This is a genomic window from Hymenobacter psychrophilus, from assembly GCF_900107135.1.
GTDB classification, from domain to species: domain Bacteria; phylum Bacteroidota; class Bacteroidia; order Cytophagales; family Hymenobacteraceae; genus Hymenobacter; species Hymenobacter psychrophilus.
The window spans coordinates 1-114354 of record NZ_FNOV01000011.1 but is presented as its reverse complement, the minus strand read 5'-3'; the positions used below and the strand labels follow the sequence as shown (position 1 = coordinate 114354).

General features: G+C 61.8%; 101 protein-coding genes, 1 pseudogene and 1 riboswitch (1 of these 103 only partly in view). Of the genes and pseudogenes, 50 read left to right on the top strand and 52 right to left on the bottom strand.

From position 1 onward, the window contains the following. The 3 genes in view from BLW21_RS16470 to BLW21_RS16460 are tightly spaced (at most 25 nt apart) and all read left to right on the top strand, a layout consistent with a single transcriptional unit that may run on beyond the window. Window positions 1–1893, top strand: partial view of a CheR family methyltransferase gene (locus BLW21_RS16470; RefSeq protein ID WP_092742042.1) — the 3' portion only. 1134 nt of this gene lie to the left of the window's left edge; only the last 1893 of its 3027 coding nucleotides appear in the window; its start codon lies beyond the left edge, outside the window; the stop codon is at window positions 1891–1893. A gap of 18 nt (window positions 1894–1911) precedes the next feature. Then, the gene (locus BLW21_RS16465; RefSeq protein WP_092742139.1) at window positions 1912–2277 is read left to right on the top strand and encodes a four helix bundle protein; all 366 of its coding nucleotides are present in this window, start codon (window positions 1912–1914) and stop codon (window positions 2275–2277) included. Window positions 2278–2302: 25 nt separating this feature from the next. Further along, window positions 2303–4303 carry an ATP-binding protein gene (locus BLW21_RS16460; protein ID WP_092742040.1) on the top strand — a complete coding sequence of 667 codons (2001 nt, stop codon included), beginning with the start codon at window positions 2303–2305 and terminating at the stop codon, window positions 4301–4303. Window positions 4304–4338: 35 nt separating this feature from the next. Here BLW21_RS16460 and BLW21_RS16455 read toward each other — a convergent pair whose 3' ends face one another. Continuing rightward, window positions 4339–4818 carry a hypothetical protein gene (locus tag BLW21_RS16455; RefSeq protein ID WP_092742038.1) on the bottom strand — a complete coding sequence of 160 codons (480 nt, stop codon included), beginning with the start codon at window positions 4816–4818 and terminating at the stop codon, window positions 4339–4341. Window positions 4819–5063: 245 nt separating this feature from the next. Between BLW21_RS16455 and BLW21_RS16450 the strand changes: the two genes are divergently transcribed. After that, window positions 5064–8399 carry a PAS domain-containing sensor histidine kinase gene (locus BLW21_RS16450; RefSeq protein WP_092742036.1) on the top strand — a complete coding sequence of 1112 codons (3336 nt, stop codon included), beginning with the start codon at window positions 5064–5066 and terminating at the stop codon, window positions 8397–8399. 15 nt (window positions 8400–8414) lie between these two features. Next, window positions 8415–8828, top strand: coding sequence for a response regulator (locus tag BLW21_RS16445; RefSeq protein WP_092742034.1), 414 nt, complete (start codon window positions 8415–8417; stop codon window positions 8826–8828). An 83-nt stretch (window positions 8829–8911) separates the two neighbouring features. On the opposite strand, the gene BLW21_RS16440 is transcribed toward BLW21_RS16445, so the two are convergent. The 6 genes from BLW21_RS16440 to sdaAB form a co-directional block, all read right to left on the bottom strand. Next, window positions 8912–9361: an EamA family transporter gene (locus BLW21_RS16440; protein ID WP_245711930.1), complete on the bottom strand. Its 450-nt coding sequence runs from the start codon at window positions 9359–9361 to the stop codon at window positions 8912–8914. Then, the gene (locus BLW21_RS16435) at window positions 9354–9764 is read right to left on the bottom strand and encodes a DUF4259 domain-containing protein (RefSeq protein ID WP_092742030.1); all 411 of its coding nucleotides are present in this window, start codon (window positions 9762–9764) and stop codon (window positions 9354–9356) included. The genes BLW21_RS16440 and BLW21_RS16435 overlap by 8 nt, the downstream gene beginning before the upstream one ends. Before the next feature lie 126 nt (window positions 9765–9890). Then, the gene (locus BLW21_RS16430; RefSeq protein ID WP_245711929.1) at window positions 9891–10880 is read right to left on the bottom strand and encodes an NAD(P)H-dependent glycerol-3-phosphate dehydrogenase; all 990 of its coding nucleotides are present in this window, start codon (window positions 10878–10880) and stop codon (window positions 9891–9893) included. Between the two features lie 205 nt (window positions 10881–11085). Then, a complete protein-coding gene (locus BLW21_RS16425; RefSeq protein ID WP_092742028.1) occupies window positions 11086–12474 on the bottom strand; it encodes an efflux RND transporter periplasmic adaptor subunit in 1389 nt (462 codons plus the stop codon). Between the two features lie 119 nt (window positions 12475–12593). Then, entirely contained in the window at window positions 12594–14117 is a 1524-nt protein-coding gene (locus tag BLW21_RS16420; RefSeq protein WP_092742026.1) for a TolC family protein, read from the bottom strand. 265 nt (window positions 14118–14382) lie between these two features. Continuing rightward, complete coding sequence (gene sdaAB / locus BLW21_RS16415) at window positions 14383–15063, bottom strand: L-serine ammonia-lyase, iron-sulfur-dependent subunit beta (RefSeq protein WP_092742024.1); 681 nt, start codon at window positions 15061–15063, stop codon at window positions 14383–14385. Between the two features lie 190 nt (window positions 15064–15253). Here sdaAB and BLW21_RS16410 point away from each other — a divergent pair, with 190 nt between their 5' ends. Continuing rightward, window positions 15254–16240 carry a tryptophan 2,3-dioxygenase family protein gene (locus tag BLW21_RS16410; RefSeq protein ID WP_092742022.1) on the top strand — a complete coding sequence of 329 codons (987 nt, stop codon included), beginning with the start codon at window positions 15254–15256 and terminating at the stop codon, window positions 16238–16240. Between the two features lie 172 nt (window positions 16241–16412). On the opposite strand, the gene BLW21_RS16405 is transcribed toward BLW21_RS16410, so the two are convergent. Beyond that, entirely contained in the window at window positions 16413–16979 is a 567-nt protein-coding gene (locus BLW21_RS16405) for a DUF2911 domain-containing protein (RefSeq protein ID WP_092742020.1), read from the bottom strand. Between the two features lie 177 nt (window positions 16980–17156). Continuing rightward, window positions 17157–17361: riboswitch (cobalamin riboswitch) on the top strand. A 199-nt stretch (window positions 17362–17560) separates the two neighbouring features. On the opposite strand from BLW21_RS16405, the gene BLW21_RS16400 reads away from it, so the two are divergent. From BLW21_RS16400 to BLW21_RS16350, 11 genes are all read left to right on the top strand, one after another. After that, window positions 17561–17977, top strand: coding sequence for an acyl-CoA thioesterase (locus BLW21_RS16400; protein ID WP_092742018.1), 417 nt, complete (start codon window positions 17561–17563; stop codon window positions 17975–17977). Window positions 17978–18036: 59 nt separating this feature from the next. Continuing rightward, a complete protein-coding gene (locus BLW21_RS16395; protein WP_092742016.1) occupies window positions 18037–19629 on the top strand; it encodes an NAD(P)/FAD-dependent oxidoreductase in 1593 nt (530 codons plus the stop codon). A 45-nt stretch (window positions 19630–19674) separates the two neighbouring features. Next, the gene (locus tag BLW21_RS16390; protein ID WP_092742014.1) at window positions 19675–20142 is read left to right on the top strand and encodes a GNAT family N-acetyltransferase; all 468 of its coding nucleotides are present in this window, start codon (window positions 19675–19677) and stop codon (window positions 20140–20142) included. Between the two features lie 375 nt (window positions 20143–20517). Beyond that, complete coding sequence (locus tag BLW21_RS16385) at window positions 20518–21129, top strand: hypothetical protein (protein WP_092742012.1); 612 nt, start codon at window positions 20518–20520, stop codon at window positions 21127–21129. A gap of 402 nt (window positions 21130–21531) precedes the next feature. Further along, window positions 21532–23205 (top strand): MutS-related protein, encoded by a 1674-nt coding sequence (locus tag BLW21_RS16380; protein ID WP_092742010.1) that lies wholly within the window; start codon window positions 21532–21534, stop codon window positions 23203–23205. 39 nt (window positions 23206–23244) lie between these two features. Next, entirely contained in the window at window positions 23245–23979 is a 735-nt protein-coding gene (locus BLW21_RS16375) for an SDR family oxidoreductase (RefSeq protein ID WP_092742008.1), read from the top strand. 261 nt (window positions 23980–24240) lie between these two features. Next, complete coding sequence (locus BLW21_RS16370) at window positions 24241–25623, top strand: TlpA family protein disulfide reductase (protein ID WP_139255262.1); 1383 nt, start codon at window positions 24241–24243, stop codon at window positions 25621–25623. Window positions 25624–25951: 328 nt separating this feature from the next. Next, window positions 25952–26311, top strand: coding sequence for a CoA-binding protein (locus BLW21_RS16365; RefSeq protein ID WP_092742004.1), 360 nt, complete (start codon window positions 25952–25954; stop codon window positions 26309–26311). Window positions 26312–26522: 211 nt separating this feature from the next. Continuing rightward, window positions 26523–27116 carry an RNA polymerase sigma factor gene (locus BLW21_RS16360; RefSeq protein WP_092742002.1) on the top strand — a complete coding sequence of 198 codons (594 nt, stop codon included), beginning with the start codon at window positions 26523–26525 and terminating at the stop codon, window positions 27114–27116. After that, window positions 27097–27960 (top strand): hypothetical protein, encoded by an 864-nt coding sequence (locus BLW21_RS16355; protein ID WP_092742000.1) that lies wholly within the window; start codon window positions 27097–27099, stop codon window positions 27958–27960. The genes BLW21_RS16360 and BLW21_RS16355 overlap by 20 nt, the downstream gene beginning before the upstream one ends. A 106-nt stretch (window positions 27961–28066) precedes the next feature. Further along, window positions 28067–29224 carry an outer membrane beta-barrel protein gene (locus BLW21_RS16350; RefSeq protein ID WP_092741998.1) on the top strand — a complete coding sequence of 386 codons (1158 nt, stop codon included), beginning with the start codon at window positions 28067–28069 and terminating at the stop codon, window positions 29222–29224. Between the two features lie 112 nt (window positions 29225–29336). On the opposite strand, the gene BLW21_RS16345 is transcribed toward BLW21_RS16350, so the two are convergent. Further along, entirely contained in the window at window positions 29337–30083 is a 747-nt protein-coding gene (locus BLW21_RS16345) for a TrmH family RNA methyltransferase (protein WP_092741996.1), read from the bottom strand. A gap of 41 nt (window positions 30084–30124) precedes the next feature. On the opposite strand from BLW21_RS16345, the gene tamL reads away from it, so the two are divergent. Beyond that, window positions 30125–32722 carry a translocation and assembly module lipoprotein TamL gene (gene tamL / locus BLW21_RS16340; RefSeq protein ID WP_139255261.1) on the top strand — a complete coding sequence of 866 codons (2598 nt, stop codon included), beginning with the start codon at window positions 30125–30127 and terminating at the stop codon, window positions 32720–32722. A 151-nt stretch (window positions 32723–32873) separates the two neighbouring features. On the opposite strand, the gene BLW21_RS16335 is transcribed toward tamL, so the two are convergent. Beyond that, complete coding sequence (locus BLW21_RS16335) at window positions 32874–35054, bottom strand: alpha-ketoacid dehydrogenase subunit alpha/beta (RefSeq protein ID WP_092741992.1); 2181 nt, start codon at window positions 35052–35054, stop codon at window positions 32874–32876. A gap of 198 nt (window positions 35055–35252) precedes the next feature. Between BLW21_RS16335 and BLW21_RS16330 the strand changes: the two genes are divergently transcribed. Beyond that, window positions 35253–35780 carry a GNAT family N-acetyltransferase gene (locus BLW21_RS16330; protein ID WP_092741990.1) on the top strand — a complete coding sequence of 176 codons (528 nt, stop codon included), beginning with the start codon at window positions 35253–35255 and terminating at the stop codon, window positions 35778–35780. A 72-nt stretch (window positions 35781–35852) separates the two neighbouring features. On the opposite strand, the gene BLW21_RS16325 is transcribed toward BLW21_RS16330, so the two are convergent. Then, the gene (locus BLW21_RS16325; protein ID WP_092741988.1) at window positions 35853–36980 is read right to left on the bottom strand and encodes an MBL fold metallo-hydrolase; all 1128 of its coding nucleotides are present in this window, start codon (window positions 36978–36980) and stop codon (window positions 35853–35855) included. A 594-nt stretch (window positions 36981–37574) separates the two neighbouring features. Here BLW21_RS16325 and hemF point away from each other — a divergent pair. Next, complete coding sequence (hemF, locus tag BLW21_RS16315) at window positions 37575–38588, top strand: oxygen-dependent coproporphyrinogen oxidase (protein WP_092741984.1); 1014 nt, start codon at window positions 37575–37577, stop codon at window positions 38586–38588. Continuing rightward, window positions 38582–39172, top strand: coding sequence for a phosphatase PAP2 family protein (locus tag BLW21_RS16310; RefSeq protein WP_092741982.1), 591 nt, complete (start codon window positions 38582–38584; stop codon window positions 39170–39172). The genes hemF and BLW21_RS16310 overlap by 7 nt, the downstream gene beginning before the upstream one ends. Window positions 39173–39271: 99 nt before the next feature. Here BLW21_RS16310 and BLW21_RS16305 read toward each other — a convergent pair whose 3' ends face one another. Both BLW21_RS16305 and BLW21_RS16295 read right to left on the bottom strand, forming a co-directional pair. Then, window positions 39272–39883: a hypothetical protein gene (locus BLW21_RS16305; protein ID WP_092741980.1), complete on the bottom strand. Its 612-nt coding sequence runs from the start codon at window positions 39881–39883 to the stop codon at window positions 39272–39274. A gap of 411 nt (window positions 39884–40294) precedes the next feature. Then, window positions 40295–40921: a helix-turn-helix domain-containing protein gene (locus BLW21_RS16295; RefSeq protein WP_139255260.1), complete on the bottom strand. Its 627-nt coding sequence runs from the start codon at window positions 40919–40921 to the stop codon at window positions 40295–40297. A gap of 97 nt (window positions 40922–41018) precedes the next feature. On the opposite strand from BLW21_RS16295, the gene BLW21_RS16290 reads away from it, so the two are divergent. Next, window positions 41019–41585: a flavodoxin family protein gene (locus BLW21_RS16290; RefSeq protein ID WP_092741976.1), complete on the top strand. Its 567-nt coding sequence runs from the start codon at window positions 41019–41021 to the stop codon at window positions 41583–41585. 18 nt (window positions 41586–41603) lie between these two features. Here BLW21_RS16290 and BLW21_RS16285 read toward each other — a convergent pair whose 3' ends face one another. The 3 genes from BLW21_RS16285 to BLW21_RS16275 all read right to left on the bottom strand — a co-directional run bounded on the left by BLW21_RS16285 (window position 41604) and on the right by BLW21_RS16275 (window position 44852). Then, the gene (locus tag BLW21_RS16285) at window positions 41604–42659 is read right to left on the bottom strand and encodes a serine hydrolase domain-containing protein (RefSeq protein ID WP_092741974.1); all 1056 of its coding nucleotides are present in this window, start codon (window positions 42657–42659) and stop codon (window positions 41604–41606) included. Window positions 42660–42741: 82 nt separating this feature from the next. Then, the gene (locus tag BLW21_RS16280; RefSeq protein WP_092742135.1) at window positions 42742–43332 is read right to left on the bottom strand and encodes a riboflavin synthase; all 591 of its coding nucleotides are present in this window, start codon (window positions 43330–43332) and stop codon (window positions 42742–42744) included. A 98-nt stretch (window positions 43333–43430) separates the two neighbouring features. Then, the gene (locus BLW21_RS16275; RefSeq protein ID WP_245711928.1) at window positions 43431–44852 is read right to left on the bottom strand and encodes a sugar transferase; all 1422 of its coding nucleotides are present in this window, start codon (window positions 44850–44852) and stop codon (window positions 43431–43433) included. 188 nt (window positions 44853–45040) lie between these two features. Between BLW21_RS16275 and BLW21_RS16270 the strand changes: the two are divergent. From BLW21_RS16270 to BLW21_RS21250, 3 genes and pseudogenes are all read left to right on the top strand, one after another. Further along, a pseudogene (locus BLW21_RS16270) lies at window positions 45041–45700 on the top strand (protein-L-isoaspartate(D-aspartate) O-methyltransferase). A gap of 165 nt (window positions 45701–45865) precedes the next feature. Beyond that, complete coding sequence (locus BLW21_RS16265) at window positions 45866–46417, top strand: acyl-CoA thioesterase (RefSeq protein ID WP_092741970.1); 552 nt, start codon at window positions 45866–45868, stop codon at window positions 46415–46417. A 173-nt stretch (window positions 46418–46590) separates the two neighbouring features. Continuing rightward, window positions 46591–47463, top strand: a complete 873-nt coding sequence (locus BLW21_RS21250; RefSeq protein ID WP_139255259.1) for a hypothetical protein — start codon at window positions 46591–46593, stop codon at window positions 47461–47463. A gap of 555 nt (window positions 47464–48018) precedes the next feature. On the opposite strand, the gene BLW21_RS16255 is transcribed toward BLW21_RS21250, so the two are convergent. The 3 genes from BLW21_RS16255 to BLW21_RS16245 all read right to left on the bottom strand — a co-directional run bounded on the left by BLW21_RS16255 (window position 48019) and on the right by BLW21_RS16245 (window position 51000). Next, window positions 48019–49176 carry a TlpA disulfide reductase family protein gene (locus tag BLW21_RS16255; RefSeq protein WP_092741966.1) on the bottom strand — a complete coding sequence of 386 codons (1158 nt, stop codon included), beginning with the start codon at window positions 49174–49176 and terminating at the stop codon, window positions 48019–48021. A gap of 191 nt (window positions 49177–49367) precedes the next feature. Further along, window positions 49368–50399 carry a TlpA disulfide reductase family protein gene (locus tag BLW21_RS16250; protein ID WP_092741964.1) on the bottom strand — a complete coding sequence of 344 codons (1032 nt, stop codon included), beginning with the start codon at window positions 50397–50399 and terminating at the stop codon, window positions 49368–49370. Between the two features lie 85 nt (window positions 50400–50484). Then, the gene (locus tag BLW21_RS16245; RefSeq protein WP_092741962.1) at window positions 50485–51000 is read right to left on the bottom strand and encodes a peroxiredoxin family protein; all 516 of its coding nucleotides are present in this window, start codon (window positions 50998–51000) and stop codon (window positions 50485–50487) included. Window positions 51001–51216: 216 nt separating this feature from the next. Between BLW21_RS16245 and BLW21_RS16240 the strand changes: the two genes are divergently transcribed. After that, on the top strand, window positions 51217–52083 hold the full coding sequence (locus tag BLW21_RS16240) for an AraC family transcriptional regulator (RefSeq protein WP_092741960.1): 867 nt from the start codon (window positions 51217–51219) through the stop codon (window positions 52081–52083). Between the two features lie 176 nt (window positions 52084–52259). Next, window positions 52260–53120 (top strand): SDR family oxidoreductase, encoded by an 861-nt coding sequence (locus BLW21_RS16235; RefSeq protein ID WP_092741958.1) that lies wholly within the window; start codon window positions 52260–52262, stop codon window positions 53118–53120. A 93-nt stretch (window positions 53121–53213) separates the two neighbouring features. On the opposite strand, the gene gatB is transcribed toward BLW21_RS16235, so the two are convergent. Together gatB and alaS are read right to left on the bottom strand one after the other, a co-directional pair. Next, on the bottom strand, window positions 53214–54674 hold the full coding sequence (gene gatB, locus BLW21_RS16230; RefSeq protein ID WP_092741956.1) for an Asp-tRNA(Asn)/Glu-tRNA(Gln) amidotransferase subunit GatB: 1461 nt from the start codon (window positions 54672–54674) through the stop codon (window positions 53214–53216). A 177-nt stretch (window positions 54675–54851) separates the two neighbouring features. After that, complete coding sequence (gene alaS, locus BLW21_RS16225) at window positions 54852–57584, bottom strand: alanine--tRNA ligase (protein WP_092741954.1); 2733 nt, start codon at window positions 57582–57584, stop codon at window positions 54852–54854. A gap of 251 nt (window positions 57585–57835) precedes the next feature. Here alaS and BLW21_RS16220 point away from each other — a divergent pair, with 251 nt between their 5' ends. From BLW21_RS16220 to BLW21_RS16200, 5 genes are all read left to right on the top strand, one after another. Further along, window positions 57836–58198 (top strand): MerR family transcriptional regulator, encoded by a 363-nt coding sequence (locus tag BLW21_RS16220; protein WP_092741952.1) that lies wholly within the window; start codon window positions 57836–57838, stop codon window positions 58196–58198. Between the two features lie 122 nt (window positions 58199–58320). Further along, window positions 58321–59460 (top strand): DNA-processing protein DprA, encoded by a 1140-nt coding sequence (gene dprA / locus BLW21_RS16215; protein WP_092741950.1) that lies wholly within the window; start codon window positions 58321–58323, stop codon window positions 59458–59460. A 420-nt stretch (window positions 59461–59880) separates the two neighbouring features. Continuing rightward, window positions 59881–60510, top strand: a complete 630-nt coding sequence (locus BLW21_RS16210) for a delta-60 repeat domain-containing protein (protein WP_092741948.1) — start codon at window positions 59881–59883, stop codon at window positions 60508–60510. Beyond that, window positions 60501–62423, top strand: coding sequence for a T9SS type A sorting domain-containing protein (locus BLW21_RS16205; protein ID WP_092741947.1), 1923 nt, complete (start codon window positions 60501–60503; stop codon window positions 62421–62423). The genes BLW21_RS16210 and BLW21_RS16205 overlap by 10 nt, the downstream gene beginning before the upstream one ends. A gap of 93 nt (window positions 62424–62516) precedes the next feature. Continuing rightward, entirely contained in the window at window positions 62517–63350 is an 834-nt protein-coding gene (locus BLW21_RS16200; RefSeq protein WP_092741945.1) for an aminotransferase class IV, read from the top strand. Between the two features lie 34 nt (window positions 63351–63384). Here BLW21_RS16200 and BLW21_RS16195 read toward each other — a convergent pair whose 3' ends face one another. From BLW21_RS16195 to BLW21_RS16170, 6 genes are all read right to left on the bottom strand, one after another. Then, the gene (locus BLW21_RS16195; RefSeq protein ID WP_092741943.1) at window positions 63385–63609 is read right to left on the bottom strand and encodes a hypothetical protein; all 225 of its coding nucleotides are present in this window, start codon (window positions 63607–63609) and stop codon (window positions 63385–63387) included. A 65-nt stretch (window positions 63610–63674) separates the two neighbouring features. Then, window positions 63675–64469, bottom strand: coding sequence for a thymidylate synthase (locus tag BLW21_RS16190; RefSeq protein WP_092741941.1), 795 nt, complete (start codon window positions 64467–64469; stop codon window positions 63675–63677). A 116-nt stretch (window positions 64470–64585) separates the two neighbouring features. Then, window positions 64586–65764 (bottom strand): FAD-binding domain-containing protein, encoded by a 1179-nt coding sequence (locus tag BLW21_RS16185; protein ID WP_092741939.1) that lies wholly within the window; start codon window positions 65762–65764, stop codon window positions 64586–64588. Window positions 65765–65790: 26 nt separating this feature from the next. Further along, complete coding sequence (locus BLW21_RS16180) at window positions 65791–66084, bottom strand: TIGR03643 family protein (RefSeq protein WP_092741937.1); 294 nt, start codon at window positions 66082–66084, stop codon at window positions 65791–65793. A gap of 125 nt (window positions 66085–66209) precedes the next feature. Next, on the bottom strand, window positions 66210–67316 hold the full coding sequence (locus tag BLW21_RS16175) for a type I restriction endonuclease (RefSeq protein WP_092741935.1): 1107 nt from the start codon (window positions 67314–67316) through the stop codon (window positions 66210–66212). Window positions 67317–67426: 110 nt separating this feature from the next. Next, entirely contained in the window at window positions 67427–67669 is a 243-nt protein-coding gene (locus BLW21_RS16170; RefSeq protein ID WP_092741933.1) for a hypothetical protein, read from the bottom strand. Window positions 67670–67876: 207 nt separating this feature from the next. Here BLW21_RS16170 and BLW21_RS16165 point away from each other — a divergent pair, with 207 nt between their 5' ends. From BLW21_RS16165 to BLW21_RS16150, 4 genes are all read left to right on the top strand, one after another. After that, window positions 67877–70171 carry an efflux RND transporter permease subunit gene (locus BLW21_RS16165; RefSeq protein WP_092741931.1) on the top strand — a complete coding sequence of 765 codons (2295 nt, stop codon included), beginning with the start codon at window positions 67877–67879 and terminating at the stop codon, window positions 70169–70171. Window positions 70172–70354: 183 nt separating this feature from the next. Then, on the top strand, window positions 70355–70648 hold the full coding sequence (locus BLW21_RS16160) for a NifU family protein (RefSeq protein ID WP_092741929.1): 294 nt from the start codon (window positions 70355–70357) through the stop codon (window positions 70646–70648). 285 nt (window positions 70649–70933) lie between these two features. Next, entirely contained in the window at window positions 70934–71293 is a 360-nt protein-coding gene (locus BLW21_RS16155) for a hypothetical protein (RefSeq protein ID WP_092741927.1), read from the top strand. Window positions 71294–71386: 93 nt separating this feature from the next. Beyond that, window positions 71387–73369, top strand: coding sequence for an AAA domain-containing protein (locus tag BLW21_RS16150; RefSeq protein WP_317040242.1), 1983 nt, complete (start codon window positions 71387–71389; stop codon window positions 73367–73369). 92 nt (window positions 73370–73461) lie between these two features. On the opposite strand, the gene BLW21_RS16145 is transcribed toward BLW21_RS16150, so the two are convergent. The 3 genes from BLW21_RS16145 to BLW21_RS21245 all read right to left on the bottom strand — a co-directional run bounded on the left by BLW21_RS16145 (window position 73462) and on the right by BLW21_RS21245 (window position 75354). Beyond that, complete coding sequence (locus BLW21_RS16145; RefSeq protein ID WP_092741923.1) at window positions 73462–74169, bottom strand: hypothetical protein; 708 nt, start codon at window positions 74167–74169, stop codon at window positions 73462–73464. A gap of 205 nt (window positions 74170–74374) precedes the next feature. Continuing rightward, a complete protein-coding gene (locus BLW21_RS16140) occupies window positions 74375–75043 on the bottom strand; it encodes a Dps family protein (RefSeq protein ID WP_092741921.1) in 669 nt (222 codons plus the stop codon). Between the two features lie 89 nt (window positions 75044–75132). Further along, complete coding sequence (locus BLW21_RS21245; RefSeq protein ID WP_139255257.1) at window positions 75133–75354, bottom strand: hypothetical protein; 222 nt, start codon at window positions 75352–75354, stop codon at window positions 75133–75135. Window positions 75355–75405: 51 nt separating this feature from the next. Here BLW21_RS21245 and BLW21_RS16135 point away from each other — a divergent pair, with 51 nt between their 5' ends. Together BLW21_RS16135 and BLW21_RS16130 are read left to right on the top strand one after the other, a co-directional pair. Continuing rightward, window positions 75406–75921 carry an FKBP-type peptidyl-prolyl cis-trans isomerase gene (locus BLW21_RS16135; protein WP_092741919.1) on the top strand — a complete coding sequence of 172 codons (516 nt, stop codon included), beginning with the start codon at window positions 75406–75408 and terminating at the stop codon, window positions 75919–75921. Between the two features lie 337 nt (window positions 75922–76258). Continuing rightward, window positions 76259–76942, top strand: coding sequence for a haloacid dehalogenase type II (locus tag BLW21_RS16130; RefSeq protein WP_092741917.1), 684 nt, complete (start codon window positions 76259–76261; stop codon window positions 76940–76942). Between the two features lie 93 nt (window positions 76943–77035). On the opposite strand, the gene BLW21_RS16125 is transcribed toward BLW21_RS16130, so the two are convergent. The 7 genes from BLW21_RS16125 to BLW21_RS16095 all read right to left on the bottom strand — a co-directional run bounded on the left by BLW21_RS16125 (window position 77036) and on the right by BLW21_RS16095 (window position 85425). Next, entirely contained in the window at window positions 77036–78316 is a 1281-nt protein-coding gene (locus BLW21_RS16125; RefSeq protein ID WP_139255256.1) for an efflux RND transporter periplasmic adaptor subunit, read from the bottom strand. A 16-nt stretch (window positions 78317–78332) separates the two neighbouring features. Continuing rightward, the gene (locus BLW21_RS16120; protein ID WP_175471011.1) at window positions 78333–79721 is read right to left on the bottom strand and encodes a heavy metal-binding domain-containing protein; all 1389 of its coding nucleotides are present in this window, start codon (window positions 79719–79721) and stop codon (window positions 78333–78335) included. After that, the gene (locus BLW21_RS16115) at window positions 79705–80961 is read right to left on the bottom strand and encodes a TolC family protein (RefSeq protein WP_175471010.1); all 1257 of its coding nucleotides are present in this window, start codon (window positions 80959–80961) and stop codon (window positions 79705–79707) included. Before BLW21_RS16115 ends, BLW21_RS16120 begins: the two co-directional genes overlap by 17 nt. Window positions 80962–81135: 174 nt before the next feature. Continuing rightward, window positions 81136–83028, bottom strand: coding sequence for an efflux RND transporter permease subunit (locus BLW21_RS21985; protein WP_092741909.1), 1893 nt, complete (start codon window positions 83026–83028; stop codon window positions 81136–81138). After that, on the bottom strand, window positions 83025–84380 hold the full coding sequence (locus BLW21_RS21980) for an efflux RND transporter permease subunit (protein WP_092741907.1): 1356 nt from the start codon (window positions 84378–84380) through the stop codon (window positions 83025–83027). Before BLW21_RS21980 ends, BLW21_RS21985 begins: the two co-directional genes overlap by 4 nt. 63 nt (window positions 84381–84443) lie before the next feature. Next, window positions 84444–84707, bottom strand: a complete 264-nt coding sequence (locus BLW21_RS16100; protein ID WP_139255254.1) for a heavy metal-binding domain-containing protein — start codon at window positions 84705–84707, stop codon at window positions 84444–84446. 289 nt (window positions 84708–84996) lie between these two features. Continuing rightward, window positions 84997–85425, bottom strand: a complete 429-nt coding sequence (locus tag BLW21_RS16095; RefSeq protein WP_092741903.1) for a hypothetical protein — start codon at window positions 85423–85425, stop codon at window positions 84997–84999. Window positions 85426–85556: 131 nt separating this feature from the next. Here BLW21_RS16095 and BLW21_RS16090 point away from each other — a divergent pair, with 131 nt between their 5' ends. After that, entirely contained in the window at window positions 85557–86159 is a 603-nt protein-coding gene (locus tag BLW21_RS16090) for a peroxiredoxin-like family protein (RefSeq protein ID WP_175471009.1), read from the top strand. 8 nt (window positions 86160–86167) lie between these two features. Here the strand turns inward: BLW21_RS16090 and BLW21_RS16085 are convergent, their stop codons facing one another. The 3 genes from BLW21_RS16085 to BLW21_RS16075 form a co-directional block, all read right to left on the bottom strand. Continuing rightward, window positions 86168–87613 (bottom strand): dihydrolipoyl dehydrogenase family protein, encoded by a 1446-nt coding sequence (locus tag BLW21_RS16085; protein WP_245711927.1) that lies wholly within the window; start codon window positions 87611–87613, stop codon window positions 86168–86170. Window positions 87614–87713: 100 nt separating this feature from the next. Then, the gene (locus tag BLW21_RS16080) at window positions 87714–87962 is read right to left on the bottom strand and encodes a YgaP-like transmembrane domain (protein ID WP_092741899.1); all 249 of its coding nucleotides are present in this window, start codon (window positions 87960–87962) and stop codon (window positions 87714–87716) included. Between the two features lie 352 nt (window positions 87963–88314). Next, entirely contained in the window at window positions 88315–88926 is a 612-nt protein-coding gene (locus BLW21_RS16075; protein ID WP_092741897.1) for an acyl carrier protein phosphodiesterase, read from the bottom strand. A 145-nt stretch (window positions 88927–89071) separates the two neighbouring features. Between BLW21_RS16075 and BLW21_RS16070 the strand changes: the two genes are divergently transcribed. The 5 genes from BLW21_RS16070 to BLW21_RS16050 all read left to right on the top strand — a co-directional run bounded on the left by BLW21_RS16070 (window position 89072) and on the right by BLW21_RS16050 (window position 96768). Beyond that, window positions 89072–89587, top strand: a complete 516-nt coding sequence (locus BLW21_RS16070; protein ID WP_092741895.1) for a pyridoxamine 5'-phosphate oxidase family protein — start codon at window positions 89072–89074, stop codon at window positions 89585–89587. 78 nt (window positions 89588–89665) lie between these two features. Then, the gene (locus BLW21_RS16065; RefSeq protein WP_245711926.1) at window positions 89666–90346 is read left to right on the top strand and encodes a spheroidene monooxygenase; all 681 of its coding nucleotides are present in this window, start codon (window positions 89666–89668) and stop codon (window positions 90344–90346) included. Between the two features lie 218 nt (window positions 90347–90564). Further along, window positions 90565–92415 carry an NACHT domain-containing protein gene (locus BLW21_RS16060; protein WP_092741893.1) on the top strand — a complete coding sequence of 617 codons (1851 nt, stop codon included), beginning with the start codon at window positions 90565–90567 and terminating at the stop codon, window positions 92413–92415. 132 nt (window positions 92416–92547) lie between these two features. Further along, the gene (locus BLW21_RS16055; protein WP_092741891.1) at window positions 92548–95595 is read left to right on the top strand and encodes a leucine--tRNA ligase; all 3048 of its coding nucleotides are present in this window, start codon (window positions 92548–92550) and stop codon (window positions 95593–95595) included. Between the two features lie 252 nt (window positions 95596–95847). Next, window positions 95848–96768, top strand: a complete 921-nt coding sequence (locus tag BLW21_RS16050) for a bestrophin family protein (RefSeq protein ID WP_092742129.1) — start codon at window positions 95848–95850, stop codon at window positions 96766–96768. Between the two features lie 22 nt (window positions 96769–96790). Here BLW21_RS16050 and BLW21_RS16045 read toward each other — a convergent pair whose 3' ends face one another. The 3 genes from BLW21_RS16045 to BLW21_RS16040 form a co-directional block, all read right to left on the bottom strand. Then, the gene (locus BLW21_RS16045; protein WP_092741889.1) at window positions 96791–97159 is read right to left on the bottom strand and encodes an MmcQ/YjbR family DNA-binding protein; all 369 of its coding nucleotides are present in this window, start codon (window positions 97157–97159) and stop codon (window positions 96791–96793) included. Between the two features lie 254 nt (window positions 97160–97413). Further along, the gene (locus BLW21_RS21585; protein ID WP_175471008.1) at window positions 97414–97587 is read right to left on the bottom strand and encodes a DUF6728 family protein; all 174 of its coding nucleotides are present in this window, start codon (window positions 97585–97587) and stop codon (window positions 97414–97416) included. 89 nt (window positions 97588–97676) lie between these two features. After that, complete coding sequence (locus BLW21_RS16040; RefSeq protein ID WP_092741887.1) at window positions 97677–99449, bottom strand: AMP-dependent synthetase/ligase; 1773 nt, start codon at window positions 99447–99449, stop codon at window positions 97677–97679. A gap of 140 nt (window positions 99450–99589) precedes the next feature. On the opposite strand from BLW21_RS16040, the gene BLW21_RS16035 reads away from it, so the two are divergent. Continuing rightward, window positions 99590–100045 carry a nuclear transport factor 2 family protein gene (locus BLW21_RS16035; RefSeq protein ID WP_092741885.1) on the top strand — a complete coding sequence of 152 codons (456 nt, stop codon included), beginning with the start codon at window positions 99590–99592 and terminating at the stop codon, window positions 100043–100045. Window positions 100046–100197: 152 nt separating this feature from the next. On the opposite strand, the gene BLW21_RS16030 is transcribed toward BLW21_RS16035, so the two are convergent. From BLW21_RS16030 to ispG, 4 genes are read right to left on the bottom strand one after another with little or no spacing between them, the layout of a single operon-like run. After that, window positions 100198–100863, bottom strand: coding sequence for a Rossmann-fold NAD(P)-binding domain-containing protein (locus BLW21_RS16030; RefSeq protein ID WP_092742127.1), 666 nt, complete (start codon window positions 100861–100863; stop codon window positions 100198–100200). A 45-nt stretch (window positions 100864–100908) separates the two neighbouring features. After that, complete coding sequence (locus BLW21_RS16025) at window positions 100909–101175, bottom strand: Txe/YoeB family addiction module toxin (protein WP_092741883.1); 267 nt, start codon at window positions 101173–101175, stop codon at window positions 100909–100911. Next, the gene (locus tag BLW21_RS16020) at window positions 101172–101390 is read right to left on the bottom strand and encodes a hypothetical protein (RefSeq protein ID WP_092741881.1); all 219 of its coding nucleotides are present in this window, start codon (window positions 101388–101390) and stop codon (window positions 101172–101174) included. The genes BLW21_RS16025 and BLW21_RS16020 overlap by 4 nt, the downstream gene beginning before the upstream one ends. Window positions 101391–101434: 44 nt before the next feature. After that, window positions 101435–103498 carry a (E)-4-hydroxy-3-methylbut-2-enyl-diphosphate synthase gene (gene ispG, locus BLW21_RS16015; RefSeq protein ID WP_092741879.1) on the bottom strand — a complete coding sequence of 688 codons (2064 nt, stop codon included), beginning with the start codon at window positions 103496–103498 and terminating at the stop codon, window positions 101435–101437. Window positions 103499–103688: 190 nt separating this feature from the next. Between ispG and BLW21_RS16010 the strand changes: the two genes are divergently transcribed. After that, on the top strand, window positions 103689–104885 hold the full coding sequence (locus BLW21_RS16010) for a lactonase family protein (RefSeq protein WP_092741877.1): 1197 nt from the start codon (window positions 103689–103691) through the stop codon (window positions 104883–104885). 52 nt (window positions 104886–104937) lie between these two features. On the opposite strand, the gene BLW21_RS16005 is transcribed toward BLW21_RS16010, so the two are convergent. Next, the gene (locus BLW21_RS16005; protein ID WP_245711925.1) at window positions 104938–105618 is read right to left on the bottom strand and encodes an NAD(P)H-binding protein; all 681 of its coding nucleotides are present in this window, start codon (window positions 105616–105618) and stop codon (window positions 104938–104940) included. A 107-nt stretch (window positions 105619–105725) separates the two neighbouring features. Further along, on the bottom strand, window positions 105726–106700 hold the full coding sequence (locus tag BLW21_RS16000; RefSeq protein ID WP_092741875.1) for an NAD(P)H-quinone oxidoreductase: 975 nt from the start codon (window positions 106698–106700) through the stop codon (window positions 105726–105728). Between the two features lie 271 nt (window positions 106701–106971). On the opposite strand from BLW21_RS16000, the gene BLW21_RS15995 reads away from it, so the two are divergent. The 3 genes from BLW21_RS15995 (at window position 106972) to BLW21_RS15985 (ending at window position 108523) form a co-directional block, all read left to right on the top strand. Further along, window positions 106972–107442 carry a hypothetical protein gene (locus BLW21_RS15995; protein WP_092741873.1) on the top strand — a complete coding sequence of 157 codons (471 nt, stop codon included), beginning with the start codon at window positions 106972–106974 and terminating at the stop codon, window positions 107440–107442. A 132-nt stretch (window positions 107443–107574) separates the two neighbouring features. Next, a complete protein-coding gene (locus tag BLW21_RS15990) occupies window positions 107575–107937 on the top strand; it encodes a hypothetical protein (RefSeq protein ID WP_092741871.1) in 363 nt (120 codons plus the stop codon). 163 nt (window positions 107938–108100) lie between these two features. Then, on the top strand, window positions 108101–108523 hold the full coding sequence (locus BLW21_RS15985) for a hypothetical protein (RefSeq protein WP_092741869.1): 423 nt from the start codon (window positions 108101–108103) through the stop codon (window positions 108521–108523). Between the two features lie 611 nt (window positions 108524–109134). Here the strand turns inward: BLW21_RS15985 and BLW21_RS15975 are convergent. Continuing rightward, window positions 109135–111324, bottom strand: coding sequence for a glutamine synthetase III family protein (locus BLW21_RS15975; protein ID WP_092741865.1), 2190 nt, complete (start codon window positions 111322–111324; stop codon window positions 109135–109137). A 292-nt stretch (window positions 111325–111616) separates the two neighbouring features. Here BLW21_RS15975 and BLW21_RS15970 point away from each other — a divergent pair, with 292 nt between their 5' ends. Next, window positions 111617–113482 (top strand): LTA synthase family protein, encoded by a 1866-nt coding sequence (locus tag BLW21_RS15970; RefSeq protein WP_092741863.1) that lies wholly within the window; start codon window positions 111617–111619, stop codon window positions 113480–113482. Window positions 113483–113675: 193 nt separating this feature from the next. On the opposite strand, the gene BLW21_RS21240 is transcribed toward BLW21_RS15970, so the two are convergent. Both BLW21_RS21240 and BLW21_RS15965 read right to left on the bottom strand, forming a co-directional pair. Then, a complete protein-coding gene (locus BLW21_RS21240; protein ID WP_139255253.1) occupies window positions 113676–113942 on the bottom strand; it encodes a hypothetical protein in 267 nt (88 codons plus the stop codon). Between the two features lie 103 nt (window positions 113943–114045). Further along, a partial coding sequence (locus BLW21_RS15965; RefSeq protein ID WP_139255252.1) for a transposase occupies window positions 114046–114354 on the bottom strand: 309 nt, incomplete at its 5' end.

The following is a 114354-nucleotide window of genomic DNA, read 5'->3' as shown; positions in this document are numbered from 1 at the left end:
CCGGGGCGCTACCTCAAAATTCAGCTATTCGCCACCGACATCAACCCGGCGGCCGTCGACTTTGCCCGCGCCGGCCTGTACCCGGCCAACATTACGGCCGACGTGAGCCCGGAGCGGCTGCAGCGCTTTTTTGTGCGCCAACCCGACGGCAGCTACCAGATAACCAAGGAAGTGCGCGACGTGGTGATTTTCGCCGTGCATAACCTGACCAAGGATGCGCCCTTCACCAAGCTCGATTTGCTGTGCTGCCGCAACCTGCTGATTTACCTGTCGGCCGAGCTGCAGAAAAACCTGCTGCCCGTTTTTCACTACGCCCTCAACCCCAGCGCGCTGCTGTTTCTGGGCCCCAGCGAAAACCTGACCGGCTACCGGGACCTGTTTACTGCGCTCGATATGAAGTGGAAGATTTCGCGGCGCAACGACTCCTCGCCGTCCATTACCCAGGTGGTTAACTTCCCCTTTGCCCTCTCCCACCACCCGGCCGCAGCGGCGGGCCCTGCTACTCCTATGGCCTCCTCCTCCTCCCACAAAAGCGGCCCTTTCACGGCTTTGGTGCAGAAAACGCTGTTACGCACCTACGCGCCCCCGGCCGTAGTCATCAATACCAAGGGCGAAATCCTGTACGTGAACGGGCGCACCGGCCGCTACCTCGAACCGGCCCCCGGCCTGGGCGGGCTCAACCTGTTCGAAATGGCCCGCGAAGAGCTCAACTACGAGCTGAGCGCCGCCGTGCACAAGGCCAGCGCCAGCCAGCAGACTGTGGTAGTCGAGCGGGTGCAGGTGCAAACGGAGGCCGGCTACCAGTTGCTGCGCCTCACGGTACACTACCTGCAGCAGCCCGAGCAGCTGGCCGGCCTGCTGCTGGTAGCCTTCGAAGACCAGCCCACGCCCCGCAAGGTGCGCACGGCCAAGGCCCGCCCCGCCGACGAGAGCCGCGACGCGGTGGTGGAGGTGCTCGGCAAGGAGCTGCAGTTCACCAAGCACCGCCTCCAGACTACCATTGAGGAGATGGAAAGCAGCCTCGAAGAGCTGAAAAGCACCAACGAGGAGCTGCAAAGCGCCAACGAGGAGCTGCAAAGTACCAACGAGGAGGCCATGACCAACAAGGAGGAAATGCAGAGCCTCAACGAGGAGCTGATGACGCTGAATATGCAGTACCTGAGCAAGACCGAGGAGCTGAGCCAGGCCGCCAACGACATGAAGAACCTGCTCGACGCCACGGAAATTGCCACCGTGTTTCTCGACAACGACATGTTAATTAAGCGCTTTACGCCCAGCATGAGCCGCATTATGCACCTACAGCCCGCCGATGTGGGCCGGCCCATCAACCATTTCGCCAGCACCCTGCGCTACGATACGCTGGAGCAGGACGTGCGCCAGGTAATTGACCGGCTGACCAGCGTGGAGGCCACCGTGGAAACCACGGCCAATGAGTGGTTCTCGATGCGCATTCTGCCCTACCGCACCCTCGACAACTACATCAGCGGGGCCGTGCTCACGTTTACCGATGTCTCGGACCTCAAGCACCTGGAAACCCGCCTGCGCGAAAGCACCCGCTACGCCGAAAGCATCATCGAAACCATGCAGGAGCCGCTGCTGATACTCGATGCCCAGCTGCTTATCCAGACCGCCAGCCAGACGCTGGCCCGGCAGTTTCAGCTCGATGTGGCCCGGCTACGAAACCAGCCCCTGGCCTCCCTCGGCCCTCCCGAGTGGAACCACACCGCCCTGCGCGAGCAGCTGCAAGCCCTGTTCGACGGCTCGGGCGAGTCGTTCGACAACCTGCACCTGACCGGCCCCCAGGGCCGCCCCATCCGCGCCTTCGCCCGCCGCCTGCTCAGCGCCGGCCAAGCCACCGGCCTCGTGCTGCTGGGCCTGGAGGTTAGTGATTAGTGAATAGTGAATAGCGCGATGGGCAGGAGCATTTTAAGGGACAAATCGTTCACTTTCGCGGTGCGGGTGGTGCGGGTTTTTCAGCACTTGCAGGGAGCAAGAAAGGAATTCGTTCTCAGCAAACAGTTGTTGCGGAGCGGTACGGCAATCGGGGCCCTAATTCGGGAAGCAGAGTACGCCGAGAGCAAAAAAGATTTCATTCATAAATTGTCTGTTGCCCAAAAGGAGGCCAACGAAACGGTTTACTGGCTCGACTTGCTGCTAGCCACTGATTATCTGACAACCGATGAATCATCCAGCTTACACCAGGACGTTCTGGAATTGTTGAAAATGCTTACCAGCTCCATAAAAACCGCTAAAAACGACTTATCCACTAATCACTAACCGTTAATCACTAATCACTACCAAAATGGCTGATTTCGATGAGCGGCAGCCGGCTTCGGCGGCGGCGGGCGAGGCCTTGCGCGAGCTGCGGGCCCGGGCCGAGCGGCGGCGGCTGGTAACGCAAAGTCCACCGCCCGAAACGCCGGCCGAGATGCAGCGGCTGGTGCAGGAGCTGCAGGTGCACCAGATTGAGCTGGAAATGCAGTACGAGGAGCTGCTGCTGGCCCAGGCCGAAGCCGAGGCCAGCCGCGTGCAATACCTCGACCTCTACGAATTTGCGCCCGTTGGCTACTGCACGCTCGATGCCACCGGCACGCTGCGCCAGCTGAACCTGCGTACGGCCCAGCTGCTGGGGCTGGTGCGCCAGCAGCTGCAGGGCCGCCGGCTGGCGCTGTTTGTCGAGCTCCGGCAGCGGGCCGAGTTTGCCGGCTTCCTGAACCGGGTGCTGACTGCCGACCCCACCGACAGTACCCGCCACGCTATTACGCTGGCCCTGGTGCGCCCCGATGGACGGCCCCTGGAGCTGCGCCTCGAAGCCACCTGCGCCCACGATGCCGCCACCAACCAGCCCCTGGCACGCCTGGCCCTGCTAGACGTGACGGAGCAGCAGCAGGCCACCCGGGCGCTGGCCGAGAGCGAGCAGCGCCTGCGCCAGGCCCTCGACGCGGCCGCCATGGGCGTGGTAAGCTGGGATTTCGCCACCGACCAGTGGCAGGCCGACGCCCGCGCCCAGGCCATCTGGGGGCTGCCCTACGCCGCCGCTCCGCGCCCCGCCGACGTAGTGGCCGCCCACCTGCACCCCGCCGACCAGGCCCGGTTCCGGCAGCTGGCCGCGCCGGCCGCCGCGCCCCCGGCAGGCGTCGAGGTAGAACTACGCCGGCCCGACGCGCAGCGGCCCGACCGCTACGTAAGCCTGACGGGCCATGTGCTGGCGCCCGAGCCAGCCCACCCGCAGGGCCGGCTGCTGGGGCTGGTGCGCGACCGGACCCTGCACCACCGCACCGCGCAGGAGCTCAGCTATAAAACCCAGCTGCTGGAGCGCATTCTGGGCCACCTGCCGGTGCTGCTGGGCCGCCTCGACGCCGAGGGCCGCTACCGCGAGCTGGTGGGCGCGGGCCTGCGCCGCCTGCACCTGGCCGATAACGAGTTGGTGGGCCAGTCCATCTTCGACTGCTTCCCCTCAATTAACGAGCACAGCCGCCGCCTGCTGGCCGGCGAGTCAATTAATTTTATGGGCTCGACGGACCTCAACGGCGAGCGGATGTACTACCAGACCTACGGCTTTTTCGATGCCGAACGCAACGAGGTCATTATGTTTGCCCTCGACGTAACCGAGCGCGAGCAGCAGCGCACCGAAACCACCCGCCTGCAGCTGCGCCAGCAGCAGCTGGTGCTGTCGGCCATTCTCACCACCCAGGAAGAGGAGCGCCGCCGCATTGCCGAGGCCCTGCACAACGGCGTGGGCCAGCTGCTCTACGCCACCCGCCTGCACCTCACCCAACTGCCCGACTCCGAAACGTTGCGCGCCGGCCAGCAGCTGCTGCAGGAAGCCATCCGGGCCACCCGCAACATCTCGTTCGAGCTCACGCCGCGCATTCTGGAAGATTTTGGCCTGCCCACCGCCCTGCGCGAGTTGGCCGACCGCGTGCCCGTGAGCCTGCTGCACCTCGATTTGCGCCTGCAGGGCCTGGAAGATGGGACCGAACCCCTGCCCCCACCCGTGCAGATGGCGGCCTACCGCATCGTGCAGGAATTGCTCAGCAACGTGATGAAGCACGCCCAGGCCCGCCAGGTGACGCTGGCCGTGACCCGGCAGCAGCAGCAGTTGTGCATCCACATCACCGACGACGGCGTGGGCTTCGTGCCCGCCCCCACTCCGGCCAGCGGCGGTATTGGTTTGGCTGGCATTCGCAACCGCGTAGAGTTGCTGGGCGGTACGCTGGCTATTAGCTCCCAGCCCGGGCAGGGCACTACCATCAGCATCGCCCTGCTCCTGCCCCCGGACCCAGACTCGGCCGCCAGCTAAGCCCGCCACCCGGGCAGAAATGAGGGTGGGTGTATTTACAGGGCGGAGTTCGTTTTCTTCCCGAACAGGCCCCCTTGCAGCTGCTCGTAGAACAGCGTGGCGGCCGCTTCGAGCAGGGGCTGGTCGGTGGTGCGCTCCTGGCAGCGCTGCATGTCGTAGTGGCACAGCGTACCGAAGGGCTGGCCCTGGGCATCACGTATCAGCACCCCGCAGTAGGAAACCACAGCCGTATCGATGAGGCCCCGGACGCGGGCATCGGTGGTGGCGTCGATGATTTCCAGCGGGGCCTGCTGCTGGCCTACCAACGAGCAGTACGTCACGGCCATGGGCGCATCACCCCCCTGCTCCAGGGCGGGCTGGAGGCGGTCGAACAGGGCCTCGTTGCGCAACATCTCGCCATCGAACCGAAATACTCCAGTGTAGCGGTGTGGCGTGCGACGGTTGAGATACTGTAGGGCTGCGTGCAAGCCCTGCTGCTGCATTACACGCCTAAACTCGCTGATTTCGTCGGGCATGGCTGGTTATGAGGAAACGTTATCGTGGACAAAGGTACGGTTTACCTCCTTTCGACGGCCGAAGCCGTACTACGCTCGTATTCAGGCTCGCTACTCTCCTAATGGCCCTTGGGAGCCGCCCACCCTTATTTGCCGGGTACCAGGCGGCATCGTAGGCACCCCCGTTTACCTTTGCACAAAGCTAAGCGCCGTACCGCGCCAATTGGCCGCCACTGCCAGTCGTTGTATTTCCTCGTTGCCCCCTTATGTCTGCTCCTGCATCCTCTTTCTCCGACCTGAATCCGGCCGGATTAGCAGAGGTTTTACTAACGACTTCCCTCAACGGCACCCTGCTGTTGCGGCCCCTGTACGCGGCCGATGGGCAGGAGCTGGTTGATTTCGCCTGGGAGCGTCTCAACCCCGCCGCCCAGCAAATGCTGAATCTGCCGGAGCGCCCCACTGCCTCCTTTCTGACCTTGTTTCCAACGGCGCAACAAACGGGGGTTTTTGGGTTCTACCGCGACGCCTTCCAGTCGGGCCAACTGGCCCAGCGCCAGAACCTTTACCAGTACGATGGGCTGGATGCTTACTATATACTGCAGGCCCAGCGCTACGAAGGGGTGCTGGTGGTCAGCTTCGCCGATGGCAACGAACAGTCGCGGACCCGCGTGGAAAAGGCATTGCGTGAAAGCCAGGCCCGCGAGCGGGCCGCCCGGGCGGCGGCCGAGCGCCAGCAGGGCGAGCTGAAGCGCGTGTTTGAGCAGGCCCCGGTGGCCATTGCCGTGTACCGGGGGCCGCAGTATATTATCGAGCTGGCCAACCCCACCGTGTGCCGGCTATGGGGCCGCACCCCAGAGCAAATCATCGGCAAGGGCCTGTTCGAGGCCCTGCCCGAAGTGGCCGGCATGGGCTACGAGCAGCTGCTCGATGGCGTAATGGCGACCGGCAAGCCCTACGTGGCCCACGCCATGCCGGCCGTGCACGAGCGCGACGGCCGCCGCGACACCGTGTACTGGGATTTCGTGTACGTGGCCATGTACGAGGCCGATGGCAGCATCTATGGGGCTATGGTGGTGGCCACCGAAGTGACGGAGCAGGTGCTGGCCCGCCAGCAGGTGCAGCAGCTTAACGAGGAGCTGGAAGTGCGCGTGCGGGCGCGCACAGCCGAAGCCCACGCCGCCCTGCGCGAGGCCCAGGACCAGCGCGAGCAGCAGCAGGAACAGCAAAACCTGCTGCGCCAAATTCTGCGCCAGGTACCCGCCTCGGTAGCCACCCTGATGGGACCGGAGCACCATTTCGCGTTCTTCAACCATCGATACTATACGCTTACCGGCAACCGGGCCGCCCTGGGCCGGAAGGTGGCCGACGTGCTGCCGGAACTGATGGAACAAGGGTTTCTGTCGTTGCTCGACCGCGTGTATGCCACCGGCGAAGCATTCAGCGACCAGGAGATTTCCATTGTGCTGGAGCAGCCTACCGGTCCTGCTAGCCAGCAATACATCGACTTTTCCTACCAACCGCTCACTGACCGCCAGGGTCAGGTACAGGGCATTCTGGTCTTCATTCTCGATACCACCGAACAGGTGCGCGCCCGCCGCCAGGCCGACACGTTGCAGGCCGCCGCGCTGGCCGCCGTGCAGCGCCGGGCCCAGCAGCGCCAGGAGCTCTACCAGATATTTGCCCAGACGCCAGTAGCCATTGTGCTGCTGCGCGAACCCGACCACCGCATCGACTACTTCAACCCCGCCTTCGAGGAACTGTTCCCGCCCGAAGAATGGGCGGGCCGCGATATGCAGGGCCATGTGCTGGCCGAAGTGTATCCGCGCATCAAACTGGCCGGCCTGGTCGAGCTACTCGACCGCGTGTTTGAAACCGGCGAGCCGCAGGCCGTGCTCGACATGCCCCTGGCCAACCTCTACCCCGGCAGCCCGCGCTACGTTACATTTACTTACCAAGCCTACCGCGAGGAGGGCCGCATTGTGGGCGTGGCCGCTTTCGCCTACGACGTGACCGAGCAGGTGGTAAGCCGCCGCGATGCCGAAATTATGCAGGCCGCCCTGCTGGCCAGCGCCCAGCGTAGCGCCGAGGAGCGCCAGGAGTTGCTCGCCCTCTTCGAGCAGGCCCCGGTGGCCGTAGCCCTGTTGCGCGAGCCCGACCACCGAATCGAGTACTTCAACACGGCCTTTGCCGAGTTGTATCCGACCCAGAACATCCTTGGGCGGCCCGTAGTGGAGGTTTACCCCGGCATGGCCTCGCCCGACGTTATCGGCCGCCTCGATCGGGTGTATACCACGGGCGAAACGTACCAGGGCCTGGAGCAGCCGTTGCGCACGGCCGCACCGGGCGGCAAGCCCCGCTACATCACGTTCACTTACCAGGCCTACCGCGAGCACGAGCGAATTGCCGGGGTGGCCGTTTTCATTCATGAAGTAACCGAGCAGGTGCTGGCCCGCGAGGCCCGCGAGGCGCAGCAGCAGCTGGTCGAAGCGGTGTTCGAGCAGTCGCCTACCGCCATCTGGGTAGCCGAGGGACCAGATTATGTGTTCAGCATCGTCAATCCGCTTATGGAACAGATCTTAGGTCGGACTCAGCAGCAGCTCATCGGCAAGCCTTATTTCGAGGTGATGACGGAGCTGACCAGCCAGGGCCTGCCGGAGTTGATGCGCCAGGTGTGGGAGAGCGGCGAAACGCTGTCGGTGAAGGAAATGCCCGCGCGCTTGAACTACCACCAGCCCGACGAGGTGGGCTACTTCAGCCTCGTGTTTCAACCCCTGCGCGACGAAGCGCAGGGCGAGGTTATCGGCATTGCCTGCGTGGCCGTCGAGGTAACGGACCAGGTGCGGGCCCGCCAGCAGGTGCAGCAGCTCAACCAGGAAATGCAGCTCACTAATGCCGAGCTGCACGACACCAACGCCCGCCTGATTCGGACCAACACCGACCTCGACACGTTCGTCTACACGGCCTCGCACGACCTCAAAGCCCCGATTTCCAACATCGAAGGCCTGCTGCTGGCCCTGCGCCAGCAACTGCCGCCCGAGGCGCTGGAGGCTCCGCTGGTGCCGCGCCTGTTTAGTATGATGGAGGATTCGGTGATGCGCTTCCAGCAGACCATCGGCCACCTGACCGACATCTCGCAGCTGCAACAGGCCGAAGCCCCCGAAACGATAGACCTGTCCGACCTGGTCGCGGGCGTGCGCCTCGACTTGGCCCCGCTTATCGAAGCGGCCAGCGTGGCGCTCAGCGTAACGGTGGAAGATTGCCAGGCCGTGCGCGTGGCGCCCAAAACCCTGCGCTCTGTGGTGTACAACCTGCTGAGCAACGCCGTGAAGTACCGTGCCCCCGACCGGCCGGCCCAGGTGCAGCTGCGGGCCCATTGCACGCCCACCCAGCTGGTGCTGGCCGTGCAGGACAATGGCCTGGGTCTGAACACCGCGCAGCAGGCCGAGCTGTTCGGCATGTTCCGCCGCCTGCACGTGCACGTAGAAGGTTCGGGCGTGGGCCTGTTTATGGTGAAGCGCCTGGTAGAAAACGCCGGCGGCACTATTACCGTGGAGAGCCAGCCCGGCGTAGGCTCCACCTTCACCGTGCTCTTGCCGGCCTAACCCCCTCACCTGCTCATGGAAAAGCTTTCAAGCGTGCTGCTGGTCGATGACGACTCGACCAATAATTTCTTGAACGAGCTGCTCTTCCGGCAGCTCGATGTGACCGACCGTTTGCTGACGGCCGAGGACGGGGCGCAGGCCCTGGAGTTGGTTGCCGGCATGTCCGACCTCCACGAGCCCGCCCTGATTCTGCTCGACGTGAAAATGCCCGGCATGGGGGGCATTGCCTTTCTGGAGGCCTTCCGGCAGCTCCCGCTCGCCCAAAGCCGGGCCACCGTCATCATCATGCTCACAACCACCATGGACGCCCGCGACCTGAGCCGCCTGGAAGAGCTCAACATTGCCGGGCTGGTCAGCAAGCCGCTCACTAAAGAGAAAATCGACCAGCTTCTGCAACTGCACTTCCAACGCAACTTACCCGTTAGCTAGCCATGCGGAGGCTATTCGCTACCAATTGGCTACTGCGAATGGGTATAGCCACCTACTACCCAGTGCCCCACCAAACAACTCGGCTAGGCGCCCCGGGCCAGCAGCACCACCCCACCCACAATGGCCAGCAGCCCCAGCGCCTGCGGCCACGCTAGCGTTTCGCGGGCTACCAGCACGCCCAGCAGGGCCGTCAGCAGCACCGAGCCACCCACGATGATAGGCGTGCCCACCGAGGCGGGCACGCCCCGCTCGAACACTATAAAGGTCAGGATTTCGGCCAGGCCTACGCCCAGGCCCGCCAGCGCGGCCAGCCCCAGTCCCCGGCCCGTAACAGGCAGTGGGGTGCCTTTCAGGTGCAGGCTCAGCAGCCAGATGCCGCCCAGCGTGGCGGCTACCAGTTGCAGCACTACGGCCCCGGCGGCGGCAGCAATGTGGCCCGCCGCCAGCTTGATAAAGAAGTTATAGCCGGCCAGGCACAGCGCCGCCAGCAGCGCCAGTCCCAGCCAGCCGCCCGCGCCCGCCACGCTAGGCACCCGGCTTATCGAGGCGCTTGAGCAGTTGCCGCTGCAAATCCTCCCAGTTCTCGAACTCGTCGGAGTCCTCCCACAGTTCGCGCAGCTCCGAATCGGACCCGAGCACGGCGCGCACGGCCTGCTGGGCCGGCTTCCGCAGGGGCTCAATATGGCTCAAATCGAGGCGCGGAATGATGCCCAGCAGGTCGGCGGGGAAGTTGCGGGCGGGCTTACCCAAGATGGCGGCCACAATTTCGGCCGCTGCCAGCGCCTCGTTGGCCACGTCGGCGTCGAGGTAATCCTCGGAGTCTACCGTGGCGGCCAGGGCCAGTTCGAGCACCCCGGCGGAGGGTTCAGCTTTGAAATCTTCGGCAAAGTCGGCGGCCGTGTCGTTGTCGAAGTTATAGTAGCCCCAGGCTCCCATGGTGTGGTGGTATTGGTGGTTTGGTGAGTAAATATCAGCCTAAAGAAGGAAATAATAGTCGGACTGTGCGTAGTTGCGCGGCCCGGGCCAATTGGTCCGGCCAACGGCTGGCCCCACGCGCCCCGGCTACTTCAGCTTTTCCTTCAGCAGCTCAATCTCGATGGCCGGCGCAATCTTCTCATAGAGAATGTTATAGGCCGCCGTGGTGATGGGCATGGCCACCTGCAGCTTGCGGTTGATTTCGTGGATGCTCTTGACGGCGTAGTAGCCCTCGGCAATCATATTCATCTCCAGCTGGGCCGATTTTACGGAGTAACCCCGGCCCACCATGTTGCCGAAAGTGCGGTTGCGCGAGAACTGCGAATAGGCTGTCACCAGCAAATCGCCCAGGTAGGCCGAGCCCGACAGGTCGCGGGGCTGGGGGTTGAGGGCATGGGCAAAGCGGCGCATTTCCTGCACGGCGTTGCTCACCAGTACCGCCTGGAAATTGTCGCCGTAGCCCAGGCCGTGGGCAATACCGCCGGTTAGGGCAATGATGTTCTTCATCACGGCGCAGTACTCAATGCCGTCGAGGTCGGTGGCGGGGTTGGCCTTCACGTAGCGGTTGCGCAGCAGCCGGCAGAAGTCCTCGGCCAGCTCCATGTCGGGCGAGCCGATGGTCAGGTAGCTCTGCTTTTCGAGAGCCACTTCCTCGGCGTGGCAGGGACCAGCTATTACGCCCAGGCGGGTGTGGGGCAGCTTGAACCGCTCGGCCACGTAGTCGGTCACGAGCACGTTTTTGCCCGGAATCATGCCCTTAATGGCCGAAATTACCCGTTTGCCCTTCAGCGCGTCGCGGTCGAGCTTATCGAGGGCGCTCTGCACGAAGGCAGCCGGCACGGCCAGCACCAGCCAGTCGGCGGCGCCCACGGCTTCCTTCAGGTCGGTAGTGGGCAGCACGTAGTCCAGGTCGTGAGCCACCGACGAGAGGTAGCGCGGGTTGTGGCGGGTGCGCAGCAAGTGCTGCACGTCCTCTTTGCCGCGCATCCACCAATGCACGCGGCCGCCGTTTTCCGACAGAATTTTGGTGAGTGCGGTGGCCCAGGAGCCCCCGCCGAGCATGGCTATTTTTTCCAAGAGTGGGTGGGGTGATAGATAAAGGGGAAGGAGGAAAGCGTGATTGAGTAACCCGGTTAACAAAGAACGTCATTCAAGGCGAAGCGACGAACCTCGCGTGCTCAGGCTGTCAGGATAACCCAACGACTTCACGCGCGCTGCTTTGCTTCGCCTTGAATGACGCTCTTCGTAACTCATTCGCCGGATCATGCCTTCACGCATCCGTTTACTCCGCCGGCGCGTCCTCTTTCAGGGCTTCCTTGTTGAGGCTTTTGGCATCCTTGATGACGACAAGAGCCCCGTCTTTCAGGGTCTTGGACACGGCCCGGAACGGGCCGCTGGCCACTTGGTCGCCGGCCTGAATACCGCTGATGATTTCGATGTTCTGGAAGTCGCTGATGCCGGTTTTCACGGGCGTCATCACGGCCTTGCCGTTGCGCAGCAGGAACACCACTTCCTGGGGGGCGGCCTGCAGGCCGGCGGTGGCGCCTTCGGTTTTGGCGGCGGCTTTAGCCCCGCCTTCCGGGGCGGCCGATGCCGTTTTGGTGCTGTCGGTACGGGTGGTTACGGCGGCCAGCGGCACGCTCAGCACGTTGCTTTTACGGTTGGTGATGATATCGACCGAGGCCGTCATGCCGGGGCGGAAGGGCACCACCCGGCGGCCGGGCTTGGCCTGCAGCAGGTTCTCGTAGGAGGAAGGCAACAGCCGGATTTTCACCTCAAATTCGGTTACGGCCTCGGCCGTCAGCGCGTCTTTGGCCGTGTTGGCAATGCTGGTTACCACGCCCTTAAACCGCTGGTCCTGGCTGGAGTAGCTGTCCACTTCCACATCGGCCGAGTCGCCCAGGGTCACGTTGATGATGTCGTTTTCATTCACGCTCACCCGCACTTCCATTTCGCGCAGGTTGGCAATGCGCATGATTTCGGTACCCGCCATCTGGCTGGTGCCCACTACCCGCTCGCCCTTCTTCACGTTGAGCTTGCTCACGGTGCCGCTTACGGGCGAATAAATGGTGGTTTTGTCGAGGTTGCGGCGGGCGTCTTCCAGGCCGGCCTGGGCCGAGCGGACGCTGCTCTGGGCCCCGCGGATGCTCTGGCGGGCCGAGTTAATTTCTTCCTGCGAAGCGTCGTAGGCGGCTTTGCTGGCCTCGTAGTCGGCCTGCGAAATTACCTTCTGCTTGTAGAGCGAGGCATTGCGGCGGTACGTAAGCTCGGTCTGCCGGGCGCTGGCCAGCAGCTGCTGCAGGCGGGCGCGGGTCTGGGCCACGTTGGCCTGCTGGGTGCCCACTACGGCGCTCTGCTGGCTCACTACGGCCTGGTAGTTATCGGGCCGGATGCGCAGCAGCAGCTGGCCTTTCTTCACCGAGTCGCCCTCTTCCACGTACAGCTCCGTGATTTCGCCCGACACGTCGGGGGATATATTGACTTCGGTTTCGGGCTGCACCTTGCCCGAGGCACTTACCTTTTCCACGATGGTGGTAGGGGCGGCTGCGGCGGCCAGCACCTCGGTGCCCGCCGGCTGGCCAATCCAGCCCTGCTTCTTGGCCACTATGTAACCGACAAGCGCCACCGCCAGCACGGCCAGCAGGATATACAGGGTACGATTGTTTTTCATATCGGGGGTTGTTGGAGTCTGGGGAGGGTCTGGGAGTGTTGGAATCTTGGCTGAAGCTCGAGTGGCAGCCGCTGCACACGCTGCGCAAACGCATCATGAGCAGCGGCTCACCCAGGACCTTACAACGAAATCGGCCGGCCCTGATAGAAATCGAGGACTTTGCGGCGGAACACGAAGCTGTACTTGGCCTGAATCATACTCGATTCGGCGGCCGTGAGGTTGTTTTTGGCGATGTTGAACTCGGTGCCGTTGAGCAGGCCGTTATTGAAGCGAATTTCGGCGTTGCGGTAAGCCAGCGTAAGCGCCTCTACCTGCCGGCTGGAGGCCAAGTACTGGCGCTGGGCAGCCAGCGCATCGGCGTACGACTGCTCGATGGTCTGGCGCAACGCCAGCCGGGCCTGTTCGGAGCGCACCTCGGCCAGCTGCTGGTTTATTTTGGCCCGCTGCACATTGGTGCGGACCTGCAGACCATTGAGAATCGGAATCTGCAGGTTGAATTGCAGGTTTTTACCCAGGTTGTTGTCGAGCTGGGTGAAGTACGATACGTTTTCGGAACTACGACGCACTATCGGCTGGAAGGGCGTGAGGGCCACCAACGGGGCCGGCGTGGTGGAAGGCAGGCCGGTGACGGGGTCAATTGGGAAAATTGGCAGCACCACCTGTGCCGAGTCGAAACTGGTAACGGGCAGCGTGTAGAGGGAGGAATAGCCCGTGAAAATACTGGCTCCGAACGTCAGGCGTGGGTAATAAGCCCCGCGGGCCAGCTCCACGCCGCGCAGGCTGCTTTGTACGCGCAGTTCGGCGGCCTTAATTTCGGGCTGGCGGGCCTGGGCGGTCAGAAACACCTCGCCCGGGGCCACATCGGCCAGCGCGTTTTCGTCGGGGGCGGCCAGCTCGGGCGCTTCGATGGTGAGAGCCTGGCTGGCGGCCTCATCGAGATTAAGTAGCTGGGCCAGCTGGATTTTGGCAATGGCCAGCTGGTTCTGGGCCGTGATAACGTTGAGCTGATCGGTGGAAAGCTGGGCCTGACTGTCGAGCAGGTTGCTTTCGGCCACCGCGCCGGCTTTCAGCAGCTTCTGGCTTTGCTCGACCTGTAGCTGGGTGCTGGCCGACCGTATTTCGTTGGTGCGCACCAGCTCCTGGGCCAGCAGCATCTGCAGGTAGGCCGAGGCCACGTTGAGCGACAAGTCGTTGCGGGCCTTCTCCACGTCGCTCAGGGCCGCCTCGTAGTCGAGCGCGTTGCGGCGAATGGTATTGCGCAGCTGGAAACCCGAAAAGAGCGTGACCTGCGACGCGGCCGAGAAGTTATTGTTGCGCGTGGTCTGGCTCTGGAAAACGTTGGTCAGCGGGTTGATGGTGGTACCGTAGTTCCAGACCTGGCTGCCGTTGAGGTTGACTGAGGGCAGCAGCGCGGCCCGGCTTTGCAGCAGCGTGGCGTCGATGTTCTGGGCCTGCAGCTGGCTCTGGCGCACGTTCAGGTTGTGGGTCAGGGCGTAGTCGACGGCTCCCTGCAGGCTCCAGGGCCCGGTCGGCGCGGCGGAGGGCAGCGTGCCGGCGGGCGGCTGCATGGGCGTGGTCTGGGCCCGGGCCGCCAGCGGGGCCACAGTGGCGGCACTCAGTAGCAACCAGTAGAAACGCTTCATAAACAAAGAAAATAAAGGACGAAGGCGAAAAGCGGGGTCGCAACCCGGCGCGGCTACGAAAGCTGCGGCCCGGAGCCGTTGGGCCAAAGGTATTGATTGCCCGCTATATCGACCAAACCAATCAACCAACACCCCATTTTAAGCCGTGAGTGCTTAGCTGTTAGCTGTTAGCTGTTAGCTGTTAGCTGTTAGCTGAAAAAACGGAAGCTATCAGCTAATAGCTATCAGCTAACAGCTATCAGCTATCAGCTAACAGCTCAAAAGACTAATCCAGGGCCGGAATATCAATCAGGCGGTGTACCCAGCGCAGCTGGCGCAGGTATTCGAGCGTGATGGGGCGCAGGTCGGAGTCGATTTCGATGAACTGCCGGGCCGCTTCGTGCTTGCCCCGCCGCGAAACGGACATGGTGGCAATGTTGCAGTCGTCGCGCGAGATGACGGAGGCAATGAAGGCAATGGATCCCACCTCGTCGTCGGCATCGATGATGAGCGTGTGCAGCGAGGCCGAAAAATCGGCCGGGAAGCCATCGACCTCCACAATGCGGATAACGCCACCGCCCCGGCTCTGGCCGACCACCTCTACGGCCCCGCCCGTGCGCTCGTCGCGCAGCTGCAGCCGGATGGTGTTGGGATGCATGGTGGAGGCGTTGCCCACGCCCTGGAACGTGTAGCTCAGGCCGGCCGCCTTGGCGTGGTCCAAGGCCTCGCGGATGCGCACGTCGTCGGTGTTCATGCCCAGCAGCCCGGCCACAATGGCGCGGTCGGAGCCGTGGCCCTCGTAGGTGCGGGCAAACGAGTTGTAGAACGTGATGACGGCGTGCGTGGGGCTGCTGCCCAGAATGCGGATAGCGGCCCGCGCAATGCGCACCACGCCCGCCGTGTGCGAGGAGCTGGGCCCAATCATCACCGGCCCAATCATATCAAAAATACTCGATTTCTCTGCCATGGGGGTAAAAGTAGTGAACAGTGAAGAACGAACAGTGAATAGTGCGGTACGTCATTCTGAGCGTAGTCGAAGAATCTCTACCGCTCCGTTGTAAGAAGAGCTCAACGAAGCGGTAGAGATTCTTCGACTACGCTCAGAATGACGTACCGCACTATTCACTATTCACTAACAAGTACCTTTACGCCTGCCTATGGAAACCCCCGCCCCCACTCCCACCGACTTCTCGCCCGCCGTGCTCGAGCAGCTGCAGCGCCTGCAGCAGCGCTACGCTGCCGACGACCAGGACCTAACCGCCTACCTCGAAGGCTACTACCACACCCGCTACCTTGGTTACTGGGACTACATCCAGCTCGAAACGCTGCTGAGTTTGCAACGCCCGCGCACCGAGATTCCCGACGAGCAGATTTTCATCATCTACCACCAGATTACGGAGCTGTACTTCAAGCTCTGCCTCTGCGAGTACGAGCAGCTCGGCAACCTGACTGCGCCTACTGTAAAGGAAGTGGTGCTGCGCGTGGGCCGCATCAACCGCTACTTCGAGAACCTGATCGACTCGTTCGATGTGATGGTAGATGGCATGGACAAGCAGCAGTTTCTGGAGTTCCGGCTGGCCCTGATGCCGGCCTCGGGCTTCCAGAGCGTGCAGTACCGCATGATTGAGCTGGCCAGCACTGCCCTGAGCAACCTGGTGCCCGAGGAGCAGCGCCGCCTGCTGGGCGAGGCCGCCGCCCACGAAGAGTTGCTGGGCTGCATCTATTGGAAATCGGGCGCCACGGTAGTCGAAACCGGTGCCAAGGCCCTTACCCTCACCGAGTTTGAGAAGAAATACACCGCTCAGCTCAACGACTTTGCCCGCCAGTACACCCAGCGCAACCTCTGGGCCGTGGTGCAGCGCCTGCCCGAGAGCCCCGAGGGCCGGCAGCACCCGCGCCTGCTGCACCAGCTGCGCCAGCTCGATGTGAACGTGAACGTGAACTGGCCCCTGATGCACTACAAATCGGCCGTCCGCTACCTCGAACGCAACCCCGATGCCATTGCGGCCACCGGCGGCACCAACTGGCAGCAGTACCTGCCGCCCAAGTTCCAGCGCCGCATCTTCTACCCCCAGCTCTGGACCGCCACCGAACTAGCCGACTGGGGCAAGGGCTGGGTGGAAAGCGTGCTGGGCGGCGAGTAGTGATTGATGCTGAAACTGTTGCAGGAAGTTAAAACAACGTCATACTGAGCTTGTCGAAGTATCTCTACCGCTTCGCTACAGTCGTTCAACGAAGCGGTAGAGATGCTTCGACAAGCTCAGCATGACGTTGTTTTAACTTCCTAAACGGCGTTAGTCTCAGCTACTCTAACTACTACTCAACCTTAAACGTAGCCTGCGTATTTTCCCAGCCAATATTCACTTCGCCCGATTTATCGGCCGTGATGGTGAACTGCTCCAGGCGCTGGGGGAGCGTCGAAACCGGGGCCGGCACGCGCAGCGTGTCGCGGGTGGGCTCGTACTCGTAGGCCCCCCACTGGTTGGGCTGGCTGTTGAAAATGATGGTCCACTCCTTTGCCTGCGGGATGGTGAACAGGGCGTACTTGCCGGCCGGCAGCGGACGGCCCTGCACCCGTACAGGCTTATCGACGGTGAACGTGGTGGCCTCGTTGGCCCCCGTGCGCCATACCTGACCGTAGGGCACGAGCCCACCCATTACCTTGCGCTCATTGGCCGAGGGCCGGCTGTAGCGGATGGCGAACGTAGCGCCGCCGGCCACGGTAGCCGACACGGTGGCCGCCGGGCTGGGCCGGGCCGCTTTTTCGGTAGTGGCCGGGGAATCGGGCTCCGAGCAGGAGGTCAGGTGAAAAGCCAGCCCCAGCAGTGCGAGTAGCAGGGGGGCCGAAAAATTCCGCCCGGAAGGCGTGTGGATGACGGGCATAAGCAGCGGTCGGGTAAGGCACGGGGGGCCGGCACCAGTAGCCGGCAGGTCCGCTTGGAGCAATAAGTATACCCTAAGTTTATCGATTGGTTGCTCCAGAGCCACTACTGCCTTGCCGTTGCCTTAGCCAGAACGGTAGATTTCGACCTACCTTCGCCCCGTTCTCTGTCTGTTTTTCAGGTCAGATGAGCGGTTGGTGGCTACGCTTTCGGGTGGGGCCTTAAGAGGGAACCGGGTGCAACTCCCGGACAGACGCGCTACTGTGAGGGCCGGCCGCTTCGGCGGCAACGCCTCCCCACGTTGCCCATTGTTTGCTTCGGCGGGCGAGAAGGGCGGGGAGGCAGGCCCGAGTCAGGAGACCTGCCCGCCGCTTATGATGATAAGGCCACCCCGCGACCTGGGTGCCTTGTTGAATACCGCGGCGGGCCAGCGGCGCGCGCCTAGCCGGTTATGCCGGATGGCCAGCGCCGGCATAACCGGGTGCGCAGTATTCAGCAGGGGAAACCGGGTAGCTGGGGCACGCCGGAAACCGGGCCGGGAAGGTTTTTTTTCCGCCACCCCTTCTCTTCCATATCCTGCTTATGCTCACGCTCGCCGAAAAAATCAGCCGCGCCGAAACCCGCATTTTCAAAGCGGTTTTCCCCAACACCACCAACCACTACGACACCCTGTTCGGCGGCACCACGCTGCACCTGATGGACGAGGTAGCCTTCATCACGGCCACCCGTTTCTCGCGCCTGAAAATGGTCACGGTTTCCTCCGATAAAGTCGATTTCACCCACCCCATTCCCGGCGGCACACTGGTTGAGCTCATTGGCCGCGTCGAGCACGTGGGCCGCACCAGCCTGAAGGTGCGGGTAGAATTATTTGTGGAGCAGATGTACTCCGAAGACCGCCACCGGGCCGTGTCGGGCCTGTTCACCTTCGTGGCCATTGATGAGGACAAGCGCCCGGTGGCCATTCTGCCGCCTGAAATGCGGCCCGAACCGGTAGCGTAGGCCGGCCGCGGGCGCGTATCTTTGCGGGCGTAAAAGGATAACTCCCTTTCCCCTGCCTTATGCCCGCTACCCTTCCTTCCGCCGCCGCTCAGGAAATTGAGCTGCTGCTGCCCCCCGAACAGGCCTACGACGAGCTGGCCCGCTACGAAGCCCTGCTCGCCGCCGCCGGCCTGCGCCCCGGCCAGGCCGATTTCGTGCACCTGCGCAAGCGCTCGGTCGATGCCCGGGGCCGCCAGCCGCTGGTGCGCCTGCGGGCCGACATTTACCGCCAAGCCCCACCCGCCGACTTGTTTGGCCCCTGGTTCCGCTACCCCAACGTGAGCCAGGCCCAGCGTACGGTGCTGATTGTGGGCGCCGGACCAGCCGGGCTGTTCGCGGCGCTGCGGGCCATAGAGCTGGGCATCCGGCCCGTGGTGGTGGAGCGCGGCAAGGACGTGCGCACCCGCCGCCGCGATTTGGCCGCCATCAACAAGGAGCACGTCGTGAACCCCGATTCCAACTACTGCTTCGGCGAGGGCGGGGCCGGCACGTATTCCGATGGCAAGCTGTACACCCGGGCCACCAAGCGCGGCGACGTGCAGCGCATTCTGCGGCTGCTGGTGCAGCACGGCGCCACCCCCGATATATTGGTCGATGCCCACCCCCACATCGGCACCAACAAGCTGCCGGCCGTAGTGGCCGCCCTGCGCGACTCGGTGCGGGAAGCCGGCGGGCAGGTGCTGTTTGAAACGCGGGTCGATGACCTGCTTATCACCGAAAACCGCCTGCGCGGGGTGGTAACGACCACCGGCCAGGAGCTGACGGCCGACGCCGTGATTCTGGCCACCGGCCACTCGGCCCGCGACATCTACGAACTGCTGCACCGCCGGGGCGTGCTCATCGAGGCCAAGCCCTTCGCGCTGGGCGTGCGCGTCGAGCACCCCCAGCAGCTCATCGACCAGGCCCAGTACCGCCGCCCCGACCGCGGCCCGCTGCCGGCCGCTTCGTATGCGCTGGTGCACCAGACCCAGGTGGATAACGAGCAGCGGGGCGTGTTTTCGTTCTGCATGTGTCCGGGCGGCTTCATCGTGCCGGCCGCCACGGCCCCCGGCGAGGTGGTGGTAAACGGCATGAGCCCCAGCCGCCGCGACTCGCGGTTCGCCAACTCGGGCATCGTGGCCGCCGTGGAGCTGGCCGATATGGATGTGCGCCAGCACGGCGCGCTGGCCGGTTTGCGCCTCCAGCAGCAAATCGAGCAGCGCGCCTGCCAGCTGGCCGGCAACTCGCAACGCGCGCCGGCCCAGCTGCTGGGCGACTTCCTGAAGAAGAAAACCTCGGCCCAACTGCTGGAAACCAGCTACCAGCCCGGCCTCGTGTCGGTGCCCATGGATGAGGTGCTGGGCGCGCCGCTGGCCGAGCGCCTGCGCCAGGGCTTTGCCAACTTCGGGCGCAAAATCCCCGGATACGCCACCAACGTGGCCCAGATTGTGGGCGTGGAAAGCCGCACCTCCTCACCCGTGCGCATTCCCCGCGACCGGGACACGCTGGAGCACCCCACCCTGCGCGGCCTGTTTCCGTGCGGCGAGGGCGCGGGCTACGCCGGCGGCATCGTGAGCGCGGCCATGGACGGCGAGCGGTGCGCCGAGGCCGTGCGGGCCGCTGTGGGGGCGTAACGGCCCCGAGAGGTTCTGTTGTTTTAGTGCTTACTCCCTTTTCTGATGTTGCGCCTGCTCCGTACCGATTCCGACAACCCCGATTTCCTGCGGCTGGTCCGGCTGCTGGACGCGGACCTGGCCCTGCGCGACGGGGCCGAGCACCTCATCTACGCCCAACTCAACCAAGCCGCCATGCCCCAGCTACGCCACGCCGTGGTGGCCTACCAGCACGATGAGCCGGTGGGGTGCGGGGCGTTCAAGGAGTTTGCCCCCGATCTGGTCGAAATCAAGCGCGTGTTCGTGGAGCCGGCGTTTCGCGGGCTGGGCGCGGCGCGGGCGGTGCTGGCGGAGCTGGAGCAGTGGGCCGCCGAACTGGGCTACGCGGGCTACGTGCTCGAAACCGGCCAACAGCAGCCCGAGGCCATCCGGCTCTACGAAAGCAGCGGCTACCGGCGCATTCCCAACTTCGGGCCGTACGTGGGCATGGCCAACAGCGTATGCATGCGCAAGAATGCGGGCGACGTGGTATAACTTGGCTATCTAGTATAGCGCGGTTAAAATCGACAGGGTCTATGCACTGGCCCACTGCTCCCAACATCCTGTTTGCTCATCCGGCTCCTTGCCTCCGGGCCGTGGAGCTTCTGGGGGCCGGAGTACTTAGTGGAGCGTTGCTTCACGCATCCTGTCCGGCTCTTATAGCTGTGCGGAGGAGGTGGTTGAATGCGCGACATTACCGCAAACTCAGATAGGGTCCGATAACGTGCCCTTATCGTACCTTATCCGAAAGCTGGTGGCTGTTTAAATCACCGTTTGGCTGAACTCTACTACTACGTTTTATCACCCAAAGGCGAACGAAGTCGTTTCCCTTCCAAAAGCATGCACAGCCGTGCAGGCTGAACAGGTAACATGCAAGAACAGGCAATTAAACAATTTGAGCAGCTGTTCGTGGTTGTCAACACGCCATCGCCAAGATACCCTGTGCCTTTTTCATACGAAAAGTTGCGTGCGGACTATCATGCGTTATTCGACGCTTTATTGGCGCTGCTAGCCCTTCAGGGAATCGACTACGACGATTTTATCGAGCAGGAGATACTTGCGTGGTCAGACCCATTGAGTAAAGGTAACCCCTGCGAGTTGCCCTTTGAAGCGGGCTTTCTAAAGTTTTACACGTCCAGTGGGTATAAATTCTCCTTCTTGGTGCTGTGTCTACAGATTCAGCCGCCCGTGCGCAATATCTCAACGCCGCTGCTCTTGGCGTGCTATCACGTCCTAAATGATTCCCCCGGGCTATACGCCCGATTAACGCTGTGGCTGGATTCGTTGGTTGACTACCCCAATCCCAATGCGATAGGCCTCGTCGCAGCCGTGCTCCCGTTGCTGAACAACGACTGGTACGGCCAAGATTTGCATCTGAACTTGCCATACCTGTTAACGCAAAACCCGGGGCCAGTGGCTACGGCCGTGCAAGCACAGCTTACGCAGGTGACGGAGGTATTAGACGCAGCTAATCGGGTATAACCCTCCCTTTCTTAAACTGCTAGCAGGTACCCCGCACCAAGTGCCAGCAGGCCGCTACAGCGCGGAGCGAGTTTAAGAAACCCGTCTATGAATCAAATTTTACGAAACTAGCAAAGTAGATGAGTTTCGCAAACTCGACACTAGGCACTTTCCCGGACCTGGGCAAACAGGATTTTAAGCGCAGTGGGGAAGTGCAAATCCTCGTCCCATCTGGGATTCGTCTATTAACATAAAACCAGTTCTCAGCCCCACCCTGGTATCGTGGTGGTTTTCGGGCCGGCCAAACGTTGTACCCGGCGTACTACTTTATTGATAAGGGTCCCTTAGCTACCTTTCGCGCTTCTTATAACTACCAGCACAACCAACGCAGCGCCTACGCCCTAGTAGCTACCCCTATTTCTTATGTGGACTTCTTCCCGCAAGCGCTTACGCCGCCTGGAGGCGGCTTGGCAGCAGCCGGCTGCGCGCGCTTCCCACTTCCCCTGGGTGGCCCGCTACTACAACCACGTGCAGCATGAGCCCGCGTACCACCGCCTGCCCGACCAAACCTGGGAGGACCTGAACGGCGAACTGCTCTTTGAACTGCTCGATGCCACGGTGAGCCGGGTGGGTCAGCAGTGCCTGTACCACCGCCTGCGCAGCCCGCTCGCCGACGAGGCTACCCTGCACGAGTTTGCTGCCGCCGCGACCCTGCTGGCCCAGCAACCCGGGGCCCGCGGGCAGGCCCTGCTCGCCCTCGACCAGCTGACGGCCGACGAGACGTACTTCCTGGCCGATTTGATTAGCGGGGAGCCCCTGCCCACGTTGCCCGGCGCCCGCTTCGCGCCGCTGCTTGCGCTGGGGCTGTTGGCCACGCTGGTCGGGGGCTGTTGGCTGCCCGTGCTCTGGTTGGGCACGGGGGTGTTTGCCCTTATCAATTCGGTGTTTCACTTCTGGCAGCGCACCCGAATTCAGCGCATGGTGCGCCCCCTGATGCAACTGGGCCGCTTGCACCGGGCAGGGCGGGCGTTGCACCGGGCGGCGTTGCCCCTGCGGCCGCTTGAGCCGCTGGCCGCGCCCCTGGCCCGGCTGGGAGGTATTTTGCGGCAGGTAGCATTCTTTCAGGTGGAAGACAATTTGCTGGTGCTGGAACTGCTCAAGATGCTGCTATTGCTCGACCAGCTGGTGTATGCCCGCTGCCGGGTGGCCGTGCAGCGGCAGGCGCCCGCCATTCGAACCATCTTTGAGGCGGTTGGCTACGTCGATTGTGCCCTGGCGGTGGCCAGCTTCCGGCAACGCCACACCACCTGCGTGCCGCAGTTTGGGCCGGCCGCCGAGGGCATCCAACTGCACGCCGGCTACCACCCGCTGGTGCCGGGCTGCGTGCCCAACGACCTCACCCTATCCGGGCAGGGCGTCTTACTCACCGGCTCGAACATGGCGGGCAAAACCACCTTTATGCGCACGCTGGGCGTGACTGCCCTGCTGGCCCAGACCATAGCCACGTGCCCGGCCACCGCCTACCGCGCCCCTTTTTGCCGGGTGCTCACCAGCCTCACCCTGGCCGACAGCCTGCCCACTGGCAAAAGCTATTATCTGGTGGAAGCCGAAACCATGCGGCAGCTGCTGCTGGCCTGCAACGCGGCCCCCGGCAGCTACCTATTGCTGCTCGATGAGCTGTTCAAAGGCACGAATACCCAGGAGCGCATCGCCGCTAACAAGGCCGTGCTGGCCTACCTGCAGCCGCGCGGCTGGGTAGTGGCGGCCACCCACGATGGGGAGTTGGGGGCGCTGTTGCAATCGTGCTATGTCGAATACCACTTTTGCGAAACGGTGACGGCGGAAGACTGGTATTTCGACTACCGCCTCAAGGCCGGGCCGCTCACCACACGCAATGCCATTCGGTTGCTGGCCCGCCTGCATTACCCGGCCCAGGTGGTCGCCGACGCGCAGGCGCTCAGTGCCACGCTGGCCGCGCGGGCACACCCCAGCCACGCGCAACCAACCGCGCCGGCAGAGGTCATTTGCGTGGCTGATTCGACCAGGCAGCAGGAGCATATACGCACTTTAAACGACCGTGCGTATGACGTTGTATAGGCTCAAGCCTAGTCTACCCCCCTTTTACCTCCTCCCCTCATGAACCTCACCAACAACACCATCCTGATTACCGGCGGCAGCGGCGGCATTGGTCTGGCCCTCACCGAGCGCCTGCACGCGGCGGGCAACACGCTGCTTATATGTGGCCGCGACGAGGCCAAACTGCGCGCCGCCGCCGAGCGGCTGCCGGGTTTGCGCACGCTGGTCTGCGACGTGGCCCGGGCCGAGGAGCGCGTCCGGCTGTTCGAGTGGGCTACCGCCGAGTGCCCCGCCCTGAACGTGCTGGTCAACAATGCCGGCATTCAGCGGCTCGTGGACCTGCACGCCGCACCCGCCGACTGGGCTGAGCGGGCCGCCGAAATTGCCATCAACTTTGAAGCGCCCGTGCATTTGTGCCAGCTATTTGCCGGGCATCTGGCCGGGCAGACCGCGCCCGCTATTCTCAACGTGTCGTCGGGGCTGGGCTTCGTGCCGCTGGCGTCGGTGCCGATTTACAGCGCCACTAAGGCCGCCATGCACTCCTTCACGCAGTCGTTGCGCTGGCAGCTGGCCGAGGCGGGCATTACGGTGGTGGAAATCATTCCGCCGGCCGTGCACACCGATTTGGGCGAAACCGACCACTCCTTCGGTATGCCCCTGAACGCCTACGCCGACGACGTGCTGCGCCAGCTGGCCACCGACACCACGGAAGTGGCCACCGGCTTCGCGGCCCAGGCCCACCGGGCTTCGCGCGAGCAGCTGGATGCGGCGTTTGCCGGCCTCAACAAGCGGTAAGCACCCCTGGTCTTGCTTTCTGAATTCCGCTTTGCGGCCCCCGACGCAGACTTTGCCATTGGAACAGGTGGGCAGACAGTGGTTGCAGGGTGGACGAAAGGCGACGTCCGGTGCTACTTTGTGGTCGGTCCTGCGAAATGCTTTCGATTTGACATGGCCTTATTGCAACCCTTCTTAGAGTAGGCAGACTCCCCCTTGCAGTTTTAGGAGTAAACTACCTGCTTTTATGTTTCCATCGTTTTTTGGCTTTTGTTTGCTGCAGTGCAAACCCCGCTGGTTACTTCCCTCGCCTCGCCGACACAGAACCAACCCATCGTAACTGTTCTCAGTGGCCACCTCGACCATGCACCGGCGGGCGATACCGTGCGGCTATGGTACGGCAACCGGCAAGTTAAAGCACTGCTGAGTATTGCTGGTGACTTTAAGATGGTAATCCCCGGGCTCGGGGCCGCTACGGATGCCTCCTTCTCTTACGCCCGCCAGCGCACCCGCCTCTATCTCAGCCCCGGCGACCAGTTGCACCTAACCCTCGACTTTGGCCGCTTCGACGAAACGCTAAAGTACACGGGGCGCGGAGCGGCCGCGAACAATTACCTCGCCCAGATGCTGTGGCGGTTCGATGCCGCCCACCCCGACCCGGGCCCCGAGCAGCAACGCACCCCTACCACCACGCCTGCGCAAATGCGGAGCCTGACGGACGCGTTTCGCCAACGGCAACGGGCTTTTCTGGCTACCTATGCCGCAGAGCACCCACTAGCGCCCACGTTTCAACGCCAGGCGGCCTTGGACATTGATCTGGAATGGGCCCGCCTCCTGCTCGATTATCCCGCCTACCACCGCTACGCTGCCAAGCAGGCGGCGGTATTGCCCGCTACCTACTACGATTTTCTGCAGCAACTGCCCCGCCAACAACTGAATGAGCAGGCGACGCGGGAACCGGTGCTTCGGTTTCTGAGCGCCTATGGGGGCCGTTTGCTGCCTGATGGCCCCCTGCCGGCAGACCCCGCCGAGGCTCGCCGGCTGTATGCTATAGCCACCGCCGACCTGGGAGACCACCAGGCCCGAGACTGGGCCATGTACCAACTGTTGTCGTTTCAGTTGAACGACAACGTCGCCGCGGTTGTGGCCGCCTATCCCACCTTTCGGGCCCAGAACCAAGATTCTACCTTGGCCCGCAACCTGCGGCAGATGCTACAGGCCCAACTTCGTCTGCAACCGGGTCAGCTGGCCCCGGCTTTTACCTTGTTGAATCATCAGGGCCGCCCCGTCTCGTTGCGCGATTTTCAAGGCAAAGTGGTGTACCTCGATTTTTGGGGAACGTGGTGCGCTCCTTGCCGGCAGGAGATGCCCGCCCTTACCGCCCTGGCCCGGCACTTCGCGGGCCGTGATGTCGTGTTTATCTCCGTGGCGGTAAATGACCCGGAAGACAAATGGCAACGCGTACTGGCAGCCGAACAGCTCACCGGCCTCGGCCAAGTGCAGCTACGGAGTCCCGATTCGACCATGCCCAGCGCTTACCAAGTCACGGCATACCCCACATATCTGCTTATCGGTCGCGATGGTCGGCTCCGACGGGTGCCTGCCCCACGCCCGGCAGCCGGGGCTGAAACCGTGGCTGCTCTTGAACAGGCCCTGAAAGAATAGCCCAATGGTTGCCGCCAGCCTCGCGACCCGAGCCCACCGGTCCTCGCGCGAGCAACTGGGCACGATGTTTACGGACCTGAACAAGCGGTAATTCTTCGGGGCCTTGTTTCCTAAAACCAGCTCTACTGCCCGTAGGGCGGGCTCTGCCGTTGGGCTCCCAAGGGCGTGGAACAGTGTGGCGGGTGGCGGCTGTTGAACGGGCGAGAAGCAGCGCTTCGTTCTACTTTGCGGCCGGCCCTGCGTATAGCCCAACTAGTTTGGTAGGATTGGCAGTGAATTCACCGTTCCAATTCCCCCCGTTCTAAATCACCCAACCTCATCCGCACTTATGAAAAAGACCCTTGTTCTTGGGGCTACCGATAACCCCGCCCGTTACGCCTACCGGGCCGTGCATCAACTCAAGCAGCACGGCCACGAGGTGGTGCCAGTGGGCATCCGCAAAGGCCAGGTGGCCGGCCTCGATATCCGCAACGACCGGCCCGCCGCCGAGGGCGTCGATACGGTGACGCTCTACGTGGGGCCCCAGAACCAGCCCGGCTGGTACGACTACATCCTCGACCTCAACCCCAAGCGCATCATCTTCAACCCCGGCACCGAAAACCCCGAGCTGGAAAAGCTGGCCCGGCAGCGCGGCATCGAAACCGAAGAAGCCTGCACGCTGGTGATGCTGAGCGTGGGGCAGTATTAGTCGGGGAGGTCAGGAAACTCAAAGAGAGAAAGTCAAGAGTAAAAGCCGCCGAACGTTGCCTTCTTGGCCCGTTCAGCGGCTTTTACTCTTGACTTTCTCTCTTTGAGTTAAAAATTTCCCCTTCCCCAGGCAACCCTTATCCGCTACCTTGCATCTGCCGCCCCAAACGACCTGCTTCTGACCTGAATTTTACGCTGCTGCCGCTGTCATCATGACGGAAACCGAATTAATAGCCGCCTGCCGCCAGGGCAGCAGCCGGGCCCAGAAACAGCTCTACGAGCAGTTTTCGGGTTTGATGCTGAGCGTATGCCTGCGCTATCTGCGCCGGCGCGAGGATGCCGAAGAAGCCCTGATTGTGGGATTTACCAAGGTATTCCGGGCCCTCGACCAGTACCGGCACGAGGGCTCGTTCGAGGGCTGGATCCGGCGCATTGTGGTCAACGAAGCCCTCGGGATGCTGCGCCGCAAGGAGCCCCTGCACCTGGCCATTGACGAGTTGACCTACGATGTGCCGGCCGTGGCCGCTACGGCCGAAAGCCAGCTCAGCGCCGACGATATGCTGGCGCTGCTGGCGGGTCTGCCGGCCGGTTACCGCACGGTGTTCAACCTGTATGCTCTGGAGGGCTACTCCCACCCCGAAATCGGCGAGCTGCTCGGTATTTCGGAGGGCACCAGCAAGTCGCAGCTCAGCAAGGCCCGGGGCATGCTCCAGCGCCGCCTCGCGGTGGCCAACATGCAGGCGCGCCCCGCCGCCCCCACCACCTCCTCCTCACCGAAAGAATTGTATGCAACCGGAAGATATTGATAAGCTGTTTCGCGAGCGGCTGGCGGGCCACGCCCCCACGCCGCCCGCCTTCGTGTGGGCCGAAATCGAGGCCGAAATCCAGCCCGCCAAGCGCCGCCGCCCCGTCATGTGGCTGGCGGCGGCTTCGGTGGCGCTGCTCGTGCTGCTGGGCGCGGCCGGCTGGCTGCTGACCGGCGGCCCGGCCCCTACGCTTCGGCCCGGGCTGGCTACCACTACGCCCGCCCGCGTACCGGCCGCTAGTGCCCCGGCGGCGGCTACTGCGCCCAACAATACTTCTGTTGACCAACAGCCACTTCTGGCCGCCGCCGAATTAAATGATGCGGCCCAGGCAACGGTTGAAGCAACGGCCCCATCTGGCCCCTCAGAAGCAACCGCCACCGTTTCCGCCTCCGGGCCGGCCGCCTTAGTGGCCACTACGGTTCGCGCTACGGCAGCCCGGCCCGGAGGTGTACAACCCGGTCCGGCCGCCGACCGCCGGTCCTCGACCAGTTCGGCGACGGTTGCTTCGGGACTGCCGGCAAACGAGCCGGCCCCGGTACTGGCCCTGGCTGCCAGCGCGCCCGAGCTGCCCGAAACCAAATGGGTAGCGCAGAAGCGGCCCGCGGCGCTGCCCACTGCCACGGTCGCCCTTACCGGCCCCATTGAGGTGGATGTTCGGCCCGCTTACGCGGCCCCGCAACCGGCGCAGCCTGCCCGCCGCCACGGCGTACTGGCCGTGCTCCGGCAGGTGCGCAACGTGGTGCAGGGCGAACCGGTGAGCCTGACCGCCGCCGGCCTGCCCGAAACAGTGACCGTGCAGGCCCGCCTGGCCGGTCGCACGCTCACCAAAACCATTCAATTATAGTGCTTAGCGCTTAGTTGGCAGTGCTTAGAGGACGTTGTTCCAAGCAGTCTAACAACCAATAACTAAGCTCTACCAACTAGGCTCCAAGCTCTAACGCAACTTTCCCATGAAACGCTTCCTCCTGCTTCCGCTCCTGACGATGCTGCTGGCCCTGGTTTCGACCACCGGCTCGGCCCGCGCCCTGCGTGCCCTGAACGACGACACGATTGTGGTGCGCCTGCCCAACCAGGCCACGATGACGCTCTACGTGAAAGACCGGGCCCAGCTGCGCGAACTGCGCAATTACAAGCTCGATTCGCTTATGCTGCTGCTCGACACCTACATTGCCCAGGCCGAGAAGGCCAGCAAGAACTCCTCTTCCGAGCAGGTAACGATGGAATTCTACCCCGCCAAGGACCAGCCCGGCAAGCGGGTACCCGAGCAGATTCGCATCACGATGCACAACGATTCGCAGACCGACCGCCCCGCCAAAAAGGGCGAGCGGGTGGACGTAACCGTGGGCCGGGTGTTTGGCGTGACGGTAGAGGAAAACAGCGCCGACGGCAACGACCGGGTGTCGGTGCGGGTGGGCTCGTCGGCCAAGTCCGACTCCATCCGGATGGCCGAGCGCAAGGCCAAAATTGAAGAACGGGCCAACCGCCCCGTGCACAGCAACTTCACTATCGATCTGGGCCTGAACGCGCTGACCAACAAGCAGCAGGATCAGAACGGCAACTCGCTGGACCTGCGCCCCTGGGGCTCGCGCTACATCAGCTTCAACTGGGTCTACGATATTCGGCTGGGCGCTAAAGGCTCGCCGCTGTACCTGCGTACCGGTCCCGAACTGGCCTTCAACAACTACATGCTCGACAACAACCGTCGCTTCGTGAACCAGGACGGCGTAACGACGCTGGAGCTGCCCACCGAAGTTGGCCGCAACTACGAGAAAAGCAAGCTGGCGGTATCGACCATCAACCTGCCGCTGATGCTCGCCCTCAGCTTCCGCGACGACAAGGGCCGCAACTCATTCCGCGTGGGGGCCGGTGGCTTTGTGGGCTACCGCCTGGGCTCGCACACCAAGCTCAAGTACGAGGAAGACGGCAACACTAAGAAGGACAAAGACCGCGGCAGCTACAACCTCGAAGATTTCCAGTACGGCCTGCAGGGCACCATGGGCATCCGCGGCATCGATTTGTTTGCCAAGTACAGCCTCAACGAGCTGTTTAAAAACAACCGCGGCCCCCAGGCCCAGGCCATCAGCTTTGGGGTTGTGTTGTTCAACTAGGGCTTTTTGAATTAAAAAATCACCTGCTCAAGCGTACAAATAGCCCGTTGAACCTCCTGCCTGGGAGCCGTTCAGCGGGCCATTTGCACGCTTGAGCAGGTGATTCGAGAACTCAACTATTCCGGTAAAAATTATCCAGCAGAATGGCGGCCGAAACGGCGACATTGAGGCTTTCGGCCTGGCCCCGGCCGGGGATGTGCAGGCGCTGGGTGAGGCAGGCCTCGACGGGCGGCGTGAGGCCGTGCGACTCACTGCCCATGATGAGCACGCCGCTGGGCCGGAGCGTGAGGCGGTGCACGTTGTCGCCGTGCAGGTCGGCGCCATACACGGGCAGGTTGGCGGGCAGCGTGGCCAGCCAGGCGGGTAGGTCGCGCTGCCAGACGGGCACGCGAGTGAACGAGCCCATGGTGGCCACCACCGTTTTGGGAGCCCAGGGGTCGGCGCAGGTTTCGGAGCACACCACCCCGGCCAGCCCATACCAGTCGGCCAGCCGGATGAGCGTGCCCACGTTGCCGGGGTCGCGCACATCGTCGAGGGCCAGCAGCAGCTGGTTGGCGGCCGGCTGCAGGGGTATTTCGGCGGGTAGCCGGGCCACGGCCAGGGCCGTGTTATTGGTGCTCAGGGAACTGAGGCGGGTCAGCTCGTCGGCCGAAACCAGGTCGAGCGGGACGCTGGCGGGTAGCTCGGCGGCAATTTTCTCGGCAAATTCGGGCGTCGCTATCAACCGTTCGGCTGGAATGCCGGAACTTAGCAGCTCGCGCACGCTCTTGCCCCCTTCTACCAGGAAGGCCCCGTGGCGGGTGCGGTACTTCTTCAGGTGCAGCGCGTGCACGTATTTCGCTACTGCTTTTGAAACCATTGGCACCTTTTGAGGCCCTGTTGGGGCGAGATTTTAAACAAGTGGAACTGCCCCGGCTGCGGCAGCTGGCCCTGGCGGGCCTGCTGCTGGCCGGCGGCGGGCTGGTGGGCTGTTCGCCGCTGCGGCTGCTGAAGCCCGGCCAGCGGCTGTTGAGCGACGTCAGCATCAAGGGCACCGAAAAGGCCGACCCCGAGCGGCTGGCGGCGCTGGTGCAGCAGCAGCCGAACAGCACCTTCCCGCTGCCAAAGGTAACCATCTACCAGTTTGGCCGCTCGTTTTATAACCCCGAGCGCATTGCCCGCAAGCTGGCCGATACCCAGGCCAGCTACGCCCGCCAGATCAAGGAGGCCGGCACCGACTCGGCCCGGGTGGGCAAGCTGCTGCGCCGGCGCGAACAGAAGGAGCGCCGCTACCAGCTGGCCCTCGACAAGGGCAACGCCATTATGCGCCTGGGCGAGCCGCCGGTGGTCTACGATTCCTCGCTCACGGCCAACTCGGTACAGCAGCTGTCCATTTATCTGAAGTCCAAGGGCTTTTTCCGCAGTTCCGTTACGGTGACCGACACCGTGCCCACCCGCCGGTTTACGCCCCTGCGCCTGCTGGCGCTGCAGGCGCCCTATACCACCGACTCGCAGCGCGTTACGGTTACCTACCATATCCACGAGGGTCCGGCCTTCCATTACTCGCAACTTGATGACGAAGTAGCCGACTCGATTGTGGCCCGGCGGGTGCGGGCGGCCCGGCCCCAGCGCCTATTGCAGGTGGGTGGCCAGTACGATGAGGAGGTTATCGGGGCCGAGCGCGCTCGGTTGGAAGTCCTGCTCAAAAACCAGGGCTACTATGACTTCCGCCAGCAGTACATCACCTTCGAGGCCGACACCAGCTTTCGGCCGGCCACCGTACGCCTGCGCACGCTCGTGGCCAACCCGGCCCGCGGCGAGCACCAGCGCTACACGCTGCGCCACGTCGATTTCATCAGCGACGCCGGCATCGTACGCTTTGGCCGCACCCGTGATACGCTGGTGCGCGACTCGGTTAACTACCTGGCCTACCGTCACCGCATCAGCCCGCGGGCCCTCGACCGGAAACTCGCGCTGCGGCCCAACGAGCCGTACAGCCTCATCACTACCCAGCGCACCCAGCGCCAGCTCGGCAGCCTGGATATGTTCCGCTTCACTACCATCAACTACCGGCGGGTACGTGGCCCGGAAGCGCCGGCCGACTCGACCCAGGGCCTGCTCGATGTCACCATCAATGCGGCCCCGGCCAAGAAGTTCCAGGAAACCACTGAGTTCGGGGGTACCTACGTGGCCCAGCAGGTAGGCCCGTTCGGCAACGTACGCCTGAAAATTCGCAACGTGTTCGGCGGGGCCGAAATCCTGGAATTTGGGGTGCGGGCCGGCTTTGAAGGGCAGTACGACATCACGGGCACCCAAAGCAGCGACACCCAGAAAAAGCTGCGCTCCGAGCTCACTACCCAGCTCGGGGCCAACGTGAACCTGGTGCTGCCACGGTTTCTGGTGCCCTGGCGGGTGGGGCCGCGGCTGGGCGAGTACAACCCGCGCACCCGCTTCAACGCCTCCTACACCTACGTCGACCGGCCCGATTACACCCGTACCAACGTGGAGGGCACCTTCGACTATATCTGGCAGCGCTCGGCCTTTCACCAATACGTGCTTACGCCCATTGACCTGAGCATCATCCGCACGGCCAGCATCAGCGACACGTTCCAGACGACTCTGCAGAACCTGCTTATCCGGCAGGGCTCCCCCCTATTCCGCAGCTTCGATAACCTGCTCATTCCCAGCTTCAACGCTACGTCGCTCTACAACTCCAACGACTTCAACGAAACCCGCGACGCGCGCTACCTGCGCCTGTTTGCCGAAGTGGGTGGCCTGAGCCGGGGCCTGTTTCAGAAGCAGCCGCTGCTCACCGACACGCGCAACCTGCGCCAGAGCGACCTGAAAATCTACGATTTCACCAAGTTCACGGCCGATTATCGCCGCTACTACAAGCTCACCTCCGACTCGTACCTGGTATACCGGCTGGCGGGCGGGGCGGTGGCGGCCCTGAGCCCCACGCGCCTGACCACTATTGCCCGCGACGGCAGCCAGAGCACCGCTTCGTCGTACCTGGTTCCCTACGACAAGTACCTGTTTTCGGGCGGCAGCTCCAGCGTGCGGGCCTGGAAACCGCGCCGGTTGGGCACGGGCTCATTTACGCAGTACCGGTTCGACCCCGAAAACCCCGCCCAACTGCTGCGCGACGAGCAGGATAAGCTCGTCCGCGACTACAACCTGGAGCAGCCCGGCGAGCTATTGCTCGAAGGCAACATCGAGTACCGCTTCCCACTCTACAACTTCATTAAAGGAGCTGTATTCACCGATGTTGGCAACGTCTGGAGTATCCGGCCCGACCCACGGCCGGGGGCGCAGTTTCAATTCAATCAGTTTTACCGGCAATTCGCGGTGGGCTCGGGCTTCGGTTTCCGCTTCGATTTGAGCTTCCTGATTATGCGCCTCGACATTGCCACCAAAGTATACGACCCCACCGCCCCCGGCAACAAGTGGGCTATCCGCAACTTCAGCTTCCGCGAAGACCAGACCGCATTTAATCTGGGCATCGGGTATCCGTTCTAAGTAGTTAGTGGTTAGTGGTTAGTGAAAGACCGTCATTCTGAGTGAAGCGAAGAATCTCGCGTGCCAAAGTAATCCTGTCGTTGGAAATTACTTTGGCGCGCGAGATTCTTCGCTTCACTCAGAATGACGGTCTTCCTCTGATTCCTTACTCCTAATACCCGAGCAGCTCGGCCAGGGCGGTGGCTACTTTTTCGGGGTTGGGCAGCATTTGCTTTTCCAGCTCCACGTTGAGGGCAATGGCGGGCAGGTTGGCGGCGCCGAGCGTGAACACGGGCGCGTCGAGCTGCCGGAAGCAGTGGCGCTGGATGCGGCCGGCCAGGCTTTCGGCAAAGGAGTTCATGAGGGGTTCCTCGGTGAGCACCAAGGCCTTGCCGTGGCGGCGCACGGCCGCCTGCACGGCGTCCCAGTCGAGGGGGTTAAGCGTGCGCAGGTCCAGAATTTCGACCTGGCCGGCGAACTGCTTGCTGGCCGTGCGGGCCCAGTGCACGCCCATGCCGTAGGTAATCACCACGCAGGTTTCGCCGTTGGCTAGCTTTTGGGCGTCGGCGGCTTGGAAGATGTTGGCCTTCCCCAGCGGGATGACGTAGCCGGTGGCCGGCTCGATGGTTTTGGCCTCCTCGGTGCCGGGTACTTTGCTCCAGTACAGGCCCTTGTGTTCGAGCAGCACTACCGGGTTGGGGTCGAGGAAGGCGGCCCGCAGCAGGCCCTTCATGTCGGCCGCGTTGCTGGGGTACACCACTTTAATGCCCCGAATAGTGAGCAGCGTGCTTTCGATGGAGCCCGAGTGGTAGGGCCCGCCCCCGCCGTAGGCCCCGATGGGCACCCGGATCAGGCTTTGCACCGGAAACTGCCCGTTGCTTAGGTAGCAGGATTTGCTGAGTTCCTCGACCAGCTGGTTGAGGCCGGGCCAGATGTAGTCGGCAAACTGAATTTCGACAATGGGTTTGGCCCCCACGGCGCTCATACCGGCCGTGCTGCCCACAATGTAGGCCTCCTGAATGGGCGTATTGAATACCCGGGCGTCGCCGTACTTCTTGGCCAGCAGCGCCGCCTCGCGGAAGACGCCGCCCAGCTCGCCGCCCACGTCCTGGCCGTAGAACAGGGCCTCTGGGAACTCGCGCAGAATGTCATCCACGGCGTGCAAAGCGGCATCCACCATCAGGGCCTTGTCGGCGCCGGCGGGGGCCCGCTCGCCGGTTTCCTCCGTCACGGCCGGCGGGGCAAACTCGTGGTCGGCGAAGGTGGCCGGGTCGGGGTCGGGCGCGGCCAGGGCGCGCTCATAGTCGGTCTGCACGGTGGCGCGGGCCTCGTCGGCCAGCTGCTGCAGCTCGGTTTCGGCAAAGCCCAGGGCCAGCATTTGCTTGTGGAAACGGGGCAGCGGGTCTTGAAGAGTGTGCTGGGCCAAATCGTCGCCGCGGTACCACTCGCGGCGCACGCCGCTGGTGTGGTGGCCCAGCAGCGGGCATTTGGCGTGCACCAGCACGGGGCCGCGCCGGGCGCGCACGTGGGCGGCGGCCTGTTGCATGGTGGCGTAGCTGGCCAGAAAATCGGCCCCGTCGGTCTGCAAACGGTGCAGGCCCTTGAAGCCGGCCGCAAACTCGTAGGCGTTCATCGTGCGCATCTCGCGGCCGGTAGCTGAAATGCCCCAGTCGTTGTCCTGCACCAGATAAATAATGGGCAGCTGGTGCAGCACGGCCATCTGCAAGGCCTCGCTCACTTCGCCCTCGGTCATGGCCCCGTCGCCAATCGAGCAAATTACCAGCGGTTTATCAACGGCATGTTCCTCGGTCTGCACTAGGCCATAGAGGCCGGGCACTGGCTGCCCGCTTTCATAAAAGTCACTTGGACCAGTTGGCAGCCTCAATAATTTCGGAATTTCCAGGTACTTGATGCCCTGGGCCACGCCGGTGGCCGGAATGGCCTGCATGCCGGTGGCCGAGCTCTGGTGCGGAATGGTGGGGAAGCCGGCCCGGCGCAATGAAGGGTGCGAGTAGTAGGTGCGGCCGCCCGAAAACGGGTCGTCGCGCTTGGCCATGAGCTGGAGCATGAGCTCGTAGGGCGTCAGGCCGATGCCGAGCAACATGGCGTCGTCGCGGTAGTAGGGCGCGGCGTAGTCCTGGGGGCCGAGGCAGGTGGCGGCGGCCAGCTGGATGGCCTCGTGGCCGCGGGCCGTGGCGTGCACGTATTTGGCCGTTAAAGCCTTGTTTTCTTCGTAGAGGCGGGCCAGTTCGTCGCTGGTACGCAGCAGACGGTAGGCGCGGCGCAGCAGTTCGGGCGAAGCGTGGGTGGCAGTCAAATCGATTTCCGGGGCGGGAGCGGTTTCGAAGGTCATGGGCGGAGGGTGGGTACTGGGGCGAAGTTACGAAAGGTGAAATGGCTTTAGGCGAGGTGGTGAGATAGTGAAATGGTGCGTTTGACGTTTTGGCGGCCCAACTTGCGCCACCCTCACCGGTTTGTCACCGGCGCTGGCCGCACTGGCCGCAGCGGCAACTCACCATTTCACCACCTCACTATTTCACCAGTTCACCTGATGCTTCACTTCGCCCCCGCCACGCCAGCCGACCTTCCGGCCCTCAACCGCCTCGTCAACCGCGCCTACCGGGGCGAAGCGTCAACGCAGGGCTGGACCACCGAAGCGGCGCTGCTTGCCGGCCAGCGCACCGATGAAGCCGACCTGCGCGAGCAACTCGAAAAGCCCGCCGCACAGTTTCTGCTGGCCCGCCGGCCCCCCGACGATGAGCTGATCGGCAGCGTGTTTCTGCAGCATCAAGGCCCCGAGCTATACCTGGGCATGCTGTCGGTAGAGCCCACGCTGCAAGCCGGCGGCGTGGGCCGGCAGCTGGTGCAGGCCGCCGAAAGCCACGCCCGCAACCTCGGCTGCACCGCCGTGCGCATGACCGTCATTTCCGTCCGCCACGAGCTGCTGGCCTGGTACGAGCGCCTGGGCTACCAGCGCACCTCCGAAACCGTGGCCTTCCCCACCGACACCCGCTTCGGCGTGCCGCTGCAAGCCGCGCCACTGGTGCTGATGGTATTGCGGAAGGAGATGGAGAAGTGAGATAGTAAAAAAAGAACGTCATGCTGAGCTTGCCGAAGCATGACGTTCTTTCTCCTTCCCCCTCACTCACCACTACTCCCACCACCTTTCTTGCGGCAGCGGGCGGCCGTCGAACGTAACGGGCTGGCCCAGCTCGGGCGTGGTTATCGGTTGGCCCAGGCGGGCGGCTTCGGCGGTGGCGCGGCGCGGCGGCTCATTCCAGGGGTGGTTGGCCTCGGTGAAAGCGCCCCAATGCACGGGCAGCATCACGGCGGCCCGCACGTCGCGGGCAGCCTGCACACTCTGCTCGGGCAGCATGTGGATGTCGGCCCAATGCGGGTCGTACTGGCCGCATTCCAGCAGCCCTACATCGAAGGGGCCGTACTGGCGGCCGATGGCGGCGAAGTGCGGGCCGTAGCCCCCGTCGCCGCTATAAAAAGCGCGGCGGGTGGCCGACTTTACCACCCAGCTGCTCCAGGAAGTGGAGTTGCGGTTGGTGAGCCCGCGCCCCGAAAAGTGCCGCGCCGGGGTGCTCACAATCGTCAGGCCCGCCACCTGCACCGAGTCGTTCCAGTCCAGCTCGCGGATGCGGGCCGTATCGACGCCCCAGGCCCGCAGGTGGGCGCCAATGCCCAGCGGCACTATAAACAGGCGGGTTTTGCTCCGGAGCTGGCGGATGGTTTCGTAATCGAGGTGGTCGTAGTGGTCGTGGGAGATGAGCACGGCCGTGATGGGTGGCAGCTGCCCGGTGAAGATGGGCACGCGGGGGTTGTAGCGCTTGGGCGTGGCCCAGCTTATCGGCCCCATATCCTGGCCCAGCATGGGGTCGAACAGAATATTCTGCCCCCCGATTTCGAGCAGGCTGGCCGAGTGCCCGAACCACGTTACGCGCAGCAGCTCGGGCGTTTTAGCCACAATACTCAGCGAATCGAGCAGCTGCATGGGCAGCGGGCCGGGGGGCTTGCGGCCGGGTGTTTGGTTGAACAGAAACTCCCACATCACCTGGGCCATACTGCCGCCGGTCATCAGCTCAGTGGTCTTCCAGGGATAGTAAAATTCGCCCTCCAGGTAATGGCCGCTGCGGGCATAGCGGGCCTTTTCGGCTTTGGTGGGCGTGCCACCCAGCTGGGGGCTTAGCCCGGCGAAGGTGGCGCCGGCCAGTAGCAGCAGCCCCACAAGACCAATTATTGACTGGCCGACACGTTTCGCTTTCTTATTCATGCGCAGAAGAAATCATATCTTTCAACAAGTATAACCCGAAGCCAGATGTTGCAGCCCCGTAGCTACGCTCGACTTTTTAAGTTGCAGATACTACTGCTGCTGCCGGGGTTACTGGGCGGGGCCTGCTCTCCCCGGCTGCCGCCGCTCCAGCCAGTTACGGTCGAAGTGAGCCTGCCGGGGTGCGTGCCCGCCAACCGAGCGACCACCATTCATTACGTGCTTACCAACCCCAACCCGCGGTCGGTTACGCTTCAGACCCTGGAGCTTCGCCTGCAGATGCGGACGCCAGCGTGCGTGAGTTGCCTAACCTCACCCCAGCTGCCGACTACTGCACACGCTACCAGCACCCTCCCACTCCGGCTCGTGATACCGGCGCGGGGACAGGTGCAGCTCGATGATCAAAGCACCTTTTTAAGTCGTTATCGTTTGGAACCGGGCGAACAATACCAGGTCCGGTTTGGGGTTGATGAAGCCGGCCGCCGCTCCGAGCCACCGCTGCTTCTGCTGCCGGATAGCCTTCGGTTTACCGTGTGCCGGTAGTTAACTGAGGGCGGTAGAAACAACCGGCCAACGGAAAGTTTTACCTTTGCCCCGATGCCCGATTTTCCTGCTTCCACCCTCGCCCCCTTTCCCGCCCCGCCCACCGGGCTGCCCCGCTTCCGCGACACCGTGGAGGCCTGGATGCGCCTGTTTCAGGACTGGCTCTGCCAGCAGCTCGAAGCCACCGACGGCTCCGGCCGCTTCCGCGAAGATGCCTGGCAGCACCACAGCGGTGGCGGCGGCCGCTCGCGGGTGCTTACCGAAGGCACCCTCATCGAAAAAGGCGGCGTGAATTTCTCGGCTGTGGAAGGCCGCATGAGCGACGCCGCAGCCCGGCAGCTGCTCATGCCCTCGCCCGACTATTTTGCCACCGGCGTGAGCGTGGTGCAGCACCCGCGCAGCCCGCTGGCCCCCATCTCGCACATGAACGTGCGCTATTTCGAGGCCGGCAACGGGGAGGCCTGGTTTGGCGGCGGGCTCGATCTGACCCCGATTTACGTGGACGTGGCCCAGGCGCGCTGGTTTCACGAGCAAATTGCCCAGGTCTGCCAGCAGCACGGCGCCGGCTATTACCCGCGCTTTAAAAAGTGGGCCGATGAGTACTTCTACCTACCCCACCGCCAGGAAACCCGCGGCGTGGGCGGCATCTTCTTCGACCGCCTCATCGTGGGCAAAGAGGCCGATGCCGAGCAGCTGTTTGCTTTTGTGCGGGCCGTGGGCGAGGTGTACGGCCGCAGCTACTGCAAACTACTGCGCCAGAATGCCGGCCAAGCCCACACCGAAGCCCAGAAAAAGTGGCAGCTGGTGCGCCGCGGCCGCTACGCCGAGTTCAACCTGGCCATCGACCGGGGCACCCGCTTCGGGCTCGAAACCGGCGGCCGCACCGAAAGCATTCTGATGAGCCTGCCGCCCCAGGCCGAGTGGCACTACAACCTGCAGCCCGCCCCCGACTCGCCCGAGGCCGACACCCAGCAGTGGCTGCGCCCCGGCCTCGACTGGCTGGGCGCCAGCGCGGCGGTTGGCCCGAGGGCCGACCCTTCCACCGCTGAAACCACCGGCCAGTGCTAGAGCAGCTGCAGGCTCTGGACCGCTGGCTGCTGGTAGCGGCCAACGCCAACCGCTCGCCCGGCCTCGACAAGTGGATGGTGTTCTTCACCGAACGCTTCGTGTGGTTTCCGGCCTATTTCGTGCTGCTGGTCGTGCTCATCTACGTTTATGGCCGCCGGGCCCGGCTGCTGCTGCCGCTGCTGGGCGCCAGCATCGCCCTGGCCGATGTAATTTCCAGCCGCTTCTTCAAGCCCTACTTCGCCCGCCTGCGCCCCTGCCACGACCCCGACCTATCGGCCGCGCTCAACCTGGCCCACGGTTGCGGCGGGCAGTTTGGGTTTCTGTCGTCGCACGCGGCCAATGCCTTCGCCTTGGCCGTGTTTATGACCCTGGTGCTGCCCCGCCGCTACCGGGTGGCCAAGGCGCTGCTGTTTGCCTGGGCCCTGGTGGTGAGCTACAGCCGCATGTACTTAGCCGCCCACTACCCCACCGATGTGCTGGCCGGGGCGCTGCTGGGCTCCCTCACGGCCTGGGGCTGCGCCAAAGCCTACCAGCGGCTGGCGGCCCGCTGGTGGCCCCACGAAACGGCCGCCGAGGCACTCTGAACCGCTCGTAGCCGAACAAGCAAAATCCCCCGGCCACGGCGCGTACGGCGCGGGTGCCGGGGGATTTTGCTTGTTCGGCACCATCAGGCCCACCGCGTATCAGCAGGGCGAGAAGGCATCAAACCGAACCAGCTTGCCGTTCTGAAAATACAGGCCCAACGAATCATCTGTTCCGGGCTCTTGAATGGTTACCCCTTGGTACGTTGGCCCGGTAGTGCCCCCGGGCCGCCAGTCGTGTACCTTGCTGGCTGCCTGCGGGTAGCGCTGGCGGATTTCCTCGAACGTCGTATTCTGGTCGAGTACCTGCCCGCCAATCGTAACGCGAAACGTGCCGCTGCTGAAGTCTACGGTGCCCATTACGGCCCGCTTGCCGTTCACTTCAAACAGGCTGGGACCATATTCGTAGTGGTCGCCCTTACTGAATTCGAAGTGGCCGCCGCACTCCACAGCATCTTTCTTGATGCGGTCGGGCGGGCCCAGGGCCTTTAGCAGTTCGGCCGTGGTTGTCTCGAAGGGCAGGCCGTTGATGCGAATTTGCCGGTAATCGATGGTTTCGGGAGCGGCGGAAGTTTCTGCCACTGCTACTGCCGTTACCGTTGGGGCGGTGGCCGGGCTGGCAGGGGCCGTAGCGGTTTGGGCGGGGGTGGTTTGGTTGCAGGCACCGGCCAGCAAGGCTAGCGCCAGCAATGGCGCCCAGGCAGGTTTTTTCATAACACAGAAAACTGAAGTGGAAGGAATAAGCGCGGCAATATCTTTAAAAAACATCATTCTCCAGGCGCTGTAAAATCAGCTATTTGCGTATTGCCGGCAGCTGATGCTGTTGCGTAAAAAGAGGCAGCTCACAGAGGTGTCAGCTAGCTTTTCAAATATCAGACTGTGCGGGCAGTGACTACTCGGCCGGCTGGCGGTTGCCAGTGTGCCCGTCGCCCTCGTCGTGGTGGCCGGGCTGGCTGGTGTATTTGGCGTGGCGGCGGTCATCAAGGGAGGAGGGAAAGACTTGCTGAGGTCAACTGATTCCTTGATTTTTCCGTCCTCGTCGCGGCGGATGTAGCGCTTGTCGCCTTCGTTAGGCTCGATTGGTTCGCATTTCGACGTGGTTGAAATGCGTTGGTACTCTTTGGCCTATGGCAGCAGGGCCCCGGCAGTTAGCGTAGCCACCGCGGCGGGCGGCAGCAGGGCCCGGAGCGCGGCAACTTCCGCCTCCAGGGCTTCGGCCCGCACCCGGCGCAGCTGGTAGCCAACGGCGGCAGCGGCCCCCAATGCCTCCTCGACTGCCTGCTGCCGGGCCAGCAGCCACCGCCGCCGCTGGTTGGCCCAGGCCGATACGTTGGTGGCGGGCGGAGCGGTGGCCAGCAGGGCGGGCAGCACCTGCTCCCAGCGCCGGGCCTGCAACCAGTCGGCCTCCTGCCGGGCCAGCAGCCGGCGCAGCTGGCGGGCCCGGTGCTGGCACACATCGAGCCGGGCCAGCAGCGGCGCCGCCGCTTCGGGGTCCGCACTGCTGGCCGCCGCTGGCGGGTCTGGGGCGACCGGCCGCCCCGGCCCGGGGGCCTCCGGGGTGGCCGGCAACCACCGGGCCAGCTCGTTGAGGCGCAGCAGCACCGGGCCGGTAAGCGTGCGCCGGCCCGCCTCAATGTGCTTCACCAGCTCGGCACTTACGCCCAAAAATGCCGCCAGCTCCCACTGGGGCAGCCCAAAATACCGCCGCACCTGTGCCGGCAAGGTGGCAGAAAAGATGGCCCGACGTGGCATAAGCGCAAACAGTTGTACCTTATCTGAAGTCAATGACAAAATAAGGTACAACTGTGTACCCTATTTTGAAAAAACCGACTGATAAGGTACAACCCCTATGGTCAACTCCACTCGCCGCCGTTTTCTCTTTCTGCTGGGCAGCACCCGCCGCAGCGGCAACAGCGAGCTGCTGGCCCGCCGCGCCGCCGAATTTCTGCCCGCCGCAACGGAGCAGCAGTGGTTGTTTCTTCCCGATTACCCGCTGCCCCCGTTCATCGACCGACGGCACGACGACCACTACCCCACGCCTACTGCCGGACCCGAAAAAACGCTGCTCGCTGCCACGCTGGCGGCCACCGATTTAGTACTGGTCTCACCGCTTTACTGGTACGCCCTCTCCACGCCCGCCAAGCACTACCTCGACTACTGGAGCGCCTGGCTGCGCGGGACAGGCCTCGATTTTCGGGCGCAGATGCGGGGCAAAACCCTCTGGGCCGTGGTGGCCGGCAGCGGCCCCGAAGCCGAGGCCCGGCCCCTGCACGAAGCCCTGCAGCTCACGGCCAGCTATATGCCCATGGCCTGGGGCGGCTACCTCTACGGCAACGGCTCCCGCCCCGGTGACGTCCGTCAGGATGCAGCAGCCTGGCAGGCCGCAGAAGGTTTTTTCGGACCCGCATCAACTTAAGAGTAGAGTCCTGCGAGCCTATTTTATCAGCGGATACAGCGCGTCACCTATTTTCTCCAGGTCGCCGGTATCGGTATTGCAGAGGATGATGAGCGTCGTGCTGAAATCGGGGCTCGTGAGCAGCACCGAGTTGAAGCCGTCGATACTGCCGCGGCGCTCCAGCACCGGCCGGCCAAAGGTGCGGTTGTTGTAGTAGAAGCCAACGGTTGGGCGGCCCCGGGCATAGTCGAGGTAAGCCGGCTGCTGGGGCTTGATGAGCAGCTGGGCCGTAGCCTGGGGCCGCAGCAGCCGGTTGGTGCGCAGGGCTTCTACAAGCTTACCCAAGTCTTCCACCGTCGAGTACACGGCCCCCGCACCGGCATAATTCAGCAACTCCCGCGTATCGTTTTGCAGCGGCTTGGCTGGGCTACCCTCGCCAAAAGAATAGTTGTGGTAGCCGTAAGCCAGATTGGCAATAACGCGGTAATCGGTCAATACGCCCGTATTACGCATGCCCAGCGGGGCCAGAATAGCCTCCCGCAGCAGCTCCGGGTACGGCCGGCCGGCCGCTACTTCCAGCACCCGGGTCAGCAGGATATAGTCGACGTTGTTGTAGTTGAAGCCGGGCGCCGTTTTGGCTTCCTTGCGCCGAACATATGTTCGCACGAAATCGGCTGGGCTCAGCCGGGTAGCGTAGGCGTTTACCGACTCGTTCTGAAGACCTGAATAATGCGTCAGCAAGTCCAACAGCGTTATGTGCTGGCAGTCGGGTGGCAGTTCGGGCAGGTAGGCGGCGGCTTTGTCAGCGAGTTTCAGCCGGCCCTGCTGCTGGAGTTGCAGCGTCAGCAGGGCCGTAAACGTCTTGGTCATCGACGCAATCGGAAACCGGGTGCTGTCGGTAACCGGCACGGCAAACTGGAGGTTGGCGTAGCCTTTATTGAAACGGGCCACTACCCGGCCCGCTTTCAGCACCAGCACCGCCCCATTGAAATGACCGGCCTCGTATTCGGCCGTCAGCACCGAATCGAGGCGGCTGTTTTGCGCCCTGCCAGGCCAGGCCAGCAGCAGCGACAGAAGTAATAGCAAGTAGCGCATAGGGCCAGAAAGATAAGCCGGCCGCACCCGCTCTGGCAAATCCGAAGCCTAGTTCTATACGGTGCCAGCGGCGGCTATAAAGCTACTTCCCGAGCAGCTTGGCCACGTACTTGCCCACGATGTCGAACTCCAGGTTCACCCGGTCACCGGGGCGCAGGTCCTGGAAGGTGGTGTGCTCGTAGGTGTAGGGGATGATGGCCACCGAGAAGCCGTCGTCGGTGCTCTCGAAGCAGGTGAGGCTGGTGCCGTTGATGCAGATGGAGCCTTTTTCGACCGTCACGCGGCCGGGGCCGGCTTCGTGGCGGAAGCGGTAGAGCCAGGAGCCGTTCTGGTCGGCAACCGACTCGCAGGTGGCCGTCAGGTCCACGTGGCCCTGCACGATGTGGCCGTCGAAGCGGCCGTTGGCAGCCAGGCAGCGTTCCAGGTTTACGCGCCGGCCAGGTGCCCAAGTGCTGAGGTTGGTTTTTTGCAGCGTCTCGTCGATGGCCGTGACCACGTGGGTGCCGGCCGCGGCGTCCACGGCTACCACCGTCAGGCATACGCCGTCGTGGGCCACGCTCTGGTCGATTTTCAGCTCCGAAGCAAAGCCCGAAGCTACGGTGAAATGGATGTTGGAGCCTTCACGGCGTATGGCGCTGATGCTGCCTAATGTTTCGATGATGCCGGTAAACACAGATGGATAGTGGTAAAAGTGGTAAATGAGCGGCAGCCAGATTCGGACAGGCAGCAGGTGGTATAACAAAACCCTGGCAGCAGAAATGTTTCAGTCCATCACTTCCCGCGGCCCTCGATAATAATCTTGAGCGTGTAGAGCAGCACCCGGAAGTCCATGGCCAGGCTCATGTTTTCGATGTAAAGGATGTCGAATTTGAGGCGCTCGACCATTTGGGCCACGGTTTCGGCGTAGCCGTACTTTACCTGGCCGAGGCTGGTGAGGCCGGGGCGCACGCGGTGCAGGTGACGGTAATGGGGGGCAATTTGCACGATCTGGTCGATGAAGAAGCGGCGCTCGGGCCGCGGGCCCACCAGGCTCATGTCGCCCTTGATGACGTTCCAGAACTGGGGCAGCTCGTCGAGGCGCACCCGGCGCATAAAGCGGCCCCAGCGTGTAATGCGCGGGTCGTGGTCGGACGACAGGGCCGGGCCAGCCTGCTCGGCATCGACGTACATCGAGCGAAACTTATAGATGCGGAACGGTACGGCATTGCGCCCGATGCGCTCCTGCGAGTAAAATATCGGCCCCGGCGACGAGAGCCGGACCATGAGGGCCGTGAAGGCGTACACCGGCCAGCCCAGCAGCAGAAACAGCACCGACCCCACTACATCGATCAGTCGCTTGGCCACCTTCTGCCAGATGGGCAGCAAATCCTGCTTGATGTCGATGAGCGGCGTACCAAATACGTGGCTCACCTTCACCGAGCCCAGCAGCATCTGGTAGAGGTCGGGCAGGATGCTGATGCGGGCGGGCGTGCCTTCGAGCAGCGTCAGAATTTCCTCGATTACGCGGTGTTCGCTGGGTTCGATGGCAATCACGATCTGTTCCAGATTCAACTCCTGTACCAGCGCCGGCAGGTCGCGGTACGAGCCGCGCTCGGGCAGTTCAACCGCCAGCTCGGCGTCGATGCCCGGGCCCAGCGGCGCGAAACCCACCAGCCGCAGGCCTAGTTCGCGGCCGGTGCGGCGCAGGTCGTGGCAGGTGCTAAGAGCCAGCGACCCCGAGCCAACTAACAGCGTATTGAAGCTGATGACGCCCCCGCGCACTAGCTGCTGCACGCTGTGCACGGCCCAGAGCCGCAGCACGGCCGTAATGGCGAAATGCAGCAGGAAGTAGGCCGTAATGGTTTTGTAATAGCTGCGGTAGTTCTGCACGCCCTGGTCGTCGAGCAGCAGCACGAAAAAGATGAGCACCGCTCCCAGCACCGACACGCGCGCCAGCCGGATCAGCTCGGCCAGCCGCGACTTGCGGAAAATATCGTTGTACTCGCCCAACAGCGCGTACAGGCCCGTCCAGAACGTAGCAATTATCAGCGACGCGCCCGCTAGAAAGGCGGCATCGGCGGCGAAATGGTAGTCGGCATCGGGGCCGATTTCGCGCAACAGGTACTTGCGCACCAGAAAAAAGCACACCCACGCCAGCAGCGCCGCCCCAAAGTCGGCGGCTATCAGCTTCATTTTTTGCAGAGTACGAATCAAGAGTGAAGCAGGTAAGCGGTTCGGCCGGCGGCAAAGCTGATTTTTCTGGCCCGGAAGCCCTAATTTTACGCTTCCGCTTAGCCCGGCCTCGCTGCCGGGCCGGTTCGTTCGGAGCGGCGTAAAGGTAGGCAATACCCGTCAGCCCGCTCCGGTGCTCGCCCGCGTCCGCCGCTTCTATCCCGCCACCTATGCATTCTGCTGCCCCCGACACGTACCGCCACCGAGGAATGCGCCGCGCGCTGGTGGAGGAGCTACGCCGCAAGGGCATCCGCGACGAGCGCGTGCTGGCCGCCATCGGCACGGTGCCGCGCCACCAGTTTTTCGCCGCCGGCTTCCAGTCGCACGCCTACCACGACAAGGCCTTCCCCATCGGCGAGGGCCAGACCATCTCGCAGCCCTACACCGTGGCCTACCAGACCGAGCTGCTCCGGATCGGGCCCCACGACAAGGTGCTGGAAATCGGCACCGGCTCGGGCTACCAGTGTAGCGTGCTGCTGCTGCTCACGCCCCACGTGTTTAGCATCGAGTACAACCCGGTGCTGTTCGAGCGCACGGCCCGCCGTCTGGCCGGGCTGGCCCAGCCGCCCCAGCTGTTCTGCGGCGACGGCTCGCTGGGCCTGCCCTAGCACGCGCCCTTCGACCGGATTCTGGTAACGGCCGGCTCGCCCACGCTGCCCCGGCCGCTGCTGCAGCAGCTGCGCGTGGGCGGCGCGCTGGTAATTCCGGTGGGCGACGCCAACCGCCAGCGCATGGTGCGCGTGGTACGCGAAAGCGAAGACGAATTTTCGCGCCAGGAGCTGGAGGAGTTCCGGTTTGTGCCGCTGCTGGGCAAAGCCGGCTGGGGCTAGCATTGAATGAGTGATTTGGTGAATGAGGGCGTTCTGTTGCCCCTCCTAAGCGAACGGCCGTTGAAGAATAACAGAACGCCCTCATCCACCAAATCACTCATTCACTATTTCACCAGCCTACCGTCTTACCTTTGCGCACTCTTAAGTTGAATTCAATTTTCTTCGATGACCCGCAAACCCAAGCCTGTTAAAGACTCGTTCGTGCGCATGACCGAGCTGGTGCTGCCCAACGATACCAACACGCTCAACAACCTGATGGGTGGCCGCATGATGCACCTGATGGACGTAGCCGCCGCCATTTCGGCCCAGCGCCACTCCAACCGCATCGTCGTGACGGCCTCGGTTGATAACGTATCCTTCCGCGAAGGCATCAAGCTGGGCAGCGTTATTACGCTTGAAGCCCAGGTCACGCGCTCGTTCAGCTCCAGCATGGAGGTGCACATTGATGTATGGTCGGAAGACATTCCGAGCGGCACCAAGGTGAAGTCCAACGAGGCGTTTTTCACCTTCGTCGCCGTCGATCAGTCGGGCCGGCCGATTGATGTGCCCGATGCTATTCCGGAAACTGCGGCCGAGCAGGCCCTGTTTGAGGGCGCCCTGCGCCGCCGCCAGCTGCGCCTGGTGCTGGGCGGCCGCATGGCCCCGCAGGAGGCCACCGAACTCAAAGCCCTGTTCGACCTGGTAGCCCAGGCCGCCGAGGACGACTCGGCAAGCTGAGTGAGTAAGGAAAGAAACGACCTGCTGACTGCCAGCAGCGTAGCGCTGCTGGCTCGTTGCTAGTTTTCTGTATCCCCAGCCCGCGAAATACTTCGGTTTCGCGGGCTGAGGCCTTTTTATCGGCGTTGGGGAATGCGTAAATTGCCCCTACGCCCCCTACTCTGCTCTTTTGCATGGACAACGCCGCTACGCTCGCCTTCTTCCAAAACTTCTACACCGAAGCCTCGCTCTATGTAGTGCCCGAGCCCACTACCGCATCCCAGCCGGCAGCAGATGCGCCGCCCGCGCCTACGGCTCCGGTTGCTTTAGCTTCGGCCGGTGCTCCCCCACCAGCCACTCCGCCGGTTGCGGCTAAGCCCGACCCAGCTCCACTCCCACCCATGCCGCCGGCCGTGGCGCCGGTAGCTGCTGCTGCTGCTGCCGCCGCGCCAACGCCCCCGGAAACCTCAGCGCCAGCGCCACCAGCGCCAGTTCCGACGCCGGTAGTAGCCGCGGCTGCGCCAGTGGCACCAATCGTTGCGCCGGTGCCGGCTGCCGAGGGCCGGGCAGCCGTTACGCTCACGCTAAGCCAACTGCCGGCCGCGGCGGCCGTACCGGCTTCGCAGGCGGGGCGGGTGCAGCCCACGCCCTCCCAGTCGCCGGTGGCGCACGTGCCGTTTTCTGTGTTGGGCAGCAACTTCGGGGGCCTCGTCATTCTGGTGCGGCTGCCCGAGGCGCAGTTCCGGAAGCTGCCGCGCAACGTGTTTCTCAACAATCTGCTCAAGGCCCTGCGCCTGATTATGGAGGACGTGGTACTCGTGAACGTGGAACACGATTCCTACCCGGTGGCCCTGTGCAGCCTGCGCCAGCACTTGGCGGCCCGGCAGTTTCTGGCCTTCGGCAAAAACCTGCTCGATGTGGCCGTGTACACCACCCAGCCCTACGAGCCCGTGCTGCTCTACGGCGACACCGCCTTCCTCGGGGCCAGCGAAATCGAGATGCTCGAATACGACGCCGGCCGCAAAAAGAAGCTCTGGCAGTCAGTCCAGCGCATGTTTGGGGTGTAGAAGTGAGCTACTTCATTATCATAAGATAGCTTACGCCTTCGTCAACGAAGTGCACTGAGTATTATAGTGGTTTCTTCGACAGATACTTCTTTTGTAAATAGCCTACCACTCCAACGTCCCCATCCATGTGGCTTACTCGTACCCACTTATTATTAGGAATCTCTTCAACAGTTAACAGGTAACGAGAATGTAATTCAAAATGAACTTCTGAATTACATTCGGGTCTCCCCCTAATTCCTATTCTTTTCACATTTATATAACATGTATCGCCGACAGCGTATTCTTTAGAAAATACTTTGATACCACGTTTGCTAGTTTGACCGGTACATTGTGCTACTGTGAATAAATACAGAAGAAGTATTAGCAGGCATTTTGCTATCTTAAAAACCATCTGATTACATTTTGGGCTTACATATAATAATTTCCTAAATCGCTTAGACGGATATTTGTGTCTTGTCATTATTGTGGTATTATTTAATGACAAGACACAAATATGCGTCTCTACAGCCGAGCAGGTACGCCGTTCGCACAACCGCTATTGCAGTAATTGCTTGACTACTTCAGCACCGAGGCCAGTTTGGCTTCCAGTTCGGCACCGCGCAGGTTTTTGCCCACGATACGGCCCTGGGGGTCGAGTAGAATGGAGGCGGGAATGGACTTGATGCCGTAGGTCTGGCCGGCGGCCGACTCCCAGCCTTTCAGGTCCGACACCTGCTTCCACACCAGGCCGTCGGCTTCGATGGCTTTGAGCCACTTGGCCCGGTCCTGGTCGAACGAGACGCCGTAGATTTCGAAGCCCGGGCCCATGTTCTTGTACTTGTTGTAGGCCCGCACCACGTTGGGGTTTTCGCGGCGGCAGGGGCCGCACCAGCTGGCCCAGAAGTCAATCAGCACGTACTTGCCGCGCAGGCTGGTGAGGGCCAGCGGTGGGCCCTGGGGCGTAGGCAGGCTGATTTCGGGGGCCGTGGCGCCCGAGGCGGTGGCACGCAGGCCGTCGAGGCGCGTAGCCAGGGTTTTGGTATAGCGCGAGTTGGGCGCCGAGGCCTTGAGGGCCGTGGCCACCGAGTCGGCCAGGGCGAAGTTCTCGTCGGGGTTGAGCACGCTGGCGGCCACGAAGCCCGACACGATGGAGCTTGGATTCTGGCGTACCAGCCGCAGCATCTGCTGCTGGCCCTGGCGCTGCAGGGCTTCGGCCCGCGCCTGAATGGCCTGCATCGAGTCGGTGCGGCCGGCCTGGGCGGCGGCGGCGTAGCGCTGCTCGAGGCGCGGCATGTCGCGCTGCAGCTGCTGCTGGTTGGCTTCGGCGGCTTTGTTTATCTGGCGCAGCAGCTCCGAATCGGGCGAGCCCTGTACCGTGTACGTGGCGGGCAACTGCTGGGCGTCGCCGGCCAGCTGCACCCGCTGGCCGGGGCCGAGCACTACCAGCGCCTGGTTCTGGTCGGTGGTTTTCACCTGATAGAGTCCGGCCTCGGTCAGCGGCCCTTTGAACTCAAACTGGCCCTTCTCATCAACGGTAGCCGTATCGCGCGATACGAACTGGGTTTCGCCCAGCTCGGCCAGGTACACCTTGGTACCAGCAGGCGCGTTTTGCAGTTGGCCGCTCAGTTCGTAGCCGGTAGCGTCGGATCCGCTGGTGATGGGCGTGGCATTTTTGTTACAGGCATTGGTCATGCCCAGCAGGGCGCCAAAATAGAGCAGGCTCTTCATTTTCATTCGTTAAGCAGAAAGCGAACCGGCCACTGATGAGGACCGGAGTATGGGGCAAAGACCTAGAAACAGGCTGCAAGTTGCCAATTTTGCCCGGAACCGGTGACGCCCCCCTAACTGTGACCGTCCTCAGACGGTTCAATCCACTGATGTCAGTAATAGAATTTTTGCCGTTTATAATATTGACTAACAGATACTTATTGCAAAATCTGACGGAGGCGCTTTTCCAGCGCTTCACCGCGTAAATCACGGGCCACCATGCGACCGGCGGGGTCAATGAGGAAGGAACTTGGAACGGCCAATACCCCGTAGAGCTGGGCCGAAGGCGAGTCCCAGCCTTTCAGATCCGAAACCTGCGTCCAGGGCAGCTGGTCCTGGGTAACGGCCTTGCGCCACTTGCCCCCGTCGCTATCCACCGACACGCTCACAATTTCCAGTCCTTTGGTCTGGTATTGTTGATACAGGGCTTTCAGGCGCGGATTTTCGGCCCGGCAAGGACCGCACCAGCTAGCCCAGAAGTCGAGCAGCACATACTTGCCGCGCAGACTGCTCAGGCTAAATACCGGCCCCGCCACAGTGGGCAGCGTGAAATCGGGGGCCGGCTGGGCATTGGCCGCCCCAACGGCCGCCACGGAGGTGCGCACGCGGTTGCCGAGGGCCTGCACTTCGGCTGAAGCGGGCTGCCGCCCCGCCAGCACTGCCGTCATCGAATCAACAAATACCTGCTGACTGGCCTGACGACTCAGGTAGGCTTTGGTTAAATAAGCGGCCAGAAAATCGTCGGGCGTGGTTCGCACTAAGGCCCGGAGCCGGCGCAGGTCGGCATTAGTAGCGGGCAACTGGGTGGCGCCTACCATGTGCGGGGCAATTTCTTCCCGAAACTGCTGCCACTGCGTAACGCCAACCGAGCCAGCAACCGTAAACCTTCGTCTTTTCTGCTCGGGTGCGAGTTGGAAGGCCAGCTCGTCGCCGGGGTGCAAGGGAAACTGGTAAACGGATTTCTGCCCTTTGATTTTCAGGGTTCCCATAATAGGCGCGGCCAACTCTCCCCGTAGCTCTACGTGGCCCGCCGCGTCCACGGTAGCCGAGTCGAGCGTGCGCCAGGCATCCTGATAATGCGTGAGGTAAATGGTAGTTCCGGGAGCTACGCGGTCTACCTGGCCCCGCAATACGTAGGCGGGCGGCGCAACCGCCAAGTTCAGCAGCCAGGGAAATAAAGCAGAAAGCATGGGGGCAGGTTGAGGAATAAGAGTGAGAAAATGCGCAGCTTCTGGTAGGCACCACAGCGCGAATGAAAACCGAATCTGTACCCGATTAATCTAGCGGAATATATTCTGAAATTTTCTGGCCCAGGTCGCGGCCTTGCAGGTTACGGGCCAGCTCGTAGCCCTGCGGGTCGAGCAGCACGGCGGTAGGCTGCTGGCTGACCTCGTAGGCCCGGGCTGCCTCGCCCGACGAGTCCAGCACCTGGGACCAGGGCAACGCCTCGGCGGCAACAGTTGCGCGCCACGCGGCCGGGTCGGCGGTCTGCCACACGCTTACTATAACGAGCCCCCGGTGGTAGAACTGGCTATAGAGCTTGCGCAGGTTGGCGTTTTCGGCCTGGCACTCGGCGCAGCCGGCAGCACGGAAATCGAGCAGCACATAGCTGCCGCGCAGGCTACTCAGCACCAACTGCTTATCGGCGGCAGTGGGCAGCGTGAAATCGGGCGAGGCTGGTCGGGTGTCGCGGCGGTTCTGGGTGGCCGCGCCGGGCGTGGCCGGCGCCCCAATCCGCTGGCAGCTGCCCAGCAGCAGAAACAGGAAGAATCCGGGGTAGTAGCCGCGCATGAGTTGGCCGTAAACAGGTGAAGTAGCTGCCAATCTACGGATTTCGCCCGCACTGCAAATCAACCACGCGGCTACTTTCCCGAACGTTGGCAGCCCGGGTCGGATACGGGTGCGGTGCAGGCTCCCTTTCCGGCGCCCTCCGGCGGCCTATCTTCGGGAGCCGGGCCACGCGCTGTTATCCGGCTCCTTCCTGTTCCACCGCTGCCGGCCCTGCTCATGAGCGCTCCTATTCCTACCTATCAGCTGCAGGCGTTTGCCCACCCCGAGGGGGCCGCGCCCGAGGTTTTTGTACCCGATTACGCAACCGGCCGGCCCCGGATTCCGCTGCATCGGCCCTACCGCGGCAACTACTACAAAATCAGCCTCTGCCTGCGGGGCCAGGCCGAGCTGACCATCGACCTGGCCCCTTACGTGGTAACGCCCGGCTGCCTGGTGCTGGCGACGCCGGAGGTAATCAAGCAGTGGCTGCACGTAACCGACGATTACGAAACGCTGTCCGTCTTTTTCACCCGCGAATTCATCACCACCCACCACAAGGCAACGAACCGGCTGCGCTTTTTTGTGGCCCCCGCCGCGTACGTGCGCCAGCTTTCGGCCCCGGAAGCGGCCAACATTGCCGCGTCTTTCCGCTTCCTGCAGCAGAAGTACCGCACGCCCCACGTACAGCGCCCCCATATCCTGCAAAACATCCTCACCAGCCTGCTCTATGAAGTAGCCAGCATTTACGACCAGCCACTGGCCGCCCCACCGGCCGCCACTCCCCGAAACCAGGCGTTGGCGGCCGGTTTCCGGCAGCTGGTACAAACCCACTGCCTCGCCGAGCGGCGCGTAACGTTCTACGCCGCCGCACTCTGCGTTACGCCCAAGCACCTCAGCGCTTTGGTGAAGGAGGCCACTGGCCGAACCGCGCGCGACTGGATAACCCAGGCGGTGGTGTTGGAAGCCAAAACCCTGCTGCAGAACCCCACGCTGCCGGTTTACCAGGTGGCCGCGAGCCTGCAGTTTGCCGACCAGTTCGCGTTCAGCCGGTTCTTCAGGCAAAACACTGGCCTTTCCCCTAGCGCTTACCGGCAGGGCAACTGAGCCGGGTTGGCGACTTTTCGCCATACATTGCCGCCCTGCGGCCATTTTACCGACCGGCTGGGGGCCGCAACTTTGCACCTGCAATTCCGGCCAACCCGCGGCGTCCGCCAAAGTGGCCTGGCCAGGGCCGGCCGGACTTGCTTGGTCATCCACTTTCACCGGCAACCCCTTATACCATGATGTTAATAACCGGCGCTACCGGCCATTTAGGCACGGCCGTACTACGCACGCTGCTGCAAAAAACACCCGCCTCGCAACTGGCGGCACTGGTCCGCGACGAAGCCAAAGCGACTGACTTACAGGCCCGGGGCGTGCACATCCGCGTGGGCACTTACGCCGACCCGGCCGCCCTGGACCGCGCCATGCAGGGCATCGAAAAGGTGCTGCTAATATCAGGCGGCGGCGATGATGAGGCGTTGCAACACCATTTCAACGTAGTTGATGCCGCCCAACGGGCCGGCGTGCAGTGCCTGGCCTACACCAGCCGGGCGCTCCAGAATCCGGCCACCCTGACCAACCAGCTCATGCAGCGCCACTTCCAGACGGAGGACTACATCCGGGCGAGCGGGTTGGCCTTTGTACTGTTTCGCAACAGCCTGTACATGGATACGCTACCCCTGTTTACTGGCCTGCAGGTGCTGGAAACGGGCATTCAGCTGCCGGCGGGCCAGGGCCGGGTGGCCTACGCCCTACGCCACGAAATGGGCGAAGCCATTGCCAACGTAATGCTCACCGGTGACTGCGCCAACCGCACGTACCACTTCACGGGTAGCGCGGCCTACTCATTCCACGATGTAGCGGCGGCCCTCACTGCGGCCTCGGGCCAGCCGGTAAACTACACGCCCGCCGGGCAGGCCAGCTTCGCGGCGGGCATGCAGCAGCGCGGAGTGCCGGCGGTGGCTATTGAGCGCACCATCGGGTTTCTGGCCGACATCCAAAACGGCCAGGAAGCGCAGGTCAGCACAGACTTGGCAAATGCTCTGGGCCGCCAGCCCACAAACCTGACAGAAGGCGTGAAAATGCTGTATGAGCTGTAGCGGCGGTAGTTCTCAGCCATAAAAAAGGCCCGCACTACGGCGGGCCTTTTTTATGTGCGGCTGCTTTGGTAGCGGCTGTTTTACTCCTTGGGCTTAGCCGTCGAGGTGCTGGCGCAGCAGTTGGTTGGCCATTTTGGGGTCGGCCTTGCCGCCGGTCAGCTTCATCAGCTCGCCCATAAACATACCCGTAAGGCTCTTTTTACCGGCGCGGTACTCGGCCACCTTGGCCGGGTTGGCGGCCAGCACCTGGGCAATCATGGCTTCCAGCGCCCCGGCGTCCTGGGGCTGCTGCATGAGCCCCTGGGCTTCGGCGGCGGCGGCGGCAGTTTGGGTGGGGTTTTCGAGCAGGTACGGGAACAGCTGCTTGCTGGCCACCGACTGGCCCACCTTATTATCGTCGATAAGCCCGATGATGTCGGCCAGCTGTTGGACCGTGAGCGGGAACTGGTCGAGGGTGAGGGCGCGCTCGTTGAGGTAGGCCTTCACGGGACCGGTTACCCAGTTGGCGGCGGCTTTGGCGTTGGGCGTGAGGCGGGTCAGCTCGTCAAAATACAGCGCCAAATCCTTCTCGGCGGTCAGTACCGAGGCGTCGTAATCCGAGAGGCCCAGCTCGCCGGTGAAGCGGGCGTAGAGCTGCTGGGGCAGCGCGGGCATCTGCTCCTGCATGCGGTGCAGCCAGGCATCATCAATGATAACCGGGGGCAGGTCGGGCTCGGGGAAGTAGCGGTAGTCGTTGAGCGTTTCCTTGCTGCGCTGGGCGTTGGTAGTGCCGGTGGGAGCATCAAAGCCACGGGTCTGGCTGTCGATTACCTCGCCGGCTTCGAGCAGTAGAATCTGGCGCTCAATCTCGTACTCGATGGCCCGCTGCACGTTGCGGAACGAGTTCATGTTCTTCACCTCCACTTTCACCCCGAACTCGGGGGCACCGTGTAGCATCACGCTCACGTTGGCGTCGCAGCGCAGCGAGCCTTCCTCCATGTTGCCGTCGCAGATGCCGAGGTACTCCACCAGCTTCTTGATTTCGGCCAGGTAGGCGTAGGCTTCGTCCGAGTTGCGGATGTCGGGCTCGCTCACGATTTCGATGAGCGGCACGCCGGCCCGGTTGAGGTCCACGAGCGTTTCCACTTCGCCGGCCAGGTGCATGCTCTTGCCCGCATCCTCCTCCATATGAATCCGCGTGACGCCAATCTGCTTGGTGGCGCCGTCGGCGAGGCGGATTTCCACGTGGCCGTCGTGGCAGATCGGGGTTTTGTCCTGGGTTATCTGGTAACCCTTGGGCAGGTCGGGGTAGAAGTAGTTTTTGCGCGCAAACAGATTGTCGCGCCGGATGTGACAGTTGGTGGCCAGTCCCATTTTCATGGCAAACTCGATGGCCGAGTGATTGACGCGGGGCAGCGTGCCGGGGTGGCCGAGCGTGATTACGCTCAGGTTGTGGTTGGGCAGGGCGCCGTACTCGTTTTCGTCGGCCGAGTACATCTTGCTGCGGGTCAGCAGCTGGGCGTGTACTTCGAGGCCGATGACGGGCTGGTATTTGGCTTTGATATGTTCGTCCATTGAATCACAGATTACCGCTGATTTTACCGCGGATTACGCTGATTGAGGGTGCTAAGGTAACCCGGATAGGCGCGTGAACGCACGATGTTGGGGGCAGATGTTGCGCCAGGTAGCACAACACCCGTTTTTGACGGATTAACTGGCTGCAAAACTACTGTCTGCCGCCAGCATGGGCAGTTACGCCAGCGCCTTTTCTACCAGCTCTTTCGCCTTACCAATAGCCGCCGCCAACCCGGCCGCGTTTTTGCCGCCGGCCGTGGCGAAGAACGGCTGGCCGCCGCCGCCGCCCTGGATTTCCTTGCCCAGCTCGCGCACCAGCGTACTGGCGTTGAGCTTACCGGCTGCCACCAGCTCATCGGCCAGCATCACGGCCAGCTGGGGCTTGCCGTCGATTTCGGCACCGAGTACGGCTACCAGGTTGGGCACGGCCTGCCGGAGCTGGAAGGCCAGGGTTTTGAGGCCCTCGGCCGACGTGGCCTGCACCTGCGCGGCCAGGAAATTAACGTCGCCGAGCGGCTGCACCTGCCCCGCCAGCTGCTCGCGCTGCTGGTTGATGCTCTGCTGGGCAAACTGCTCGATCTGCTTGCGCAGGGTGGCAATTTCCTCGGTCTGCTTCTCGATGCCGGGCAGCAGGTGCTGTGGGTTGCCCAGCGCCTCGCGCACCTGGCCCAGCAAATCCAGCTGCTGGTTCACGAAAGCTTCGGCGGCCTCGGCCGTTACGGCCTCAATGCGGCGTACGCCCGCGCCCACCGCGCTTTCGCTCGTGATGCGGAAGTAGCCGATGTCGCCGGTGGTACGCACGTGGCAGCCGCCGCACAGCTCCACCGAAAACTCGCGGTCGAAGGTGATAACGCGCACGAACTCGCCGTACTTCTCGCCGAACAGGGCCGTGGCGCCCAGGTTCTTGGCCTCGTCAATCGGCACGTTGCGGCGCTCATCCAGCGGAATCTGCTGGCGGATGCGGGCATTCACCAGCGTTTCCACCTGCCGGAGCTGGTCGTCGGTTACCTTGGTGAAGTGCGAGAAGTCGAAGCGCAGCAGCTTTTCGTTCACCAACGAGCCTTTCTGGGCCACGTGGGTGCCGACCACCTCGCGCAGGGCAGCCTGCAGCAGGTGAGTGGCGGTGTGGTTGCGCATAATCTGGGCGCGGCGGGCCGGCTCGTAGCGGGCCAGAAACTCGCCCTCCAGATCCTGGGGCAGCTCCAGCACGGTGTGCACAATCAGGTCGTTTTCCTTCTTGGTGTCCACCACCCGCACCTTACTCAGCGGCGATTCCAGGTAGCCCGTGTCGCCCACCTGCCCACCCGACTCGGCGTAGAACGGGGTCTGGTCGAGCACTACCTGGTACTCGGTTTTGCCCTTACGGTCGGTGCGGCGGTAGCGCAGGATGCGGGCCGGGGCCTCGGCCTGGTCGTAGCCCACGAAGGCGGGCACGTCTTCCGATTCGAGTACGATGGTCCAGTCGCTCTGCTCGGCCTCCTGGGCGTTGCGGGAGCGACTTTTCTGGGCCGCCAGCGCCTGCTGGAAGCCTTCCTCATCCACGCTCAGGCCCTTTTCGCGGGCAATCAGAGCTGTCAGGTCGAGCGGGAAACCGAACGTATCCGACAGCTCGAAGGCCGTGGGGCCGTCGATGCGGTTACCCTGCTGGCGGAAGCCTTCCTCGAGCGAGTCGAGGCGGCGCAGGCCGTTTTCGAGCGTTTTGAGGAAGCTGATTTCTTCCTCCTCCACCACGCGCTGTACAAACTGCTGCTGGGCCTTGAGCTCGGGGAAGATGCCGCGCATCTGGTCGGCCAGCACGGGCACGATTTTGTACAAAAACGGCTGCTTCTGGTTCAGGCTCGAAAACGCGTAGCGCACGGCCCGCCGCAGAATGCGCCGGATCACGTAGCCGGCCTTCACATTGCTCGGTAGCTGCCCGTCGGAGATGGTGAAGGCGATGGTGCGGATATGGTCGGCAATGACGCGGATGGCAATGTCGGTCTTGGCGGTTGCCGAGCTGTTAGCTGTTAGCTGTTGGCTGTTAGCTTCCGTGCTGTCATCTGCCGGAGAGCTATCAGCTAACAGCTCTGAGCTAAAAGCTCCCGAATAGGGTATGCCAACTTCCTTCGCAATGAACTGAATCAGCGGCTGGAAAACGTCGGTGTCGTAGTTGGATTTCACGCCCGACACGGCCATCATCAAACGCTCGAAGCCCATGCCCGTATCCACGTTCTGCTGAGGCAGTTTCAGCAGCGACTTATCGGCCCGGCGCTCGAATTCCATGAACACATTGTTCCAGACTTCCACCACCTGCGGGTGGTCGGCATTCACTAGCTCGGCGCCGGGTTTGGCGACCCGCTCCTCGTCGGAGCGTAGGTCGATATGGATTTCGGTGCAGGGTCCGCAGGGGCCGGTGTCCCCCATTTCCCAGAAGTTGTCCTTCTTGTTGCCAGGCAGAATCCGCGCGTCGGTGGTGTACTTGCGCCACAGCTCCTGGGTCTCGGTATCGGGGCCGAGTCCGTCGCCGGCGTCGCCCTCGAAGTAGGTTACGTAGAGGCGGTCCTTGTCGAGGCCGTACACATCCACGAGCAGTTCCCAGGCCCAGGCAATGGCATCGGTCTTGAAATAATCCCCGAACGACCAGTTGCCGAGCATCTCGAACATGGTATGGTGGTAGGTGTCGTAGCCTACCTCTTCCAAGTCGTTGTGCTTGCCCGACACGCGCAGGCACTTCTGGGTATCGGCAATGCGCTTGAACGGGGCGGGTTTGTTGCCCAGGAAGTAGTCCTTGAACGGGGCCATGCCCGAGTTGATGAACAGCAGCGTCGGGTCGTTTTTAACCACAATCGGGGCCGAGGGCACGATGTGGTGACCCTTGGAAGCGAAGAAATCCAGGAATTGCTGGCGGACGTGGGCGGCGGTTGGGAGCATATGGCAGGGGCGCGTTGCGGGCACCCATTCAGGAGGCAGTAAGCCGAAGGTGAAACCAGAAATTGGCGGCAACCGGGTTTTTGCCTATTTTTCGCAAATAACGCTCCCGGTGCTATCGGCAAAGGTAGCCCATCTTGCAGAAGTGAGAAATGGAGCGTGCGAAGTAATTGCTCGAACGAAGCTCAGCTTGTTATGCTCAGATTTTGGCCGTTCTGATCACCCCTCACCTCTGATTTCTCATTTCTTCCTAGATGACCTACCAAGACCGCGAAATCGAGAAGCAGTACTTCACCATCGGCGAAGTGGCCCAGCAGTTCAACGTGGCCCCCTCGCTGATTCGGTTCTGGGAAACGGAGTTCGACGAGCTGCGGCCCCGCAAGAGCAAGAAGGGCAACCGCCTCTACACGCCCCAGGACATCGACATCTTCCGCACCATCTACCACCTGGTAAAGGAGCGCGGCTACACGATACCCGGCGCCCGCGACCTGCTCAAGCAGAAAGGCCCCCAGCTCAAGGAGAAAATCGACGTGATTCAGAGCCTGGAGAAAGTTCGCAAGTTCATGATGACGATGAAGAAGGACCTGGACGCGCTGGGTAAGGCGCAACAGAGCTGACACCGTTTGTCATCCTGAGCGCGGCGAAGGACCTGTTCAGAAGCCAACAAGGGATTAGCTTCTGAACAGATCCTTCGCAGGCTCAGGATGACAGGCCTTATTTCGCTACCAGCCGTTATTATATGTCCGCCCCAGCCCCCGACGACACCCTCCTCCACGAAGTCGCCCTGACGCTGTTCCCGAACGTGGGGCCGCAACTGACGCGGCAGCTGATGAGCTACGCCGGCTCGGCCCGCAACGCCCTGCACTTGCCGGCGGGCAAGTTGCTGCGGATTCCGGGCGTGGGGCCAAAAACGGTGGAGCTGCTGGTGGGCAAGCCCCGCACCGACGCCCTTAACCAGGCCGAGGCGGCGTTGCGGCGGGCCGAGAAAGAGGGCGTGCAGTTGCTATTCTACACGCACAAAGCGTTTCCGGCGCGGCTCAAGCTGCTGCCCGATGCGCCGGCTTTGCTCTACTACCAAGGCACTTCGGACCTCAATCAGCCCAAAACGCTGGCCCTGGTGGGCACCCGGCAGGCCACCGACTACGGCCGCGAACAAACCGAACGGCTCATTAAAGGCATTGCGGCCCACCGCCCACTCATCGTCAGTGGCCTGGCCTACGGCATCGACATTGCCGCCCACCGCGCCGCGCTGCAGGAGGGGCTGGAAACGGTGGGCGTGATGGCCACCGGCCTCGACGTGATGTACCCGGCCGTGCACCGCAAAACGGCCGAGAAAATGCTCACCCAGGGCGGCCTGCTTACCGAATTCCCCTTCGGCACCCCGCCCGACAAATACAATTTTCCGCAGCGCAACCGCATTATTGCGGGCCTCGCCGATGGAACGGTGGTGGTCGAAGCGGCCCGTAAAGGCGGGGCGCTGATAACGGCCGACCTGGCCCAGGGCTACGACCGCGACGTGCTGGCCGTACCCGGCCCGCTGGGCTCGGCGGCGTCCGAAGGCTGCCACGAGCTTATCAAGAGCAATAAAGCCGCCCTCTACTCCGAGCCTCGCGACATCGAGCAGCTGCTCAACTGGGACCTGGCCCTGCACCGGCACGGCCGCCCCAAAGCCCCCAAAACCTTCGACCCGCTCGATTTCACGGCCGACGAGTTCGGCCTGCTGACCGTGCTGCAGGCCACGCCCAACCGCGAAGAACACCTCGACACGCTGGCCTGGAAGGCCCAACTGCCGGTGCATTTAGTTGCGGGAATACTGCTGAGCCTGGAGTTCGGGGGCGTGATAAAGGCGCTGCCGGGCAAGCGGTTTGCGCTGGTGTAGCGTTGCGAATCTACCAGGAGTTGTAACTCAATATCCCACCCGACCAAAGCAAAACACCTTCCAACTGAAGCGAAACACCTCCCAATTAATCGAAAATACTTCCTAACTATTCGAAAACACCCTCCGACCAAAACGAAACACCTCCTAACTATTCGAAAACACCCTCCGACCAAAGCAAATCACCCTCCGACCAAAGCGAAACACCTCCCGACTATTCGAAAACACGTCCCGGGCTTGCATGCATGTCCGGCGGGGCTACTGTGTAACAGCAGTTATTGACTGAATACGCCGGTTCGCTCACCCATTACCGCTGGCGCAACCGAGGCGCTAACTAGTTGCGCCCGGTTGGCGGGGTACCTGGTTAATGTCAGGCTGGGGCAGTAGCTTTAGCTATTTTTTACTCCTTCACCTTGGTATCATATGAAAACACTTCGACTCTTTATTACATTGGCAGCCTGCACGCTGGCGGGGGCTTCGGCTGCCCAGGCGCAGGCGCTGGACCCCACCTTTGCCGCCCCCAGCGTGTACGCGCCCGGCGCCGTGTACTCGGCCACCGAACAGGCCGATGGCAAACTGGTAACCGTGGGCAACTTCTCGCGCATCAACGGTACGGCCGTGCCGCGGCTTGTGCGCTTCAACGCCAACGGCACCCTCGATGCGGCCTTCAATCAGCAGGTAGGCAGCAACGCGGTAGTTTACCGGGCCCGCCTGCTCAGCAACGGGCAGTATATGCTGGTGGGCTTCGACAATACCCCCGTGCAAGCGGGCGGCGTTACGCGGCCGGGTGGGCTGTTGCGGCTGAATGCCGACGGCAGCGGCGACGCCAGTTTCGATGCGGGCTCCGGGCCTGTTGCTGCGGAGGATAATTACACGAGCCTTGATGATGCGCTGCCCCTGGCCAACGGCCAGACGCTCGTTGTAGGTCGCTTTGGCCAGTTCAGTGGCGCGGCGGCCAACAACCTGGTGCGCCTGAACGCGAATGGGTCGGTGGATGCGACATTTCGGCCGGGAACCGGAGCCAACGACGAAGTGCTGACTGTTTGCCGGTAGCCAACGGCAAGGTGCTTATTGGCGGTAGTTTCTCGGAATACAACGGGTTTGTCTGCAACGGGCTGGCCCGATTGAACGCCGACGGCTCGTTCGACACGTCCTTCACCTCTTCGCTGCAGTCCGGATCCGGCGTCAACAACCTGGCTGTTCAGCCCAACGGACGCATTCTGGTATTGGGCTATCTGACAACCTTCTCGGGGGGCTCCAGCAATTCAACTGCACTGGTGCGGCTCTTCGATAATGGGGCCCTCGACAACAGCTTCGCGGTCCCTACTACAATAGCCACGGACTTCAATATGTACAGCTATTACGGCGACGCACTGGTAGTGCAGAATGACGGCAAGATTCTGGTTATATCCACTACCAGGCGTCCTCTCACGCGGTTGAACGCAAATGGTACCTTGGACCTATCATACACTTCTCCTGCTGCCGACCCTGCTCTCCCTTCCTATTCCTTAACCCTGCTGCGTAACGGCCAAGTGCTGGCGGCCGGTGCTTTTACCAGCTTTGCCGGAACAGTGGACCAACCCCTGGTTCGGGTAAATACCAGTGGTAGCCTAGACGCCGCTTTTACGCCTAATATCCAGCTATCCGGCACTATTTCGGTGGTAGCCCGGCAGGCTGATGGCAAGCTGGTAGCCGGGGGTAATTTCTCGGAAATTAACGGGCAGCCGGTGCGTCGTCTGGCTCGCTTCAACTCCGATGGCACCCTGGACGCGGCCTTCATTTTCAACACGGGCAATGCCCTCAACCTAACCGTTAGCGACCTGGTGCTGCAGCCCAACGGAGCCGTGCTGGCCACCAACGGCCCAACCCTGTACCGCTACCTGCCCAACGGCAGCCGCGATAACGGTTTTGCGGCCCCCATCTTCTCGAACCCCAACTTTTCTGGTTTGGTGAACCGCGTGCTACTGCAAGCTGATGGCCGTATTCTGGTGGGCGGCAACCTCAACAGTACTACTGGCAGCCCGGCCACCAGTGCTGCGCGTCTTACCAGCACCGGTAGCTACGATCCAACCTTCATGCTGCCTCCAAACACCGGTTCCAACGGGATATTCCTGCTCTACAGCATGGCCCTGCAGCCGGATGGGAAGCTCCTGATAGGCGCCAGATTTCGGGATGCTTCGGGCGGGTCTTCCTCCGCTGCCCGCCTTGTTCGGTACACGGCCAACGGGAACATCGATCCTACTTTCACCAGCACCAACTTCACCTCGCCCTCAGGGAACTCCATCGGCGTTCAGCTTAGGGCGCTGATTCTGCAAGCGGATGGCAAAGTGCTGGCCGCAGGAACGGTCAATACTGCTACTGGCCCGCTTACCACTTTATCTCGTCTGAACCCCAACGGCTCTCCGGATACCGGCTTCGCGCCACCTGTTATCAATGGCTACGTGTATAGCCTGGCGGTGCAGCCCAACAACCGCATTCTGGTGGGCGGGCGCTTTACGTCGCCTACGGCCCCCTCCCAGCTCGCCCGGCTGCTGCCCAGTGGCAACGTCGATGCCTCCTTCGGCCCCACGGCCGTACCCAACGGCGCTGTATCGGCGCTACTGGCGCAACCCGACGGCACTATCATTATCGGGGGCCAGTTCACGAGCATAGGCGGACAGCCCAGCATGGCCCTGTCCCGCCTTGTGGCTCCCAATGTACTGCACGTAAAAGCCCCGGCGGCCGTCGCCGAACAAACCACCGCCTGGCCCGTGCCCGCGCACACGCAACTGCACGTGGCCCTCGCACCCACTGCCCACGCCCAGTTGCTTGAGCTGCTCGACGCGCTGGGACGCCCGGTGCGGCAGCAGCCGCTGGCGGGCCGCCAAACAACCAGCTTGGCGCTGGAAGGCTTGCCGGCTGGCATCTACCTATTGCGCGTCACCTACGCCGAAGGTATCGTTACACGCCGCGTACAGGTGCAATAGCGCCCGCTGAACTACGCACAGCAAGGGGGCTGAACCGCAGGGTTCAGCCCCCTTTTTCGTAGCTGACCATAGTTTATCGCTTACTTTACGGCCATGATGTTTCTGAACAACGAGTTGCTACCCGCGGCCTGCTTGCCGCTGCCTAACCGGGGGCTGCTGTTCAACGACGGGTTCTTTGAAACGCTGGTATGGGCGGAAGGCGGCCTGCGCTACGGCCCGCAGCACCTGGCCCGAATGCAGCGGGTCGCCGCTGTGCTGGCCCTGCCGCTGCCTCCGGCTCTGGCCACGCCCGCCGCGCTGGCGGCTACGCTGGGCCGGCTCGTGGCCGCTCAGCCGCAGCCTGCCCAGCCGCAACGGCTGCGGTTGCAGCTCTGGCGGCCGGGCGGCGGCCTTTACGCGCCGCCGGAGGTAGCGGGGCCAGCCGAGTGGCTGGCCACAGCCCAGCTGTTCGAGAAGCGTACCGCGCCGGTGGCGCGGGCCGGCTTCGGTACTACGGTGCGCACCCAGCTTAGCCCGGTATCGTTCTGCAAAGGCCCCAACGCCCTGCTATATGTGCTGGCCGCCCGCGAGCGGGAGCAGCGCGGGCTCGATGAGCTACTGCTGCTCTCGGCGGCCGGGCACGTAGCAGAAGCCGGCGCAGCGGCCGTGGGCTGGGTGCGCAACGGAGCGGTGTACGTGCCGGCCGAGGCAGCGGGCGGCGTAAGCAGCGTGCGGCTGGCCCACCTGCGTAGCACGGCGGCCCATTTGGGCGTAGCCTGGCACGAAGGGCTCTATGAACCGGACGCGCTGCTGACTGCCGAAGCTGTGTTTACGGCCAATGTAGCCGGCCTGCGGCCCGTGCTGGCAGTGGAAGGCCAACCGTTCGGCTCGGCGCAACATCCGCTGCTGCACCGTCTACTGGCGGCCGACGCTGGATCGGCGGGGTAAGCTGAATGATGTTGTCTCTTAAAATAACGGGCTCTTAGCGCTGTTTCTGGCGATGCTGGCGCCGGAGCTGCATCCAACTTTCCGTGTGGTGTACCAGGTCGGACTCAGTCACATCGTTCTCGCGCAGGACTTGGCGGCGGTCGAAAGCGGGGTTTTCCAGCGAATACAGGGCAACCCAGGCCCGATGCTTACGCGAGAGGCCCGGCAATCCGTCATCATCGGCGGGGTTCTGGTCGGAAGCAGACGAAAAATTCAGCATCGCCCAGTTACGAAATTGGTGGCGACTTGGATTGTGGTGCCCGCATCAGGCCCTGTGGCGCTGAACTACACGGCTACCGGCGCCTTAATAGCGGGCCAGGGATCATAGTTTTCCAGCGTGAAATCTTCGTACTTGAAATCAAAAATATCGGTTGCGGCCAGATTGAGAAGCATTACGGGCAGCGGCCGGGGCTCGCGCGTGAGCTGGAGAGCAGCCTGTTCGAGGTGGTTGCTGTACAAGTGCGTGTCGCCACCAGTCCAGATGAATTCGCCGGGCTCCAGGCCCGTCACCTGGGCCATCATCAGCGTGAGCAGCGCGTAGGAAGCAATGTTGAACGGCACGCCTAGGAACACGTCGGCCGAGCGCTGGTAGAGCTGGCACGAGAGGCGGCCATCGGCCACGTAGAACTGGAACAGGGCGTGGCAGGGCGTGAGGCGCATGAGGGGTAAATCGGCCACGTTCCAGGCCGAAACCACCATGCGGCGCGAGTCGGGTTGGGTGCGAAGCAGGTGCACCATCTGGGCAATCTGGTCGATGCTCTGGCCGTCGGGAGCCTGCCAGCTGCGCCACTGCTGCCCGTAAATGGGCCCCAGCTCGCCGTGCGCATCGGCCCACTCGCGCCAGATGCTCACGCCCACTTCTTCGAGCGAGTTGTTGCTGGTGTCGCCGCGCAAAAACCACAACAGCTCGTGGATGATGCTTTTCAGGTGGACTTTTTTGGTGGTTACCAGCGGGAAACCGGCCCGCAAATTAAACCGCATCTGGTAGCCGAACACCGACAGCGTGCCGGTGCCGGTGCGGTCGGTTTTGCGGGTGCCGTGGTCGAGAATGTGCTGAAGAAGGGCGTGGTATTGCTGCATGGCGAGGTAGCGGAAACGTGGACCGAACCAGCTTCCAGGCAGCTTGTGCAACTACCCTAGAAACGGTCGGATGGCAAAACAGGAGGCCAAAAGTAGGCAATCTGTCCAAGATGCTGCTACCACCCTACCTCCTGTCGGCGCAGCACTTTTTCGCACTTTTTCCAGTAGTTGAAGTAGCCGGTGAAGTAGCCGGCCACCTCCGGCACCAGCCAGGCGCGGGCGTCGTGGGTGCCGGGGTAGTGCCCCGACGAGGGGTGCTGGCGGGTGTACATGGCGGACTCCGGGGCCAGTGGCACCAACTCGGCTACTTCGCCCACGAATATCTGCACGCCGGCAATATTATCAAGGGCCAACTGCTGGATAAAACTCAGCACGGCTTCGCTGACCGGGAAACGCCGGAAATGCGAAGGCTCCAGCAGCAGCACCCGGTTGGCCGGCTCGTCGGCGCGCCATTGCGGGTCGAGGTGGTAGCTGTTGTAGAGCAGCAGCGGCAGCGCGGGGTTGATAACCGGCGCGGGCGTAACGGGCAGCAGCGTGGTAAAATCGGGCGCGGTGGTAGCCCGAAGCGGGGGCGGTACGGGCAGGTCGGGCAGGGTGCTGTAGGCTACATCGAGGTAGGTGTGGCGCTGCTGGCTGCCGGTGTAGTGGTTGATGTTTTCCTGGTTGCAGTAGTAGGGCTTGCTGGAAAATGCGCCCGCCACCCACTGCCAGCTGCAGGTGTTGCTGGCCAGGTCGCCATCGAGCAAATGGTAGTACAGCCATGCGGCCGGGGCCGCCCAGTGCGCCCGCCCGATGTTGCAGGCCAGGCTGGCCACGTATAGGCGCAGGTGGTTGTGCAGGTAGCCAGTTGCGTAGAGCTGACCGATATGCGCATCGACGGCCGCAATGCCGGTGCTGGCGGCGGGCAGGGCCACCGGCAGCTTCCGGTGCGCCACGCCGGGCTGGGGCTGGCGCAAATCGGTAAACAACTCCTCCCCTTTTGCCTCCCACACCCGCTGGAAAAAGTCGCGCCAGCCCAGTTCGCTGGCCAGCTTCTGCATGTCGTCGAAGGTGAAGCCGCGGGCCAGCAGGGCCTCGTACACCTGCCGGGTGCTGATGACGCCCCGGCTCAGGTAGGGCGAGAGGTAGGTAATGGCCCCGTTGAGGAAATTGCGCGAGCGGCCGTAACGGCCCGGGTCGATGGCCGCCACGCGGGCCATAATATCCTCGTAGCGGGTCGGGAAGCTAATTTCGGGGGCGGCGGCGGCTTCAGATTGGGTCTGGCCGGCGTGCAGCTTATGCAGGTGCGAACTCATGACAGGTGGCGGGCGTGGCAGCCGCGCTAGCGCTTACTGATTTTATTGTGCGTGATGCTGCGCTGCTGGTCGCTTTTAAAGCCGTCCACGTCGTCGGAGCGCAGGGCGCGGTGCTTGGTGGCCCGGCCGCTCACCCGTGCCCGCCACATCCGGAACGAGGAGGCCTTCATCTCGCGGCGCATGAGAGCAATTACGTCTTTCTCAGCCAGGCCAAACTGCGCCTCAATGGCTTCAAAGGGCGTCCGGTCTTCCCAGCCCATTTCGATAACCCGGTCGATATCGGCGGCAGATAAGGTTGGAAGATTGGGTTTTTCGGACATGGCGAAGCAGCGGCTGTTGGGATATCAGTGCTGCAACCGTTACGCTTTAGGAGATGTTTCGGGCGCACCTATGACTGAAAAAGCCACCTCCGTGGAAGTGGCTTTTTCAATGCATTTGTATCGCCTTACGCGTCAGCTTCGGCCGGCTTTTTCTCATAGCGCTGCACGGCGGCGCGGATGCGCGTGGCCAACTCGTACAACTCATCCAGCGAAGTAATATTCACCCGCTCCCCGCCTTCCACATCAAACATTGTCACGTACTTTTTGCTGCCATTAAAATGTAGGCGGCAGATGGGCTTGCGGTTGTTGTCATCGAGCAGAATACCGCAGTACGATTGCACGTCGCGCATTACTACGCGATTTACCGCCACCATTTTGCGCAGAATAGCCCGCACAATCATAAAGCCTTCGGCTTCCTCTACCGTAGTTTCGATTTCTTTATCATCTGCCTCTACGGCAGCCGAACCGGCAGTTTCGCTAACGAGCGGCGGCAACTCGGGGGCCAACATGCTGCTGTTGGTGTCTACCATGGCCGAGCGCAGGCGCATCGTGATTTTATCGTTGAGGAACTGGTGAAACGAGCGGTGCACCAGCGCACTGAACTGGTCTTTCAGCTTTGGGGTCAGCACGCCGTCGTACACTTGCTTCGATACGAAGTTGATAAAGTCAGTGGAGGGTTGGGTGAACTGTTCGTCGAAGTATTTCTTGAAAGCCCGCATGTACTTCAGGTTGTGCGCTGCAAACAGCATGTCATCAATATTGAATGATGGCTTGCTGAGCTTCTTGATTTCGGCAATGTCATTTTCGTGGAAGTTGAACAGGTCAAATTCCATGAAGGGCCGCTCGTCCATCTTGTTGGGCTGCTCTAAATCGGTGAACAGCCGATACGTGGAGCCATTGGTGAGAATGGCAATGCGGGCCTCAGTGACGTGGAAGTAACGGAACAGCTGGCTAGCGTTATTGATAGTCAGGTCGCCGCCCACCCGTTTACACTCGATGAGGATAATGGGCTTGCCGTCGCGCATAATGGCGTAGTCTATTTTCTCGCCCTTCTTGGTACCAATATCACAAATGAACTCGGGCACTACTTCGGTGGGGTCGAAAACATTGTAGCCGAGCGCATTAATAAACGGCATTACCAAGGCCGTTTTAGTGGCTTCTTCAGTTTGAACGTGTCCTAATTGCTTCTGTACCCGCGAGGCCAGATTCGTAAGTTGGTCGATAAGCTCCATGAAATTTTGGTATAATGACTTAGAATGGCTGAATGTAATTGCTTATCCTGAAAACACAAAAAGGACTACCCAGATGGAGTAGTCCTTTTTGCAGTGAGTTCAGTCAGTTTCTACAACGACTTCCCAGCTGGCTTAGCAGCCGGCGTAGTGGCGGCGGTGCTGGTTTTGGCGTCCTTCTTCATGCAGCACGAGGGCGTGCCGGCGGTACTCATGCTGCCGGCCATGTCGCAGTTCGCTTTGGTTTCGGTGGTAGCGGTGGTTTTTTTGGCCTTCTTGCCCTTGTCGCCTTCCGAGGCGGTGGCGGCCGAAGCGGTGAAGGCAAACAGGGCGAGGGCGAGCAGGACGTTTTTCATGACAACGAATGTGGTAGTGAAGGAAACAAATGCCCGAAAACGGCGGTTGGGTTTCGGTTGCTCCTAAAGTACGCAATGCCCGCCAGATTTCCTGTCGGGCTGTGCCTGGTTTTCCGGCGTTTTTAGCGGGCCGCCCACACACTTCGTTCATCGACCCGCGAAGACGGAGCGCAGCTTAGCTGTTCTCCGGCTCGCGCTGCCCGCCCTATGCCCCTTCGCCGCTACGCGCATCTGACCTTGTGGGCCCTTGGGCTGCTGACGGCCCTGGCCGTGTTTTTCGTGGCCCAGCTGCGATTCAACTACAATTTCAACGACTTCTACCCCGCCGGCGACCCCGACCTCGACTACTACGAGGCGTACGCCGCCCGCTTCGGCAACGACAACGACTACGTCCTGCTGGGCCTCGAAGCCCCCACGGGCCAGACCGTGTTTGACCCGCGCTTTCTGGTGCGGCTCGATTCGCTGACCCGGTTTCTGGACGGCCGCCGCCACGTGCTGCGGGTGTCGTCGCCGACCAATGCCAGCAACCCCGTGGTGGAGGGGCCGGGCGTGTTCAACCTGCCCTACCTGCACCCCTATGAGCCCGAGCGCCGCGCCCTCGACTCGGCACTGATTTACCGGACGCCGGGCTTGGTGGGCAACCTGATTTCGCGGGACGCCCGCGCCGCCACCATTCTGTTCCAGACTTCGCCCAACCTGAGCAAGCCACCCGGCGACTCGCTGCTGAGCGCGTTGCGGCGCGAGCTGGTGCGCCAGAACTTCGCCGAAGACCAGTACCATTTGGCTGGCAAGCAGGTGGCCCAATCAGTGTTTGTAGACCGGCTGCAGAACGAGCTGGCGCTGTTTATGAGCCTGTCGGTGGTGCTCGTGACGGGGCTGCTGTGGCTTACGTTCCGGACCTGGTGGGGCGTGGTGCTACCGCTGGTGGTGGTGCTGGGATCCATTCTGTGGGGCCTGGCCGTGATGTCGGCCTTCGGGGTGAGCATTGATTTGATGACAGCCCTGCTGCCGGTGATGCTGTTCGTGGTGGGCATGTCGGACACCATTCACCTGATAACGCGCTACGTGACGGAGCTGGGCTACGGGGCCGAAAAGCGGCCGGCACTGCTGGTGGCCATGCGCGAGTCGGCCTTTGGCTCGGGGCTGTCGGCCCTCACCACCAGCATCGGCTTTTTCTCGCTGATGACCAGCTCCATTAGGCCCATTTACAACTTCGGGCTGTTTACGGGCATTGCCGTGCTGCTCACGTTTATTCTGAGCTTCACGCTGCTGCCGGCTTTGCTGGTGCTGCTCAAGAAGCCCCAGCTGCGGGTGCCGCGCGAGCAGGGCCACAGCTGGGACGGCGTGCTGGGCCGCCTGTTCCGGCAGGTGCTCGCGCGGCGGCACTGGGTGGTGGGTATCAGCGCCGTGGTGCTGGTGCTATCGATAGGCTCGGCCTCCACCATCCGCATCAACTCGGCCCTGCTGGATGACCTCTCCAAAAACGACCCGGTGAAGCTGGATTTCCGGTTTTTCGAGGACCAGTTTGCCGGCGTGCGGCCCTTCGAAATGGCCCTCGACCCCGGCCCCAACCGCACGGTGTTCGACCTGGAAGTGCTGCGCGAAACCGAGCAGATGGAGCGGTATCTGCAAACAAGCTACGGCCTCAACTTCGTGGCCTCGCCCGTTACCATCATCAAATCGGTGCGCAAGGCCCTGAACGGCGGCCTGGTAGAAGAATACCGACTGCCTGCCACCGAGGCCGAGCTGGCGCGGCTGCTGCGCAAGGTGAAGCTGCTGAGCCGCAAGCCCGAGTTCCGGGCCCTGGCCCTGCCCGATGCCTCCCAGGGCCGCCTCACCGGCCGCATGGCCGATGTGGGCAGCATCAGGGTACACGCGCTCAACGGCGGCCTGCGCCAGTTTCTGCGCACGTCTATCGATTCGACGGTCGTGCAAACCCGGCTCACCGGCTCGGCCAACCTCATCGATAAGAACAACGAAAACCTGAGCCGCGACATGATTATCGGCATGACGCTCGACATCGTGATGGTCACCATCATCATCCTGGCCCTGTTTCGGAGCCTGCGCATGACACTTGTGGTGCTCATTCCCAACCTGGTCCCGATTCTGCTGGTGGCCGGCGTGATGGGGCTGGCCGGGGTGAGCATGAAGGTGAGCACGAGCATCATTTTCACCATTGCCTTCGGTATTGCCGTCGATGATACCATCCACTTCATGAGCAAGCTCAAACTGATGCTACTCAAGGAAGACAACCTGTTCCGGGCAGTGCGCAAAACCTACCTGATGGCCGGCAAAGCGGTTATCGTCACCTCCCTGATTCTGGTGGGCGGCTTCTCCACCCTGATTTTCTCCTCCTTCGACGGCACCTTCTACGTGGGCCTGCTCATTGGCCTGACGCTGCTGTTCGGCGTAGTAGCCGAGCTGACGCTGCTGCCGATTCTGATTCTGTGGCTGTATAAGCACGAACCCAAAGCCATTATCGAGGAAGTGGTGGTGCCGTAGGGGCCGGGCTCGCCCCCGCCCGCCGTTGAACGGAACCGTTGCAGTGGCACGAACGGCGGGCGGGGACAAGCCCCGCCCCTACGGCACCATCTGCGCCGAACTTCCCGCCCGTTTTGCTGGTTGACACCGGTACCCCCGACAGAAAGCTTATCTTTGCTTTAGCACCATCAAAAACCGTAATTCATGGAAGTAACCGTCGACACCCACCCGCTACTGCCCCGTATCGAGCAGGCCCTCGACGGCATCCGGCCCTACCTGGCCGCCGACGGTGGCAACGTACGGGTGCTCGAAATCACCGACGACATGGTGCTGCGCCTGGAGTTGCTCGGCGCCTGCGGCACCTGCCCCATGTCGGCCATGACGCTGAAAGCCGGCGTGGAGGAATCGGTGAAAAAGGCCGTGCCCGAAATCCGTTCCGTCGAAGCCATCAACCTCACGCCCATGAGCGAGCAGCCCGCCGGCCAAGTGCGTTCTTAAGCTATTAGCTGACAACTACTAGCTGTTAGCTTTTCCGGTCGAGCAAATCCCTACTTCAGCCGCGCCCCGCTCCTGCCGTTTCATCGGCGGCAGCGGGGCGCGGTGGGTTTATCAGGACTTGCATGAAAAGGCCTTTGTACTTGTAGCGCGAAGCTCCAGTTTTGCGTATCCTTGAACGATTACACACGGCACAGCAGTCAGCAACGACACGCGAAGCTGGAGTTTCGCGCTACAGCTTACGGCATACTTTTGAGTGAGACATAATTGAATTTCAGACACATTACTATGACCGATTTTTCTCCTTTCAAAGTGTTATTTGTTGATGGTGCTGCAAATGGCTCCCCTGAGCAGATGTATCAGGTCGTTGCAGATTTTGAGGATCAACTCTTCTCTGCTCATAAGAAGCTGTTCGATGAATATGGTATCCTGGATGGTCGGCTTTCATTGGTAGATGTGACAGCCTTGATTGTGGAGGGAAGCGACCCTGAACTACTTGGGCATTTTGATTTTGATGAAGAAAGTTATCAACTCGATATGTATGCGGACAGCGAAGAAGCACTCATACGATTTGCTAATATTGTTTGTCCTGTCTATCGTGATTTAGAAGAATTGGAAAGATACGTTCGACGTATAGCTGCTAAGTAGTCAAAGCTTCATTCCCGATTTCCTCCCGACCTTTCGGCCACCATTTGCCCGGTTTCGTTGTTAGCTTAACGAATCTCAAAAGCATAGAATCTGTTGACACAACCTACGCATACCGAACCCTACGCCCTCGAAAAAGAGCTGCGCAAGGTGCAGGCCCTTCTCAAGCTGGAGCAGCAGGAGGACTACGAGCAATTCAAAATCAAGAGCGCCCAGGCCAGCATTGCCGAGCGCCAGCGCCGGGGCCTTACGTGGTACCCGGTCAAGATAATCCAGGAGGACATTGGCTTCGGCGGCAAGCTGGTCGTGGAGCTGGAGCGTCAGGGCGGGGCTGGCGGGCTGCACCTGTTTCAGGTAGGCAAGAACGCCGCCCTGTTTGCCAATATCCCCGGCCGCTCGGGCTCGGACAGGCCCACGCTGAGCGGCGTGATTACCAGCGTCAAGCGCAACAAAATCCGCCTCAGCACCACTAAGGAAGACCTGCCCGACTGGACCGATGAGGGCAAGCTGGGCGTGGACCTGACCTTCGACGAGGTGAGCTACCGCGAGATGGACTACGCCCTGGGCAAGGTGATGGGCGCCTACGACTCGCGGCTGGCCGAGTTGCGCGACGTGCTGCTGGGGGCCAAACCGGCCCGCTTCCGGCCCGAAGCCGAAGCCACGCTCTACTACCCTTCGCCCCTCAACGACTCGCAGCTGGCCGCCGTGCGCCATGTACTGGCCGCTCAGGATGTGGCCATCATTCATGGCCCGCCCGGCACCGGCAAAACTACCACCTTGGTGCAGGCTATCGTGGAAACCATCCGGCGCGAGCGGCGGGTGCTGGTGTGCGCCCCGAGCAACACGGCCGTCGATTTGCTCACCGAAAAGCTGGCCGAGCGCGGCGTGAACGTCATCCGGATGGGCAACCCCTCACGGGTGTCCGACCTGCTGCTGCAGCACACGCTCGATGCCCAAATCATGAATCACAAGAGCTACGCCGAACTGCGCAGCCTGCGCCAGACGGCTGAGCAGTACCGCGAAGCAGCCGGCAAGTTCAAGAAACACTTCGGCTGGGAGGAGCGCGAGCAGCGCCGCCTGCTCAAGCAGCAGGCCCACGAGCTGCTCCAGGAATCGGACCAGTTGGAGCGCTACATTACCGAGGACCTTTTGGAGCAGGTGCAGGTGATTACCTGCACGCTGGTGGGCGCCGGCAACCGCGCCATCCGCCACCTCACCTACGAAACCGTGTTCATTGACGAGGCCGCCCAGGCCCTGGAGCCGGGCTCCTGGATTCCGATTGCCAAGGCGGGCCGGGTGGTGCTGGCCGGCGACCACCAGCAGCTGCCACCCACCGTGAAAAGCGAAAAAGCGGCCCGCGAAGGCCTACGCGAAACGCTGTTTGAGAAGTGCATCAAGCGCCAGCCCGGCGTGGCCCGGATGCTGGAAACCCAGTACCGCATGCACGAGCTGATCATGGCTTTCAGCTCGGAGCAGTTCTACGACGGCCGCCTGAAAGCCGCCCCCTCGGTGGCCCACGCCGACCTGACGGCCTACGACCCGCGCTTCGCCCCCGACCTGGCCGTGGAGTTCCTCGACACGGCCGGTTTCGGCTTCCAGGAGCTCACCATCGAGGAAAGCCGCTCGACGGCCAACCCCGAGGAAGCCGACCTGCTGCTGAAACGGCTGGCCCAGCTGCTGGAGCCCTACGACCCCGCCGACCACGAAACCGACCTGCTCACCATTGGTGTAATTGCCCCCTACCGCGCCCAAATCAACTATCTGAAGGACGCCATTGAGGAAAACGACGAGCTGGTGGGCCTCATGGAGCACCGCATGCTGAGCGTGGGCACCGTTGACTCGTTCCAGGGCCAGGAGCGCGACATCATTGCCATTAGCCTCACCCGCAGCAACCCCCAGGGCGAAATCGGCTTCCTGAGCGACATCCGCCGCATGAACGTGGGCATGACCCGGGCCCGCAAAAAGCTGCTGCTCATCGGCGACTCGGCCACTTTGGGTTCCCACCCCTTCTACAAGGCCTTCATCGATTACACCGAAAGCATCGGGGCCTACCGCACGGCCTGGGAGCTGGAGAGCTAGAAATCAGATAATGGAAGCGGCGGCGGAGCCATAGCGAAGAATCAGCTGTGGCTCCGCCGCCGCTTGCGTTATCTGCCAGGTTGCCTACCCGTTTACCGACGTATTATACTGAATTCCAGTCCGTTGATTACATCATACACGGTGCTAGCGACCAAACGGGCATCGGCGGCTGTGGCCACGGGCTCGATGGTGGGCTGGCGCGGCTTCTGGGCCGCTTTGGAAGCAACAGGCAGCCAAGACCAGTATAGGGTCTCAACGGGGGTGCTGGGGGCCGGCACGGGCGGAACGACCGTCGGCGGCTGCCGCTGGCCCGTAGTCAGGGAGATGCCGTATTGACGCTCCATTTCTTTTTGCATGGTGGTGCTCCGCTGGTGCAGATCGGTAACGATGAGGTAGCCGATGCCTTCTGCGGCCCGAAACCGGAGCGTGAAATACAGGTAGCGAACCGGGGGCGCATGGCGCAACGCCTCAGGCGGCGTAATCCCAGCCACAAATATTGGTCGCTCGCCGGGGTGGGCCAGCATCGCCATCCCCACTAGCACCGTTTCCCCCGGCGCAGCCTTTTGCCGGGGCCGCAGCCGGTTGGCTGTGTCGCGGTCGGCGTACAAGAAATTTTTATAGTACGTATCGACAAACCGATCCAGTATAGTTTTGGCCGAAGCCCCGGCAACCCGAATGGTATCGTGGTAGGTAATCAGCTGCGTATCGCGGGCCACCGGAAATACGAAATCCCCGCCCACAGGACTTTTTACCGCTGGCTTCTTCGCCGTTTTCTGCCCCAACAGCTGGCTCGGCGACATCGCCAATCCGATACAGAAAACCAACCACTTAAACTGTTTCATAAGGTCTGCTTACAACAGCGCCAGACAGTTTCATTAGGTCTTTTTTGAGCAGCGGCTGCGCAGAAGTAAAAGTAGCTGATTTGTTTTGTAGCACTTGCACACAGCAACGCCGCTGCTGGTAGAAACCAGGAGCGGCGTTGCTGTGTGGGTTGGCTGAGCGTACTTATTGTTGGGTTACCCGCAGCTGCCACGCCTGCTTATCGAGGGCGTAGCTCAACTCCTGCAGCAGGTTCGACGTCGTTTCGTCGATTTTCCCCACCCGCTCAATCCGCTCCCGAACCCGCTTGGCCACCATATCCACGCGGCTGCTCATAAGGTCGAGCACTTGGCGGTCTTCTAGGAAACCGCCAGGAAAAGCTTCCAGGTTGGCCTGGCTGGCCACCACCGGCGTCCGACCATCAATGGGGCGGCCAACCTGCAACGAGCGTTCGGCCAGTACGTCGGTATATTTAAGATAGGTTTCGGCGTAGCCCTGCAGGACCTCGTGGAGCTGGTAGTACAGGGGGCCGCGCAGGTTCCAGTGGCTTTGCTTGGCATCGTGGTAGAGTTCGAGCAGCTCCACTACCGTCGCCTCCATTTCCTTCGCTACGGCGTCGCGCTTGGCGGCTTCCATTGGAATCCGGTCGTCGGCGGCGGGGTTGCGGTAGTTGAGGCCGGTTTGGGCGGGGGGCGCGGTAGCCGTGTTCATAGGCGTAGTGCTCATGTTGTCGGCGGCCGGCTGGCTGCGGCGCTGGGCCTGGGCCGAAAAAGTAGTGAGGGCGCACAGGGCTCCGGCGCAGAGCAGGGAGCGAAAAGTAACGACCGGGGAAATATTAGAAAAGAAAGATGACATGTAATGAATCAGTTAGGTTGTACAATCGAAGCTGTTTACAAAGTCGGCCATGGTTACGAAACTGTCATGCTGAGCTTGTCGAAGCATCTCTACCGCTTCGTTGGATGACTGCGACGAAGCGGTAGAGATGCTTCGACAAGCTCAGCATGACCGCCTTTTGACTTTGTAAACAGCTTCGTCATTAAAACCAGATTAAAATACATTTGGTTATGGTAGCGCTTGGCAAACTCCTTAAATCCCCAAATTTTATAGCTGGGTAATAGCGGCTTGCCGGGCTTGTTTTCCCCTTTTAACGATTTTTCTACCAGCATTTCCGTAACTAGCAATTATTGCTTTTGCCTCCCATTCTTTCCCAAAATTCCATGACGCAGATCAGCCCCAATAAAGTCGTTACCATTACCTACGACCTGAGCGTAACCGACGAAAACCAGGAAAAAATACTCGTAGAGTCGGCCGACACCGATGCCCCCATGGTGTTTCTGTTCGGCCAGAGTGGCCTACCCGAAGAGTTTGAGCGCCAGCTCGATGGCAAGAACTCCGGCGACCCGTTCAGCTTCAGCCTCACCCCCGAGCAGGCCTACGGCGACTACGATGAGCAGGCGGTCGTCGACATCCCGCGCAACGTATTTGAAATCGACGGCCAGACCGACGAGGAAATGCTGCAGGTGGGCAACTTCCTGCCCATGGCCGACAACCAAGGCCACCACATGCAGGGCAAAGTGGTCGAAATCGGGACTGACGCCATAAAAATGGACTTCAACCACCCGCTGGCTGGCATGGTGATGCACTTCGACGGCAAAGTGGCCGAGGTACGCGAAGCCACCGCCGAAGAAATGGACCACGGCCATGTGCATGGCGAGGGTGGCCACCAGCACTAATCAGCTGCCGGTTGCAATAGAGAAACGGGAAACGGGGCCTTTGCGGGCCCCGTTTTTTGTGTCGGCGTTTTTGCTTTTCTCTGCTTCGCGAAGCCACCACCTGCTCACCCCAAGTCTAGCTGAGCTATGACCTTGGCAGGCAAGTCAGCGGCATGCCGCCGAATACAGAACCAGCCGCGGCCGGCTGAAAACGGACCTGCTTTTTTCAGAAAAAGTACCCCGGGGCAGCCCGGCGCCGGCGGGTTGCGTAATAGGGCGCATGGTTACCCGACGCTTTGTTTTATCCTCCCTCGCCCTGGCCACAGCCGCCGCGGCCTTGCCCGTTTCCCTCTCTGCCATGGCTCCCACCTCCGACCGCCCCAAACTGCTGATTTTCGACGTCAACGAAACCCTGCTCGACTTGGGCAAGCTGCAGCAGGCCGTCAACCAGGAATTCCAGTCGGAAACGGCTTTCAAGCAGTGGTTTGGGCTGCTGCTTCAGTATTCACTGGTCGATACTGTGACCGGCAACTACCACAACTTCGGGCAGATTGGGGACGCGGCCCTCGATATGCTGGCGCAGGCGCTGGGCCAGCCGGCGCGCCCGGCGGCCCACAAGAAAGAAATCCTCACGCTTATCACCGAGCTGCCCCCCCACCCCGACATTATTCCCGGCCTCACGGCGCTGCAAAAGGCGGGCTTCCGCATGGTCACGCTCACCAACTCGCCCGATGCCACGGTGAAAAAGCAGATGGCTTACGCCAGCCTCACCGGTTTTTTTGAGCAGCTGCTTAGCATCGATTCGCTCAAGCGCTACAAGCCCCACCCCGAAACCTACCACAGCACCTGCCAGCAGCTGAAAGTAGCGCCTGCCCAGGCCATGCTGATAGCCGCCCACGGCTGGGATACTGCCGGCGCGCAGCTAGCGGGCCTGCAAGCGGCGTTCATCTCCCGCCCGGGCCAGCAGGTTTACCCCTTGGCCCCCGCTCCCACCCTCACGGGCCCCACCCTGCCCGACATTGCCCGCCAGCTTATCGGCTGAATCGAATAGCGGTTGGACGCTAGAGTAACCGAAATAACCGTAGCAAACAGAACGTCATGCTGAATGCTTTTTTCAGCACATTTACGCTCCTGCTCACATTTTCATGCCTTCCATGCCCGCCATTGGGGTGGCACCGTTTTGCAGAATGTATTCGCTATTGAGCAGGTAAGCACCGTTAATGACCACCTCCTCACCGGCTTTTAAGTTGGATAGGATTTCGACCTGTTGACCGGTCTGGGGACCCAGCTTCACCATGCGGTTTTCGTAGCGGCCATCAGGGTTGCGCACCCACAGGCTGCTGCCGGCTGACTCCTGCAAAACGGCCGCAATGGGCACCCGCAGGCCACCCCCAGCAACCGGCTCCGCCCGGCTCACTGGCCCCACGGTCTCGACCACCGCCTGCAGGCCCGGCGTGTACTGCTGATGCGGATTGGGAATTTTCACCCGCACTAGGGCCACGCGGCTTTCGCCGGCCAGCTCAGGGCTGCTGAAGCTCACCCGGCCCGGCACCACACGGCCCGGAAACGCGGGAAAGGACACCTGCACGGTTTGGCCGTCGCGCAGGGGCTGGTCGGAGGCATAGCGCTGGGCCTCCACCCACACCGAGCTCAGGTCGGCTAGCTGGAGCACGGCGGTGCCCTCACTCACGTAGTCGCCCTCACGAATGTTGAGGGTCTGCACGATGCCCCTGCGGGGGCTGAAGTAAGGCATCGGGTTCAGCACCTTGCCCGAGCGCAACAGCGTGGTAATCTGACGGGACGTCATGCCCCAGAGACGCAGTTTGGTTTGGGCCGCGTCGGCCAGGGGAGCGTAGTCGATTTGTTGGCCGGCAAGCTCGCGCATTTGCGCCCGGGCCAGCAGCAATTCCTGCTGGGCTTTTAGTAATTCTTCGCTGTAAATGGCAAAGAGCGGCGCGCCGGCCCGCACGGTTTCGCCGGTAGCCCGCACGTAAAGCCGGTCGACGCGGCCGGGCACGCGGGCACTCACCTGCACCAGGTTTTCGGGGTTGAGCACCACCCGGCCCGTGAGGCGCAGGCCAGTGGCCAGGGCCGCGCCGCTGGTTTTGTCGTTGGCGCCCTGCTGCCCCACTTTAGACACCCGGATGTTGCCCTGCCGCACCTGTTCGGCGCTTAGATGCAGGGTGCGGGCGCCGCCGGTGGCGCTGGCCGTGGGCTTGTTGACGGCAATCAGGTCCATGCCGCAGATGGGGCAGTCGCCGGGGTGGTCCTGGTGCACCTGCGGGTGCATGGAGCAGGTGTAGTAGCGGCCCAGCGCGGCCGTGGCCGAGGTGGCCGTGGCATCGGCCTGTGGGGCCGAGGCGGTGGCAGGGTCGTCGGCGCGCCCGCAGGCGGCCAGCCCGAGGCATAGCGCCATCAGGGCTATAAGGTTGCTACTGTTGCGCATCGGCCACGGGGTTTATGAAGGATTCACTATCGACCAGGAACTGGCCGTTTTCGGCAATCCGGTCGGCGGGGCGCAGGCCGCGCACCACCTGCACCTGCGTGCCGCGGCGGGCACCGGTTACCACGGCCACAGCCAGCAGGCGCGGGCTATCCGGCTGCTGCCGGAACACCACCTGTCGGGTGCCGAGGTCAACCACAGCCGTAGCCGGCACCCACAGGCCGCCTGATGCCGCCGGGGGCGTAATGCGGCCCGTCACGAGCTGCCCGATTTTGAGCTGCCCGCCGGGGTTGGGCAGGTACACCCGCGCCGTTACGGTGGCAGCGTCGCCGGCCAGCACGGGCTCCAGCAGGGCCACCAGGGCCTGCAGGGCCGGGGCCTGCGGCCGGTCGTTCAGCGTAATTTCTACGGGTTGGCCCGGCTGCACGGCAGCCACGTCGCGGGCGTACAGCTGCAGGCGCACCCACACCTGGTCGATGTTGGCCACCTGCAGCACGCGCTGCCCGCGCTCCACGTACTGGCCCTCCTGAATGGCGAGCGGCGCGGTCTGCTCTAACGCGGTGCCGACGACAGGGGCGCTGCCCGGTTGGCTCATACCCGATGCGCCGGCGGCAGCTGCGGCGCCCGTTTCCATCACGTAGCCGCTCACCGGACTGAACACGCTCACGCTCAGCTGCGGCAGGCCGCGTTGCTCCACGGCCCGCACCTGCGCCGCCGTAAGGCCCAACAGCCGGAGTTTCTGGCGCGAGGCGTTGAGCAGGGCGCGGTCGTCGGGGTCGTTGGTTTTGAGCAGGAACAGCAGGTTTTGCTGCTCGGTCACCAGCTCGGGGCTGTAAATATCGAAGAGCTTCTGGCCGGCGCGCACCGGCTGGAACTGGTAGCGCACGTACAGCCGCTCGATACGCCCGCCGAAGCGGGCAGCCACGTTTTCGAACCGGCGGGGGTCGTAGGCAATGGTACCCGGCGCCACAATAGTCGCCGCTGAATCGGCCGTTGGGGAGGGCTGCACCAGCTGCACCCGCGTCAGCACCTGCTCGTTGGAGGCGGGCACGGTACCGCCCGCAGCGGTGCCGCTAGCCGAGGCCGCTGGCACCGGCACCGTGGTCATCATGCTGGCTTTTTTCACCAGGTTCATGCCGCAGATGGGGCAGTCGCCGGGCTCGTCGCGCAGAATCTGGGGATGCATGGAGCAAGTGTACACGTCGGCGGCTGCCGCCGGGGCGGTGGCGGCCGCGGGGTCGCCGGCCGGGTTTTCGGGCTTGCCGGAGCAGGCCGTTGCGGCCAGCCCCGCGAGCAGCACGGCCAGCCGGCCCAGCCCGACCAGCCAGCCCAACGGGCGGTGTTGAGCGGCGGTGGTTGGGCTATTGTTCAATTTCACGCTCATAATCGGTTTGTAGCTGCACGTATTCCAGTTCCTGATTCACGGCTTCGAGACGGGTGGCACGCAGCGCCTCCCAGGCCTGCAGCACGGCGGTGAGCTGCTCGGTGTTCTGCTCGTAGGCCAGCAGGGTGGCGCGGTAGCTTTTGAGCACAGCCGGCACAATGCGCTGCTCGTACAGCGCAATCTGCCCGGCTTTGGCCTGCAGCCGGGCCAGCAGGCCCGAAGCCCTGCCGGTGGCCTGCACCACCAGGGCGGCACGTTCTTCGCGCAGGGCTTCGGCCTCCAGGCCCAGGGCCGCTACGTTGGCCTTGTAGCCGCGGGCGGCCCAGGGCGCAATCGGTATCGACACCATCCCTTGCAGGGTGTACAGATTGGGATTATTGCCCCCCAGCGCGTTCATGTGCTGGTAGCGCACCCCGAATTCGGGCTTGCGGCTGGTAAGTTCCAGCTCCTGCTGCAGGCGGGTGCGGACCAGGGTCTGGTCGAGGCGGCGCACGTCGCTGCGAGAGCGGGCCAGGGTGGCCGTGTCGGGGGCGGCACGGTAGTCGGGGCGGGCGTAGGCGGAGTCGATTTCGAACGGCTCGTTGGGGGGGCGGTTCATGAGCGTGTTCAGGGCAATGCGGCGCTCGTCGATGCGGCCCTGCACCTCCAGTTCTTCGGCTTGCTGGCGCTGCAGCTCGGCCTTGGCCCGGAAGGCGTCGCTGAGCTTTTCGCCGCCGTATTTGTAGCGCAGTTCAATGGAGCGGATGATGAAGCGCAGCAGTTCCTCGCTCCCATCGAGTATCCGCTGTTTTTTGAGCAGCAGCGCCCAGCTGTAGTAGTGTTGCCGGGCCTCAGAAAGCAGTTGGTTGCGCTCGTAGGCGCGGCTTTCCTGCTCCAGGCCGGTACGGCTTTGCAGGTAGCGCTCATTGGCCCGCTGTCGGGCGCCGTTGGGAATGTTCTGGTCGACTGACAGCATGATGGAGCCCTGCCGCATGGCCGGGCCATTGTCGTTGGTTTGGCGCGGGGTGTAGGGCATCATGAAGGGACCGGCGCCCACCGTGGGCGGGGCCCAGGTGCGGGCACCTTTCGCGTAGGCCTCGGCCGCCCCGATACGGGCTTCGTAGCGCCGGAGGCCGGGGTTGTCGCGGTCCACGCGGCGCAACACCGAGTCGAGGGGCAGGCGGAGCCCCTGCTGGGCTGCGCCGGGGCGCGGCACCAGCAGTAGCAGTAGCAGTAAAATGAAGTAGAATTTCATTGGCTTGATTTTCAGAATATCTGAACGGTCATGCTGAGCTTGTCGAAGCATCTCTACCGCTTCGTTGCAGTAGTAATTCAACGAAGCGGTAGAGATGCTTCGACTGCGGCTGCGCACTCTGGCTCAATTCGCCACATGCTCAGCATGACGTTCCTTCTATTTCGCTTTCATGGCTTAATGGGTGATTGCCGGGATTTCCAGGCGGCCGTGCTTGCGCAGTTCGTACTCTTTGGTCATCTCGAATACCACCGGCGTCACCAGCAGAATGTGGATGGAGGAAGTGAACACGCCCCCAATAAGCGGCAGCACGATGGGTAGCATCACATCGGCCCCCACGCCCGTGGCCCACAGCACCGGCACCAGCCCAAACAACGACACCGACACGGTCATAATCTTGGGGCGCAGGCGCTTAGTGGCCCCGTCCATCACGGCCGCGCGGATGTCGGCGTTGGTGAGGGTCTCACTGGAGTTGCCTTTTTCGGCCACCAGCTTCTGCATGGCCTCATTCAGGTAAATCACCATCAGAATGCTGGTTTCCACGGCCAGCCCGAATAGGGCAATAAAGCCCACGGCCACTGCCACCGACAGATTAATGCCGAAAAAGTAGACGATGAATACCCCGCCGATGAGGGCGAAGGGAATAGTAACGATGTTGAAAAACGCCTCCTTCAGCGAGCCAAACGTGAAATAGAGGACCCCGAAAATGATAATCAGCACGATGGGAATAATGAGTTGCAGCGTGCGCGTGGCCCGCAGCTGGTTTTCGTACTGCCCGCTCCAGTCCAGAAAATAGCCCTTGGGCAGCTTGGTAAGCAGGGTTTCGAGTTGCTGCTTGGCTTCCTCCACGGTACCGCCCAGGTCGCGGCCGCGCACGTTGAACAGCACCGTGCCGCGCAGCAGCGCATTTTCCGAGTTTATCATCGGCGGGCCCTCGGCCACCCGGATATCGGCCACGGCCGATAGCGGGATGGGCCCCGCGCCGGGCGTTTGCACCTGCAGGTTGCGGATGGCGGGCAGCGAGCTGCGGAAGTCCTGGGCAAAGCGGGCATTCACGCTAAAGCGCTGCCGGCCCTCGATGGTGGTCGTGAGCGGCATGCCGCCCAGGGCCGATTCCACGAGCAGGTTCACGTCGTCGATGCTCAGGCCGTAGCGGCCGATTTCGTCCCGGCGGATGGCAATATCGAGGTATTTGCCCCCCGTAATGGGCTCCACGTACAGGTCCTTCACGCCGGGTACGCCGTCGAGCTGCTGCTTGATGCGGGTGGCCAGGCCGTAGATGGAATCCAGGTTCTGGCCGTACACCTTCACGCCCACATCGGTGCGAATACCGGTTGAGAGCATGTTGATACGGTTGATGATGGGCTGGGTCCAGCCGTTGACCACGCCCGGAATCTGGAGCTTGCCGTTGAGCTCGTCCACGATTTTGGCCTTGGTCATGCCGGCGCGCCACTGGTCGCGGGGCTTGAGCAGGATGATGGTTTCAATCATCGAAATCGGCGAGTTGTCGGTGGCCGTGTTGGCCCGGCCGGCCTTGCCCAGCACGTGCGCCACCTCCGGCGTGGCCTTAATGATGCGGTCCTGCACCTGCAGAATGCGCTTCACCTCGGTGTTCGACACGTCGGGCAAGGTCACGGGCATAAACAGGATGCTACCCTCATCGAGCGGCGGCATAAACTCGGTGCCCAGGCTCAGCAGCATCGGCACGCTAACGAGCAGGGCGATGATGTTGAGGGCCAGCGTGGTTTTGCGCCAGCGCAAACACCAGCGTAGCAGCGGCGTATACAGCCGCTCCAGAAACCGGCCCAGCGGGTTGCTGCTCTCGGGTTTAAGCTTGCCTTTCAGCAAAAAGCTGATGAGCACCGGCGCCACCGTAATGGCAATGAAGGCATCGACGAGCAGAATAAACGTCTTGGTCCAGGCCAGCGGCGAAAACAGCTTGCCCTCCTGCCCGGTAAGCAAAAACACCGGCAGAAACGACACAATGACGATGACGGAGGAGTAGAAAACCCCCGGCCCCACCTGCTGGCAGGCTTTTTCGATAATACGGTCTCGTTCTTCGCGGGTCATACGGCGGGGGTAGTAGAGGCGGGCGCGGCGCTGGCGTCGGGGGCGTCGGCAGCAGCAACGGTGGTGGCCGGTGGCAGGCCCGCTTGCTCGGCGGCCTGGGCGTCGGCGAGGTGGCGGTACACGTTTTCGACCACCACGATGCCGTCGTCCACAATCACCCCAATGGCCAGGGCAATGCCGGTGAGCGACATGATGTTGGACGACACGTCGAAGGCTTCGAGCAGGATAAAGGCAATGACGATGGAGAGCGGCATCTGAATGAGGATAATCAGGGCGCTACGCCAGTGAAAGAGGAAAATGAGCACGATGACCGACACGACCAGCATCTCCTCCAGCAGCGTGCCCTGGATGGAAGCCACGGCCTTCTCAATCAGGGTGCTGCGGTCGTAGGCGATGGAAAAGCTGACGCCCGGCGGCAGGCCCTTCTGCACCTCGGCCATCTTGGCCTTCACGGCCTTGATGACGAGGTCGGCATTTTCGCCGTAGCGCATCACCACAATGCCGCCCACGGCCTCCCCCTCCCCGTTCACGTCGAAAATACCCAGCCGGATATCCCCGCCCATCTGCACGGTGGCCACGTCCTTCACCCGCACCGGCACCGACTGGTAGGTGCCCACGGGCATGTTTTCCACGTCGGCAATCGACTTGATGTAGCCCAGCCCGCGCACGATGTAGCCCATGTCGCTGAGCTCGAACTTACGGCCGCCCACGTCGTTGTTGTTGGCTTTTACGGCCCGCAGCACCTCGCCCAACGGGATGCGGTAGTAGTTGAGCTTGGTGGGGTCGAGGTTGATTTGGTACTGCTTCTCGAAGCCCCCAAACGAGGCCACCTCGCTCACGCCGGGCACGGTTTGGAGGGCGAATTTCACGTACCAGTCCTGCAGGGCGCGCTGCTCGCCCAGGTCCATGCCCTTGGCATCGAGCGTGTACCAGAGCACGTGGCCCACCCCCGTGCCATCGGGCCCGAGGGTGGGCGTTACCTGCGGCGGCAGCAGGCGCTGGGCGTAGTTGAGGCGCTCCAGCACCCGCGAGCGGGCCCAGTACAGGTCCACGTCGTCTTCAAACAGCAGGTACACGAAGCTCATCCCGAACATCGACGTGCCCCGGATATTCTTCACCTTCGGTACCCCCTGCAGGTTCGACACCAGCGGGTAAGTCACCTGGTCCTCAATCACCTGCGGGCTGCGGCCGGTCCACTCCGTGAACACAATCACCTGGTTTTCGGACAGGTCCGGGATGGCGTCGATGGGGTTGCGCTGCATCGAGTACAGGCCCCAGCCAAACAGGCCGGCCGCCACCAGCAACACCAGCGCGCGGTTGCGCAACGCCAGCGAAATGAGTTTATTAACCATAGAAAAGCAGGAAGTGCAGAAAACGGCCGCCCAAAGCGGCGCGGGCCTTACGGCCCGGCCGGCTTACTTGGCTGCGGTGGTTTTGGTGAGGTTCATGCCGCACTTGGGGCACTTGCCGGGGTGGTCGGCGTGCACTTCGGGGTGCATCTCGCAGGTGTAGTAAGTGCCCGCCATCATGCCGTCGGGCGAGGCCATCATGCTGCTGTCGGCGGGGGCCATGGTGGTGGTTTCGGTAGTGGTGGTTTCGGTGGCGGCCTTGTTGTCGCAGCTGCTGAGCAGAAGCGTAGTGGCGGCGTTCATGGTCAGGAAAAGCAATGGAGTACGCATGGGGTTGGGAAAAAGAGAAGTGAGGAAAATGATTGTAAGAAAGTTGGGGTGTGCGGGGCCTTTCAATGAAGCGCCTCGCCCCCGGCCCCCTCTCCAAAAAAGGAGAGGGGGAGTCAGATAATTATTGACTGAGGCAAGACCGGTGTCCCCTCTCCTTTTTTGGAGCGGCGGTCAGGGGTTGAGGCGCAACGCCAGAACGAACCATGAGAGTAAGTACCCACGCCAAAACGCACGGCCCTGCCGGGCATAGCAGCGCTATACCCGGCGAGGCCGTGGCTTAAACCGTGGTTCAGACGGTCAGGGAGTGCAGGAAAATCCGGATGTCAGGGATTTTGGGGGGCAGCTGCCGGGTGGGTACCAGGGCTACTTTCTCGGTCCGACTCCAGCGCACAAACCGGGGAGCGGGCACCAGTACGGCCATGTCCGGCAGCAGGGCCGGCGCCGCAAACAGCAGGGACTGGCCCTGGGGGGCATCTTGGGCGGCCAGCAGGCGGGCAATGCCACGCTTGTTGCAGTCAGGGCTTTTGGCGTCTTTGTCCTTGGCCGCCATCTTGCCCATGCCGGTACAGCTGCTGCCCATGCAACAGGCGGCGCGGCCGGTTTCGGCAAACAGGTCGCCGGTGCCGGTGCAGAACGCCTGCCCCGCAAACACGCTCAGGTAGGCAACCAGGAAGGTTGCCGCCGTTAGCCGTCGGAGCAGGGAGGTAAGATGCCGCATTACGAAGAACCCAACGCTGAAAGCCCCAAGATAGTTTTTTCCGCTCGCATATGCCATGCCCCACGGCCGCTGGCTGCCTAACGGCCAGCGGCCGTGGGGCATGGCGGGGCCAATGGAGCTACCTTTGGGCCATGACAAATTTCCGCCTGCCCGTTTCGATGCTCCTTTTCGCGCTGCCGCTGGCTGGTCGTGCCCAAACCGCGCCCGCCTGCACCGCCGCACCGCTGGCCGTGGGCACCGTGGCACCGGCCTTCAAGGGCAAGGATGCCGCCGGAAAGCCCATCGAACTGAAGCAGCTGCTGAAAAAGGGCCCGGTGGTGCTCTACTTCTACCGTGGCCAGTGGTGCCCCTACTGCAACAAGCAGCTCAGCCAGCTTCAGGATTCGCTGCAGTTGCTCACGGCCAAAGGTGCGCAGATAGTAGTCGTAACACCCGAAACCCAGGAGAACATCGGCAAGACCGTGGAAAAGACCAAAGCGGCCTTCCCCATCGTCCAGGACCAGGGCTTCGTCATCATGAAAGCCTACAACACGGCCTTCACCGTCGACCCCGCCACTGCCCTCAAATACAAGGGTTTCGGAGTGGATTTACAGAAAGCCAACGCCTCCTCCGACGACGTGCTGCCCGTACCGGCCACCTACGTCATCGGCCGCGACGGCCGCATCAAGTTCACCTACTTCAACCCCGACTACAAGCAGCGCGTATCGGTGCGCCGGATAGCCGCCGCGCTGTAGCGCCGGGCCTATTGCAGCTTAAACGCCACATCGAGGGCCGTTTGCAGCAGCGGCGACACGTCCTGGTGGTCCACAATCAGCTTCTGGTTGATGCGGGCCGCCACCGGATACGGGTACACCTTGTCGAATAGCTCGCTGATGCCCAGCCCGCTGGTGTTGGCCAGAATCAACTCCTGAATAAGCTCGCCCGCGCCGGGCGCCACCATGGCCCCGCCCAGAATACGACGCTTGCGGCCGGGCAGCGGCAGAGCATTCTTTTCGATAAAGAGCAACAGGTGGCCGTCGCGGTAGCTGTCCACCACGGCCCGGTCGTCGTCGGCGAAGGAGGTTTCCCACCGCTCGTAGGCGGTGCCGCGCTTATCGAGCTCGGCGGCATCGAGGCCGAAATGCGCCACCTCGGGGTCGGTGAACGTGACCCACGAGAAATGGTCATAGTCCAGCTTTTTCTTGATGGGCGAGAAGAAGTTGAACAATAGCATCCGCACGTGCAGCTCGGCCCCGTGGCTGAATTTGAGCGAATTGGCCGCGTCGCCGGCCACGAAAATATCGGAATTGGTAGTTTGCAGGTGCTCGTTTAGCTTGATGTGGCCTTTCTCGTCCACCTCTACCCCGGCCTGCTCCAACTGCAGCCCCTCGAAGCTCACGTGCCGCCCAATGGCCACGTACACCACATCGAAATCCACGGCAAACGAGTCGCCGGATTTGGGCTTGATGCGGGCCTGCGAGGCCGAAGTAAAGGCCTCCACTTCGGCTTCCAGATGAATGGTAAGGCCCTCGGCTCGCAGCCGCTCGGCCAGCACGGCCCTAATGGCGGGGTCTTCATTTTCGAGGATGGCTTCGCCCCGGTGCACCATGGTTACCTGCGCGCCCAGCCGCTGCATGGCTTGGCCCAGTTCTACGCCGTTGGGGCCGCCGCCCACTACTAGCAGGCGCTGGGGCAGCTCGCGCAGGTCCCACACGCGCTGGTTGTCGTAGAGTTCTACCTGGTCGGCGCCGGGTACATCCAGTTGCTCCGGCCGCGAGCCGGTAGCCACCACCAGCTTGCGGCCGGTGTAGGTGTGGCCGTTTACTTCCACCGCGTGGTCGCCCACAAACCGGGGCCGGCCAATTTCGACCGTGACGCCCAGCCCGCGCAGATAATCGGGGTTTTCGTGGTGGCGGATGATGTCCTGCCGGCCCTGTACGTAGTCCATCACCTTGCCCATATCGGCCGCGCCGCTCACCTGCAGGCCAAACTGCGTGGCCTGCCGGGCGTTGTGCACCTGCCGCGCGGCATGAATCAGGGCCTTGCTGGGCACGCAGCCGTGGTTGAGGCAGTCGCCGCCCACGTCCTCGGCCGTGAGGTCGATGAGCAGCACACGTAAGTCAACGCGGGCCATGAACAGGCTCAGGCCCAGGCCGGCCGAGCCGGCACCCAGTACAATCAGGTCAAAATCAGCGGCAATTTCGGACATAGTGGTCTTTCAATAGGAATAGGAAGCACAGGACGTTGATGCCCCTACTACTGTTGGGGGCGGACATAGTACTGGTTTCAGAAATATGAAGCGTCAGGCGCTACCCGGCAATCGGGTCGTTTTCCGGCCCAAGCGTCGCCCGAAGTTGTGGTCCATCGAACGGCAGCCCCTTCAGCGGTGCCAGCAGGCACCAATCGAAGGCACCCATAGATAGGGGCAGCAAGCCGGCAACCGCCAGCGGCCAGCCCTTGCGGCCCCGGGCTATGCCCGCAGCAATTAACGAAGTCCCGATGGTGGCGCGCGTAATTCGACCGGCCGGAGAAGCAATAAAACGCAGAAGCTTATTCATGGTATCCTGATTTTGGAAGTTATCTATTGGTGTTCATACGGCGGGCAGACGGTTGAGGGCAGTAACCGGAGTTTTTATTGCCGGGGACCGAAAAGCGGCGCTCCCACCAATCAAGCAGGAATTTGGGAAGAGTGCTTTCACGTCCCGGCTGCTCCCAGGCATCCTCAAGTCCGGGTGGGCTATCCGGCCATGCCATTGTGGCGGACAGCCAGCGGCCCATCCGGACGCTGGATTACTGCTGGATGGAGTAGGACCTGATCCGCAAAACAGGCAAAATCGGCTATGTGGCCCTGCGTTGTGGCTATGTGCAGGGCCTCAGAAGCGAAAAACGGGCATTTAGCGGCCGGACCAGTTATTCAACGATTCCACCTCTCTCCACCCCCGCCCGCAACTCCGGCCAGAATTCCGCGAAATCGGCCTCGTAGGCGGGCAACTTGGCCAGGAAGGCCGCGGCCCCGGTGGCCATTACGGCCCCGGCAGGTGCGCGGCGGCTGAGGCCCTGCAACGCCTGCTCCAGGCCCACGGGGTGAGCGTAGCCACTGAGCCAGTCGCCGTGGCGCATGTGGTGCAGCAGGGGCTGCAGGCGCGCGGGTATTTCGTGGCGGCGGGCGTGCAGCAACGCATACTGGCGCTGGGCAAAGTCGGGCAGCAGCTCGGCGGGGTGGTGGTGGGCGAAGTCGCGGGCCAGCAGGTGGTCGTAGCCCATGTCGGCCACCACGCCGGCCCACTTGCCGAGGCCGGCTTCGCGCAGGCGGGCGGTGGTGCGGCGCACCACGGGGTGGGTATCGGTAAACGAGTCGATAAAGCGGTGCAGGCGGATACCGCGCTGGACGGGTTCGGGGTAGGCCAGCAGACCGGCGCGGCCCCGCACGGCTTCGGCCGCGAAATTGCCCACTACGATATCATCGTAATCAGGGGTGGTGGCGGGCGAGCCGGAGAGTAGCAGGTGAGCCAGAAAGTTCATAGTGGCGGGTAAGTTGGTATAATACGGGCAATGCGGCTTACAGGGCCAACCCCAACCGTAGGCGGGCCGTATTTACTACCGCGCCTCCGGCCCCGGCCGGGGTGCTTTGCTCCTATCATCTAACCCAACCCAAACCTGCATTATCATGGCTAACAAAACGCCCGTAACCAACGACATTAAGACGCTGCTCGAAAAAATCAAGGACATCAATATCTGCATGATGACGACTACCTCCGACGACGATAAATCGTTGCGTAGCCGTCCGATGGCCACCCAGAAGCCCGAGGCCGACAACTCCCTGCTCTTCCTGACAGACAAGGATTCGGCCAAGGTGTACGAAGTGAAAAAGGACAGCCACGTAGGTCTGAGCTACGGCAACCCCGACGACAACGTGTACGTGTCGGTTTCGGGCCGCTGCAACGCCTACCGCGACCAGGCCAAAATCAACGAACTATGGAGCGAGGACATGAAGGCCTGGTTCCCCGAGGGCAAAGAGGATCCGAACATCATGATTCTGAAAGTGGAGATTGACAAGGGCGAGTACTGGGATTCGCCCAGCGGCCTGCTGAGCCGCGCTTACGCCTACGTGCGCGCGGTAACCACGGGTGAAAAGAGCGACTCCGACGACGTGAACGAGCACGCCAAAGTGGAAGTCAAGTAGCCTATATTTGGCTGATTGCAGAAGGGCCGGAAGCAATTCCGGCCCTTTTTTGTTGCTTTAAATCCAGACTTTACTCCCTTGCTGACGACGCTTTCCATTATCACGCTCCTCCCCGACCAGCGGCGCTGGGGGTTTGCCCAGATGGGCACGGCCCAGCAGCCCCTGCGGCGGGTGGCGGGCCTGCGGTTTGCCAAGCTACTGGGTAGCGGCGCTACCAATGGCTTCGGCGCCCTACCCAATCTGCGCCGCTACGGCTTTATGGCCGTTTGGGAGTCGGAGGCCGCGGCCGAGGAGTTTTTCGGCCGTCACCCGCTCTGGCAGCAGTTTCGCCAGCGTACCACCGCTATCTGGACGGCCCGGCTGGCCCCCATCAAGGCGCACGGCCTCTGGGATGGGGTGAACCCGTTTGACTACGCCTCCGAAACCGCCGCACCCGACGAGCCGGTGCTGGTACTCACCCGGGCATCCATCCGGCTGCTGAAAACGCCCCGCTTCTGGCGCTACGTGGCCCCGGTAAGCGCCACCATTGCCAATGCGCCGGGCGTGCGGGCCGCCATCGGGCTGGGCGAGTTGCCCATCGTGCGCCAGGCCACCGTCAGCCTCTGGGATTCGGCCCGCGCCATGCAGGATTACGCCTACCGCAACGAGAAACACAAGGAAGTTATCCGCCTGACGCGGCAGGAAGACTGGTATTCGGAGGAAATGTTTGCCCGGTTCCGGGTGCTGAGCACCGAGGGCCGCTGGGACGGGCCAGTATAGATGAATGGAGCGACGTTAGTTAGCAAGTGGCGACACACTGATACTTTGATAATACACTTTTAATCACTAGTATTACAACACACAATTTTTACAATATTAATTACACCAAACGTTATCTTAGTGATATTTACATGCAATATTTTAAAACATTATTATAACTTTATAATAAAATACAATTTTCATATTTAATTTCATCATTGTTTCGTAAAAAATAAAACATGCCTATTTCCAAAGAAACAATTGCATTACTAAGTGCTTTCAAATCTCCAATATTGGAAACGATGAAAGGAGCAAAAGACGAAGTTTCGTTTTTTTTTGATAATGGCGTAGCCACATATATCGATAATCTTATAGATAAGATAAAATACACTAAAACATTTTTACATAGGAGTGAAGACGTTTATTTTTATGACACCTATTTTCCAGTGACATTAACAAGAAAATTAAAAAATAACGATTCTATTGAAATGCCTAGTCATGAACCTTTCGAATTATTCAAATTAAAAAGATTTATTTCGGTAATTGGTAATGCAGGAAGTGGGAAAACCATGTTTATGAAGCAATGTTTTCTTAGTGCACTTGAAAGCAAGAAGCAAATTCCAATTTTAATTGAACTTAGAAATATCAGCAGAGAAGAAATTTCGATAACTGACTATATCTATAAGCATGTACTAAATAACAAACTAAGTCCTAGTCAAAGAATACTAGAAAGAATTCTGGAGAAAGGAAAATTCCTTTTTTTATTAGATGGATTCGATGAAATATTTTCAAATAATAAAGCAAAAATAATAGAAGACATAGAAAATTTTGTAGATAAATATAATAAAAATTACTTTCTGATAACATCAAGACCTGGAGCAAATGCGGAGTCTATCCCTAGATTCTTGAGCTACTACGTATCTCCGTTAAGTGAGAATGAAATATCGAGATTTGTTCATGTACAGTTGAGAGATGATGCTGAACTTGAGAAGAGAGTACAAGCAACTGTTGCGGCACCTGAGAGCAAAGACTATAAGTCATACCTAAGTAGCCCACTGTTATTGTCTATGTTTATATTGACATATAATCTTTATCCTGAATTACCTAAATCTAAATCTAAGTTTTATTGGAATGTTTTTGATACCCTATGCACTAAGCATGATAGTTATACGAAAAAAGGAGGATTTTTACATGAACGAAAATCAGGTTTACAACATGAAGAGTTAGAGAATGTGCTTAAGTGGCTTGCTTATGTGTCTTTATTCGAGGGCAAATATACATTTGATGAGGAATATCTCGTAGATAAATTAAAAAATATTAGAGAAAAATTAAAATTAAATTATAATATAAAAGCAATTATTGATGATTTTGTCGTATCAATATCAATAATTATACTTGACGGATTTGAATATAAATTTCCTCATAAATCTCTACAAGAATACTTAGCAGCTTTACTTGTAAGAGAACAAAGTGAAGAAGCCAAGACCAAGGTGTATTATGAAAGATTTGCATCCATAGAGAACAAGGGAACTGGTGGAAATGAAAACTTATGGTCTATTTGTATAGAATTAGACAAATACTCATTTTATAATAATTTCTTTATCAAACACCTATCTAATTTTTTAATAGAAATTAAAAAGGGTGGAGAAAAAAATATTGTGAAAAACTTCTTCACTTTTTACGACAATGGAGAAGGAATAATCATTAAAAATTCAGAAATAGATTTCCATTCGTTTACAATACCAACAGGTCCTATTTTTCCAATACTTGCCTACCATGGATTACAATTTGACCCTTTCGATTTTATATTATCTTATCACTACGAGAAAAAAGAAATAATTTTAGAACTTTATAAAGATTTTATCAGTGAAAGTAAATTGATATCTAGAAGACCCAAGCATAATGATTATTGGATAAAATACAAAGATTTATGGAATTGGAATTCAGCTAGAACCAGTAAAGTATTTCACAATAGTCAACTAGAAAAAAAGATTACTTCGTTGAAATTTTCAGCAATGGAGATTCTGGACAACTTAAAGGAAAATCTTGCTGAGGATTCTAAAATAAAAAACGACCTATTAGATTTGTAAGAAGTTAATACTTAACTATATTTTATTGAACTATAACTAAGTTTTATTCTAACTACTCAATCAAAATATACCAGCTATGACCCGTTTTTTCCGTAATCTTGCCTATTTAAAACCAATGCACCCCGACTGCCCATGCCCGGCTACCATCCTCAGGATATTGAACAGAAGTGGCAAGACTTCTGGAAAGACCAGCAAACCTTCAAGGCCGAAAACGGCTCGGAAAAGCCCAAATACTACGTGCTCGATATGTTCCCCTACCCCTCGGGGGCGGGGCTGCACGTGGGCCATCCTCTGGGCTACATTGCCTCCGATATCGTGGCCCGCTACAAGCGCCTGCGCGGCTTCAACGTGCTGCACCCCATGGGCTTTGACTCGTTCGGGCTGCCCGCCGAGCAGTACGCCATCCAGACCGGCCAGCACCCGGCCGTAACCACCGAGCAGAACATCGGCACCTACATCAAGCAGCTCTCGGCCCTGGGCTTCAGCTACGACTGGAGCCGGGAGGTGCGCACCTCCGACCCGGCCTACTACAAGTGGACCCAGTGGATTTTCCTCAAGCTCTTCAACAGCTGGTACAACCTGGAAACCGACCGCGCCGAGCCCCTCAAAACCCTGCTCGATAAGTTCGCCGCGAGCGGCAGCGCGGGCATCCGGGCGGCCGGCGACGCCGACGAGCGCCACGAGTTCACGGCCGGCCAGTGGCAGTCGTTCACCGAGAAGCAGCACCTGCAGGCCGTGCACCCCTACCGCCTAGCCTACCAGCAGGACACCTACGTGAACTGGTGCCCCGGCCTGGGCACGGTGCTCTCCAATGACGAGGTGAAGGACGGCCTTTCCGAGCGCGGCGGCTTCCCCGTCGAGCGCCGCCTCATGCCCCAGTGGAACCTGCGCATCACGGCCTACGCCGACCGCCTGCTGCGCGGCCTCGACTCGCTCGACTGGCCCGACGCGGTGAAGGAAATGCAGCGCAACTGGATCGGCAAGAGCATCGGGGCCAGCGTGCGGTTCCCGGTGTACCTGCGCGACGCTAGCGGCGAAATGAAGCCCCAGCCCGAGGAAATCGAGGTATTCACGACCCGCGTGGACACCATTTTCGGCACCACCTTCCTGGTGCTGGCCCCCGAGCTCGACCTGACCCTGGCCCTGGGCGAGCGGGCCGCCGCCCAGGCCGACTACTCGCCCGAAGCTTCCCAGGTCTACTCCGACCTGCAGGCCTACGTGAAAGCGGCCGTGAACCGCTCGGAGCGGGAGCGGCAGACCGACGTGAAGACGGTGAGCGGGGCCGCCACCGGCTGCTACGTGCAGAACCCCTTCACCCAGGAGTTCCTGCCCGTCTGGACCGCCGACTACGTGCTGGCCGGCTACGGCACCGGCGCCGTGATGGGCGTGCCCAGCGGTGACCAGCGCGACTGGCTGTTTGCCACCCACTTCAAGCTGCCCATCCGCCAGATTCTCGACGGCCAGCAGGGCCTCGACCTGCAGGCCGACCCCACCAAGGAGGGCCGCTACATCAACTCGGGCTTCATCACGGGCCTGACTTACGACGAGGCCACCGAGCAACTGCGCCTGCGCCTGCGGGCCAACCGGGTGGGCGAGCCCAAAATCACCTACCGCATCCGCGACGCCATTTTCGGCCGCCAGCGCTACTGGGGCGAGCCCATCCCGATTTACTACAAGGACGGCGTAGCATATGGCGTGGCCGAAGCCGACCTGCCCCTGGTGCTGCCGGAAATCGACGAGTACAAGCCCACCGAAACCGGCGAGCCGCCCCTGGGCCGCGCCACCGACTGGAAGTACAAGGGTAAGTACGAGTACGAGCTGAGCACCATGCCCGGCTGGGCCGGCTCCTCGTGGTACTACCTGCGCTACATGGACCCGCACAACGCCGACCGTTTCGTGGGCGAGGAAGCCGAAGCCTACTGGCAGAACGTGGATCTATATCTCGGTGGCGCAGAGCACGCTACCGGCCACCTGCTCTACTCCCGCTTCTGGCACCTGTTCCTGAAAGACCTGGGTCTGGTAACGGCCAACGAGCCGTTCCAGAAGCTGATTAATCAGGGGATGATATTGGGTGTTTCGGAGAAAACTTATCGTTGGTCAGATAAGTCATTGCTGTCAAAACATATGAATCCTGAAACGGCCAATGAAAACTCCATTTCACGTTTAACATTTCTGTCTAACAAGCGAATAGAAGACTATAAGCTACCTGCTACATCAACCTCAGTATTTGTCAGCGCTGATGCAAAGCATTTATTCTTCGGTCCTGAAGAATCTACTGCAGATGAATCTGTCAATGTCGGTAGTTTAGTCGCGCTAAATGTTGATATATCATTAGTTGAGAGTAATGTTCTGAGCCTATCTAGTTACGAGTCGAGGCTCGTTGATGTAGAGAATGCCGTTTTCGTGTGCACAGGTGGCTTCTGGCAAAATGGCAAATTTTATAAATTCTCATTCGGTGGTTCTGATGTCTTTAAAACTTTCTCTGAAGTCGAAAAAATGTCGAAGTCGAAGTACAACGTGGTGAACCCCGATACGCTGATTGAGCGCTACGGGGCCGATGCGTTGCGGATGTACGAGATGTTCCTCGGGCCGCTGGAGCAGTTCAAGCCCTGGAACACCAACGGCATGAGCGGTGTGGCAGGCTTCCTCAAGAAGTTCTGGCGCCTCTACCACCCCCAGGACGGCACCTTCGCCGTAACGGACGCCGCGGCCGAGCCGGCCGAGCTGAAGACGTTGCACAAGGCCATCCGCAAGGTGGAAGAGGACATTGAGCGGTTCTCGTTCAACACCACCGTCAGCGCCCTGATGATTACGGTCAACGAGCTCACGGCCCTCGACTGCCACAAGCGCGCCATTCTGGAGCCGCTGGTGGTGCTGCTTTCCCCCTACGCGCCCCACCTGGCCGAGGAGCTCTGGCAGCAGCTGGGCCACGCGCCCGGCTCCATCAGCACGGCCGCCTACCCCGAGTTCCGCGAGGAATACCTGGTCGAGGACGTGGTGAACTACCCGGTGGCCATCAACGGCAAGGTGCGCGAGCAGCTGCAGTTCCCGGCTGCCGCCACCGCCGCCGAGATTGAAGCCGCCGTCCGCGCCACCGACATCCTGGCCCGCTTCGCCGAAGGCAAACCCGCCAAAAAGGTGATTGTGGTACCCGGCCGCATGGTGAATATTGTGGTGTAGGGCCCAGTGCCTGAACCCTGCCTGAGGTCATTTAAGCGCAGCAAGGCCCGCCGGATTCGTCCGGCGGGCCTTGCTGCTTTTTCAGCCAGCGCCTCTTTCTGACCGGCCACAGCTGTAAGCGCCGGCCAAACCGGCCCGCCGCGCGTAAGCGGGCCTACGAATCGGCCTCGAAAGCCGATTTGCCTTAACCGGCTCGGCCTGCGGCTTCAATAAGCTTAGCCGGGCGTGCTTTTCAACTTTCTGCGCAGCTTTATGATTGTCCGACCGAGATACAACTGGTTCCGCATGCTGTTCGTGTGGCAGGGTTCGGTGCTGCGGCAGGTGCTGCCGCGCCTCCTGATTTTGTTGGCGCTGTCGGTGGGGGTTACGTATTTTCACGGCACTGTTTTTCACTACCGGGTGCCGCTTACGGCTGCGCCATTCACGCTTTTTGGGGTGGCCCTGGCTATTTTTCTGGGCTTCTACAACAACGTCAGCTACGACCGGTACTGGGAGGGCCGCAAGCTCTGGGGCGCCTTGCTCAACGATACCCGCTCGCTGGCGCGGCAGGCCCTGACCATGAGCGGCTACCCGGCCGGCTCGGCACCGGCCGTTCATTTCGTGCGGCTGCTCATTGCCTTCACCCATGCCCTGCGCCACCAGCTCCGCCACACCAACCCCCGGGCCGATTTGCAGCGCCTGCTGCCGCCAGAACTTGCCCATACGGTGCAGCAGGCTCATTTTCGGCCGGTATTGCTGCTGCGCGAAATGGGCCGCTGGCTCCAGGAGGCCCGCGCAACCGGCCACCTGGATGCCACCACCCAGCTGGCCTTCGACCGTAACCTGAACCAGCTATCCGACATTGTGGGCGGATGCGAACGGCTGGCCGGCACCCCCGTGCCCTATACCTACAGCGTGCTGCTGCACCGTACCGTGTACCTGTACTGCTTTTTGCTGCCCTTCGGATTGGTAGAAAGCATTAGCTGGGCCACGCCGCTCGTGGTGGTATTTATTGGCTACACATTTATGGCGCTGGATGCCATCATCGGAGAAATCGAGGAGCCCTTCGGCACGGAGCCCAACGACCTGGCACTAAACGCCATGAGCCTGACGATTGAAACCACCCTGCTTGAAATGGCCGACCAGGACACTCCCATCTGGCCCAAAGCCCAAACCGGCTATATAATCGACTGACAGCCCCGGGCGGCCGGTTGCCCTACTCCTGCTTTTCCGCATCAGCCAGCTGCTGCTGCTGCTGCTTTTTAGTCAGCGAGGCGCGCACAAGGCCATACGAATGGTCGAGCAGTTCCCGCAGCAGCCGCTCGGGGATGCCCGTGCCGATGAGCACAGTGTTCCAGTGCTTCTTGTTCATGTGGTAGCCGGGCAGCACGTAGTCGTGCTCTTCGCGCAGCTGCCGGGCCCGCTCCGGGTCGCACTTAAGGTTGAGGCTGGCGAAGGTATCGATGTCGGTGAGGGCGAAGATTTTACCGCCCACCTTGAACACCAGCGTTTCGGGCCCGAACGGCGTTTCCTCCGTCACCCCGGCTTTCAGCAGGCAATAGTCGCGGAAATCTTCAATATGCATAGTATCAGTGGCTTGGTTTCAGTTGCCAGTGGTCAGAGCTTGTGCTGCTGGATATTCTGAGGCCCCGGCGGGGCGGCATATCGGTAGCCCCCATGTGCGAAGAGCGGAACAATGTAAAGCCCCGGCGGGGCGACACCACCGGTTCACCGATTGGTGGCGCCCCGCCGGGGCCTGGGTCAGCTAGCCTTGCTACCGATGGGCCGCCCCACCGGGGCTTTGGGCAACCCGGCACCAGCAGCCAGTAGCTAAAGTTTTTACCGGATAAACCAGCGGTAGAGCAACACCACCAAAGCCACCAGAAACATCGAAATGCTCAGCTTATTGATGAAGTGCATGGTCCGGAGGTTGAAATTGGAGGGCCGGCTGGGGTCATTCTTGCGGAAGAAATAACCAAGAGCGGGGCCGAGGTCGAACAGATTTTTGCGCATGAGAAGAAGAAGTTGCGGGTTCGGAAATATAACATCGGCCGCCGGAAAAAGATTTGCCGGCTGGCTCCTAAATGACTGGAATAGCGGCCCTAGCCGCGGTAAAGCTGTTCGAGGCGTAGCAGATTATTCTGGCGGATAATCTTGCGCTTCAACTTGAGCGTGGGCGTCAGCTCGCCCGATTCCACGCTCCAGGGCGTGGCCAGCAGCGCCACTTTCCTGATCTGCTCCCACTGGGCAAACGTGGCATTGGCTTCTTCCAACAGCTGCTCGTAGCGCTGCTGCACCTGCGCATGGGCCACCAACGCCTCATCCGACATCCCGGCGAGCAGGCCCTGCTGGCCGGCGGCCCAGGTGCGCAACTCGGCGAAGGCCGGCACCAGCAGCGCGGCCGTAAACTTCTCGCCCTCGCCCACCACCATCACCTGTTCTACCAGCGCCGACTCCGACAGCCTGGATTCCAGGGGCTGGGGGGCCACGTACTTGCCGTTGGCGTTCTTGAACATCTCCTTCTTGCGGTCAGTGATTTTCAAAAACCTGCCCTGCACCAGCTCGCCGATGTCGCCGGTGTGCAGCCAGCCGTCGGCGTCGAGCACCTCGGCCGTGAGGTCGGGCCGGTTGTAGTAGCCGCGCATCACGGAGGGCGAGCGGGTCAGGATTTCGCCGTCGGCGGCAATTTTCACCTCCACATTCGGCAGCACCGGGCCCACGGCCCCAATCAGGTTGCCCTCGGGCTCGGGGCGGCTGGCGGCAATTACGGGCGAGGTTTCGGTCATACCGTAGCCTTCCATCACCCGGATGCCGGCCGCCCAGAACACCCGCGCCAGCCGCGGCTGCAGCGCCGCGCCGCCGCAGATAATAAAGCGCACCTCGCCTCCCAGGGCGGCCCGCCACTTGCTGAAGACGAGCTTGTTGGCCAGCGCCAGCTGGGCGTTGTACCACCAGCCCTGGTCTTGCTGGGTGTCGTAGCGCAGGCCCAGCGCCAGGGCCCAGTCGAAGAGCTTTCGTTTAGTGCCCGTCAGCTGCTGGCCGGTAGCCACAATCTTGTCGAATATCTTTTCGAGCAGGCGCGGCACGGTGGTAAAGGCGTGGGGCTGCACCTCGCGCAGGTTGTCGGCAATGCGCTCCACGCTCTCGGCGTAGTAGATGCTGAAGCCCAGCTGCAGGTACAGAAACGTGGCCGTGCGCTCGAAAATGTGGCTCAAAGGCAGAAAGCTGAGCGTTTTCGAGCCCGGCGCCAGCGGCAGGTAGCTCAGCAGGTTCTCGCAGTTGAAGAGGATGTTGCGGTGGCTGAGCATGACGCCCTTGGGCCGGCCGGTGGTACCCGAGGTGTAGATGAGCGTGAGCAAATCGTCGGGCTGCACGGCGGCCTTCAGCGGCATCAGCTCGGCCGGGTCGGCGGCGGCGCCCTGGCTTAGCAGGTCGGCCAGCGAGGGCACGCCGGGCGTGGGCTCGAAGGTGAAGATATGCTCGGGGCCGGCTTCGAGCCCAGCCACGGCCTGCCGCACTTTGTCCAGCAGCGGGCTGCCCTCTACCAGCACCACCCGTACGCCGGCATCCTGGAAAATGTGGCGGTAATCGTCGACGGTGATGGTGGGGTACATGGGCACGCTCACGGCCCCAAGCTGGGCAATAGCCATATCGGCCACCACCCACTCGGGCCGGTTGGCGCAGATGATGGCCACTTTGTCGCCGGCCCCCACGCCCAGCGCCCGCAGGCCCAGGCTGAGCTGGTCGCTGCTTTGCTGCACCTGTTGGGCGCTGCGGGGCTGCCAGCGGCCGTCGCGCTTTTCTACCAGGCAGTCGGCCTGCGGGGTGGTTTCGGCCAAGTGGGCCAGCAAATCGAAGGTGCGGGAAAACGTCATAGAAAACAGGGCGGAGTAAGCGGCCGGAACCGCAACAGTCAGTCAAAAATAGCCGGCTTCGCGGTGGCAACGGTGCCAGGCCCTAATTTTATCAGACTACATTCGCTTCAGAGACACTTATCCGCGCCGTTGCTCCGCCTATGAACCCCCTGCTGCTGTTGCCGTTGCTGCTGCTGAGCGCGCCGGCCGCCTTCGCCCAAACCCAGCCAAACGCCGAAACGGAGGCCGTGCAGCAAACCGTTCGCCAGTTCTTTGAGGGCATGCGCCGCGGCGACAGCGCCGCCGTGCGCGCCACGCTGGCCCCGGGAGCGGTGTTTCATACCATCACCACCGGCCCGGCCGCGGTCCACCCCGAAAGCCCAGCAGCCTTGCTGCGGGCCGTGGGCACGCCCCACCCCGAAGTCTGGGACGAGCGCATCACATTTGAAAAAGTACTCATCGACGCCAACCTGGCCAGCGTCTGGACGCCCTACGAGTTCTACCTGGGCAGCACCTTCAGCCACTGCGGCTACAACTCGTTTCAGCTGGTAAAGCTGGCCGACGGCTGGCGCATCGCCCACGTTATCGACACGCGCCGCAAGGAGAAGTGTAAGTAATGCGATTCTGCATGCTAACGCCCGCACGGTGTAGAGACGCGTATTCGCGTCTCGTCGTTGAACGGTTGGCACCCCAACAGCCAGCACATCACCTGTTAAACAATGTCAGCAACGACGAGACGCGAATACGCGTCTCTACACCGTTCTGGCTATTATTCCTTTGCCGCCGCCACGATATCCGGCACCTCGAGCACTGATTTCGGGTAACCGCTTTGGCTGACGTGGAGCATGGCCCGGCCCAGCTCCACCAGCGTGGAAGCGTATTTAGGCGCCAGCCCCCGCACTACCGGGTACAGCCAGCCGAAGTACTTGTAGTACGACAGCACGTGCTGCTGGCCGGGCGTGGCTTGCAGGAAGCCAGGCCGGAACAGGAAGGCCGCCCGGAAACCCAGCTGCCGCAGGGCATTTTCGGTTTCGCCCTTCACCCGCGCCCACATCTGGCGGCCCTGCTCCGAGGAATCGGTACCCGCGCCCGACACGTAGCAAAACGTGAGGTCAGGGCCGTTGCGCTGCAGCAGGGTGCGGGCGAAGTGCAGGGTGAGGTCGTAGGTGAGGTGGCGGTACTCCGGCTCCTTCAGCCCCACCGCCGACACGCCGAGGCAGAAGAAGCAGGCGTTGTAGCCCGTCAGTTGGTCGGCAATGGGCGCCAGATTCTGGAAATCCTCGTGCAGCAGCTCCCGCAGCTTCGGGTGCTGGTGCCCGCTGGGCCGCCGGCTGATGCTGAGCACCTGCTCCACATCGGGGTTGTTGAGGCATTCCAGCAGGACCCCTTCCCCCACCATCCCGGTCGCCCCGGTCACGATTACACGTAGTTTCATGGGCATGAGGACGGATGAGTTGGGCGAATGTTTCAGCGTTGATTTTCACCTCCCGTAATGGTAGCGGCATTGGAGCAGCCATACTACGTCTCCTTCAATCCGGTACACGAGCCGATGCTCATCCGTAATACGGCGCGACCAAGTACCGGCCCGCTCATGTTTCAGCAGTTCCGGTTTACCAGTACCCGTGAGCGGAGTGCGTTGCAACTCCTTTAGCAGCGCGTGTAGCCGCCTCAAAATAGCTTTGTCGGTTTGCTGCCAATATTGATAATCTTCCCACGCCACCGGCACGAAAGCCAGGGCGTACCTCATTCGGCGGGAAGACTAAAATCGACGCGCTTGCCCGCATCAAACTGCTCGTAAGCCTGCCGTAGACGCTCGGCGTTAGCGGGCGAAGCATTCAGATAGGCCGTAGTATCAACCACGGCGGGGTCAATAGGTCGCGGATTGCTGACGAATTTCAGGTTTCGCAGCATTTCCAGCATGAAGGCGACCCTTTCAGCAGGTACTTCAAAAGTGATTTCCATACGATGGAAGATAATCTAAATCGGGATAATTACAGTTCAGCATTCTACCCCACCACCGGCTCCCCCAGAAACTCCTTTTCCACCCAGCGGCCGTCTTCGCGCATGAGGTCGATGAGCTGGTCCACGGCCTGTTCTTCGGGCACCGATTTCTTGATGACCTCCTGGCCGCGGTAGAGGGCAATTTTGCCCTTGCCCACGCCCACGTAGCCGTAGTCGGCGTCGGCCATTTCGCCGGGGCCGTTCACGATGCAGCCCATAATGCCGATTTTCACGCCCTTCAGGTGGTCGGTGCGCTTGCGGATCATGGCGGTGGTTTCCTGCAAATCGAACAGGGTGCGGCCGCAGCTGGGGCAGCTGATGTACTCGGTTTTGCTCATCCGCGTGCGGGCCGCCTGCAGAATGCCGAAGCTGAGCTGGTTGAGGCCGTCGATGTCGCGCAGCAGGGCCTCCTGGTCGCTGGTGGGCAGCACATCGGTGCAGAGCGAGATACCGTCGCCGAGGCCGTCGATGAGCAGGCCGCCCACGTCGGTGGCGGCGTCGAGCTGGGTTTGGGCAGGGTTGCCCATGGAGTACACCCGGCGCACCACCACCGGACAGGTTACGCCGGCTTTGATGAGGGCGAAAAACGCCTGCCGCATTTCGGGCATGGCGTGCGCGTTGGCCGTATCCAGCACCAGCACTACCCGTCGCTCCGGCCGCAGCCGCGCCAGTAGCTGGGCATCTACACTAGCCAAGTCTATCAGCAGGAAATTGAGCTCCGGATGCAGCTTAGCCTCATCATGCAGGTACGAATCGATGGTGAGCAACGGGTAATGGTCGGCGCGCTGGCCGGCGGCCCGCCAGGCCCCGTGGGTCACGATTTCGCGCAGACCGTTGGGCAGCATAAAAGGCGCCGGCCGCTCGCCGGTGTAGATGTAGTCGGCCCCCAGGTCGCTCATCTGAAACTTGTCCAGAAACGGTGAGTACAGCTGTCCGGCGGCCCGCAAATCGGCGTACTCCAGCCGCGGCAGCCGCGACAGGTCGGTCACTACCCGCGGCACGTTCAGCCCCCCAAAATTGAGTACCTCGTGCGTGTCGCGGCGGTGGTACTGGAAGGGGTTGATGGGGCTGTTTATTGAGCTGTTAGCTGATAGCTGTTCGCTGTTCGCTTTTTTGTTCGACGGAAAGCTATCAGCTAACAGCTCTGCGCTAACAGCTTTAATTGGATCTGCTTCTGCCGCCCTGTTCGTGTAGCGGTTGATGAGCATGCGGGCCACCGGGGCTTCGGCTTCGGGGGCTTCGGTGAGCGAGACGCGCACGGTGTCGCCGAGGCCGTCTTCGAGCAGCGTACCGATGCCCACGGCGCTCTTGATGCGGCCGTCTTCGGCCTCGCCGGCTTCGGTTACGCCTAGGTGCAGCGGGTAGGGCTGCAGACCTTCCTCGTCAAGCTTCTGCACCAGCAGGCGGTAGGCCTGCACCATTACCTGAGTGTTGCTGGCCTTCATGCTCAGCACCACGTCGTAGTAATTCTCCTCCTCGCAGAGGCGCAGAAACTCCAGCGCCGACTCCACCATGCCCAGCGGCGTATCGCCGTACCGACTCAGAATGCGGTCCGAGAGGGAGCCGTGGTTGGTGCCGATGCGCATGGCCGTGCCGTACTGCTTGCAGATTTGCACCAGCGGCCGGAACCGCTCCCGGATGCGCTCCACCTCGGCCGCGTAGCTGGCATCGGTGTACTCGATGAGGTCGAACTTCTTCTTGTCGGCGTAGTTGCCGGGGTTTACGCGCACTTTTTCTACGATGCGGGCGGCCAGCTCGGCGGCGTTGGGCGTGAAGTGGATGTCGGCAATCAGCGGCACGTTGCAGCCGCGCTTGCGCAACTCCTTCCTGATTTCGAGCAGGTTCTGGGCCTCCTTGGTGCTCGGGGCCGTGATGCGCACGTATTCGCAGCCGGCCTCTACCATGCGCAGCGTCTGCTCCACCGAGCCGAGCGTGTCCATGGTGTCCACGGTGGTCATGCTCTGCACCCGAATCGGGTTCAGGCCACCCATCGGCAGGTCGCCGATTTTCACCTCGCGGCTCAAGCGGCGCTTATACTCGGTCAGGCTGGGGCAATACGTCTTGTTCATAGGAAGAAAACCGGAGGCCGCGGATGAAAGTTGCGCTGGCAGGGCAAAGGTACGCGCTACCGGGCAGCGGCCAAGCCCCGGCCGCCGCCGGTGGGCCGCCTAAAACCCAGCTCAACTTTGCCCTCACCGCCTATTCCCGGAGCCGGGGCTCTATCTTGGCCGCTACTCCGCCCCTTTTCCCGCCTGCCCCATGCGCCTCACTGGTTTCTCCCGCCGCCGTTTTCTGCAACTCGTAGCCCTGGCCCTGGCCGGCCTGCCCCTGCTGGGGGGCTGTGGGGCGGGCCACCTGCCCGCCAGCGCCCGGCCCGATTACCTGGTGTATGTGGGCACCTACGCCGAAGCGGAGGCAGAAAGTATTTTCCTCTACCGGCTCGGCAGCGACGGGGCGCTAACCCGGTTGCGGGCCGAAAAGGCCGGAGCTAATCCGTCATTTATCGCGCTCGACGCCCGCCACCGCTACTTGTACGCCGCCAACGAAGTAGGCCAGTTTGAGGGAGCGGCCAGCGGCTTCGTCAGCGCCTATGCCATCGACCAGCGAACGGGCCAGCTGACACCCCAGGGCCGCCAGGCCTCGGGCGGGGCCGACCCCTGCTACCTGAGTTTGAGCCCCGACAACCAGGCCGTGCTGGTAGCCAACTACTCGGGTGGCAGCGTGGCCCTGCTGCCCCTGGCTTCCGACGGGCAGCTAAAGGCCGCCGCGACCACCAATGCGCACCAAGGTTCCGGCCCGAACCGGGAGCGACAGGAAAAGCCCCACGCCCACTGCATCATCCCCGACCCGGCCGGCCGGTTTGCTTTCGCCGTCGATTTGGGCATTGACCAGGTGGTGGGCTACCGGCTCGATGCGGCCAGGGGCCAGCTGGAGCCATTGGCTGCACCGGCCTTCACAACCCAGCCCGGCGCGGGGCCGCGCCACCTCACCTTCCACCCCAACGGCCGCTGGGCCTACCTGGCCAACGAACTGACCTCGACCGTTACGGCCCTGCGCTACGATACAACTGCCGGCCGGTTCGACGAAGTAAACACACTCTCGGCCCTACCGGCCGGTTTTTCGGTCCCCAATACCGCCGCCGACATTCACGTGGCCCCCAGCGGCCGGTTTGTATACAGCTCCAACCGCGGCCACAACAGCTTGGCCGTTTTCAGCGTGGCCGCCGAAGACGGCCGCTTGATCCTGCTGCAAACCGTGAGTACCCAGGGCCAGACGCCCCGCAACTTCGCCCTTAGCCCCGACGGCCGCCTGCTGGTGGTAGCCAACCAGAGCTCCAACTCCCTCGTCACGTTTCGCGTCGATGCCCAAACCGGCCTGCTCACGCCAACCGGCCACACGGCCACGGTGCCCAAGCCGGTTTCCCTGCAAGTACTGCCTGATTTTATGGCCCGCTAAGCAGGCAGTACTTGCAGGCATACAGGCAAGCGGCCGGGCGAAGCAGCCAGCGTTACATCTGCTTTCCGTGAACTTGTTCCGTCTTCCCGGCCCGGGTAAATACCTGTTCGAGGCTGTCGGTTTGCACGCCGGGGGTTTCGTCGAGGGCGGCGTGGTGCATGGCGCGGGCCACGGTGCGGGCATGAATGGGGCGGTAGCTGCGCAGCAGCGGCATGGCACTGGCCGCCGTGGCCAGCCACAGGCCTATTTTTTCGGCCGGCCGGCTTTCGGCCCGCGGACCCGCCAGGATGCCGGGCTGCAGGATGCGGATGCGCTGGAAGGGCAGCCGCTTGACGTCGCGCTCCAGCTCGCCCTTCATGCGGCTGTAAAACATCAGCGCATCGGCATCGGCCCCGCTTGAGGATACCAGCACGTAGGCCGGCACCCCGTTTTCGGCCGCTGCCTGGGCGGCCTGGTACTGATAGCTGTAATCGACCTGGTACTGCGCTTCCTGGCTGCCGGCCTGGGCCAGGGTAGTACCCAGGCTCGAAAACAGCACGTCGCCCTGCAGCAGGTGGTTCCAGGTGCGCGGCTGGTCGAAATCCACTATATGCTCCTCCAGCCGCGGGTTCTGGTAGCCGGTAGGCCGGCGAGTGAAGACTTTGAGGTGGCGGAACTGCTCGTCGGCGAGCAGCTGCCGCAGCAGGTAGTCGCCCACGAGGCCAGTGGCCCCAATCAGGAGTGCGGTATCCATAGTAACTGATGATTTAAAAGTCAGGGGGCAATTCTAGCTCAACCGTAGCCTGCCCAAGGCTAACGATGGTACCACACTTTCGTTGGCTAAAAGTTTTGAAAGCGGGACTACTGCATCAGCAGCACTATTTTACCAATGTGGCTGCTACCCTCCATCAGCCGGTGGGCCTGCGCGGCCTCGGCCAGCGGGAAGGTGCGCTCGATAACGGGCCGCAACCGCCCGGCCGCTACTACGGGCCAGATATGCTGCTCTACTTCCCGCGCCAGCGCCGCCTTGAACTCGGCCGAGCGGGGCCGCAACGTGCTGCCCGTGATGGTGAGGCGGCGACGCATGACGTCGAGGGCGTTGAACTCAGCGGCCGCGCCCTGCATAGCATTAATGAACACCAGCCGGCCATCGTCGCGCAGCAGGCGCAGGTTTTTGGGCGTGTAGTCGCCACCAATCATGTCCAGAATCACATCGGCCCCGCCGGCAGCGGCTACCACGGCCTCAAAATCCTGCTCCTTGTAATTGACGACGATATCGGCCCCGAGGCGGGCGACGGCGGCGCATTTTTCGGCCGAGCCGGCCGTGGTAGCCACCCGGCTGCCCAGGGCGTAAGCCAGTTGCACGGCCAGCACCCCGATGCCGCTGCTGCCACCGTGCACCAGCAGGGTTTCGCCGGGCAGCAAGCCCCCGCGCTGAAATACGTTGTGCCACACGGTAAAGGCCGTTTCGGGCAGGCTGGCGGCTTCGGGCAGACTAAGGCCGGCCGGAATGGGCAGGCAGTGGCCGGCCTCCACCACGGCATATTCGGCGTAGCCGCCCTGGCCCAACAGGGCGCACACGGCGTCGCCGGGCTGCCAGCGGGTTACATTGGGGCCGCAGGCTTCTATGTGGCCGGCTACTTCGAGGCCCGGCACGAGGCCGGCCACCTCGTTGGCGCCGGCATATTTGCCCTGGCGCATCAGCACATCGGGGCGGTTGACGCCGGCGGCGGCCACCCGCAGCAGCACCTGGCCGGGGCCGGGCTCGGGGCGCGGGCACTGCTGGAGTTCGAGGACCTCCGGGCCCCCGGCTTGGCGGATAACAATAGCATTCATGGCATTGGTAGTAAGGGCAGGCGGGCAACCACCCGCCCAAGTGAACGTAAGCTGGGCTTTACGGGCAAACAGCTTTCTAGGGTATTGCAGGGTCCGCGGGCCCTGCGCTGGTGGCGGCCAAGCCCGGGTTCGCTCTCCGGGCGGCGTTCCGGCCGTTCGCCGGCTGCACCAGCCCGCCATTGCCCCGCACTACTCTTTGCCTGCTCCCTGCCTTCTCCCCGGAGGCTCATCGTTCCACCCTATGAGAATCCCGCTTCAAGTTCCCCGGTTTTTGCGCTCAGCCGGGCAAACAGGCCGGCTGGCGGCCTGGCAGACCGGCCGGCTGTTCCGCAAAGCTACCCGCTCCGCCCTCGATGCGGTGCAGGATGTGCTGCGGGCCGAAGTACTACAGGGCAACGGCGAGCTGGTGCGCGAGTTTCTGGTGGGCAAAGCCCTGCCCGTGGCCCGGGCGCTGCTGCTCGAGCGCATGGCCGCCCGGCTGCTGCTGCGCCTGGGCCTGCGCGGGGCCCTGGCCAGCAACGTGGTGGGCTGGGTGCTGCCCCTGGTAGTCGAGCAGCTGCTGAAGGCCGGGCATAAGTCGGGCCTGTTCGAGAAAGTAGGCCAGCACGCCACCGTGCAGGACACGCTCCGGCGCCTCGACGAACTGCGGGCCGCCACCTGGAAACGCCTCGCCCCCGACCACGGAACCGGGGCCCAGTGGCTCCCCAACGACCACGAACCACCCGCGCAGCTTTCGGCCTGAAATTTGGCTTGAGGCGGCCTACAACTCATATATCGGGCAAATAATTCCTGGTATAAATTTTATTTGTTTTTTACCTTTTCTATGCCCTGGCGGGAAATCCGAACCCCAAAACCGGGTCGTAAGTGGCCCCACATGAAAGATACTGCTGCCTCAGCTGCGACCGAAGCCACGCTGTTTCCGCCCGCCCGAACTGCCCTGCGCGACCTGTACCGCGCCGCGCGCCACCTGCCCTCCTCCGACCCCTACACCCCCGCCCGCCTGGGTCGTATTGCCGATCAGGCCGAGTATCTACTCGACTCCTGGCCCGTCAGTCAGTGGCCGATGTCTCTGCACTCGGGCCAGTCGTTGCCGGCCCGCGCCGTGCTGCTGGGCTGGGTCGCGGCCGCCCGCCGCGACATCAGCCACGCCGGCACGGCCGCCGGTACCAGCTGGCCCTACCCGCAGTGGCACCGCATCACCACTACCCTGCTGGCCGCGCTGGTGCCGTTTGCCTGAAGGGCCGCCCTGCGCCGGCGACCCGGCCGGCGCGGGGCATTATTACTTAGGGCTAAGCCTCAGCCCTAAGTAACGGGCACGGCACCCGGCGTTTGGCAGGCTGGTAGTATTTCCGCATTTTTGAGGGACAGGCCCCACTCCGCGGCCCCGCCCCCTCTTCTCCATGACGCAAGAACTTACCAACGGCTTCGGCAAAGTGTACCTCACCATCGCCTACGACCCGGCCAACCAGTGGGTGTACAACGATTGGGTGGGCTACCAGACCTACACCGGCATTGTGGCCGGGGCCAATGCCTGCCTGGCGCCCCTGCGCGCGCACGCCTGCCCCTACCTGCTCAATGATAACCGCCAGGTTATCGGCCCCTGGGACCACGCCGTGGAGTGGATTGTAACCGACTGGGCCCCGCGCGCCCTGGCTCAGGGCCTCACCCACTTCGCCCACGTCGTCAGCCCCGAGGCGCTGGCCGCCATTTCGGCAGAGGCCATGCACCTGGGCATCGGCGGCCGGCTGCAGATGAAGATGTTCGGGGATGTAGAGGAGGCCAAAGCCTGGCTGCGGCAGGCGCAGCGGGGGGTAGCGGCGTAAGGGGCATATTGATAGCCGGTTGTTAGGAGTAAGACTGCAACGCTTTTCGGTTATTGCATTAGCACGTTCGGTATAGCATTACTATGGCAGTTATTATCCCGGCCAACGACCGCAAAGCTTCAAACTTATACTTGTCAAGTTTGCTTATTTCTACCGGTGCGCTTCTACTTTACTGGCCAGGCTTCACGCCTACTTATTTCAGTAAAACCATATTCTATTTTGCTCTTCTCCTGACGCTTTTACTATTGGTTCGCATGGCCTGGAAGGTACGATCAGGTAGCTATTGGGCTAAAGCGTTATTGCTCTTGTTTAGCATATCAGGTACAATCCTATACTTGATACAACTGCCCCAACTCACCGCACCCTGGTTTCAAACTGTTCTGAACCTTTCGGCCACCGCTCTTCAGATTGGAGCCATTGGCATTATCATTCGTGACTGGTTGCGCCGACCTGCGACGGGAGTTGGCCAATGAAACGATTTGATGAGCTAAACAGCTTACCCCACCCCGGCAACCCCACAAAAAAAGCCGCATCCCCCGGATGCGGCCTTTCTAAGATCGGGGCGCGGAGAAAAATTCCCACCCAACTCCGGCCCGACTCTGACCCTGGCGCTAGTGCAGGAACAACAGTTCGCGGTACTTTACCAGGGGCCAGTCCTCATCGTCCACCATCAGCTCCAGCTTATCTACTGAGCGGCGGATGGCGTCGAAATGCACTTTAACTTCGTCGCAGTAGGCAATGGCCTGCTCGCGGGTGTCGGTTAGTTTGTTGGCCGCTTTGCGGGCGTTAATCATTTCCGCCACCTGGGTTTTAATGGTGGCTACGTGGCGGGAGATGGATTTGATGGTGTCGAGCGTACCGTTGGTGAACTCGTCGTCGAGGCCCAGCTCGCGCAGGCCGCGCACGTTGTTTACCAGCTTGGTCTGGTAGGCCAGGGCCGTGGGCACGATGTGGTTGATGGCCAAATCGCCCATTACCCGGCCTTCAATCTGAATTTTCTTGACGTAATCTTCCAGCACAATCTCGTGGCGGGCGTGCAGCTCGACCGGCGAATAGATGCGGTGGCGCTCGAACAGTGCGGCCGACTCGGGCGTGACGATGGCGTCGAGGGCCTGGGGCGTGGTGGGCACGTTGCTCAGGCCACGGGCCACGGCTTCCTCCTTCCACTCGTCGGAGTAGCCGTTGCCCTCGAAGCGGATGGCCTTGGAGCTGATAACGTACTCGCGCAGCACCTCCACAATGGCCACTTCCTTCTTGCGGCCATCGGCAATCAGCTGGTCAACCGAGTTCTTGAAATCGATAAGCTGGTCGGCCACGATGGTGTTGAGCGTGGTAACGGCCGATGAGCTGTTGGCCGACGAGCCCACGGCCCGGAACTCGAACTTGTTGCCGGTGAAGGCGAAGGGCGAGGTGCGGTTACGGTCGGTGTTGTCGAGCAGAATGGCCGGAATCTTATCGATGCCGAGCTTGAGGTAGATGTTGTCGCCCTTATCGAGCGGCACCTTGGCCGTGCGCTCCAGCTCGTTCATCACCGAGTCGAGCATCGAGCCCACGAACACCGACATGATGGCCGGTGGGGCCTCGTTGGCGCCCAGGCGGTGGTCGTTGCTGGCCGAGGCGATGCTGGCGCGCAGCAAATCGGCGTGGCGGTGCACGGCCTTGATGGTGGTAATGAAGAAGGCCAGGAACTGCAGGTTTTCCTTGGGCCGGCGGCCGGGAGCAAGCAGGTTTACACCCGTATCGGTGCTCAAAGCCCAGTTGTTGTGCTTGCCCGAGCCGTTTACGCCGGCAAACGGCTTCTCGTGCAGCAGCACCTTGAAGTTGTGCTTGTCGGCCACGCGGGCCATCACGTCCATCAGCAACTGGTTGTGGTCGACGGCCAGGTTGGCATCCTCGAAGGTGGGGGCACACTCGAACTGGTGGGGCGCTACCTCGTTGTGGCGGGTGCGCAACGGAATGCCGAGCTTGTTGGCTTCCTCCTCATAATCGAGCATGTAGGCATGCACGCGGGCCGGAATGGAGCCGAAATAGTGGTCGTCGAGCTGCTGGCCCTTGGCGGGCGAGTGCCCGAACAGGGTGCGGCCGGTCATCATCAGGTCGGGCCGGGCGGCGTACAGGGCCTTATCGACCAGGAAATACTCCTGCTCGATACCCAGCGTAGTCGTCACGCGGGCCACGTCCTTGTCGAAATAGTGGCACACATCGAGGGCAGCCTTCTCGAGGATTTCCAGCGACTTGAGCAGCGGGGCTTTGTAGTCGAGCGCCTCGCCGGTGTAGGCCACAAAAATGGTGGGGATACACAACGTTTTAGCCCCGCCGGTTTCAATAATAAAGGCGGGCGAAGTGGGGTCCCAGGCGGTGTAGCCGCGGGCCTCGAAGGTGTTGCGGATGCCGCCGTTGGGGAAGCTCGACGCATCGGGCTCCTGCTGCACCAGGGCCGAACCCTTGAAGTTTTCGACCGGCCGGCCGTCGGAGTTGAGGTCGAAGAACGAGTCGTGCTTTTCGGCCGTGGCACCGGTCAGGGGCTGAAACCAGTGGGTGTAGTGGGTAGCACCCTTGGCCATGGCCCAGGTTTTCATGGCCGAAGCCACGGCGTCGGCCACATTGCGCTCCACGGGGTTGCCCTGCTTGACGGCCGCCTGCAGCTTCTTGAAGTACTCGCCGGGCATGGTGGCCCGCATGGCGTCGAGGTTGAACACGTTCTTGCCGAAGCTGTCGGAGCGCCGCTCCCCGGTGTTCACGACGGCCAGCGGCTGGCGTTGGGTAACTTGCTCAAGGGCTTTAAAGCGGAGAATGGCCATTGGGGAAACGAATTGCGCGGAGGAAAATATAGGAGTGTACTGCTTATTTACAGGGTCAAATATACGAACCATGTATATAAAACGATTAGAGTCCCTCAATTTTGCACCCACTTTCTCGATATAACTACCCTTTTGCTGGGTAAAGCCTATATTATTTTACCCCTCTTTGGTAAGATGCAGGTCTATTCTGTAAAATGTGGAGCTTTCCGAGGGGCGGCACAAAAAAGCCGGGTGGTACCGGCCGGGCAACTGGCGCGGGTCACATCGGAGCCGGGGCTTTACCTTTGCGGGCGTGAAAAGCCGCTTTGCGTTTCAGCCGCGCTACTTCCTGTTCTGGCTGCTGTATTTCGGACTGGTTCGGGTCCTGTTTCTGGTATACTACCTGCCGCGCACGCTGGCGCTGCCGGCCGGCACGGTGCCGCGCATCTTCGGCCACGCGTTGCGGCTCGATGCTTCGGCGGCGGCCTACCTGTGCCTGGCCCCCTTCCTGCTGTTCGTGGTCGGTAGCCTGGCCGGCCCGCGGTTTGGGCTCGACAAGGCCCTGCGATGGCTGACGGGCGCGCTGGTGGCGCTGGTGGCCCTGCTCACGGTAGCCGATCTGGCCCTGTACGGTCCCTGGGGCTTCCGGCTCGATGCCACGCCGCTGCAGTACCTGCGCACGCCGGGCGAGGCGGCGGCTTCGGCTACTCCGGGGATGCTGGGGCTGTTGCTGGGGCTGTGGCTGGCGCTGCTGGGCGCGGGCTGGGGCTTATATAAAGGAGTAGTGGGCCGGCTGCCGGAGCTGCCGGCGGGCTTCGGGCGGGGCCGGGCGGCACTGGCGGGGCTGCTGTATCTGGTGCTGCTGGCCGTGCCGCTGCGCGGAGGCCTGCAGCAGATTCCCATCAACCAGGGCGACGTGTACTTTTCGGCGGTGCCGTTTGCCAACCACGCGGCCATCAACGTGCCCTGGAACGTGCTCAACTCGCTGTTTCTGCAGAACTCCACCCGCAACCCCTACCAGTTCCTGCCCGACACCGCCGCCACCCGCCTCAGCGCCAGCCTCTACCAACCGGGTGGCCCCGATACCATGCGGCTGCTGCGCCCCGGCCTGCGCCAGCCCAACGTGCTGTTTATTATTCTGGAGAGCTTCACGGGCAAGCTGGTGGGCCACCTGGGCGGCGAGCGGGGCGTAACGCCCACCCTCGACAGCCTGAGCCGCACCGGCGTGGCCTTCCGCAACGTGTTTGCGGCCGGCGACCGAAGCCAGAAGGGCCTCGTGGCGCTGCTGTCGGGTTACCCCAACCAGCCGGCCACCAGCATTATCAAGTATCCGCGCAAAACCGAGCGGCTGCCCCACCTAGCCCGGGTGCTGCGCGAGCAGGGCTACTCCACGGCCTACTACCACGGCGGCGAGTTGGCCTTCGCCAACATGAAAAGCTACCTCGTCACGGCCGGCTACCAGCGCTTCACCGAGCGGGCCGACTTTGCGGCCCAGGACCAGAACGCCAAATGGGGCGCCCACGACCACGTACTGTTCAATAGGCTGCAGCAAGAGTTGCCGAAGCAGCCGGCCCCGTTTTTCGTGACGGCCTTCACCCTGAGTTCCCACGAGCCCTTCGACGTGCCCATGCGTGCCCGCTTCCCGGGCGCCGACGAGGCCAGCCGGTTCCGCAACTCCGTGTTTTACACCGACCACGTGCTGGGCCGGTTCCTGCAAACGGCCCGGCAGCAGCCCTGGTGGCCGAACACGCTGGTGGTGCTGGTGGCCGACCACGGCCACCCCCAGCCCGGCGGCTCGCCCAACCACGACCCGGCCAAGTTTCGCATCCCGCTGCTGCTCACCGGCGGCGCGCTGGCCCCCACCGCCCGGGGCCGGCAGGTCAGCACCTACGGCTCGCAAACCGACGTGGCCGCCACGCTCCTGCACCAACTGAACCTGCCCGCCACCAACTTCCCCTGGAGCCGCGACCTGCTGGCCCCCGCCCCGCCCGCCTGGCCCGGCGGCGCGGCCTTCTACTGCTTCACCGACGGCTTCGGCGTGGCCACGCCCGCCGGCACGGTCACCTACGACAACGTGGCCCGCCGCGTCATCGAGCGCGATTCGGCCGTTTCCCGGCGGCAGTTGCGCTTCGGGCACGCGTACGAGCAGGTGTCGTTCGGGGATTTTCTGGGGAAGTGAGGGAGTGGCTGGGGCGTAGCTTCGTGATGGATGGCGAAAGCTCTATTTTGGCTGGCCTACCTTATGGGGGAGCCTACATAGAAGCAAATTTAATACGTTCGTCATTAAATTATTCCTAACTAGGGCGAATCAGTAGTTTTTTTAATCTACAATAATTATCTTAATCTTATCTAATTTATCCTAAATAACTTATTTAAAAATCAGGGGATTGGTTTAATATCTTCCCTTTTTTATCATAATGCCAATTGCCAAATTCTCGTTTGGTTCCGTTTTCATACCAGTCAATTGCTTTTATAGAGCCATTTTTTCTAAAAAACGCAACTAAGTAAATTTTCTTGTTTTCATAGTATTTAATAGCCTCAACATAATTGGATGGATTGTAGATAACCCATATTCCATCTTTATATCCATCAATTTCTGAATTAAATACAGAATTATTGCTAACCAAGTCAGTATACATATAGGCTCTTTTAGTATCTACATTGCTTGGAGAAATTGCAAATTTTTTATTTTTTAAAAATACAGTGCATTCGATTTTGCTCTTACCTAGACTGTGTGGACAGTCATCGGAGCCAATCGAGGGCGGCGAGCAGGTGAGCGCCGGCTAAGAAGCAGGTGGCGGTTTTCTCGTAGCGGGTGGCAAAGCCCCGCGCCTCCTTAAGCCGGCCAAAGAAGCGTTCGACTTTGTTGCGGTCCGCATACAGGTTCTCATCATAGGCCCGCTGGTCTATCCGGTTGGCCTTAGGCGGAATCACGGCTTGCGCGTGTTGCCCGGCCACAGCCGCTAGCACGGCGTTCGTGTCGTAGGCCTTATCGGCCACCACAGCGCCGGGCTTTTCGGGCAGGGCGGCCAGCAGTTCCGGTAGCACGGT

Excerpts from the sequence above, each read along its gene's own strand:
- BLW21_RS16455 (WP_092742038.1), bottom strand. The coding sequence starts at position 4,818 with ATGCCCGACGAAATCAGCGAGTTTAGGCGTGTAATGCAGCAGCAGGGC.
- BLW21_RS16130 (WP_092741917.1), top strand. The coding sequence starts at position 76,259 with ATGGCTCCCACCTCCGACCGCCCCAAACTGCTGATTTTCGACGTCAAC.
- BLW21_RS21245 (WP_139255257.1), bottom strand. The coding sequence starts at position 75,354 with ATGCTGGTAGAAAAATCGTTAAAAGGGGAAAACAAGCCCGGCAAGCCG.
- BLW21_RS16050 (WP_092742129.1), top strand. The coding sequence starts at position 95,848 with ATGATTGTCCGACCGAGATACAACTGGTTCCGCATGCTGTTCGTGTGG.
- BLW21_RS16265 (WP_092741970.1), top strand. The coding sequence starts at position 45,866 with ATGACCCGCAAACCCAAGCCTGTTAAAGACTCGTTCGTGCGCATGACC.
- BLW21_RS16185 (WP_092741939.1), bottom strand. The coding sequence starts at position 65,764 with ATGAGTTCGCACCTGCATAAGCTGCACGCCGGCCAGACCCAATCTGAA.
- BLW21_RS16220 (WP_092741952.1), top strand. The coding sequence starts at position 57,836 with ATGACCTACCAAGACCGCGAAATCGAGAAGCAGTACTTCACCATCGGC.
- BLW21_RS16155 (WP_092741927.1), top strand. The coding sequence starts at position 70,934 with ATGACCGATTTTTCTCCTTTCAAAGTGTTATTTGTTGATGGTGCTGCA.
- alaS (WP_092741954.1), bottom strand. The coding sequence starts at position 57,584 with ATGCTCCCAACCGCCGCCCACGTCCGCCAGCAATTCCTGGATTTCTTC.
- BLW21_RS16240 (WP_092741960.1), top strand. The coding sequence starts at position 51,217 with ATGAGCGCTCCTATTCCTACCTATCAGCTGCAGGCGTTTGCCCACCCC.
- BLW21_RS21985 (WP_092741909.1), bottom strand. The coding sequence starts at position 83,028 with ATGACCCGCGAAGAACGAGACCGTATTATCGAAAAAGCCTGCCAGCAG.
- gatB (WP_092741956.1), bottom strand. The coding sequence starts at position 54,674 with ATGGACGAACATATCAAAGCCAAATACCAGCCCGTCATCGGCCTCGAA.
- BLW21_RS16170 (WP_092741933.1), bottom strand. The coding sequence starts at position 67,669 with ATGAAAAACGTCCTGCTCGCCCTCGCCCTGTTTGCCTTCACCGCTTCG.
- BLW21_RS16145 (WP_092741923.1), bottom strand. The coding sequence starts at position 74,169 with ATGTCGCCGAGCCAGCTGTTGGGGCAGAAAACGGCGAAGAAGCCAGCG.
- BLW21_RS16090 (WP_175471009.1), top strand. The coding sequence starts at position 85,557 with ATGACAAATTTCCGCCTGCCCGTTTCGATGCTCCTTTTCGCGCTGCCG.
- BLW21_RS16420 (WP_092742026.1), bottom strand. The coding sequence starts at position 14,117 with ATGAAGCGTTTCTACTGGTTGCTACTGAGTGCCGCCACTGTGGCCCCG.
- BLW21_RS16390 (WP_092742014.1), top strand. The coding sequence starts at position 19,675 with ATGTTGCGCCTGCTCCGTACCGATTCCGACAACCCCGATTTCCTGCGG.
- BLW21_RS16465 (WP_092742139.1), top strand. The coding sequence starts at position 1,912 with ATGGGCAGGAGCATTTTAAGGGACAAATCGTTCACTTTCGCGGTGCGG.
- BLW21_RS16210 (WP_092741948.1), top strand. The coding sequence starts at position 59,881 with ATGAAAACACTTCGACTCTTTATTACATTGGCAGCCTGCACGCTGGCG.
- BLW21_RS16380 (WP_092742010.1), top strand. The coding sequence starts at position 21,532 with ATGTGGACTTCTTCCCGCAAGCGCTTACGCCGCCTGGAGGCGGCTTGG.
- BLW21_RS16100 (WP_139255254.1), bottom strand. The coding sequence starts at position 84,707 with ATGCGTACTCCATTGCTTTTCCTGACCATGAACGCCGCCACTACGCTT.
- BLW21_RS16250 (WP_092741964.1), bottom strand. The coding sequence starts at position 50,399 with ATGCTTTCTGCTTTATTTCCCTGGCTGCTGAACTTGGCGGTTGCGCCG.
- BLW21_RS16395 (WP_092742016.1), top strand. The coding sequence starts at position 18,037 with ATGCCCGCTACCCTTCCTTCCGCCGCCGCTCAGGAAATTGAGCTGCTG.
- BLW21_RS16450 (WP_092742036.1), top strand. The coding sequence starts at position 5,064 with ATGTCTGCTCCTGCATCCTCTTTCTCCGACCTGAATCCGGCCGGATTA.
- BLW21_RS16055 (WP_092741891.1), top strand. The coding sequence starts at position 92,548 with ATGCCCGGCTACCATCCTCAGGATATTGAACAGAAGTGGCAAGACTTC.
- BLW21_RS16075 (WP_092741897.1), bottom strand. The coding sequence starts at position 88,926 with ATGAACTTTCTGGCTCACCTGCTACTCTCCGGCTCGCCCGCCACCACC.
- BLW21_RS16325 (WP_092741988.1), bottom strand. The coding sequence starts at position 36,980 with ATGAATAAGAAAGCGAAACGTGTCGGCCAGTCAATAATTGGTCTTGTG.
- BLW21_RS16040 (WP_092741887.1), bottom strand. The coding sequence starts at position 99,449 with ATGACGTTTTCCCGCACCTTCGATTTGCTGGCCCACTTGGCCGAAACC.
- BLW21_RS16385 (WP_092742012.1), top strand. The coding sequence starts at position 20,518 with ATGCAAGAACAGGCAATTAAACAATTTGAGCAGCTGTTCGTGGTTGTC.
- BLW21_RS16085 (WP_245711927.1), bottom strand. The coding sequence starts at position 87,613 with ATGTCCGAAATTGCCGCTGATTTTGACCTGATTGTACTGGGTGCCGGC.
- BLW21_RS16295 (WP_139255260.1), bottom strand. The coding sequence starts at position 40,921 with ATGCCACGTCGGGCCATCTTTTCTGCCACCTTGCCGGCACAGGTGCGG.
- BLW21_RS16285 (WP_092741974.1), bottom strand. The coding sequence starts at position 42,659 with ATGCGCTACTTGCTATTACTTCTGTCGCTGCTGCTGGCCTGGCCTGGC.
- hemF (WP_092741984.1), top strand. The coding sequence starts at position 37,575 with ATGCCCGATTTTCCTGCTTCCACCCTCGCCCCCTTTCCCGCCCCGCCC.
- BLW21_RS16330 (WP_092741990.1), top strand. The coding sequence starts at position 35,253 with ATGCTTCACTTCGCCCCCGCCACGCCAGCCGACCTTCCGGCCCTCAAC.
- BLW21_RS16255 (WP_092741966.1), bottom strand. The coding sequence starts at position 49,176 with ATGAAAATGAAGAGCCTGCTCTATTTTGGCGCCCTGCTGGGCATGACC.
- BLW21_RS16200 (WP_092741945.1), top strand. The coding sequence starts at position 62,517 with ATGATGTTTCTGAACAACGAGTTGCTACCCGCGGCCTGCTTGCCGCTG.
- ispG (WP_092741879.1), bottom strand. The coding sequence starts at position 103,498 with ATGAACAAGACGTATTGCCCCAGCCTGACCGAGTATAAGCGCCGCTTG.
- BLW21_RS16425 (WP_092742028.1), bottom strand. The coding sequence starts at position 12,474 with ATGAAAAACAATCGTACCCTGTATATCCTGCTGGCCGTGCTGGCGGTG.
- BLW21_RS16350 (WP_092741998.1), top strand. The coding sequence starts at position 28,067 with ATGAAACGCTTCCTCCTGCTTCCGCTCCTGACGATGCTGCTGGCCCTG.
- BLW21_RS16095 (WP_092741903.1), bottom strand. The coding sequence starts at position 85,425 with ATGCGGCATCTTACCTCCCTGCTCCGACGGCTAACGGCGGCAACCTTC.
- BLW21_RS16125 (WP_139255256.1), bottom strand. The coding sequence starts at position 78,316 with ATGGCGCTATGCCTCGGGCTGGCCGCCTGCGGGCGCGCCGACGACCCT.
- BLW21_RS16045 (WP_092741889.1), bottom strand. The coding sequence starts at position 97,159 with ATGCATATTGAAGATTTCCGCGACTATTGCCTGCTGAAAGCCGGGGTG.
- BLW21_RS16235 (WP_092741958.1), top strand. The coding sequence starts at position 52,260 with ATGATGTTAATAACCGGCGCTACCGGCCATTTAGGCACGGCCGTACTA.
- BLW21_RS16355 (WP_092742000.1), top strand. The coding sequence starts at position 27,097 with ATGCAACCGGAAGATATTGATAAGCTGTTTCGCGAGCGGCTGGCGGGC.
- BLW21_RS16375 (WP_092742008.1), top strand. The coding sequence starts at position 23,245 with ATGAACCTCACCAACAACACCATCCTGATTACCGGCGGCAGCGGCGGC.
- BLW21_RS15975 (WP_092741865.1), bottom strand. The coding sequence starts at position 111,324 with ATGGCCATTCTCCGCTTTAAAGCCCTTGAGCAAGTTACCCAACGCCAG.
- dprA (WP_092741950.1), top strand. The coding sequence starts at position 58,321 with ATGTCCGCCCCAGCCCCCGACGACACCCTCCTCCACGAAGTCGCCCTG.
- BLW21_RS16175 (WP_092741935.1), bottom strand. The coding sequence starts at position 67,316 with ATGGAGCTTATCGACCAACTTACGAATCTGGCCTCGCGGGTACAGAAG.
- sdaAB (WP_092742024.1), bottom strand. The coding sequence starts at position 15,063 with ATGGCAGAGAAATCGAGTATTTTTGATATGATTGGGCCGGTGATGATT.
- BLW21_RS16000 (WP_092741875.1), bottom strand. The coding sequence starts at position 106,700 with ATGAATGCTATTGTTATCCGCCAAGCCGGGGGCCCGGAGGTCCTCGAA.
- BLW21_RS16245 (WP_092741962.1), bottom strand. The coding sequence starts at position 51,000 with ATGCGCGGCTACTACCCCGGATTCTTCCTGTTTCTGCTGCTGGGCAGC.
- BLW21_RS16160 (WP_092741929.1), top strand. The coding sequence starts at position 70,355 with ATGGAAGTAACCGTCGACACCCACCCGCTACTGCCCCGTATCGAGCAG.
- BLW21_RS16305 (WP_092741980.1), bottom strand. The coding sequence starts at position 39,883 with ATGAAAAAACCTGCCTGGGCGCCATTGCTGGCGCTAGCCTTGCTGGCC.
- BLW21_RS16060 (WP_092741893.1), top strand. The coding sequence starts at position 90,565 with ATGCCTATTTCCAAAGAAACAATTGCATTACTAAGTGCTTTCAAATCT.
- BLW21_RS16190 (WP_092741941.1), bottom strand. The coding sequence starts at position 64,469 with ATGCAGCAATACCACGCCCTTCTTCAGCACATTCTCGACCACGGCACC.
- BLW21_RS16405 (WP_092742020.1), bottom strand. The coding sequence starts at position 16,979 with ATGCCCGTCATCCACACGCCTTCCGGGCGGAATTTTTCGGCCCCCCTG.
- BLW21_RS16140 (WP_092741921.1), bottom strand. The coding sequence starts at position 75,043 with ATGTCATCTTTCTTTTCTAATATTTCCCCGGTCGTTACTTTTCGCTCC.
- BLW21_RS15985 (WP_092741869.1), top strand. The coding sequence starts at position 108,101 with ATGACGCAAGAACTTACCAACGGCTTCGGCAAAGTGTACCTCACCATC.
- BLW21_RS16080 (WP_092741899.1), bottom strand. The coding sequence starts at position 87,962 with ATGAATAAGCTTCTGCGTTTTATTGCTTCTCCGGCCGGTCGAATTACG.
- BLW21_RS16020 (WP_092741881.1), bottom strand. The coding sequence starts at position 101,390 with ATGGAAATCACTTTTGAAGTACCTGCTGAAAGGGTCGCCTTCATGCTG.
- BLW21_RS16030 (WP_092742127.1), bottom strand. The coding sequence starts at position 100,863 with ATGAAACTACGTGTAATCGTGACCGGGGCGACCGGGATGGTGGGGGAA.
- BLW21_RS16025 (WP_092741883.1), bottom strand. The coding sequence starts at position 101,175 with ATGAGGTACGCCCTGGCTTTCGTGCCGGTGGCGTGGGAAGATTATCAA.
- BLW21_RS16460 (WP_092742040.1), top strand. The coding sequence starts at position 2,303 with ATGGCTGATTTCGATGAGCGGCAGCCGGCTTCGGCGGCGGCGGGCGAG.
- BLW21_RS16165 (WP_092741931.1), top strand. The coding sequence starts at position 67,877 with ATGCCCCTTCGCCGCTACGCGCATCTGACCTTGTGGGCCCTTGGGCTG.
- BLW21_RS21585 (WP_175471008.1), bottom strand. The coding sequence starts at position 97,587 with ATGCGCAAAAATCTGTTCGACCTCGGCCCCGCTCTTGGTTATTTCTTC.
- BLW21_RS15990 (WP_092741871.1), top strand. The coding sequence starts at position 107,575 with ATGAAAGATACTGCTGCCTCAGCTGCGACCGAAGCCACGCTGTTTCCG.
- BLW21_RS16010 (WP_092741877.1), top strand. The coding sequence starts at position 103,689 with ATGCGCCTCACTGGTTTCTCCCGCCGCCGTTTTCTGCAACTCGTAGCC.
- BLW21_RS21980 (WP_092741907.1), bottom strand. The coding sequence starts at position 84,380 with ATGGTTAATAAACTCATTTCGCTGGCGTTGCGCAACCGCGCGCTGGTG.
- BLW21_RS16115 (WP_175471010.1), bottom strand. The coding sequence starts at position 80,961 with ATGAAATTCTACTTCATTTTACTGCTACTGCTACTGCTGGTGCCGCGC.
- BLW21_RS16035 (WP_092741885.1), top strand. The coding sequence starts at position 99,590 with ATGAACCCCCTGCTGCTGTTGCCGTTGCTGCTGCTGAGCGCGCCGGCC.
- BLW21_RS16005 (WP_245711925.1), bottom strand. The coding sequence starts at position 105,618 with ATGGATACCGCACTCCTGATTGGGGCCACTGGCCTCGTGGGCGACTAC.
- BLW21_RS16335 (WP_092741992.1), bottom strand. The coding sequence starts at position 35,054 with ATGACCTTCGAAACCGCTCCCGCCCCGGAAATCGATTTGACTGCCACC.
- BLW21_RS16135 (WP_092741919.1), top strand. The coding sequence starts at position 75,406 with ATGACGCAGATCAGCCCCAATAAAGTCGTTACCATTACCTACGACCTG.
- BLW21_RS16290 (WP_092741976.1), top strand. The coding sequence starts at position 41,019 with ATGGTCAACTCCACTCGCCGCCGTTTTCTCTTTCTGCTGGGCAGCACC.
- BLW21_RS16410 (WP_092742022.1), top strand. The coding sequence starts at position 15,254 with ATGGAAACCCCCGCCCCCACTCCCACCGACTTCTCGCCCGCCGTGCTC.
- BLW21_RS16445 (WP_092742034.1), top strand. The coding sequence starts at position 8,415 with ATGGAAAAGCTTTCAAGCGTGCTGCTGGTCGATGACGACTCGACCAAT.
- BLW21_RS16195 (WP_092741943.1), bottom strand. The coding sequence starts at position 63,609 with ATGCTGAATTTTTCGTCTGCTTCCGACCAGAACCCCGCCGATGATGAC.
- BLW21_RS16400 (WP_092742018.1), top strand. The coding sequence starts at position 17,561 with ATGCTCACGCTCGCCGAAAAAATCAGCCGCGCCGAAACCCGCATTTTC.
- BLW21_RS21250 (WP_139255259.1), top strand. The coding sequence starts at position 46,591 with ATGGACAACGCCGCTACGCTCGCCTTCTTCCAAAACTTCTACACCGAA.
- BLW21_RS21240 (WP_139255253.1), bottom strand. The coding sequence starts at position 113,942 with ATGTATACTGACTTGGTTAGCAATAATTCTGTATTTAATTCAGAAATT.
- BLW21_RS16180 (WP_092741937.1), bottom strand. The coding sequence starts at position 66,084 with ATGTCCGAAAAACCCAATCTTCCAACCTTATCTGCCGCCGATATCGAC.
- BLW21_RS16435 (WP_092742030.1), bottom strand. The coding sequence starts at position 9,764 with ATGGGAGCCTGGGGCTACTATAACTTCGACAACGACACGGCCGCCGAC.
- BLW21_RS16365 (WP_092742004.1), top strand. The coding sequence starts at position 25,952 with ATGAAAAAGACCCTTGTTCTTGGGGCTACCGATAACCCCGCCCGTTAC.
- BLW21_RS16360 (WP_092742002.1), top strand. The coding sequence starts at position 26,523 with ATGACGGAAACCGAATTAATAGCCGCCTGCCGCCAGGGCAGCAGCCGG.
- BLW21_RS16345 (WP_092741996.1), bottom strand. The coding sequence starts at position 30,083 with ATGGTTTCAAAAGCAGTAGCGAAATACGTGCACGCGCTGCACCTGAAG.
- BLW21_RS16070 (WP_092741895.1), top strand. The coding sequence starts at position 89,072 with ATGGCTAACAAAACGCCCGTAACCAACGACATTAAGACGCTGCTCGAA.